Raw genomic sequence first — 105821 nt, 5'->3', positions numbered from 1 at the left:
TCATCGCCATCAGCGTCTCCTCGTGAGCGGTGCTGCCAGCGTAGAAGTTCACTGGCTCACTGCGTGAGACTGCTGAGGCACGTTGCTAATCAGGACGGCCGAAGCTCTCGACGCGGCTGACCGAGCCGTTGACGAAGGCGGTCCAGTCGGGGGAGAACTGGTACTCGCCGCGCAGGAACAGGCTGGTGTTCTCGGTTTCGGCTTCGTCGGCGGCGACGGCGTTGTAGTTGTACGAGCAGGAGCCCGAATCCGTCAGCCAGAAGTTCTCGGCCGTGCAGCCGCCGGGCAGGGCGGTCCAGGCCGTGGTCGGGCCGATCGGGGTGCCGTTGGCGTCGACGGTGCGGTAGTTGTTGCCGTAGCTGGAAACGCCCAGCTCCTGGCCCCAAGGACGCTGGCGGGTGTAGACCATGCCGCGCTTGGTGTTGCCGAAGCCGGCCATCAGGCGGCCGTTCTCGCCCTGCATGCCGATGGCAGCGGACATCTCGCGCTTCTCGCCGCCGTCGTTGACGGGGTTGGAGTAGCCGACCATCACCTCGACACCCTGGAAGTCCTTGCGGGTGATGAAGTTCACCACGCCGGCGATGGCGTCGGAACCGTAGACCGCGGACGCGCCGTCGGTCAGGATTTCGACGCGCTCGATCATCGCCATCGGGATCGCGTTCAGGTCGCCGCCTTCACCCAGCATCGGGGCCACCGGCACGCGCTGGCCGTCCAGCAGCACCAGCGTGCGGCCGTCACCCAGGCCACGCAGGTCGATGCCGGCGTACGACTGGGCCGACGAGCCCGATTGCGGACGGAAGTTACCGGCCGACGCGAACGAGACCGAACGCATGAACTCGGCGACGGTGGTCGCGCCGCTCGACTCGAGCTGCTCGCGCGAAATCGTCGTGACCGGCAGGGCGCCTTCGGCATCGACACGCTTGATGCGGGAACCCGTGATCTCGATGCGCTCGGCGTCCTGCGCGGCTGCCGGCATCGACGTGAGCACCAGCGCGCCGCCAAGGGCCGCCAGAACTCCCATGCAAACTTTCGTTCGCTTGAACATTAACTTCACTCCTGTGGTGAGTTGATCGAAAGACCGATTCCCCCGAGCAAGCCCTGTGCCGCATTAATGCTTTGCAAGTCCGACCCGGAGATCCGTGAACGGATTGTCAAGGCGCGTCATGGTCCGATCTGCACGGGAAAGCCATGACTCGCCTGAACGCGCCAATTCACGAGGCCGCGCCCGCCGCCGCAATCTCCCGCGTCCTACCTCGGACGACTGCGACGCCGGCACGAAAAAGCCATCGCGCGACGATAGCGGCAGCTGTTGTGAAACCCGTCTGACACACCCCCGCAACCGCGCACCCGTGTAGGGCCGCAGCAACACTTTGCGACAGGTTGTGCGGGAGAACGAGGGATCCGGCCGCGCACCGTCGCCCCGACCGATGGACGGAAGGCGTGCGCGTGGGATAAGCGCGCCCGGCCAAGGCGCCGGGCGCGAGCTCGTCGACCGTCTCAGGCCGTCACGAGACGCGGCACCGCCGCCAGCAGCGTGCGCGTGTAGTCGCGTTGCGGCCGCGCCAGCACGTCGGCGCAGCTGCCCTGCTCCTCGATGCGCCCGGCCTTCATCACCGCGATGCGGTCGGCGATGTACTCGACGACGCCGATGTTGTGCGTGATGAAGAGGTAGGACACGCCGAGTTCGCGCTGAAGTTCGCGCAGCAGATTGAGGATCTGCGCCTGCACCGAGACGTCGAGTGCCGATGTCGGCTCGTCGCAGACGATCAGCCGCGGCTGCACCGCCAGTGCGCGTGCGATCGCGATGCGCTGGCGCTGGCCGCCGGAAAACTCGTGCGGATAACGCTCCAGCGCATCGCGGCGCAGGCCGACCTGGTCGGTCAGGCGTTCGATGCGCGCACGCCGCGTGGCGGCATCGAGGTCCGGATGCAGCGCCACCAGACCCTCCTCGAGCAGGTCGACGACACGCATGCGCGGGTTCAGCGACGCGAACGGGTCCTGGAAGATGATCTGCACCTTGCGGCGCGCGTCCAGCAGCGCCGGGCCGTCGAGCTCGAACAGGTTCTGGCCGTCGAGCATCGCGCGACCTTCGGTCACCGCGATACGGCGCAGCAGCTGCACGATGGCCTTGCCGGTGGTCGTCTTGCCGCAGCCCGACTCGCCGACCAGCGCCAGCGTCTCGCCGCGTGCGACCTGGAACGACACGCCGGCGACGGCGTCGAAGTGCCCGGTCACGCGCTGCAGCAGTCCGCCGCGGATCGGGAAACGCACCTTCAGGTCCTGCACGTCGAGCAGCGGCGCCGCCTCGCGCACCGGCGCGGGCGGTGGCGGCACCGGCACCGCGGGCGCCGCGACCCGCTCCGGTGCAGCCGGCACCCCGGGCTTGTGCAGCAGGCACCGAACCTGGTGCGTTTCGCTCGCATTCACCAGTTCGGGCAGCGTCGAGGCGCAGTGCGGCATCGCCGCCGCGCAGCGCGGCGCGAAGCGGCAGCCCTCGAACTGCAGCCACAGCGGAGGCACCGTGCCGGGGATGGCCTCGAGCGCAACGCCGCGGCGGTCGCCCGCCGGCAGCGCGCGCAGCAGGGCCTGCGCGTACGGGTGCAGCGGGCGCGAGAAGAACTCGGCCGCCGGCGCCACCTCGACGATCTGGCCGGCGTACATCAGCGCCACGCGCTGCGCCATGCCGGAGACGACCGCCAGGTCGTGCGTGATCAGCAGCAGGCCCATGCGCTGCTCGCGCTGCAGGTCCTTCAGCAGGTCCAGGATCTGCGCCTGGATCGTCACGTCGAGCGCGGTCGTCGGCTCGTCGGCGATCAGGAAGTCGGGCTCGGTGGCCAGCGCCATCGCGATCATCACGCGCTGCTTCTGGCCGCCGCTCATGCGGAACGGGTAGTCATCGATGCGGCGCTCGGGCTCGGGGATGCCGACGCGGCGCATCCAGTCGATCGCCTTCGCACGCGCCGCCGCACCACGCAGCGCGGTGTGGGTCTCGATCGCCTCGACGATCTGGTCGCCGACCTTCATCACCGGGTTCAGGCTGGTCGCCGGCTCCTGGAAGATCATGCCCAGGCGGCCGCCGCGCACGGCGCGCATGCCGGCTTCGGGCAGGTCGAGCACGTCGACGTCGCCGATGCGCACCTGGCCGCCGGTGACACGGCCGTTCTCGGGCAAGAGGCGCATCAGCGCCAGCGCCGTCATGCTCTTGCCGCAGCCGGACTCGCCGACGAGGGCGAAGGTCTCGCCGCGTTCGATCGCGAGCCTGAGCCCGTCGATCGCCTTGACGAGGCCGGCGTCGGCGTCGAGCACGACCTCGAGGTCCTGGATCTTCATCATGCCGAGACTCGCTTCTTGAAGCCCAGGCGCGGGCGGAAGGCACGCGCGCGCGGGTCGAAGGCCTGCTGCACGCCGTCGGCGAACAGGTTGGCGGCCAGCACCAGCACGACCATGAAGCTGAACGCCGCGGCGAAGCTCCACCAGACCACCGGGTCGCGGCTCATCTCGCTGCGCGCGAGGTTGATCATGCCGCCGAAGCTGGAGGTCGTCGGGTCGACGCCGACGCCGACGTAGGTCAGCACGGCTTCGTAGAGGATCAGGTCGCTGAAGCTCAGCACCGTCGTGATCAGCACCAGGTGCACGACGTTGGGGAAGACGTGCCGCGCCATGATGCGCGAGGGCTTCACGCCGAAGGCCATCGCCGCCTGCACGAAGTCGAGCTCACGCAGCTTCAGCGTCTCGGCGCGCACCAGGCGGCACAGCGTCGACCAGCCGGTGAGGCCCAGGATCACGCAGAGCATGAAGATCTTCAGGTCGCCGCGCTCGACGCCGGTCTCGAACCAGTCGGGGTGCTTGTCCAGCCAGACCTGCACCATCAGCACGCAGGCCGCGATCAGCAGCACGCTGGGCACCGAGGACAGCGTCGTGTAGAGGTACTGCACGGCCTCGTCGACCCAGCCGCGGAAGTAGCCGGCGAGGATGCCCAGCACGATGGCCACCGGCAGCGTCGCCAGCGTCGCCAGCGTGCCGATGACGAAGGCCGTGCGCACGCTCTTGAGCGTCTGCACCAGCACGTCGTTGCCGGTGCGGTCGGTGCCGAAGACGTGGTAGTGGCCGGCGAGCGCGGCGATGACGCCGGCGAGCACGCAGATCAGCGCCAAGGTGAGCGCGGCGGCACGCCAGGGCAGCTCGGTGCGGTCGGTCGCGAGGTCGGCCAGCGCCTGGCCGAAGCCCGCGTGCTGGCGTGCCAGCGCGGCGGCCAGCAGCAGCACCGCGGCCATCGCCACGAGCAGCCCGCTGCCGGCACCGGCGAGCACGCGCGAGGAGACGTCGCCGGCCCACTGCGTCTCGGGGTCCTTCAGATGCGCGCCGCCGTGCTCCAGGCGCGGGAACTCGCGCAGCGCGACGCCGTCGCGCGTGACGCTCTGCTTGTTCAGCGCCCGGTAGGCCAGCGGTTCGGAGTAGCTGGACTCGCGCATCGCCAGCTGGCGGGACAAGGCGAGGTCCAGCAGCGACTGGGTGCGCGTGTCGTAGAAGACCTGGCCCGAGGCCTGGCCCTGGGCATCGGCGAGCTGGCGCCGGAAGTGCACGCTGTCCAGCGCCGTGATGAACAGGAAGACCAGCAGCACCAGCACCGAGCACAGCGCCGCCGGGTCGCGGAAGACCTTCTTCCAGGTGGCGCGCAGCGGCTCGCTGCGCAGCACGCGGATCGTGTAGCCGACGAGCGCGGCGAACAGCGCCCACAGCGCGAGGTCGGTCCAGAGCAGGACGAACTTGAATCCCATGGCGTTCCCCGGCTCAGTTCAGGCGGACCCGCGGGTCCACCCAGGTGTAGGCGATGTCCAGCAGGATGTTGGTGGCGATGTACAGCGCCGAGCCGACGAAGACCATGGTGCGCACGATCGCGAAGTCCTGGCCGCCGATGGCGTCGATGACGAAGGCGCCCAGGCCCGGGATGCCGAAGAAGCTCTCGAACACCAGGCTGCCGAGGAAGACATAGGGCAGGTAGCCGGCGGCGCTGGTGATGATCGGGATCAGCGCGTTGCGCAGCACGTGGCGGAACAGCACCACCTGCTCGGCCAGGCCCTTGGCGCGTGCGGTGCGCACGTAGTCCTTGCCGATCTCCTCGAGGAACATCGCGCGGTACAGCCGCGCCTCACCGCCCAGCCGCGCGAGCAGCGACAGGATGATCGGCAGCGCCAGGAAGCGCAGCGCATCCAGCCCCGGCGCGTAACCCGAGATCGGCACCAGCCTGAGCACACGCGAGAACAGGAACTGGCCGACGATGATGTAGAAGAGGCTGGAGATCGACAGCATCAGCACGCAGAGCACGACGCCCCAGAAGTCGATCTTCGAGTGCCTGAAGAACACCAGCATCAGCGAGAAGCTGACGCTGACCATCAGCTGCAGCAGGAACAGCGGCAGCGCCAGCTGCAGGCTCACGCCCATGCGGGTGGCGATCTCGTGGCCGATGTCCACCGAACGCGCCGAGTCGCTGCGGCCGAAGTCGCCCTTCATCAGCGAGATCGAACGTTCCCAGAGCACGGTCTTGGTGAGCTGCTCGGCGCCCTGGCCTTCGCCGTTCCAGTACAGCGGCTTGTCGTAGCCGCGCTCGGACTTCCACTTGTCGATCTGCTCCTGCGTCACGCGCTTGCCGCCGATGTTCAGCCGCGCCATGTCGTCGGGCGTGTTGACGGTGAAGAACAGGAAGAAGGTCAGCAGGTTGACGCCGACGAGGATCAGCAGGCCGTAGCCGAGGCGGCGCAGGATGTAGGTACCCATCTCAGCTCGCCTCCGCCGTGCTGGCCGTGCCGCGGGCCGTCGCCGTCTCGCGCGCCTTGAAGCTGCGCCGTCCGATCCACACCAGCGCGGCCAGCGCCAGCGCCAGCAGCGCCACCGGCCAGACGATGGGGTGGTTCCATTCGGCCTGTTTGCGTGCCCGCAGTTCGGGGTCGATGCGGTAGTACTTGGCCATGTCGCGGATCAGGATCGAAGGCTTGCCGTTGTGCACCCACTGCTGGAACGCGAGGCCTCCCCAGGGGAAGTAGCCGAAGCACCAGGGCGAGTCCTCCTGCACGATGGACACCATCTTGTCGATGACCGCCTGCTTCTCCGGCCCGTCGTCCAGCGACTTCAGGCGGCCGTACAGCGCGTCGTACTCGGCGTTGTCGTAGTTCGAGTAGTTGTCGCCCTGGCTCTTGGAGCGGCCCAGCGGGCCGTAGAGCAGGAAGAGGAAGTTCTCGGCGTCCGGGTAGTCGGCCAGCCAGCCACCCCAGAAGATCTGGTGCCGGCCCTGCAGCGTCTTGTCCTGGTACTGGTTGAAGTCGGTCGCGCGCACCTCGAGCTGGATGCCGAGCTTGGCGAACTGCTTGATCATCCAGTCGTTCTCGCTCTTGCTCTCGGGCGTGGGCGCACGCTGGAAGTCGTAGTTCAGCACCAGCGGCTTGCCGGTCGTCGCATCGCGGCCGCCCGGGTAGCCGGCTTCGGCGAGCAGCTTCTTCGCGTCCTCGATCGGCCGGCGCACGACCTTGCCGTCGACGAGCCTGTGCGTCACCGGGTTGTAGAACCCGGGCTGGCCCTCGCGCGAGCCGAACAGGCCCGGCGGCACCGGCGAGTGCGCCGCCACGCCGCCCTTGGACTTGAAGATGCGGCCGTAGCCCTCCTCCCAGTCGATCGCGATGGCCAAAGCCTGGCGCAGCTTGCGGTTCTTCGCCTGCTGCTCGCGCGTGTCGCCCCTGCCGACCACCGGGTCGAGCATGTTGAAGCCCAGGTACCAGTTCGAGATGTCGGTCATCAGCGGGAACTGGAAGCCGCGCTCCTCGTAGAGCTTGCGCACCGCGTCGGAGTCGTCGGCGTCGTTGCGGAAGTCCACGCCCCACTCGGGACGCTCGATCTCCGGCACGTCGAAGTAGCCCTGCTTGAACTTCTCCTTGCGCGGCACCTTCTCCTTCTCGATCGTCACGTAGAGCTTGTCGACGAAGGGCATAGCCTTGCCGCAGTCGGCCAGCAGGCCGGCTTCCTGGTCGCCGGGCATGCCCTCGCAGGGATAGGTCTCGCCGTGGTAGTTCGGGTTGCGCTGCAGCACGTGGCGGCGGTCGCGCACGAAGTCGACCATCATGTACGGGCCCGTGCCCACCGGCCACTGGTTCAGCGACAGGCCGTTCTCGCTCATGCCCGGCTGGGCGTAGAAGGCGTCCGCTTCCCAGGGCATCGGCGCCAGGAAGGGCATCGCCATCCAGTAGCTCCACTGCGGGTACTTGCCCTTGATGCGGATGCGCCAGGTGTACTTGTCGACGGCGACGCTGCCGGCCAGCGGCCACTTGCGAAAGTCGAGGAAGGGCTTGTCGCGCACGTCGCGCGGCAGGCCGGCGAGCAGCTTGGCGTCCTCGCGCTTGACCAAGTCGGCGTACTCGCGCAGGCCGACCACGTACTCGGAGAAGATGGCGAAGATCGGCGCCTCGATGCGCGTCGTCGCATGGCGCTTGAGCGCGTAGACGAAGTCCTCGGCCACCAGCTCGCGCGTGCCCTGATGCTCGAACTCCAGCGGCGAACGCTTGGTGCCGAGCTGATCGCGGGTCAGGTTCAGGTAGCGGTAGCGCCCCTGCGCATCCTTGGCGAAAGCCGGATGCGGCTGGAACATGACGCCCGGACGGATCTTGACGTCGTAGACGCTCTCGGCGATCTGCTCCGGCGGCGCGTTCTCGGGCAGCTCGTGGCCGTCGCGGTCGACGTAGCGCGGCTTGGCGACCTCGGCAGCCGCCTTCGGGATCAGCGTGTACGGCCGCTTCAGGTAGTGGTACCCGTAGGGCGGCTCGTAGATCTGGTAGGTGTACGCCGACTCGGGGTTGGCGTAGGAGGCCACCGGGTCCAGGTAGCGCGGCGAGCGCTCGTCGAACGAATAGAACATCGTGTTCTGGCGTTCGGCGCCGGCGGGATACGGGCTGTTGTTGCAGCCCGCGGACAGCAGGGCCGCGGCCAGGCCCAAGGCCAGCCCGAGACGGACGACGATCGAATTCCCGCGCATGCGGTCGCTCTCCTCGCGGCGCCGGCCGCGGGCCGGATGGGGCCCCGCCGCCGGCGGCATCAATTCCAGATCCGCGTGCGGGCCTCGCTCGTGACGGGCTCCGGCGGAAAAGCCCGCGATTCTAGGGGCCAGCGCGGGCTTACCAACCCACGAGTACGTTGCGGCCCTGCACCGCGAGCTCGACTTTGGCGCCCACCGGCAGCGTCACCTTGGTCGGCACGTGGCCGAACGGCAGCCCGGTGAGCACCGGCACGCCAGTCTGCGCACGCAGGTGCTCGACGACCGTCTTCAGCTTGTAGCCACGGTCGGACTTGACCGGCTTCCAGTCGCTGAAGCTGCCCAGCAGCACCGCTTTCTGCGCCCCCAGGACGCCCGCCTGCAGCAACTGCAGCAGCATGCGTTCGACGCGGTACGGATGCTCGGCCACGTCTTCGAGGAACAGCACGCCCCCCCGGATGCGGGGCCAGTGCGGGGTGCCCAGCAGCGAGCACAGCACCGTCAGGTTGCCGCCCCAGAGCTTGCCCTTGGCGGCCAGACCGTCGAAACCGGCCTCGGTGCGGAAACCCACCGCCTCCAGCTCGCCGCTCATCGCCTCGACGAAACAGCCTTCGGTGACCTCGTCGACGCCGCCGTCGGCGTCGCTGCGGCCGAAGTCGGAAGCCGCCAGCGGCCCGGCCCAGCTGCGTGCGCCGCCGTGGGCCAGCAGGCCCAGCTGCAGCGCCGTCAGGTCGCTGTGGCCGACCCAGCGTGTGCCCTGCTCGACACTGCGCGCGAGCAGCGCCCAGTCCAGCCGGTCGAGCAGTCGCGTCATGCCGTAGCCGCCGCGCGTGGCCATCGCGATCGACGGCGCCGCCTCGGCGACGCGATGGATCGCGGCCAGCCGCGTCTCGTCGTCGCCGGCGAAACGCTGCTGGCGTGCCAGCGCCGACTCGTCGATCGTCACCTCGTAGCCCAGCTTGGCCAGGCGTCTGGCGGCACGGCGAAGGGGCGCGGCCGAGGGCAGCGCGCCGGCCGGGGTGTAAAGCGACAGCGTCTGCGCCGCAGGCACCTCGTGGCCGCAGTCGCAGTCGCAGTCGCAGCCGGGGCCGTGATCGTGATCGTGATCGGTATGGGGGGTCATGAGTTCGTGGGTGGCCAGCTGTCGAGTTCGTGTGTCTCGCCGGCGGGGATCGCCCGCGCAGCGCGGGCCTCGCGAGCCAGCGCACGGCGTTCGGCGAAGAAGCGGCGCAGCAGGTCGCCGCATTCGGCGGCCATCACGCCGCCGACGATCTGCGTATGGTGGTTCAGGCGCCGGTCGGCGAACAGGTCGACGACCGAGCCGGCGGCGCCGGTCTTGGGATCCGGCGCGCCGTAGACGATGCGCTTGAAACGCGCGTGCATCAGCGCCATCGCGCACATCGCGCAGGGCTCCAGCGTCACGTACAGCTCGCACTCGGGCAGGCGGTAGTTGCCCAGCATCGTGGCGGCGTGGCGCAGGGCGACGATCTCGGCGTGCGCCGTCGGGTCGTGGGTCGTGATCGGGCGGTTGTAGCCGGTGGCGACGACCTGCGGGCCTTCGGGCCCCGGGCGCACGATGACCGCGCCGACCGGCACCTCGCCGACCAGCCAGGCGTTCTGCGCCTGGTCGAGCGCGATCGCCATCGCGCGCAGGTCGCGCTCGTGCTGCAGTTCGGTGTCGGTCACTGCGAGGCGGGGTTCAGCCAGGCGGCGCGGATGGCGCGGCCGCACTGCACCGAGTCGACCGCCACCGAGGTGTCGGGGTCGCTGTCGAGCAGCGACAGGCGCGAGATCACGCCGTACCAGGTCTTGGACGCGTCGATCCAGGGGTAGAAGCCGAAGGCGCCGGGGCTGCTGAAGGCGCCGTCGCCGACGTCGGGGTCGTCCTCGACCCAGTGGCCGATCGAGTAGTGCCACTGCTCGCCCTCGGGCGAGGGCGTGAACTTGGCCGTGCTGCAGCTCGCCGGGTCGACGCAGACCGGGTGCGTGCCCAGCGCGGCGCGCTCGTAGCTCAGCGTGCCGTCGAGGATGCGGCGCAGGAACAGCGCGTAGTCGGTGGCGCTGGTCTCGACGCCGCCGGCCAGCTGCGGGCCCGAGTACGACATCGTGATGCCGGTGCCGAGCACACGACGCATCTCGGTGGCCAGCGCCGACGGGCCGAGGTCGGCCAGCGCGGGGTTCATCGACGCATGCTTCTGCATGTGACCGCCGCTGTAGACGAAGAAACCGTCGTTCTCGGCGACGTAGTCGCCGTTGGTGCCGCCGTCGCGGCCCTCGACATCGAGGCAGTTGCCCACCGTCGTGTCCGAGCCGCAGGCGCGGAAGTTCGTGTAGCCGCTGCGAAAGCCGAGGAACCTGATGTCGTCGTCGCTCAGCACACCGGCCTTGGACTGCACGACGTAGCTGCCGTAGATCCACTTCGACGCCGACGCGATCGGCAGCGTCGTATCGGCATCGATCGTCAGCAGCAGGCCGGCAAAGCTGCCCGAGGCCAGCGGGCCCGAGGCGTCGCCGACTTCCCAGTAGAACGGACGGATCTGCTCGCAGTCGGCCGCCGTCTCGGCCACCGACCGGGCCGCGGCGATGCGCTCGGCCAGCGTCGGCGCATCGCTGAAGCCGCCTCCGCCGCCTCCACCGCCGCAGCCGGCGAGCGTCACCAGGAGCGCCGGCACGAGACGGCGGAGGAAGGTCGGGCAGGTGGCACGGTCCATGGGGGGGCGATTATCGCGGCCGCCGCAACGCAGGCGTGACCGGGGGCAAGCCGCGCGGGCCGCCCGAGCCCGATGTCAGCCCGGCGGTTCGAATCGTCGGGCCGCCGCCTCGACACGCAGCGTGCCCGGGCACTCGATGCGCAGCGTGCCGCCTTCGAGCACGATGCCGGCTCCGCCGTCGACGGCCAGCACGACCCGCCGCCCCGCACGCAGTTCGACACCATCGCACACCGACTGCAGCGTCGCCGCGTCGCGGGACTCCAGGGCGAGATCGCCGTCGTCGCTGCGCAGCTCGAGCCCGCCGGCCACTGCCGCGAGCACCAGTCCGGGCGGCTGGGCGGCAGTACCACCCGTGGCCCCGGCGACGACCGCCACGCGGCCCCCGGCCTGCAGCCGGCACAGGCCACCCGCGGCCATGGCGAGGTCGCGACCGGCAGCGCGGGTCAGCGTCCCGGCAGCCGCCTCCACCAGCGACTCGGCCGTGGCGACCACACCGCCAGGCGCATGTCCGGCGAGAAGGGCGGCGGCCGGCCCGGCACGGCCGCCGTCACCGGCGCCATCGTCGTGCAGCGCCTCGCATGCCGCCTTCAGCGCGCTGCCGCCCGCCGGTTCGCATGCGCCCGACGGTGCCGCACGGTGCGCGGCAGCCGCTGCGGCCAGCGTGCGTGCCAGGCCTTCCAGACCCCGCGCGGCGGCCCAGCCGGCGGCGTTGTCCGCCGCGGCGGCGCCGGGCGGATGGGCGCAGGCACTCAGGAGCAGGCCGCGCCCGGCCCGCACCACGCCGGCGGCGTCGGACCGCAGCTCGAAGCCCAGACCACGGGCCGAGCCGCGGCGATTGCCGGCCTGATGCACGAGCCAGCCAAGGTTGAGCTGGGAGCCGGCGTGCGAACTCGCGAGCTGCACACGCAGCGCCCCGTCGCTGTCGTCGAAGACGAGCTGGTTGGCGCCTTCCCCGGCGAGTTCGCGGCTGCGCCAGCCGCTCATCGCGGCGGCGTTGGCCTGCCCGCCGGCCGCGGTTGGCTGCGGCGCCGCCCCATGCCATGGCGGCGCGTGCGCACCGGCGACACGGTTGCCCTGCCCCGAGGCCTGATGGTCGCTGCCGGCGGGCGGCATCGCGGCCGGGGCCGCGGCGCGCCCGCCCGGCGTGGGGTCGACGCCGCCTTCGCCGACGCCGTCGTGCACGCCTGCCAGGATCACCGGCCGTTCGACATCGCCGTCGAGGAAGCCGACGACCACACGCTGCCCCACGCGGGGCAGCCACTGGGCCGCGACGCCGGCCCCGCCCCAGGGCTGGACCACACGCAGCCACCCGGTGGCCGCCGCCGTCGAAGCCCCCGTGCAGGCCACGGCAGGGGCCTGGAAGTCCAGGCGCACTCGCAGGCGCCCGTGTTCGTCGGCCGCCAGGGCGCCGGGCGGGTCGCCGTCGCGACCGACGACCTCGGCGCCGACGACACCCCGCAGCGGCCGGCGCGGCGGCGCCGGCACCGCGCCCTCCCCGACCGGCCGCCAGGGTTGCTCGCGCTCGATGGCATCGAAGGCGTTGGCGTAGCCGCCCGTCCAGGCGGACTCGCCGAGCGCCGGATCCAGCCAAGGCGCCTGCAACGGCCAGCCGCCGGGCCCGTCCGGTGGATGCGCCGCCGGCGTGCGTGCCGCGTCGCCGACGCCCGCATGGCACACCCGTGTCAGCAGCATCGCCGGCACCGCGTCATCGCCGCCCAGTTGCACCCAGGTTCCCGGCGCGAAGCTGCGCACCGTGCTGCGGCCGTGCCAGGACCGTGCGCGCGCACGTTCGCCGTCCTGCAGCTGCTGCAGCAGGCGGCGGCCGGCCTGGGCATCGGCGAACGCCCCCTCGCGCCAGGCCTGTCGCGAGGGGGGCACGCCGTCGCCCGCGACCACCGCGGCCCCGAGCACGCGCGCGGACACCGGATCGATCCAGCCCGCCCGCCGCCCGGCAGGCGCCAGCCGGGTACGGCGCTCGAGCGCCGTCACCGCCTCGTCGGCGCAGTCCGGGCCGGGGCGCCGACGGGCAAGCGCACCGGCGCGGGCCGAGGCCGGATCCTGCGGGCATTGGCGTTCGTCGCGGGTGTCGGACAGCAGGTGCAGCGTATCGGTCGCGGGGTCGATGCGAAGCGTCCGGCCTTCGGCGGCGAGCAGACGGAGCACGAAATCGAGGTCACGCTCCCGGTACTGGACCGTGAACTCGCGCGGGAGGGCGCCAGCGGCGTCGGCCAGCTGCCAGCGTGCGACATCGGCATACGGCTCGAACACGTCGGCCAGGATCTCCGCCAGCCCGCGGTCGCGCCACGCCCGGCTGTGCAACCCGTGCTCGAGCAGCGCGAACCAGCTGCGCACGCGCAAACGGTAGCGCGCCAGGCCGCCGTCGCCATCGTCGGCATCGACCTGGACGACACGGCCGCAACGCCGCCACGGTGACGCGCCGGCGGCGCTGGCCAGCAGCGCCAGCGGCTGGCCGAGCCAAGCGCGTGCGTCGAGCGTCGCGTCGGGAGCGCGGCAACTCAGCAGCATCTCGCCCGGCCGGTCGAGCGCCTCGTCGGCAGCCCAGGCTTCGAGGACCAGGCACGGTGGCAAGCCGGGTGCGTCGAGCGCGAAGCGCCAACCGCGCGGGCCGGCGTCAGCGGCGTGCACGCAGCGCGTCGTCATCGCGCCCGGCGTGGCAGGCACGGGCCGCGCCGGCCCGGGGCGGGCAGACGGGGGGCGGGCGGCGGCGTGGCGGACATCGGTCGACTCCCTTCTCCGGCGGGCAGCCGGCGGCCGCCACGGCGCGGGCATCGTAGACGGCCCACGCCGCGCCGGAGTGCCACGCCGCACCCTCCGTGGAGGCGCCGAAATCGGTCCCCTCCGCGGAGGGATGGCTGCGCGAGACGCCGTCGGCACACTGCCCCGGCCGTCCCGTCCCGGTCACCACGGAGTCGCCATGTCCAGCCCGGTCGTCCTTGCCGCAGTCCTGCTCTACTTCGGCCTCGTCAGCCTCGTTCTCGGCCTGATCATGCTGCCCAGCTGGCAGGAGCAGGCTGCCGAACTGGTCGCACGGCTGCGCCGCGTCCCTCGCCCCGCACCTGCTGCCGACCGCGCGCCCAGCGCACTGCAGGCCGCGCTGGATGCCGAGACGCTGCCGCCGAGCATGGCCGTGCTGGCGCTGCTGACCGCGGTGCTGGTCGCCGCAGGCCCGGTCGGCGCGCTGCTGCTGCACGAGCCGGCCGGCGACACGCGACAAGCTCCGCCCGCCGAGGGCGTCGATGGGCGCTTTGCCACCCTCTTCGAACTCGGCAGGCCCGGCACAGCCACACCGACGCCGCCGGCCTGGGGGGCGGCGGCAACGCCATCCCACGAACGACGGTCGGCCGTCGGCCACGACTGGGCGCGGCTGCAGCCGCAGTTCCGCCAGCGCCTGCTCGAACTCTTCGACATCGCACGCGAGCGCCACGGCTACGACCTCGTGCTGCTGGAGGGCTACCGCAGCCCGGCGCGCCAGGCGCAGCTGGCGGCCCTGGGCCCGGCGACGACGCTGGCCGGCCCCGAGCGCAGCCGGCACCAGGCCGGACTCGCCGCCGACCTCGCCTTCATCCGCGACGGCCGTCTGCAGCTGTCCGAGCGCGACCCGTGGACGCTGCAGGCCTACCGCCACGTCGGCGAGATCGCGACCACGCTCGGGCTGCAATGGGGTGGCCACTGGCCGTCGCTGCGCGACTTCGGCCACGTCGAGTGGCGTGATCCCGCCCAGCCCGCCACGCCCCAGGCCGGCGCGCCGATGCTGGCGGCGGCGCGCTGAACCGGAGGCCCCATGACACGGCCCTACGTCTTCGTCGGCGACCGCAGCACGCACGGCGGTGTGGTGCTCGACGGCAACCCCGCGACGCTTCGCCTGGGGCGTGCGATGGCCTGTGTCGGCGACGCCGTCAGCTGTCCGCGCAAGGGCCATGGGCACCGCACCCGGATCATCAGCGGCGACCCCGGCCTGCTGATCGACGGCCGTCCCGCGGCACGCGACGGCGACCGCTGCGCCTGCGGCGCACGGCTGGTCGCCTCGCGGGCGACCACGAGCGACTGAGATGCGGGCGCCACGTCTGCGTGCCGCCCTCCTCGCCGGCGGCGCCGCGATCCTGGTGCTCGCCGCCGGGTTCGGCAGCGCCGTGGCCAGTGCCGGCCACGGAACGCCGGCTGCAGCGGCAGCCGCGGCACTGGTCGCCGCTGCGGCCATCGCCGTCTGGTGGTTCGGACGGCTCCGGGCGCGGCGCCGAGGCAGCCGCCTGGAACAGGGTTTGTCGGCAGCCGCCCCGGGCGGCGACGACGACGCGCTGGTGCAGCAGCGCGACGAGGCGCTGCGCAGGCTGCGCGAGTCGCGGCTGTGGCAGGCACACGGGCGTGCGGCGCTGTACGCGCTGCCGTGGTACGTCGTCATCGGCGAGCCGGCCGCCGGCAAGAGCAGCGCCGTGCTCGCCGCGGGTCTGGGCATCACGCCCGGGGACGGGGGAGGCGTGCGCGGCGTCGGCGGAACGCGCCATTGCGACTGGTTCTTCGGCACCGAGGCCATCGTCCTGGATACCGCAGGGCGTTACGCCGTCCAGCCCCAGGACCGGGGCGAGTGGCTCGGCTTCCTGGCGCTGCTGCGCCGCACGCGGCCGCGTGCGCCGGTCGACGGGGTCGTTGTCGCGGCCAGCATCGACCAGCTCGCCGCGCAGACGGCCGACACGATCATCGAACTGGCGCGCAGCCTGCGTTCGCGCGTGCACGAACTCACCGAGCAACTCGGCGTCGCGATGCCGGTCTACCTCCTGTTCACGAAAGCCGACCTGATCGCCGGTTTCGAAGACTTCTTCGCCGACGCCGACGGCGACGAGCGTGAGCGTGTCTGGGGCGCGACGCTGTCCTGCCGCGACAGCGCCGAAGGCGCGGCGCGGCGTTTCGAACTCGCGTTCGCCGAACTGCGCGCCGGGCTGCGCGAGCGCGCGCTCATGCGGCTGGAGTCCTCGTGCGCATCGGCCTCGCCAGCGACGCTCGGATTCGGGCTCGAGTTCGCTGCCCTCGAGCCAGCGCTGGCGACCTTCGTCGCCACCTTGTTCGACGACAACCCCTACCAGCTGCGCCCGATGCTGCGCGGCTTCTACTTCAGCAGCGCGCTGCAGGCGGGTGAGGCCCGACCGCGGGCCACCGAGGTGGCTGCACGCCGTTTCTCGCTGCCGCCCGCGGCGCCGGCCGAGGCCCCGGCGGGCGGACATGCGTCGCGTGCGTTCTTTCTCGGCCAGGTCTTCGCCCGCGTGCTGGGCGGCGACCGCGGCCTGGTACGCCGCCAGCTGTCGCCCCGACGCCGGCACCTGCAGCACGCCGGCTACGCGCTCGCGCTGTCGGCCCTGGCCGCCACGCTCGGCGCGTTCAGCCTCGCCTACCTCGAGAGCGGGCGCCTGCTGTCGCAGACGGTGACCGAGATGGGACAGATCTCCGCCCTGCAAGACGGACGCGACGACCTCGGATCGCGCCTCGAGGCCCTGGAGCGGCTGCAGCGGCGGCTGGACGCATTGGCGCAGCGCCCGGACACGGCTCGCTGGTCCGCGCGGCTGGGGCTGGATCCAGGGGCGTCTCTCGAAGAGCGCCTGCTCGCCGACTACCACGCCGGGGTGCGCGATCTGATGCTGGTGCCGGTCGGCACGGCGCTGGAGCGCGATCTCGACGCTTTCGTCCGGGCACCGGGCGCGCCCGGGACAGCGCAGGAACAGCAGGCGGTCTACGACACGCTGAAGACCTATCTGATGCTGGGCGAGCCCGGCCGGCGCGAAGCCGCCCACCTGAACGAACAGATCGCACGCCACTGGCGCGGCTGGCTCGAGGCGCGGCGCGGCACGCTGGCTGCCGACGAACTGCTGCGCCGTGCGCGCACCGTCGCCGCGTTCGCGCTGGCACGGGCCGGCGACGCCGCTTTTCCTCGGCTCGAAGCACGCAGCGCGCTCGTCGAGGCCGTGCGCAGCCGCCTGCGCGAAGCCCGCGACGCACGTGCTCCGGAAGAGCGCGTCTACGACGAGATCCGCACCCGCGCCGCCGCGCGCCACGCTCCGCTGACCCTGGCCGTGGTGCTCGGCGACGACACGCCGCCCGGCACGCTGGGCAGCAGCACGCTGGTGTCGGGCGCCTACACGCGCGAGGCCTGGCTCGAGACCGTCGCCCCGTCGATGCGCGCTGCGGCCGAGGGCACGCTGCAGCACCGCGACTGGGTGCTCGAGACCAGCTCCCGCGAAGACCTGACGCTGCGTGCCAGCCCGCAGCGCCTGAAGCAGACGCTCGCGGACCAACATCGGCAGCAGCACGCGGCCGCGTGGCAGCAGTTCGCCGACGGCGTGACGCTCGCACCGTTCCGGGATCTCGACGACGCGATCACCGCCCTCGAGCCGCTGTGCGACCCGGTCGTGTCGCCGTTGCGCCGCCTCGTCATCGGGATGGCCCGCCATTCGGCACTCGACGAACCTGGCCCGGACCTGTCGGTGGCCGCCGGCGCGGGCACCTGGGGCGTCTGGATGCGTTCGGCCTGGGGACGCTCGGCGCCCGCCGCCGCAGCCTCCGCAGCGGCCGGGGCCGACACCACCGGCGGCAGGGCCACGCTGGACCTGCAGGCCTTCGCCGGGCTGCGCGCGGCCGGCGACGCACAGGCGCCGTTGCAGCGTTATCTGCAGGCCCTGGCACGCGTGCGTTCGCGCCTGCAGGCCATCGCGCGCCAGGGCGAACCCGGCGCCGGCGCGCGTGAGCTGCTCGCCGGCACGCTGGCGGATGCCGAAGGCTCCGAGATCGCCGCCGCGCTGCGGCTCACGGAGGAGCTGCTCGCCCAGGCCTCGCCGTCGGCGCGCTCGCTGCTGCGCCCGTTGCTCGCCCGCCCGCTGGCCGCCAGCGTCGCCGTGCTGGTGCCAGTGACCGAGGCCGAACTCAACCGGCGCTGGGCGAACGAGGTGCACGACGGTTTCGTGCGCGGCCCGGGGGCCAAGTACCCCTTCCAGCCCACCGCCCGCGTCGAGGCCAGTGCCGACGAGATCGCGCGCGTCTTCGGCCCCGGCGGCAGCCTCGCCAGGTTCGCCGAGACCGCGCTCGGGCCGCTGGTCGTGCGCCACGGCGACGTGCTCGAACCGCGGCGCTGGGGTGAACTCGGCATCCGGCTGCGGCCCGAACTGGCACGTGGCCTGCCGCTTTGGCTGGCAGCGGGTGCCGGCGGCGCCGGCCCGGGCGCCGAATCGACCGCGTTCCAGCTCCAGCCGCTGGCCAGCGCCGGGCTGGTCGAGTACAGCGTCGACATCGACGGCCAGGCACTGCGCTACCGCAACGCGGCCGCGGGCTGGACCGACTTCGTCTGGCCCAACCCGTCCGGCCGGTCAGGCGTGCACATCCGCGGCACGACGGCCGACGGGACGACGATTTCCTTCGTCGAGGCGCCGGGCACCTTCGGCCTGGACCGGGCCTTCGAGCTGGCGCAGCGCACCCGGCAGGCCGACGGGGGCGTCGAGCTCGCCTGGTCGCGCGACGGCCACCGGCTGCGGGTGCTGCTGCGTGTCGTGCGAGCACCGGACGGCGCTGCCGTCGCCGCCACCTGGCGCGGCCTGCGGCTGCCAGCCGTCGTCGCCGGGACCTCGGCTGCAGCCGCGACGACCGGGGGCGGAAAATGAGCACGCGGCTCGTGTGCGGCCCCGACAGCGCGACGGCGCAGGCCGTGTGCTTCGGCAAGCTGCCCTCGCAGCCCGACTTCCTGCCGGGTGGCAGGCGCCCAAGGCTGGCCGCCTGGATCGACCGCTGGGTCAGCCCGGCCCTGGAGGCCGCCGCCGGCGACGCGCACTGGAAGCGTCTGTTCGACGCGGCGCCGGCTGTCGACTTCGCCGTGCTCGGTCCGGCGTCGGCCAGCGCCGTCGTCGGCCACCTGCGGCCGAGCATCGACGCCCGCGGGCGCCGCTTCCCTTTCGTCGTGGCGCTGCAGTGCGAAACACCGTCGCCGCGCCTGCGGCTGGCGCGTGCACCGCTGGTGTTCGCGCGGCTGTGGGCTCGCTGTTCCGAAGCCGCGCGCCGCGCCACAGGGGCGTCGGGCCGAAGCGCCGCCCTGTCCTGCGAGGCCGAACTCGAATCGATTCGTGTGCCGGCTCCCTGGGACTACGACGCCGCCTGGGCCGACCACGAAGCGCTGGAGACCTTGTCCGGCCTGGAACGGCGGCTGCGCACCGGGCAGGACTGCATCGACCTGCGGGCCGCGCTGCTGGCCCTGGGAGCACTGCTGCAGCCCCTGACGCGTCGAGGCTGCGAGGCGCCGTCGCGCGGCGTCAGCCTGCCTCTGCCGCCGGCGGCGTCCGATCAGGCCTGGGTCGCGGCCTGGTGGACTGGGCTGGTGGCCGATGCGGTGGCGGCCGCCGGCCACGACTGGCTGCTGATGCGGCTAGACGACGGGCGGGGTGCAGCGCCGCGGCTGCTCGTCGAACTGGCCGGGGCGTCGCCGACCGCGCTGCAGGCGGTCTGGGATCCGCAACGCCTGGCCGCCCGTTACGTGGACCTCGCCGCGCCCGAATGGGCGGACGAGGTCGCCGGACGCGACGAACGCACCCGCAGGCTGGCCGGCTACCTGTCGCACGGCACACTGTCTCTCGGGCTGGCGGCAACCGCCTGGCGCGAGGCTTTTGCGGAGGGCTCGTGGTGAAGCCCGCGACCTTCGCCGCCAGCATGCTGCTGCCGTGCGCCCTGGGGCTGCACGCGGCGCCGGTGGTGCTGGAGGGCGTGGTGCCCGACGAGCTCACGCGCCAGGCGATCCTGGCGCGCGCGGGCGAGGTCTTTGGCCAGGCGCAGATCGAAGACCGGCTGCAGGTCGGCACCGTCGCCACACCGCCCGGCTGGCGCGAGGAAACGCTGCGCCTGCTCGCACCCGGGCTGCGCCAGGTGCGCGGGGGGCGGCTCGAGCTGCGTGCGCTGCAGGTGCATCTGGCCGGAGAGGTGGCCGACGACGCCGTACGCCACGAACTGCGCCAGGCGCTGGCGGGAGGAAGCGCCGTGCCGGCCGACGCCCTGCGCCTGGCATCAGGCGCAGGCGCCACCACCGCTCGCACCGGCGCCGCGGCGACCGCGATGCGTGGGGTCGAGTTCGAGCCCGGCAGCGCACGGCTCACCGTCGCGGCACAGCGGCAGCTGGACACCGTGGCCGCCCAGCTCGGGATGCGGCCGCCGCAGCTTCTGATGATCGTCGGACACACCGACGACGCTGGAACGCCCGACACCAACCTGGCGCTGTCGCTGCAGCGCGCCGAAGCCGTGCGGACGCATCTGGTCGACCGCGGCATCCCGCCACAGCGGCTGCAGGTGCGGGGCGCCGGCGCCAGCGAACCGCTGGCCGACAACACGACGCCGCACGGCCGCGCGCGCAACCGCCGCATCGAGCTGCGCCCGCTGGACTGAGAGGGAAAGAACCCGCCATGCCCGCGCCGATCCGCCCAGCGACCACGAACGTGCGACGGCGCGACGACATCTGGGCGTCGATCGCAGCGCGCCCGGCACTGCCTCGGGGTCGCTCGTCGGCTCGCCCATGCGGCACGGGGCACGCCGGGTTCCTTCACAGCTGCTGAGTGCCCGTGCCACCGTGCCGCCCCGAGGAGATGCCGATGCGAGCCGACGATCTCTGCGCCCCGCTGCCCGACGGCCCTGGCGCGGGCCCCGATCTGGGCCTGGGGGCCGAGTTCGAGACGATCGCCCGCTGGCGCGAGCAGGAAGACACCGCACTCGGGCCGGGTGATGGGCGCGGCACGCCGCGGCAGGCCGACTGGGAAGCGGTGCAGCGCGAAACCGCGTCGCTGTTGCGCACGCGCAGCAAGGACCTGCGCCTGGCCGGCTGGTGGGCCGAGGCCACGGCCTGGCGCGAAGGGCTGGCGGGGCTGGCCGACGGCATGGAACTGATGGCGGCACTGTGCGAGCGTTGGTGGGCGACGCTGCACCCGCGCCCGGAGGCCGGCGACCCCGAGCCCCGCGCCGCGGCGATGCGCTGGTGGCTCGCGCGCAGCACCCGGCTGGTGTCGACGGCGCCGGTGCTGCAGGTCGGCCGCCGCACGCTCGGGCTGGCCGACATCGAACGTGCCCGGCGCAGCGCCGCGGCGGCCGCCGAGGGCGTCGACGCGATGCTGATGCAGGCCGTTCACGAGGCGATGCGCGGCACCGGCGCCGGGGGCCTCTCGGCCCGGGTTGCCGCGCTGCGGCGCACGCTGGCCGCGCTGGACCGGCTGCAAGCCTGCAGCGACGCCGGGCTCGCACAGGCCTCGCCATCGTTCGACGGCGCGCGCGACGCGCTCGAGCGGGCCGCGGACACGCTGGCGCGGCTGGCCCGCGACTGCGGCCTCGCGCCGCAGCCGGTGCCTCCCGCGGCGCAGCAGGCCGGGGACGCGAGCCACCTCGCACCGGCTGGAGGCGAGCCGCAGGCACTGCGACGGCCTGCCGCAGCCGCCGGCCACGAGATCGGCCCGACAGGTGCCCCGATCGGCCGCGACGAGGCCATCGCCCAGCTGCGGCGCATCGCGGAATTCCTGCGCCGCACCGAGCCGCACAACCCGGCGGCCTATCTCGCCGACAAGGCAGCGCGCTGGGCCGGGCTGGCGCTGCACGCCTGGCTGCGCGAGGTGGTCGCCGACGAGCAGGCGCTGTCGCGCCTGGAGACGACGCTCGGCGTTGCACGCGACACCGAGCCGGGTCATTGAGGCCGAGGCGGCGGCGCTGCGGGTGCCGGCACGGCGCCCCGCGAGGCCGCGGCCCGGCAGGCCGTCAGGCCGTCAGGCTTCGTGCCCGGGATCGCGCTCGGGGCCGCAGCCCAAGGCAGGACGCCGTCGAGCGCCCTGCCTTGCGGCTCAGCGCGCCGCGCTGGCCGCCGGAGCGGCAGCGGCAGCCGCGGCCGTGGCCTCGCCGTCGCGCCAGCCGCCGCCCAGCACGCGGTACAGCGTGACCAGGTTCTGCGCCTGCAGCGCACGCACCTGCACCTCGCTCTGCTGGGCCGTGAACAGCGAGCGCTGCGCGTCCAGCAGGTCGAGGTAGCTGGCCGCCCCGTTGCGATAGCGCAGGTCGGCCAGTTCGACACGGCCCTGCTCGGCCTTCACCTGGGCCTGCAGCGCGGCGAGCTGCTCGCCCAGCGTCGCGCGGCCGGCCAGCGCGTCGGCGACCTCGCGGAAGGCCGACTGCACGGCCTTCTCGTACTGCGCCACGGCGATGTCGCGCCCGGCGTTGGCCGAGTCCAGGTTGGCGCGGTTGCGGCCGGCGTCGAAGATCGGCAGCAGCAGCTGCGGCGCGAAGGTCCAGCCGGTGCTGCCGCTCTTGAACAGGCCGCTCAGCTCGGTGCTCGCGCTGCCGGCGGTGGCCGTCAGCGTGATCTGCGGGAAGAAGGCCGCGCGCGCCGCGCCGATCTGGGCGTTGGCCGAGATCAGCTGCTGTTCGGCCTGCAGCACGTCGGGCCGGCGCGTCAGCACCTGCGACGGCAGCCCGGCGGGCAGCTCGGGCAGCGAGGCCTGCTCCGACAGCGGCAGCCCCGCCGGCAGATCCGCCGGCATCGGCTGGCCGAGCAGCAGCACGAGCGCGTTCTCGTCCTGGGCGCGCTGGCGCAGCAGCTGCGCCAGCGTCGCGCGCGCCGCCTCGTACAGCGACTGCGCCTGGCGCAGGTCCAGCTGCGACGAGGCGCCGACGTCGAAACGCAGCTGCGTCAGCTTCAGCGACTCGGCGCGCGTGTTCAGCGTCTCGCGCGTCACGCGCAGCAGCTCGTCGTCGGCCTGAAGCGTCAGGTAGCCGGTGGCCACCGACGAGATCAGGCTGATCTGCACCGACTTGCGCGCTTCTTCGGTCGCCAGGTAGCTGGCGAGCGCCGCGTCCTTCAGGCTGCGCACGCGGCCGAACAGGTCGAGCTCGTAGCTCGACACCGCCAGGCCGGCCTGGTAGGTGCTGCTGATGCTGGTGTCGGTGGACACCCGGTCGCCGCTGACGCCCACGCCCACCGTCGGGAACAGGTCGGCGCGCTGCACGCGGTACTGCGCACGCGCCTGCTCGATGTTGAGCACGGCGACACGCAGGTCGCGGTTGTTGGCCAGCGCGAGGCCGACCAGAGCCTTCAGACGCTCGTCGCGGAAGAACTGCTGCCACGGCAGGTCAGCCGCGGTGACCGCGCCGGCGGCCGAAGCCGCGGCGTCGGGGAAGGCCGCCGCCACCGGCGCCGCCGGGCGCTGGTAGTCGGGCGCCAGCGTGCCGCAACCGGCGAGCACCGCCGTCGCGACCAGCGTCAGGCCCGGGAACATTCGACGCGCGGCCATCACTTCTTCTCCTCGCCGGCCGCCTGGGCATCGCCCTCGGCCGCCTCGTGCGCATACATGCGCCGTTGTCGTTCGCTGCCCTTGAACAGCTTGCGCACCATGACGAAGAACAGCGGCGTGAAGAACACCGACAGCACCGTCGCGGTGATCATGCCGCCCATCACGCCGGTGCCGATCGCGTTCTGGCTCGCCGAGCCCGCGCCGTGCGAGATCGCCAGCGGCAGCACGCCCAGGATGAAGGCCAGCGAGGTCATGATGATCGGACGGAAGCGCAGGTGGGCCGCCTCCAGCGCCGACTCCACCAGGCCCTTGCCCTGCGCGTGCAGGTCCTTGGCGAACTCGATGATCAGCACCGCGTTCTTCGCCGCCAGGCCGATCACGGTGATCAGGCCGACCTTGAAGTACACGTCGTTCTCGAAGCCGCGCAGCATCGTCGCCAGCGCGACGCCGACGACGCCCAGCGGCACGACGAGGATCACCGACAGCGGGATCGACCAGCTCTCGTACAGCGCTGCCAGGCACAGGAACACCGCCAGCAGCGAGAACGCGAACAGGATCGTCGCGGTCGAACCCGAGAGCTTCTCCTCGCGCGAGGTGCCGGTCCATTCGTAGGCGAACCCCGGCGGCAGCTGCCCGGCCAGGCGCTCCATCTCGGCCATCGCGTCGCCGGTGCTGTAGCCCGGCGCGGCCTCGCCGGCGATGCGCATCGCCGGGTAGCCGTTGTAGCGCACGGTCTGCATCGGGCCGCTGACCCACTCGGCGGTCGTGAACGCCGACAGCGGCACCAGCTTGCCCGAGGTGTTCAGCGCGTTGATGCGCAGCAGGTCCTCGGGCTGCATGCGTGCCGGGGCGTCGGCCTGCACCACCACACGCTGCATGCGCCCGGTGTTCGGGAAGTCGTTGACGTACGACGAACCGAGCGAGGTCGACAGTGCGGTGTTGATCGCGGAGAAACCCACGCCCAGCGCCGCCGCCTTGTCGCGGTCGATGTTGAGCTTGAGCTGCGGCGCGTCCTCCAGGCCCTCGGGGCGCACGCCCGCGAGCACCTTGCTCTGCGAGGCCATGAACAGCAGCTGGTTGCGTGCCGCCAGCAGCGCCTCGTGGCCGCTGCTGCCGCGGTCCTGCAGGCGGAAGGCGAAGCCGCTGGCCGTGCCCAGTTCAGGAATCGGCGGCGGGCTCACCGGGAAGATGAAGGCGTCGCGGATCTGCGAGAGCGCACCGAAGGCCCGGCCCACGAGCGCCTGCGCGGAGCCGGTCGTCAGGTCGCGGTCGCCCCAGTCCTTGAGCGTGACGAAGCCCAGCGCCGCGTTCTGGCCGCTGCCCGAGAAGCTGAAGCCCAGCACGCTGACCATGCTGGAGACCTCGGGCTGCTTGAGCATGAAGTCCTCGACCTGGCTCATCACCGCGCTGGTGCGCTCGGTGGTCGCGCCCGGGGGCAGCTGCACGTTGACGATCAGCGTGCCCTGGTCCTCGTTGGGCAGGAACGAGGTCGGCAGCCGCGACATCACGAGTACCAGCGCGCCGCCGATCGCCGCGTAGATGATCAGCATGCGCCCGCCGCGTCGCAGCACCCAGGCCACGCGCCCTTCGTAGCCGCGCGCGGTGCGCGCGAACGTGCGGTTGAACCAGCCGAAGAAGCCGCCCTTCTCCATGTGGTGGCCGGCCTCGACGGGCTTGAGGAAGGTCGCGCACAGCGCCGGCGTGAACGACAGCGCCATGAAGGCCGAGAACAGGATCGACACCACCATCACCGCCGAGAACTGGCGGTAGATGTTGCCGATCGCGCCCGACAGGAAGGCCAGCGGCACGAACACCGAGACCAGCACCACCGTCACGCCGATGATGGCGCCGGAGATCTGGCCCATCGCCTTGCGTGTCGCCGCGCGTGGTGGCAGCCCCTCCTCGCTCATGATGCGCTCGACGTTCTCGATGACGACGATCGCGTCGTCGACGACGATGCCGATGACCAGCACCATGCCGAACATCGTCAGCACGTTGATCGAGAAGCCCAGCGCCAGCAGCACCGCGAAGGTGCCCATCAGCGAGATCGGCACGACCAGCGTCGGGATGATCGTGTAGCGGATGTTCTGCAGGAACAGATACATCACGAGGAACACGAGGAACACGGCCTCGACCAGGGTCTCGACGACCTGCTTGATCGAGATGTCGACGAACTTGGAGCTGTCGTACGGGACGGTGGCCTTGACGCCCTGCGGGAAGAACTTCGAGAGCTCGTCCAGACGCTGCTTGACCGCCGTGGCGGTGGCCATCGCGTTGCCCGACGGCGAGAGCTGCACGCCCACGCCGGTCGAGGCCTTGCCGTTCAGGCGCGCCTCGGTGGCATAGGCCTGGCCGCCGAGCTCGACGCGCGCGACGTCCTTCAGGCGCACGGTCGAGCCGTCGGCGTTGGCGCGCAGCACGATGTCGCCGAACTGCTCGACGGTGGTCAGCTGGCCGTCGACGACCACGGTGGCGAAGATCGGCTGGCCCGGCACGTTGGGCCGGTCGCCGATCGTGCCCGAGGCGACCTGCGCGTTCTGCGCCGTGATCGCCGCGGTGACGTCGGCCGGCGCCAGCTTGTAGCCGACGAGCTTGGCCGGGTCGATCCAGATGCGCATCGCGCGCTCGGTGCCGAACTGCTGGACCTGGCCGACGCCGGGCACGCGCTGCAGTTCCGGCACGATGTTGCGCGCCGCGTAGTCACCCAGCGCGATCGGGTCGTAGGCCGGGTTGTCCGAGGACAGGATCGCGAACAGCAGGAAGTTCGAGCGCGACTTGTCCACGCGCACGCCCTGCTGCGTCACCGCCTGCGGCAGCCGCGGCGTCGCGCGGCTCAGGCGGTTCTGCACCTCGACCTGCGCCAGCTCGGGGTTGGTGCCGGGCTGGAAGCTGAGGGTGATCGTGCCGCTGCCGTTGGCCTGCGACACGGTCTCCATGTAGATCAGGCCCTCGGCGCCGTTCATTTCGCGCTCGATGAGGCTCAGCACGCTGTCTTCCAGCGTCTGGGCCGAAGCGCCCGGGTACGAGACCGTGACGACGATCGACGGCGGCGCGACCGGCGGGTACTGCGAGACCGGCAGCTGCGTGATCGCGACCCCGCCGAAGACGAGGACGAAAAGCGCGATCACCCACGCGAAGACCGGGCGGTCGATGAAGAAGCGTGCCATCTAGACGCCCCTCACTTGGCCGCCGAGGCCGCCGACGCCGGAGCCGACGCCGCCGGGGCGGCGCCCGCCGGCTGCGAGGCCGAAGGCGTCCAAGGCACCGGCTTGACGACGGTCGCGCCGCGCAGCTTCTGGAAGCCGTCGACCATGATCTTCTCGCCTGCGGCCAGGCCGTCGAGCACGACCCACTGGCCGTCGCGGCCGCCGGTGATCTTCACCGGGCGCGGCGCGAACTTGCCGTCGTCGCCGACGACGAGCACCGTGTCGCCCTGGTTGCTGCGCGTCACCGCCTGCTGCGGCACGAGGATCGCGTCGGACGCGGCCGCCTGCTCCAGGCGCACGCGCACGTACATGCCCGGCAGCAGCGTGCCCTTGGGGTTGGGCACCTCGGCGCGCAGCGTGATCTGGCCGGTGGTCTCGTCGACCGTCAGGTCCGAGAACAGCAGCTTGCCGGCGGTCGGGTAGACGCTGCCGTCGTCGAGCACGACGCGCACCGGAACGGCGCCGCCGACGCTCTTGAACTTGCCCGCGGCGATCGCCTGGCGCAGCCGCATCACGTCGGCCACCGGCTGCGTGAAGTTGACGTACATCGGGTCGATCTGCTGCACCGTGGCCAGCTGCGTGACTTCGCCCTGGCCGACGAGCGCACCTTCGGTGACCAGCGCGCGGCCGATGCGCCCGGCGATCGGCGAGGTGACGGTGGCGTAGCCGAGGTTGATGCTGGAGGTCTGCAGCGCGGCCTGGGCGGCGGCGACGTCGGCCTCGGCCGCCTTGGCGGTGGCCACGGCGTCGATGTAGTCCTGCTGGCTGATCGCGTTGGCCTTGACCAGCGGCTCGTAGCGCTGGGCCTGGGCGCGCGCCTGCGTCAGCGTCGCCTCGGCGCGCGCGAGCTGCGCGCGGGCGCTGGCCAGCGAAGCCTCGTACGGCGCCGGGTCGATGCGGAACAGCACCTGGCCGGCCTTGACGTCGCTGCCTTCGGTGAAGCGGCGCTCGACGAGGATGCCGGCGGCACGCGCGCGCACCTGCGCGACACGCGAGGCCTCGGTGCGTCCCGGCAGCTCGGTGACGACGGGCACCGTCTGCACCGAGGCGGTGACGACGCCGACGGCGGGCGGCGGCGGAGCCTGGCCACCGGCCTGCGCCTGATCCTGCTTGGAACAGGCGGCCAGCACCACGGCCAGCGGCACCGCCAGCAGCGGCCAGGCGATGACACGGCCCGGCAACTTCACGACACGAGGCGTCGAGGACATGCGGAAAACCTTTCTTGTTCGCGAACCGGGGGAACAAGCCCCCAACGGCCCGGGTGGAGCAACCCCTGGGCCAAAAGGCGCCGACTATACATACAATCGCGTATGTATGTTTAAGCCAGCCTGAAGCCATGGCCCGACGCACCAAGGAGGAAGCCGAGGCGACCCGCGCCCGGATCCTCGATGCGGCAGAACGCGAATTTCACAACAACGGCGTGTCCGGAACGTCGCTGGAGGACATCGCGCGCGCGGCCGGCGTGACACGCGGCGCAATTTACTGGCATTTCCGTGACAAGGCAGCGCTCTTCGAAGCCATGATGGACCGCGTCGTGCTCCCGCTGGAGACCGAGATGCTGCGCGCCGGCGACCCCGAGGTCACCGACCCGCTGACCGTGGTGCGCCAGGCGACGCTGGGCGCGCTGCGCGCCGCGGTCGAGGACGTGCAGGCACAGCGTGTGTTCGAGATCGCGCTGCACAAGGTGGAGTATGTCGACGAGATGCAGGGCGTGCGCGAGCGCCGCATCGCCTGCCTGGTCGAGCGCATCGGCCACCTGGCCGCGATCTTCGAGCGCGCCCAGGCCGCCGGGCAGATCCGCCTGGCGATGCCGGCGATGACCGCCGCCGGCGGCCTGCACGCGCTGATCGACGGGCTGCTGCACAACTGGATGCTCGACCCCGGCGCCTTCGACCTCGTCGCCTGCGGCGAGGCGCTGCTCGACGCCTACTTCCGCGGCCTGCACGCCCCGGCCTGATCCCCGCCGCCGGCACCGGGTTTGCCCGGCGCGCCGCGACCCGGGCCCTAGACTGGGCCGATGCCGCACGAGACCTCGCTGATCGCGACGATCGCCGCGGGGTTCGGCCTGGCCCTCGTGTTCGGCTACCTCGCGGCGCGCCTGAAGATGCCGCCGCTGGTGGGCTACCTGCTCGCGGGCATCGCCATCGGGCCGGCGACGCCGGGCTTCGTCGCCGACGTCGCGCTCGCCGGCCAGCTCGCCGAGATCGGCGTGATGCTGCTGATGTTCGGCGTCGGGCTGCATTTCTCGCTCGCCGACTTGCTGGCGGTGCGCCGCATCGCGGTGCCCGGCGCCGTCCTGCAGATCGCCGTGGCCACGGCGCTGGGCATGGCCACCGCGAGCTTCTGGGGCTGGCGCCCGGCGGCGGCCTTCGTCTTCGGGCTGGCGCTGTCGGTGGCCAGCACGGTGGTGCTGCTGCGCGCGCTGGAGGCGCGCGGCCAGATCGACACCGTCAACGGCCGCATCGCGATCGGCTGGCTGGTCGTCGAGGACCTGGTGATGGTGCTGGCGCTGGTGCTGCTGCCGCCGGTGGCGGCGCTGCTGGACGGCCAGGCGCCCGCCGGCGGGGAGCTCGGCGAGGCGCTGCTGTGGACCGCCGCCAAGGTCGGCGGCTTCATCGCGCTGATGCTGCTGGTCGGCCGCCGCGTGCTGCCCGGGCTGCTGTGGCTGGCCGCGCGCAGCAACTCGCGCGAGCTGTTCACGCTGTGCGTCGTCGCCGCCGCGGTCGGTGTCGCCTGGGGCTCGGCCAAGCTGTTCGACGTCTCGTTCGCGCTCGGCGCCTTCTTCGCCGGGATGATGATGCGCGAGTCGGAGTTCGCGCGCCGCGCCGCCGACGAGTCGCTGCCGCTGCGCGACGCCTTCTCGGTGCTGTTCTTCGTCTCGGTGGGCATGCTGTTCGACCCGGCGATCCTGGTCGCCGAGCCGCTGCGCGTGCTCGCCGTCGTCGCCATCGTGATGCTGGGCAAGACCTTCGCCGCGATCGTGCTGGTGCTCGCCTTCCGCTACCCGCTGGGCAGCGCGATGACGGTGGGCGCAAGCCTGGCGCAGATCGGCGAGTTCTCGTTCATCCTCGCCGGGCTGGGCGTCGCGCTGGGCGTGCTGCCGGCCGAAGGCAGCAGCCTGGTGCTGGCGGGCGCGCTGATCTCGATCGCCGCCAACCCGCTGCTGTTCGCCGCGATCGAGCCGGCGATGGCGTGGCTGCGCGAACGCTCCCCGGCGCTGCGCCGCTTCGAGGCGCGCGAGGACCCGCTGGCCGCGCTGCCCGGGCACGTGGACACGCGGCGGCTCGAAGGCCTGGTCGTCGTCGTCGGCCACGGCCGCGTCGGCCGCGCCGTGAGCCAGGCGCTGCGCGCCGCCGGCGTGCCCTTCATCGTCGTCGACCAGAACCGCGAGCGTGTCGAGGCGCTGCGCGCGGACGGTCTGCACGCCGTCTGGGGCGACGCCGCCGATCCGACGGTGCTGGTGCAGGCCCACGTCGCACGCGCCAGCGTGCTCGTCGTCGCCACGCCCGACACCTTCGACGTGCGCCGTGTCGCCGAGACCGCGCTGGTGCTGCGCCCGGGCCTGGAGATCATCGCGCGTTCGGCCGGCGCCGATGCCGACGCCCTGCTGCAGACCGCCGGTGTGGCGCGGGTCTTCGTCGCCGAGGCCGAGCTGGCGCACGCGATCGCGGCCCACACGGTGGCGCGCTGGCGCGGCATCGGGCCGTCCTGAGTCCCGAGTCCCGGGTTCGGGGGGCCGCAACGCTTCTTTACCGCCGCCCCGGCGAGGCGTCACGGATCGCTCGGCCAGAATCCCTTTCTCCCACCCAGAACGTCTGCCGCGATGCCCTTCATGCGCCGCCCCACCCTGCCCTCCGGCCCGATGCTGCCGGCACGTCGCCGAGCGCTCACGCTGCTGCTGGCCGGGGCCGCCGGCGCGGCGCAGGCCGAAGGCGGCAGCGGGCTGCTCGGCGGGCTGGTGCGCCGCTTGCGCGGCCGTGACGAAGGCGAAGGCGAACTCGAACGCGACGACGGCGCCCGCGGCACTGTGGTGCTGCCACCCGGCGCACGTTCCGAGCTCGACCTCGCCTATGGCGAGGACCCGGCGCAGAAGCTCGACGTCTACATCCCGGCCGGCGACGGCGGGCGCCGCCCGGTGCTGCTGATGGTGCACGGCGGCGCCTGGATGGTCGGCGACAAGGCCAACCGAGGCGTCGCGCCGGCCAAGGTCGCGCGCTGGCTGCCGCGCGGCTGGATCGTCGTGTCGACCAACTACCGCATGGACCGGCGGGCGCCCGACCCGCTGCAGCAGGCCGACGACGTCGCCCGCGCGCTGGCCTTCGTGCAGCACAAGGCCGCCGGCTGGGGCGGCGACGCCGAGCGCGTGCTGCTGATGGGCCACTCCGCCGGCGCCCATCTGGTCGCCCTGCTGGCGGCCGACCCGCGCATCGCCGAACGGCGCGGCGCACGCCCCTGGCCGGGCACCGTCGCGCTGGACAGCGCCGCGCTGGACGTGGTGCAGGTCATGGAGGGCTCGCATTACCGCTTCTACGACCGCGTCTTCGGCAAGGACCCCGCGGTCTGGCGCGAGAACTCGCCCTACCACCGCCTCACCGGCACGCCGCGGCCGATGCTGCTGGTGTGCTCGTCGCAGCGCAAGGAGAGCTGCGGCCAGGCCGAACGTTTCGCGGCCAAGGCGCAGGCCGCCGGCGGGCGGGCCCAGGTGCTGCCGATCGACTTCAACCACGGCGGCATCAACGCCGAACTGGGCAAGGACGCGCGCTACACCGAGCAGGTGGAAGCCTTCATGAAGTCGCTGGGGCTGAGCTGACCCGATGGCGGCCGCGCGCGGCGGGCACAGGCCTTGCCGCCCGGTCGCCTCGTGAAGATCGCCCAGGTCGCCCCGCTGATCGAACGTGTGCCCCCTGAGACCTACGGCGGCACGGAACGCGTCGTTTCCTACCTCACCGAGGCGCTGGCGGCGCAGGGGCACGAGGTCACGCTGTTCGCCAGCGGCGACTCGCTGACCCGCGCCACGCTGCAGCCGATGTCGCGCCGCAGCCTGCGCGGCGACCCGACGCGCCCGGACTGGCTGATGCGCCACGTGATGATGGTCGACCGCGTCTTCGAGCAGGCGCCGGCCTTCGACGTCATCCACTTCCACATCGACTTCCTGCACTACCCGCTGGCGCGGCGCGCCGCCACGCCCAGCCTGACGACGATGCACGGGCGCCTGGACCTGCCCGAGCTGCGGCCGCTGCACGAGCACTTTCGCACCCATCCCCTGGTCTCGATCTCCGAGCACCAGCGCCAGCCGCTGCCCGAGGCCAACTGGTGCGCCACCGTGCAGCACGGCCTGCCGCGCGACCTGTACCGCTTCCACGGACAGCCGGGCGACTACTTCGTCTTCCTCGGCCGCATCTCCCCCGAAAAGCGCGTCGATCGCGCGATCGAGATCGCCATCGCCTGCGGCGTGCCGCTGCGCATCGCGGCCAAGGTCGACCCGGTGGACCGGGCCTACTTCGAGCACGACATCGCCCCCCGGCTGGAGCACCCGCTGGTGCGTTTCCTCGGCGAGGTCGGCGACCGCGAGAAGAACGAGCTGCTGGGCAAGGCACGCGCGCTGCTGTTCCCGATCGACTGGCCCGAGCCCTTCGGGCTGGTGATGATCGAGGCCTTCGCCTGCGGCACGCCGGTGCTCGCCTACCGCTGCGGTTCGGTGCCGGAGGTGCTCGACGACGGCGTCACCGGCTTCATCGTCGACGACCAGGCCGGCGCGGTGCACGCGGCACGCCGCATCGGCACGATCGACCGTCGGCGCTGCCGCGCCGAGTTCGAACGCCGTTTCACCGTCGAGCGCATGGCCTCGTGCTACGTCGAGGTCTACCAGTCGCTGCTCGACGGCCATTGCAGGAGGTCATCGTGAGCGCACCGATCCGCATCGGCGACCAGTGGTACGTCACGGTCGCGGCCGCGCGCGCCGACAACAACCCCTACGTGCTCAAGAGCGACGACAGCTTCGCGCTGTTCGACCGCCTGGGCGACATCCGCGCCTGGGGCGAGGGCGAGCAGGGCCTGTACCACCGCGACACGCGTTATTTGTCGCGCCACGAGCTGCTGGTCGACGGTCTGCGGCCGATGTTCCTGGGCGCCACGGTCAAGGAACGCAACAACCTGCTGATCGTCGAGGCGATGAACCCCGACCTGCTGACCGCAGGCGAGCTGCGCGTGCCCAAGGGCGAGGTCCACGTCTTCCGCGCCAAGCTGCTCTGGGACGACGCCTGCTGGGAGCATCTGCGCTTCACGCACCACGGCCTGGCGCCGGCCGACATCGAGCTGGCGCTGCAGTTCGACGCCGACTTCCGCGACCTGTTCGAGGTGCGCGGCACGGCACGCACGCGGCGCGGCGTGGCGCAGCCCCCACGCCGCCAGGGCGACACGCTGGAGTTCGCCTACGACGGGCTGGACGGCCAGCAGCGCACGACGCGCGTGACGCTGCAGCCCTCGCCCGACGCCTGGGGCGAACGCGAGGCGCGCTACACGCTGCACCTGGAGCCCGGTGCCGAGCTGCACCTCTACTGCACGGTGTGCTGCGACGTCGCCGGCGCACCCCGGCTGCGCGCGCCCGGCTACGACGCCGCGTTCCGCGCCAACGCCCAGGCGCGCGAGCAGCAGGCACGCAGCACCTGCCGCGTGCACAGCTCCAACCCGCTGGTCGAGCGCTGGCTGGAGCGCTCGGTCGCCGACGTCGCGATGCTGACCACCGAGCTGCCGACCGGCCCCTATCCGTACGCCGGCGTGCCGTGGTACTCGACGACCTTCGGCCGCGACGGGCTGATCACCGCGCGCGAGATGCTCTGGGCCGATCCGGCGCTGGCGCGCGGCGTGCTGGAGTACCTGGCGGCGTCCCAGGCCGTGGCCGAGGACGACGAACGCGACGCCGAGCCCGGCAAGATCCTGCACGAGGCCCGCCAGTGCGAGATGGCGCGCACGCGCGAGGTGCCGTTCGAGCGCTACTACGGCACCATCGACGCGACACCGCTGTTCGTGGCGCTGGCCGGCGCCTACTGGCGCCGCACGGCCGACCTCGGCTTCGTGCGCCGGATCTGGCCCCACGTGCGCGCGGCGCTCGACTGGATCGAGCGCTGGGGCGACCGCGACGGCGACGGTTTCGTCGAGTACGCGCGGCGCAGCAGCCGCGGCCTGGCGCAGCAGGGCTGGAAGGACTCGCACGACTCGGTGTTCCACGCCGACGGCCGCCTGGCCGAGGCGCCGATCGCGCTGTGCGAGGTGCAGGCCTACGTCTACGAAGCGCGGCGCGAGGGCGCCGAACTCGCCGCCGCGCTCGGCGAACCGGCACTGGCCGAGCGGCTGCGCGCCCAGGCGCAGGCGCTGCGCCTGGCCTTCCAGGAGCGCTTCTGGTGCGAGGAGCTGGGCCTGTACGCGATCGCGCTGGATGGCGCCAAGCAGCCCTGCCGGGTCGCCGCCTCCAACGCCGGCCACACGATGTGGACCGGCATCGCCTCGCCCGAACACGCCGCGCGCATGGCGCGGCGCTTCGGCGAACCCGACTTCTGGAGCGGCTGGGGCATCCGCACGGTGGCCGCCGGCCAGGCGCGCTACAACCCGATGTCCTATCACAACGGCTCGATCTGGCCGCACGACAACGCGCTGATCGCGATGGGCCTGGCGCGCTACGGCCACACCGACGCTGCCGCGCGCGTGATGGAAGGGCTGTTCGAGGCCACGCTGCACTTCGCCCAGCACCGCATGCCCGAGCTGTTCTGCGGCTTCCACCGCCGCGACGGCGAAGGGCCGACGCTGTACCCGGTGGCCTGCGCGCCGCAGGCCTGGTCGGCGGCGGCGCTGTTCGGCATGCTGCAGGCGCAGCTCGGCCTGGAGATCGACGCCCCGGCAAGGCTGCTGACGCTGCGCTCGCCGCGCCTGCCGGCCTTCGTCGACTGGCTGGCACTCGACGACCTGCGCATCGGCGAGGCCAGCGTCGACCTGCTGCTGCGCCGCCACGACCGCGACGTCGGCGTGCAGATCCGGCGCCAGGACGGGCCGCTGGAAGTGCGTGTCGCGGTCTGACCGCGCGCCAGGCGTTCGACACCGCGGCGCCGCGGGCATGGCCTGGCGCCGTCGCGCCGCCCGGGTGGCAGCCACGGCCGCTGCCGCAGCGTCGGGCGGGCCGACGGCGCCCCGGCTACAGCAGGCGGTCGATGACGCGCCCGGCGTGGTCGGTGATGTAGACCCGGTTGGCCGAGGTGGCGCGCAGCACGAAGTCGGCGTGCCGGCGCACGCGCTGGAGATCGGGGTGGTAGGCGGCGAACACCTTCTCCAGGCGGCCATCCGCGCCGCGCCGGACTTCGACGACGCGGTAGAGGGTGGGATGCTCAGGGGATTCGGAGATCATCGGGCCCGCTGCCGGGTAATGCCGGCACGGAGATCGAGCCCCGATTCTTGCGGCCCGGCAGCGGGCACGAGTTGACGCGGGCCAGACATCCGGCACGCGGCAGGCGCCGCTACGGCGCGGGCGGGGTGTGGTGGATCTCGATCGTCGAGTGCACGATCTCCTCGTGCACCGAGAGCCAGCGCCGCACCTCGTCGGCGTCCAGCCCGGCCTCCCGGGTCACCAGCGTCATCGCGCAGGCATAGGCGCCGCGGCCCACGCGCCAGACGTGCAGGTCGGCGATCCGCGTCGTGCCGGCCGGCCCGTGTTGCGTGAGCACCTCGCGGATCTCGTCGACCACCGGGTGGTCCATCTCGCGGTCGAGCAGCACCTTGGCGGTATCGGCGATCAGCCCCCGGGCCCAGACCGCGACGACGACGGCGCCGACGATGCCCATCGCCGGATCGAGCCAGGCCCAGCCGAACAGCCAGCCGCCGGCCAGCGCGACGATCGCCAGCACCGAGGTGGCCGCATCGGCGAGCACGTGCAGGTAGGCCGAGCGCAGGTTCAGGTCCTCGTGGGCGTGGGCGTGGCCCGGATGAGAATACCCGTGCGCATGGGCCCCGGCGTGGTCCTGCGCGTGCCCGAGGATGAAGGCCGACACCAGATTGACGACGAGGCCGAGCGAGGCGACCAGCATCGCCTCGCGGTAGTGGATCTCGGCGGGCTGCCACAGGCGCTCCAGCGACCCGAACAGCATCAACGCGACCACGCACAGCAGGAAGACCGCGCTCGCGAAGCCGCCGAGCACCTCGATCTTCCAGGTGCCGAACGCGAAGCGGGGGTCGCGTGCATGGCGACGCGCCGCGGCGTAGGCGAAGGCGCTGAGCCCGATCGCCACCGTGTGGCTGCTCATGTGCAGGCCGTCGGCCAGCAGCGCCATCGAGTTGAAGAACCAGCCGGCGGCGATCTGGGCCACCATCGTCACGGCGGTCACCCACATCACCAGGCGCGTGCCGCGCTCGGCCCGGCTGTTGCCGTCGTCGAAGGCGTGCGCGTGTTGCCACTTCGCGAGGTCGGGCGCCTGCATGTCCGCTCCAGATACCATAGGGTGGTATCCTATTTTGCACGACCTTCGACAAGAAGCCATGGCCCATACGATCGCGACGAAGAAACCGCTGCTGGCACGAGTGCGCCGCATCAAGGGCCAGGTGGAGGCGCTGGAGCGCGCGCTGGAGGGCGAGAGCGAGTGCCTGGCCGTGCTGCACCAGATCGCCGCGGTGCGCGGTGCCGTCAGCGGGCTGATGTCCGAGGTGCTGGAGGGGCACATCCGCGAGCACCTCGGAGCCGACTCGGACGCCAGCACGCGGCGCGAGGACGTCGAAGGGGTGCTGGGCGCCCTGAGGTCCTACCTGAAGTAGGCCGGCGGCGAGCCGGAGAGGCCCCTGGACGCCGATGCGGCAAGCGCGATACGTTTGCATCCAGCGTCGCGCGCAACGCGAAGCGAACGCCACCGTAGCGCACACCCTGACGGACACGGAAGATCGCGGGGGAACACGGGCCGCGAACGCGATGGGTGCGCACTCGACGGAGTTCCAGACGGCCGACGACGTGCGGCGCAAGTCGGCCCGCAAGACGAGCCCGACGGCCTGAGCCGTTGGCAAACCGGGAGTCGGTTGGCAAACCGCCTCATTTCGAGCCACCGGCCGCAGGCCAAAAAGTCCTTGGGCCACAAGAAGTCAGTTGGTCGGGGTGACACGATTCGAACGTGCGACCCACTGCTCCCAAGGCAGCGAGGATATCCTTACGAATCAACAGCTTAGCGCGGGGTTCTGCTATCCACAGCCGTCCCGAAGAGCCGGCTTGCTCCCTGGGAAGACCGGACCCGCGTTAGCAGCCTGCGGGCGCCTCGACCCGGCCGTCGTGACCGGGTCGCGCTCCTCAAGCACATTGCGCAGGCGCGAAATAGGACCGCGCCACAGACAGACGGACACCGCGGCGGTGGAATCATGTGGCGGGCCACACCCCCGCCGTGTCAGCGCGCACGCGGCGAACTCTCGAAGATCAGGCAGGTCGTGGTGGCATGCGCGTAGAGCTTGCCATCGGGCCCGACGATGCGCCCTTCGGCCGTGCCGACCTGGCGCCCCGTGTGAACGACCTTGCCCTCGGCACGCACCAGGGGCACCGCGTCGGTCAGCGGGCGGACGATGTTGACCTTGATCTCCAGCGTCGTGTAGGCCGAGCCAGCCGGCAGCGTCGAGTGCACGGCGCACCCGACGGCCGAGTCCAGCAGGGTGGCGAACCAGCCGCCGTGCACCGTGCCCATCGGGTTGTAGTGCCGCGGTGACGGGCGCCCCTGGAAGACGGCCAGGCCCGGCTCGACACGGATCGGCAGGAAGTCGAGCGTGTCCCCCATCGCCGGCGGGGGCCAGTCACCGGCGAAGATGGCCTCCAGAACCTGCAGGCCGGACAGCGCCGCGAGCGACATCGTCGGCGGCGGCGCCCCCGCGGGCCGCAACCGGGCGCGCACGGCCCGCTCCTGTGATTCCCACTCCGCGATCACGTGTTCCATCTCGCTTCTCCTTGGGGATGAGGGCGGCAGCCGCGGCCGTCGACGTGATGAGACGCCACCTGCGCCGCTCAGCGCGCCGTCAGGTACACGGCGGGCACCGCGGAAAGACCACGATGAACCTGCCGCGTCAGATCGTCGGCGAGCGCTTCCTCGGCGCCCGCCTCGAACTGGTCGAGGGCGTACGCCACGATCTCCTCGGGGGTGGACTTCGGCGCGTCGATGCCTCGGGTGAGGTCGGTGTCGACGAAGGCCATGTGCAGCGTCATCACCTGCGTGCCTTGCGCGCGGAGGTCGTGGCGCAGCCCGTTGCTCAGGCTCCAGACGGCGGCTTTGGAGACCGCATAGTTGGCCAGCATCGGAGTCGTGAACCAGCTGCCGATCGAGGCCACGTTCAGCAAGCCGCCGCCGCCATGGCGTGCCAGCACCGGCGCGAACGCCTGGCTCACGCGCAGCACCCCGAAGACGTTGGTCTCCAGGTGACTGCGAAGAGAAGACTCCGCGTTCGGGTCCAGAAGATTGCCGGTGGCCGCGATGCCCGCGTTGTTGACGACGATGGTCACGTCGCCCGCCTCGCGGGCTGCGGCTTCGACATCCTCGGGCGAGGTCACGTCGAGCTTGAGCGGCACGACGCCGTCCAGCGTCACGCTGGACGGATCACGTGCGCCCGCGTACACCTTTCGGGCGCCCCGGGCGAGAAAAGCCTTCGTGAATGCCAGTCCGATGCCGCGATTGGCTCCGGTGACGAGGACGGTGGATCCGGCGATCTTCATGAGAATCTCCAAAATATTACGCTCATCATATTTATGAGCAAAAGACGAGGCCGCGACATCACCGGTCGACGGCCTCAGCGGGGGGAAACGGGTTCGAAGGTCGCGACGATCTGCTCGCGAGCGCGCGCCAGGGCATCGCGGCCCGCCTTGCCGCCGAGCACGCGCGCCAGCTGCAACGCACCCACCAGCGCCGCGGCGACGCACTCGGCCTGCGCGCGGTTGTCGCCTGGCAGGGCCGAGCCGACCAGATCCACCAGCGCGGCGACTCCGCGGCGGGCTTCGTCGCGAACAGGAGGTTCCAGCCGGTGCATCTCCGAAGCGAGAGCCGCCACGAGACAGCCGTCCTCGACGTGCTCGAGATGGCTGTCGCGCAGATACGTGTGCACCAACGCGCTGAACCGGCTCTCGCCACGCGACACGCGGCTCCCGACCGCGTCCTCGAGCACCGTGGAGCTGTCTCGCCACGCCCGCTGCAGGGCCTCGGCCACCAGTGCGTCTCGCGACTCGAAGTGCGCGTAGAAGCCGCCGTGCGTCAGGCCCGCAGCCTTCATCATGTCCGCGACGCCCACCCCTCGTACGCCCGCACGACGAATGGCACGCGAAGCGACATCGACGATGCGCTCGTGGCTGACTTGTTTGCGGCTGGGGATGCTTGGCATGATGATCGTCATATGATGAGCGTCATACCTTCGGGTGTCAAGCCGCTCGCTCGCCGTGGCATGGCCGTCAACACCACGGGGGCGTGAACAGATCACGGTCGCGGCGCGTCGAGCCGCGCCGACGGTGCGGTGCTGCGGTCTTCGCGGGACATGAAGGCCATGGCGGCGGCGGCCAGCGCGAAGACGGTCATCACGCCGACCATCGCCCGTGGCGAGCCGTCGGCCAGCGCGGCCAGCAGCAGCGACGAGACGATTCCGCTGCCGTACTGCAGAGCGCCGATCAAGGCCGCGGCCGAACCCGCCAGCCGCGGCACGCCGTCCAGCGCCGCGGCGGTGGCGCTGGCTGCGATGATGCCGTTCATCGTGAAGAAGACGAAGACCGGCGCCGCGACCGCGAGCAGGCCGCCGTCGCCGCCGAGGCCCAGCCCGAGCCCGGCCAGCATCGCCGCGGCCGCGATGCCGGTGGACACGCGCAGCAAGGCGCCGAGGCTGAAGCGGCGCACCAGGCGCCGGTTGACGGCGCTCAGCGCCATGACACCGACGATGTTCACGCCGAACAGCCAGCCGTAGTGCTGGGCATCGATATGGAAGTGCTCGATGTACACACGCGGCGAGCCGGCGATGAAGGCGTAGGCGCCCACGTAGAAGAAGGCCACGCACAGCGTGTTGCGCATGAACGGGCCGTGGGCCAGCAGCGTGCGGTAGTCGGAAAGCGCGGTCCGGGCCGGCGTCGTCGCACGGCGCGACGGGGTGTGGGTCTCCGGCAGACGGCGCAAGGTCCACAGCATCAGGCTGCCGACGACGGCCAGCAGCCAGAAGACGTCGTGCCAGTCGCCCAGCCGCAGGATCTGCCCGCCGAGCAGCGGCCCGCCGATGGGCGCCAGAGCCATCACGATGGTCAGCGTGGACAGTGTCTCGGCGGCCTGCCGTCGCTCGTACAGGTCGCGCACCATCGCCCGGGCCAGCATCGGACCGGTGCACGCGCCGAAGGCCTGGAACACGCGCCAGAAGACCACCGCAGCGATCGACTGCGACAGCGCGCATCCGATCGAACCGACGACGAACAGCGCCAGCCCGATCAGCAGCGGCCGCTTGCGCCCGATGCGGTCGCTCACCGGCCCCCAGACCAGCTGCGCCAGCGCGAAACCGATCAGGAAGCCGGTGATGGTCAGCTCCGCGTCACCATGCAGCTCGCGCTGCATCGTCGGCATCGCGGGCAGGTAGATGTCGGTGGACAGCGAGGTCAGCGCCATCAGCGCGGCCAGCATGGCCTTGAGGCCCCAGCCGGACTGCGGCATGCCGATCTGAGGCGCCACGCGATCGGAGGCTTGCTCCACTGTGGGCGATGCATCGTTCATCGGCGCCACTGTATGGACCTGATTCGCCGACGAATAGCCGGCAGCGGCTTGCTCCAGCCGCAACCCAATCTTTCGAAACGGCCGCCTGGCCGATGTCTGGGAGCGGCCGGGGCACCGCGTCAGCGCGTGCGTCGGCCCTTGGCGTTCGCCTGGGCCATCGCGCCCAGTTCGCGTGCGGTCAGCATGTGGGCGCCGCCGCCCTGCAGCCGCTCGACGGCCAGATCGACGAAGGCACGCACCCGCTTGGGCAGCGCGGTGCGATTGCCGTAGTAGACGTGCAGGCCGATGTGCGCGCTCATCTGGGGCAGCAGCACGGGCACCAGTTCGCCGCGACGCAGGTGGGGCGCGGCGGCGAAGTTGGCCAGCTGGCCCATCACCTGCCCGGCGAGCACGGCCTGCAGTTCCAGCTCGGTGTCGTTGGTCGTGAACGACGGACTCACCGGGCGCCGCTCCACCTCGCCGCCGAGCTGCAGGTACCAGGGCGTGAGCTGGCCGCTGGCCGGGTGGCGGAACACGCTGCAGCGATGCCGTGCCAGGTCGTCCGGCGTCTCGGGCACGCCGTGCCGGGCCAGGTAGTCCGGGCTCGCGCAGACGATGAGCTGGATCGGAAACAGCAGCCGGCCGACCACGCCTTCATCGGCCGACTGGCCCATGCGAAAACCCACGTCGACGCGGTCGCGCACCCAGTCGCCCAGGCTGTCGTCGAGCTGCACGTCGGGCTGGATGCCCGGGTGGGCGCGGCAGAACTCGTCGAGCAGCGGCATCAGCAGCGACGCGAACGAAGACCTCGGGCCGACCACCCGCAGCGGCCCGGCGATCTCGTCCTTGGTTTCGCGCGCGGCGAGCAGCGCACGGTCCAGCGCCGCCAGCGCCGGCTGGGTGTGCTCCAGGAAGTGTCGCCCCTCTTCGGTCAGTGCCAGGCTGCGCGTCGTGCGGTGCAGCAGGCGCACGCCCAGATGCTGTTCCAGCTGCGCCAGCGCCTGGCTGGCAGCCTGGGGGGTGACGCCCTGGGCCTGCGCTGCGCGGCGGATGCTGCCCAGTTCGACGGCCTTGGCGAAGGTGGCGATCGCGCGCAGTTCGTTGATGGCCATGGCGGTGCGGAGTGTGACGGGTCGAGACGACCGGCATTGTCAACTTCTGCTTTCGAGTTCAACAAGTGGCAGTGCGCTACCGGTTGATGAACCCGCTACCTAAAGTGCTCCCAGGCCGCATCGCCCCCCGGCGCAGCGGCGTCTCTTGGAGAACCAACATGCACAAGCGCACTTTGGGCCGCACCGGCCTGCAGGTGTCTGCCCTCGGCTTCGGCTGCATGGGCCTGAGCTTCGGCTACGGCCCCGGCGTGGACCGCGCCGCCGGCATCACGATGATCCGCCAGGCCTTCGAGCGCGGCGTCACCTTCTTCGACACCGCCGAGGCCTACGGCGCCTTGAACGAGGAGATGGTCGGCGAGGCGCTCGCGCCGGTTCGCGACCAGGTGGTGATCGCCACCAAGTTCGGCTTTCGCGACGGCAACGCGAACCTGGGCATGGACAGCCGGCCCGAGCGCATCCGCGTGGTCGTGGAGCAGTCGCTGCGGCGGCTGCGCACGGACCGCATCGATCTGCTGTACCAGCACCGCGTCGACCCGGCGGTGCCGATGGAGGACGTGGCCGGCACCGTCAAGGCGCTGATCGCCGAAGGCAAGGTGCTGCACTTCGGCCTGTCCGAAGCGGGCGCGGCATCGATCCGCCGAGCTCACGCCGTGCAGCCGGTGGCTGCGCTGCAGAGCGAGTACTCCCTGTGGTGGCGCGAGCCCGAGCAGCAGACGCTGCCGCTGCTGGCCGAACTGGGCATCGGCTTCGTGCCCTTCAGCCCGCTGGGCAAGGGCTTCCTCACCGGCACCATCGACGCGTCAACGCCCTTCGCCCCGGACGACTTCCGCAACGTCGTGCCGCGCTTTGCCGCCGCTGCGCGGCAGGCCAACCAGGCGCTGGTCGACGCGCTCAAGCAGGTCGCTGCCGAGCGCAGCGCCACGCCGGCGCAGATCGCGCTGGCCTGGCTGCTGGCGCAGCGCCCGGACATCGTGCCCATCCCCGGCACGACCAAGCTGCACCGACTCGACGAGAACCTGGGCGCCGCCGCGCTGGAACTGTCGGCGGGCGACCTGGCGCGCATCCACGCGGCGCTGGACGCCATCACCGTCACCGGCGACCGCTACCCGCCGGCACTGGCCGCGCGCGCCGGCCGCTGAGGCCCGCCCCTCCCCTCCGAGGAGACCTCACCATGAGCTACTCCGTGCGCGGCTACGCCGCCCACAGCCCCACCGGACGGCTTGGGCTGTTCGACTTCGAACGCCGCAGCGCCCGCCCCGACGACGTCGTCATCGACATCCTCTTCTGCGGCGTCTGCCACTCCGACGTGCACAACGTGCGCAACGACTGGGGCAACGCGCGCTACCCGATGGTGCCGGGCCACGAGATCGTTGGCCGCGTGCTGGCGGTCGGCGACGAGGTCACGCGCTTTGCCGTCGGCGACCTGGTCGGCGTGGGCTGCCTGGTCGACGCCTGTCGCCACTGCCGGCCCTGCGGCAAAGGCTGGGAGCAGTACTGCGAGAACGGCGCCACCTACACCTACAACCACGCCGATCCGGTGGACGGCACGCGCACCTACGGCGGCTACAGCGAGAAGGTCGTCGTGCGCGAGTCCTTCGTGCTCAAGGTCCCCGAGACGCTGGACGCCGCCGCTGCCGCGCCGCTGCTGTGCGCCGGCATCACCACCTGGTCGCCGCTGCGCCACTGGGGCGCGGGCCCGGGCCGCAGCGTCGCCATCGTCGGCCTGGGCCACATGGGGCTGAAGCTGGCCAAGGCCCTGGGCGCCGAGGTGACGCTGTTCAGCCGCTCGCCGGGCAAGGAGGCCGACGCGCGCCGCCTGGGAGCCGACCACGTCGTGATCTCCACCGACCCGGCGCAGATGGCGGCGGTGGCCGGGCGCTTCGACCTGATCATCGACACCGTGCCCTACCAGCACGACGTGAACCCCTACGTGCCGACGCTGGCCGCAGGCGGCACGATCGTGATGGTTGGCTACCTGGGGCCGCTGGAGAACTTCGACACCGGCCCCCTGGTATTCAGCCGCAAGGCGCTGGCCGGCTCGCTGATCGGCGGCATCGCCGAGACCCAGCAGATGCTCGACTTCTGCGGCGAGCACGGCATCAGCTGCGACGTCGAGCTCATCCGCATCCAGGACATCAACGAAGCCTACGAGCGGCTGCTGAAGGCCGACGTGAAGTACCGCTTCGTCATCGACATGGCCTCGCTGAAGCAGGAGGCTGCGGCGTGAGCCCCGCGGTTTCCAGCGTGCTGGTGGTCGGCGCCACCGGCAGCATCGGCCGTCTGGTGGTGGCCGAGGCGCTGCGCCGCGGGCTGGCGGTGCGTGCCCTGGTGCGCGACCTCACCCGGGCTCGAGGCCTGCCCGCGCCCGCCGAGCGCGTGATCGGCGACCTCCGGCAGCCGCAGACGCTGGAGGCGGCCCTGGCCGGTGTCGATGCGCTGGTCTTCACCCACGGCAGCACCGGCGGCGGGCGGGCCGGCGTGCAGGCCGTCGACTACGGCGGCGTGCTCAACGTGCTGCACGCATGGCAGAAGGCGGGCCGGCCGCCCCTGCGCGTGGCGCTGATGACGGCCATCGGTGTGACCGACCACCAGGGTGCCTACAACCGCGCGACCGGCGCGCATGACTGGAAGCGCCGGGGCGAGCGCCTGGTGCGTGCCAGCGGACTGCCCTACACGATCGTGCGCCCCGGCTGGTTCGACTACCACGCGCCCGACCAGCATCGGCTGACCCTGCTGCAGGGCGACACCCGGCATGCCGGCACCCCCGCCGACGGCGTCGTCGCACGCCGGCAGATCGCCGAGGTGCTGGTCGCCAGCCTGCTGTGCGACGAGGCCGTGGGCAAGACCTTCGAGCTGGTGGCCGAACGCGGCCCGGCGCCGGTCGACCTCGCGCCGCTGTTCGGGGCGCTGCAAGCCGACGCGCCAGGCGAGATCGACGGGCTGCGCGACCAGCGAGACATGCCTGTGGATGACGAGCCGCCGGACGTGCGCCTGGCGATCGAGACCCTGGCCGCGCGCTGACCGGGCCCGGCCGGCTGCCTTCGAGCCGGCCGTGAACACAGCGCCGCATCCGGTGCGGCCACGAGGCCGGTCGATTCCGGGCCCTGCTCCGACAGGGCCGCCGCGCGGCGACAGCGACCGCCGCATGATCGATGGTTGCGCTGCCGGCCGCGCCGGCACCGCCGACGAGCTGGCCCAGGTCGCCGCGCTGCTGATGGGCCCTGACGGCGGCTTCATCTCCGGCAGCGACTTCCTCGTCGACGGAGGCGTCACCGCCGCCTGGCGCTTCGGCGACCTGGGCCGGCGTTAAGGCGTCGCCGCAGCCGACGCCGACCTCCACGGCGCCGAGCGAGCGCAACACCGCCACCGGTCTCTCCGCAGCGTCTGGCCCGACGCGAGCGTGAAGTGCAGTTCGTGCCCAGAGGTTTCCATTGACCTTTATGGTCACTCGACTCGGAATGAGCGCTCCACCGCCTTCGTCAGGCCAGACACCCGCTCGCAGCCATAGAGGCGAGAGTGCTCCGCCGCCGCGATGACTCGCTGACTCGGAACATCGCGATCAGTCGGCCAACGATCCGTCGTGGTGAAGAAGGAGAGACGGGTCGTGGCTCGTAGCTCACTGGGCCGTAACACGACAATCGACATGTGACCGTTTTGGTTTATAGTCACCAATGCCAGATGGCATCCTTCAAAGGGCACCCGTTCCCGTGTCGTTCCGCCGCGATTGTCTTGTCCCAGCCCACCACAGGCCGCGCTCTTCACAAGGCCGGCGCACGGGTGAATCGGGCCGGCGCGACGTCCTTCCTGGTCTGTGCCTGATTCCAGCCGCTGGCAAAGATGATTTGGCTCTCGACAGGAGGGTTTCGCCCATCACCATCAGATCGACCTTCGCCGAAAACACGTTCCTGGCGCGCCAAATCCACGATCCAGGAAACCAGATGAATTCATCCATGCGTGCATGAGGACTTATATGTCGCCGAACCCCACCCGATCGAATGCCAGATCCATCACCCGCGCTCGCGCCAACCCCGTCGCGCTGACGTCGTTGTTGACGCTGCTCCTCGTGGCATGGTCTCCTGCACACGCGCAGGACAAGCTTGCACGCAGCGAAGGAGCAGGCCCGACGCGAGCCGAAGTGAAGGCGGATCTTGCCTTGTGGAAGCGCGCCGGGGTCGACCGGTACGAGACAGAAGCGTCATACGGCTTCAACACTGAAGCCTATAAGCGGGCCTATCAGGAATACCTCCGCTTGCGTGCGAGCGAAGAGTTTCTCGCCGAAGTTAAAAAGGCCGCCGCCGAAGAATAAGTTCGGACGGAACGAACACCACCAGCGCCGGCCGCGCCGGCAAGGCGCTCGCCGACCGCCTGGACCCGCTGCTGAAGCGGCAGCCAGGACCGCGACGCGTTCGAGCCGCTGGGGCGCGGCCCCGGCGGAAAGCGACAGGCGCAGGCGTGCAACCGGACGCGCAGCGCGTGGAGCAGGCCTTGTCGGCGCGCCCGGAAGCCGGGCGCCCAGAGTTCTTCAACCGTTCGTCAGGAAGCGCGCGCGGGCTCGAAGTCCACGAGCCGCAGCGCCTGGTCCAGCAGCTGCTGAAGGCTGGGCGCGCCGTCGGCCCGCACCCACTGAGTGATCACCGCACGCAGCACCGCGAACAGCGCATGCGGGTAGACATGCCGGGCCAGCCCATCGGGTGCCTCGGCTCCGCGTGAACGGGCGATCTCGTCGGCCACCTCGTCGGCGAGACGGGCCGTCATGCCCTGCTTGCGGTCGCTGATGGCCGGCGAGGCGGCGATCATGCGTTCCAGGCTCAGGTAGAACGGCTTGCGGGCCTCGTAGGCGGCCAACAGCCCGCGCGCGCATGCGATGAGCGACTGCTGCACCGTTTCACCGGCCGGTCGCCCGTCCAGGCGGGTGAGGAAGTTGGACATGCTCTCCTCGATCCAGCTGACCACGATGTCTTCCTTGGTCGGGAAGTAGCGCAGCAGCGTGCGGGGCGAGACCTCCACCTCGGCCGCGATCTGGGCGATGGTGGTCTCTTCGTAGCCTTGCCGGCTGAAGAGGTCGAGCGCCTTCTCCAGCAGCTGCAGGCGCGTCTTGTCCTTCTTGGACTCCCTCAATCCCAAAGCCATGCCCTCCTCGGGGAGGGGCGGCGGCGCCGCGCCGTCGCCCCGTGCGTCGTCAGACCATGTGAACGAACTTGGTCACCAGGTAGGCATCGATGCCCTCGGTGCCATTTTCGCTGCCATAGCCGCTTTGCTTGACGCCGCCGAACGGGCCCTCCGGCATGCCGAAGTAGTAGGTGTTGATGCCCACCATGCCGCTTTCGATGCGGTCGGCCAGCTGGTGTGCGCGCTGCAGCGAGCGGGTGAAGGCATAGGCGCCCAGGCCGAACGGCAGTCGGTTGGCTTTCTCGATCGCCTCGTCCAGGGTGCTGAAGCGGGAGATGGTGGCCACCGGGCCGAAGGGCTCATGGTTCATGATGTCCGCGTCCTCGGGCACGTTGGTGAGCACCGTGGGCGCCCAGAAGAAGCCGTCGCCCTTCACACGCGCACCGCCGGTCTCCAGCTTGCTGCCACGCGCCACGGCGTCGGCGATCAGCCGCTCCATCGCGGCAAGACGACGCGCATTGGCCAGCGGGCCCATGCGGGTCTCGGGATCGAAGCCGCTGCCCATCTTCAGCGACTGCGCCCCCTGCACGAAGGCCGCGACGAAGCGGTCGAACACCGAGTCCTGCACGTAGAAGCGCGTCGGGGCGATGCAGCTGGCACCGGCATTGAAGAACTTGTTGGGCACCGAAGCGGCCACCGCGGCATCGATGTCGGCATCGTCGCAGACGATGACGGGGGCGTGGCCGCCCAGCTCCATCGTGATCGGCGTGATGTTGTCGGCGGCCAGCTTGGCCAGTTGGCGCCCCACCGGCTCCGGCCCGGTGAACGACACCTTGCGGATGATCCTGGAAGCCAGCAGCGTGCGCGAGATGAAGTCCGGATCACCCAGCACCACGTTCAACACGCCGGCAGGCAGGCCGGCGGCGGCGAAGGCTTCGGCGATGAGCAGGCAGGTGGCTGGCGTTTCCTCGGAGGGCTTGATCACCATCGAGCAGCCGGCCGCCAGCGCCGCGGCGATCTTGCGGCCGGTCAGCAGCGCAGGCACGTTCCAGGGCGCGAACGCGGCCACCGGGCCCACCGGCTCGCGCGTGACGACGGCGCGGCCGTGCGGAATGCGCGGCTCCAGCGTGCGGCCGTAGATGCGCTTGGCCTCCTCGGCGCACCAGATCATGGACTCGAAGGTCAGGCCCAGCTCCATGCGCGCCTCGGCCAAGGGCTTGCCGACTTCCAGCGTCAGCAGCGTGGCCAGCTGCTCGCTGCGCTCGCGCAGCCAGGCCACGGCACGCTCGATGACGGCGGCGCGTTCCCAGGCGGGCACGGCGCGCCAGGTCTTGAAGCCCTGGTCCGCAGAGCCGAGCGCGGCCTGCAGGTCCTGCGCCGTGGCGTGCGGCATCTGGCCCAGGGTGCTGCCGTCGAAGGGGTTGATCACCGCACTCTCCGGGCGGCCACCACCGGACAGCTTCTGTCCATTGATCCAGAGGTACAGGTCGGTATAGGCGGGAGCAGACATGGAGTTTCCTTTCAGTTGGAGTGCACCTGCAGACAGCGCGCAGCGACACGAGAGCCCAAGCGTCATTTGTCTCTCGATATCGTATGTCGCTCAATGTCTTTTGGCAGTGAATGACACTTTATCCCTGTGCCTCGAGTGGGGACAGCGGCGCTGACCGCGGGACAAGGCGCGGAATCGCGCCGGCGCGAAGCGTTCGGCCGGGCTGAGTTCAGTGGGCCGCCGGTGTCGGCCGGATCCGGAACCAGATGGCGTACATCGCAGGCAGGAACACCAGCGTCAGGACGGTTCCCGCCACGGTGCCGCCGATCAGGGTGTAGGCCAGCGTGCCCCAGAACACCGATTGGGTGAGCGGGATGAAGGCCAGCACCGCAGCCAAGGCGGTCAGGATCACCGGTCGGGCGCGCTGCACGGTGGCCTCGACGACCGCATTGAAGGGGCTCAGCCCTTCCCGCTCGTTGTGGTGGATCTGGCCGATCAAGATCAGCGTGTTGCGCATCAGGATGCCCGACAGCGCGATCAGGCCGACCAGGGCGTTGATGCCGAAGGGCTGCTGAAAGACCAGCAAAGTCGGCACCACGCCGATCAGACCGAGCGGGCTGGTGGCGAACACCATGAACATCGCCGCGATCGAGCGCACCTGCAGGATGATGATCAGCAGCGTCAGCGCGATCATGATCGGGAACAGCGGCGCCATGGCCTTGGTGGCCTTGGCGGACTCCTCGATCGACCCGGCCTGCTCGATGCGGTAGCCCGCGGGCAGCGACTGCACGATGGGCTCCAGCTCCTTCATCACGGCGCTGGAGACGTCCGGCGGCTGCAGGCCTTCGGCCGTATCCCCGCGCACCGTCATGGTCGGCGTGCGGTCACGGCGCCGCAGGATGGGATCTTCCATGCGCACCTCGACCGTGCCCACCTGCGACAGCGGCAGGCGCTGGCCCGCCGCCCCGACCAGCGTGAAGGCAGCGATCTTCGCCGGGTCGAGGCGGGTGTCCCCCGCCGCGCGGCCCACCACCTGCACCGAACGGATGTCCTCTCGCACTTCCGTCAGCGCGATGCCGCTGAGCAGGAACTGCAGCTGCAAGGCCACGGAGTTGGAGTTGAGGCCCACGGCCTGCAGCCGATCCTGGTCCAGCGTGAGATGCAGCGTCGGCACACGCGGGCCCCAGTCGACGTTGACGGTGCGCATCATCGGGCTGGCCTGCATGACGGCTTTGACACGGGCGGCGATCTCGCGCAGCTGATCCGGGTCGGGCCCCATGACGCGATAGGCGACCGGGAACGGCGAGTACGGCCCGAACACGAGCTGCGTCACCCTCACCTGCGCTTCGGAAGCCAGGCCATCGGCCACGGCCTGGCGCAGCCTGAACTTCAGGGCTTCCCGCTCTTCCTGGTTGCCGGTCAGCACCACGATCTTGGCGAACGACGGATCCGGCAGCTCGGGGGCCATGGCCAGGTAGAACCGCGGCGCGCCCTGGCCGACGTAGGCCGTCACGGTCTTGGCTTCGGCCTGCTTGGCCAGCCAGGCCTCGACCTTGGCCGTCGCGGCGCTGGTCTGCCCGATCGACGTGCCGTAGGGCATCTGCAGCTCGACCAGCACCTCGGGCCGGTCGGAGGTCGGGAAGAACTGCTTCTTGACCAAGCCCATGCCCACGATGGCCAGCACGAACAGGCCCACCACCGCCGCCGCCACCAGCCACTTGCGCGCGATCACACGCCCCAGCACCTGCCGGAAACGGTTGTAGTGGCGCGTGTCGTAGATGGCGTCATGTCCGCCCTCGACCTTCTTCAGGTCGGGCAGCATCTTGACGCCCAGGTAGGGCGTGAACGCCACCGCCACCACCCACGAAGCGATGAGGGCGATGCCGACGATCCAGAACATGTTGCTGGTGTACTCGCCGGCCGTCGAACGCGCGAAGCCGTTGGGCATGAAGCCGATGGCCGTGACCAGCGTGCCCGACAGCATGGGCGCCGCCGTGTGGCTCCAGGCGTAGGCGGAGGCCTTGATGCGGCTGTAGCCCTCCTCCATCTTCACCACCATCATCTCGATGGCGATGATGGCGTCGTCCACCAGCAGGCCCAGGGCCAGGATCAGCGAGCCGAGCGTGATGCGGTCGAAGTTCTTGCCGGTGGCCGCCATGATGACGAACACCGCCGCAAGCGTCAGCGGCACCGCCGCCGCCACCACGATGCCCACGTGCCAGCCCATGCTGACGAAGCACACCAGCATCACCACCAGCAGGGCCACGAAGAACTTGACCATGAACTCGTCCACGGACGAGCTGATGTTGATCGCCTGGTCCGTCACCTTGCTCAGCGTCATGCCCTGCGGCAGCTGGGCATTGATCTTGACGGTTTCGGCATCCAGCGCCTTGCCCAGGTCCAGCCCGTTCCAGCCGTCGCGCATGACGATGCCCAGCAGCAGCGCCGCCTCGCCATTGCGGCGAACCAGGAAGCTCGACGGATCCTCGTAGCCGCGCTCGACGACGGCCACGTCCGACAGTTTCAGCGTGCGGCCCTGCGCGCTGATGGGCGTGTTGCGGATCTTCTCCAGCTTGTCGAACGCGCCATCGACACGCACGAAGACCTGCGGACCATCGGTCTCGATGGCGCCGGCGGGGGTGAGCACGTTCTGGGCGTTGAGCGCGGCGAAAACGTCCTGCGGCGACACACCCAGCGTGGCCAGGCGGTCGTGGGAGAAGGACACGAAGATGCGCTCGGACTGCTCGCCGATGATGTTGACCTTCTTGACCCCCGGCACGTGCAGCAGCTGCTGGCGCAGCGTCTCCGCATCACGCACCAGCAGACGTTGCGGCTCTCCCCTGGCCTGAAGCGCGAACAGCGCGAAGGTCACGTCCGAATACTCGTCGTTGACCATCGGGCCGATGACACCGGCCGGCAGCCGGCGGGCTTCGTCCGACAGCTTCTTGCGGGCCTGGTAGAACTCTTCGCGCACTTCCGAGGGCGGCGCGGTGTCGAGCAGGGACACCATCGTGAAGGCCAGTCCCGGACGGGTGTAGGTCTCGGTGCGGTCGTACCAGCGCAGCTCCTGCATGCGCTTTTCCAGGGGCTCGGCCACCTGGTCCTGCATCTCCTGCGCGGTGGCGCCGGGCCAGGCCGTGATGACGGTCATCTGCTTGACCGTGAACGGCGGATCTTCGGCGCGCCCGAGCTGGAAGAACGCCAGCACGCCGGCCACCGAGATCAGGAAGATCAGGAATACCGTGACGGCGCGCTCGCGCACCGCGAGCGCGGAGAGGTTGAAACGCCCGTCGCTCATCGACGCTCTCCCGCAGGTGCGGCCTGGGCCTTCCCGGCCGGCCGAACGGCCTGACCGTCCTGCAGCAGATGCGCCCCGAGCGAGACCACCCGGTCGCCGACCTTGAGGTTGCCAGCCACCCGCGCCAGCTCATCGGACAGGTCCAGCACCTGGACCGCTCGCCACGCCACCTTGGCGGGCTCACCCTCCACCACCCAGACACCCGGCCCCTTGCCGGGATCGAACACCGCGCCGATCGGCACCTGCACCGCGGGCGCGGAAGACGCGCCGGCCGGAATCTCGACGGTGACCGTCGCGCCCAGCGGGGCCTTCGCCAGCGCGCCTTCCAGCACGTAGCGGGCCTCGTAGGTGCGGGTGACGCGGTCGGCCGCATCGGACAGCACACGCAGCCTGGCCGACACGGGCTCCGACCGCGGCCCGTACAAGGTGGCTCTGGCCACCGAGCCCACCGCTGGCCGCAAGGTCTCGGGCAGGTGCACCACCGCCTCGCGCTGGCCCGCTCGAGCCAGGCGCACCACCGGCTGGCCGGCACTCACCACCTGCCCCGGTTCGGCCAGCGTCTCGACCACCACGCCATCGGCATCGGCCAGCAGCAGCGCGTAACTCGAGGCGTTGCGCGCCACCTCGGCCTGCGCCTCGGCCGCCTTCAGCTGCGCCCGCGCCGCTTCGGCAGCAGCCTTGATCTGGTCGTAGGCGGACGCGGACACGGCGCCTTCGGCGACCAGATCACGGTAACGCGCCTCGTCTTCGGCCGTCTGCCTGGCGCGGGCCAGCGCGGCAGCCACCACCTCTTGCTGGGCTCGCGCCTGCAGGCCCAGGTCGATCGGGTCGATGCGCATGAGCGGCTGGCCACGCTTGACGGACTGCCCGGTGTCGACCAGGCGTTCCAGCAACTTGCCGGGAACGCGAAAGCCCAGATCGCTCTGCACACGGGCCGCGACGACCCCTGTGAAGGATCGGGAAGCGCTGCCGGCGCCCTGCACGGCCGAGACCCGCACCAGCGGAGCCTCGGTGCGGGGGTCGGAGCGATGGTCATCGCGGCCGCATGCCGTCAGGACAAGCGACAGGCAGAGAACGAGGGGAGCGAGCTTGCGCCTGAGCATGGGAACCCTTCTTGACGAAGACAAGTTCCCATATTCTTTGACTAGTGACCAAGTTCGTCAATAGTCACCATCGCGTTCAGGGTGCCAGACTGCGCAGGATGAGGCTGGACAGCTGGTTGGACGCTTCGGCCGCGTTGTCCAGGTTGTGCTGCAGCTGCAAAGGATTGATGTACGGCCGCATGACCAGGTAGATGGCGTTGGCGGCCTCGTCCAGCGGCGTCTTGCGCTCGAACTCACCGGCCTCCCGGCCCTCGCGAAGGATCTGCAGGATCAGGCCCCGAAGCCGGTCCTGGTAGGCCACCACGGACGGCCAGGACTCCGCCGCCGAGGTCGCGGCGATATCGTAAAGCTGGCGGTCCTGCGAGAAGAGGTAGTTTCCGGCCTCCACCAGCGCCCGGAACATGCGTCGCAGCTTCTCGGACGCCGCCGGCACACCGGCGACCGAAGCCTCCACCGCCGCCAGGATCGTGCCCAGGCGGTTGGCGCAAATCACCTCGCCGATGGCCTGCTTGGAGTCGAAGAACTTGTAGATGTAGGCCTTGGAAAAACCGATGGCATTGGCCAGATCGGACACCGTCGTCTTGACGTAGCCGTAGCGGCCGAAGCACTCGGTCGCAGCCTCGATGATCTGCTCCCGAACTTCGTGATCCGAGGGCCCCCGGAGCTGGGGCGCGGGCATGTGCGCTTTCGTCATGTCGAGAGCTTACCTCGGACCGTGAGCAGCCAATAACCAGTGACCGTTTTGTATTATAGTCACCGCATGCCTGTCGCCAAAGGATTCGCATGCTCTCCCATCGCTTCGCCCCCCTCGTCCTCTGCGCCAGCGTGACCGCCGGGTGCGCGGTCGGCCCGGACTACCAACGCCCCGAGGCCCCGCTGCCCAGCCACTACATGGGTCAGGCCGCGGCCCCGACGACCGAGGCCTCCGCCGGGGCGCTGGCGACTTGGTGGCAGGCTTTCAACGACCCGCTGCTGACACGCTTGATCGACCAGGCCCTGGCGCAGAACCTGGACCTGGCACAGGCGGCCGCCCGGGTCAGCCAGGCCCGCGCCGGGCTGGGCGCCACCGATGCAGCCTTGCGGCCCTGGGGCACGGTCAGCGGCTCCGCGGCGCGGGCCGACCAGTCCATCGAAACCCCTCTGGGCCAGGTTCTCGACGCCACGCCCGGCTACGACCGCTGGGGCACGGCCTACCAGATGGACTTGGGCGCGAGCTGGGAGATCGACGTGTTCGGCGGGCTGCGGCGCGGGCGCGAGGCTGCGCTGGCTGACTACGAGGCCTCCCGGGCCGGCGAGATGGCCACCCGGCTGGCGGTGGCGGCGCAGACGGCGGACACCTACATCCTGATCCGCGGCTTGCAGACACGCCTGGACATCGCCCAGCGACAGGCGAAGACCCAGCAGGATCTGCTGTCCAAGGTGAGCCTGCTGCATGCCAAAGGCCTGGCGGCCACCTACCAGGTGCGGCAGACGCAAGCGGCACTGGCGGCAGTGCAGGCCAGCATTCCGGTGCTCAGGACCGGCCTGGATGCCGCGATGAATGCGCTGGATGTGATGCTGGGCGTACCGCCGGGCACGAACCGCCCCGCGCTGGAAACGCCGGCACCGATTCCGGCGACGCCGACGATTGCCAGCATGGGTTCGCCGGCCGACCTTCTGCAGCGCCGCCCCGACCTCATCGTGGCCGAACGTCGACTGGTGGCGACCAACGCCCGCATCGGCGAGGCGATTGCCGAGTACTACCCCAAGTTCTCGTTGACCGGCCTGATCGGCAGCGCCACCGCGGTATCCGGAGGCAATCTCTTCACGAGCGGTGCGAGCGAGGCCGCCGCCGTGGTCGGGTTGCGGTGGCGCCTGTTCGACTTCGGACGCATCAACGCACAGATCGACCTCGCCAAGGGGCAGGACGCCGAAGCCCTGGCCGCCTACCGCCGTACCGTGCTGCGCGCCACCGAGGACGTCGAAAACGCCTTCTCGGCCCTGGTGAACCGGAACGAACAGGCCGCCACGCTGCGCCAGGGCGAAGCCTCGCTGTCGCAGGCTCGGCAATCGTCTTTCGCGGCCTACAGCCGCGGCGCCGCGAGCTTGATCGACGTGCTGCAGGCCGACGATTCGCTGTTACGCGCCTCGGATGCCCGGGCCCAGGCCCAGATCGAGTCGGCGCGCGCCGCCGTCGGAGCCTTCCGGTCTCTGGGCGGAGGGTGGCAAGCGCCGTCGACAACCACGTCGGGGAGCCAGCCGCAGCCGGCTTCGGAGCGTGACATCCATGCCGCAAGCTAGCAGCCCGCTGGCGAACCGATCGCCGGCACGCCTCAGCCTCTCGAGACGGCCGCCGCGACGTCATCGGGTACGCCGTGGGGGCGCCGCCACGACAAGCGTCGCCGCGGACCTCGCATCGGCGGAGTGCTGCCTGGGGGCACAGAACGCCCTGCACGCCGTCGCGCAACGCCGCGAACGCGCGCGCGAAAGCGGCGCTCAACGCCTCGCCTTGGCGTCCGGCTTCGCCGGCGAACGTGACGATCGACCGGCCAGCGAAAGGAGCAGAGCATGATCGCAGAGCGACTCGCGGCACGCCTGCGACGACGTGGCATTCACTACGCCTGGGTGGTCGCGGCGGTCACTTTCGCGGCCATGCTCACCACCTCGGCCGCGCTGGGCCTGCCGGGTGCGCTGATGCAGCCGCTGTCGCGCGAGTTCGGCTGGAGCGCCACCGAACTCTCGTCGATCTTCGCAACGCGCTTTGCCCTGTTCGGGCTGCTTGGGCCGTTCGCCGGCGCCGTGCTGCTTCGTCATGGGTTGTCCCGGGTCATGGCCTTCGCGGCGGCCGTGATCGGCTCGTCGCTGGTACTCGGCATCTTCATGCGCGACCTGACCCAGGCCTTCGTCCTGTGGGGGGTGGTGCTGGGCTTCGGCACCGGGTTGACGGCCATGGTGTTGGGGGCCACGGTCGCGAATCGCTGGTTCGTGCAGCGCAGGGGGCTCGTGCTCGGCCTGCTGGCCGGCAGCACGGCCACCGGCCAGTTGCTGTTCCTGCCGCTGGCGACGTGGCTGATAGACCAGCATGGCTGGCGCTGGGCGCTGGTTCCCGTGGTCGCGGCCACCGCGGTGGTGGTCGTGCTCGTCCTGACCTTCATGCGCGACAAGCCGGCCGACCTGGGACTGAAGCCCTACGGTGCCGATGCGCAGACCGTTGCCGCAGCAGCGGCGCCGATCGCGGACTGGCGTCTGCCGTTCCGCACGCTGTCCGAAGCATCGCGCGTGCCGGCCTTCTGGGTTCTCGCGGCGACGTTCTTCATCTGCGGGCTCAGCACCAACGGTCTGATCCAGACACACTTCATATCGCTGTGCGGCGACCGCGGACTCGGCCCCGTGCCGGCAGCCTCGGTGCTGTCGATGATGGGTGTGTTCGACTTGGTGGGGACCACGGTCTCGGGCTATCTGTCCGACCGCTTTGACAGCCGAAAGCTGCTGTTCTGGTACTACGGGCTCCGGGGCCTATCGCTGATCTGGTTGCCCTATACCGACTTCACGCTGACCGGCCTGTCGCTGTTCGCCATGTTCTATGGTTTGGACTGGATCGCCACCGTCCCGCCGACGGTCAAGCTATCGGCGCAGCACTTCGGTCCCGAGCGGGCGGCCCTGGTCTTCGGTTGGGTGTTCGCCGCACACCAGCTCGGCGCGGCGACAGCAGCCTTCGGCGGCGGCTGGTCGCGGGCGGTGATGAACTCCTATTCGCCGGCGCTGACGGCCGCCGGGGCAGCGTGCCTGCTGGCTGCGGGAGCGATCCTGCTGATGCGCAGCCATCACTCCGCAATCGCACCTCACCCGGCACGCCCGTGAACCCGGGGCCGGAGCTGACTCCGACGACAGTCTGCCCGGCCCCCACGCCGTGAGTGCGATGCGAATCGCCCCGCTGCTCAGCGGCACCGGCCGCAGACCGGGAAGTCCTTGGGCCACAAGGAGTTGGATGGTCGGGGTGACACGATTCGAACGTGCGCCACACTGCTCCCAGAGCAGTGGAGAGATACTTTTGAATCAACGGCTTAGCGCGGCCTCTGCTAACTGCAGCCGCCCCGAAGTACCCGCTTGGCCCCCCTGGAAGGTCGGAGGCGTTAGCAGGTCGGCTGAGAAGTGCGGAGGATGACCTACATCCGAACCAGTTGGGCCAACCCTGGGTGTTCACGGACGGTTAGAGCATCCGGACGTCTGGGTGCATCCGGTGGCGGCACCCCGCACGACTCTCCCCGCACGCGGCCCTCTGTATGCCGGCCGGCTCTCACTGTATGCCGACGGGCTCTCAATTAGTGAATGAGGCTCATAAGTCCGTTCAGGCCGAGACATGCCAACGCGCCAGAGGGTTCCTAGCATGCCGCGATGATGAAGTCTCTGCCCCTGGCGACGCCGCCATCCTCCAACTGGAGCGCGGTGGGATCGATGTCGATGTGCGTCGCCCTGCTGATCGCCTCGGAGTTCATGCCGGTGAGCCTCCTGACGCCGATTGCGCACGATCTCGGCGCCACCGAAGGTCTGGCCGGCCAGGCGATCTCGGTCTCCGGCTGCGTCGCCGTTCTCACCAGCCTGCTGATCACCGGCGTGGCCGGCTCCTTCGACCGGCGCCGGCTGCTGTGCGCGCTCACGGCGACGATGCTGCTATCTCTCGTGCTGATCGCGCTGGCGCCGAACTTCGGCTTGCTGATGCTGGCGCGCGCGCTGTTGGGCGTCACGATCGGCGGCTTCTGGTCGCTGTCAACGGCTACATTGGTGCAGTTGGTACCGGCCGAGTCGATGCCCCGCGCGCTCAGCGTCCTGTACCTGGGCAATGCCGCCGCGACGGCATTCGCGGCCCCGATCGGCAGCTTCGCCGGCGCGCTGGTGGGCTGGCGCGGTGTGTTCTGGGGGCTGGTGCCGCTGGCCGCCGCCGCGCTGCTCTGGCAGTGGCGAGCGCTGCCGTCGGCGGCCACTCGCCAGTCGCAAGCGCAAGCACAAGCGCAAGGGCAGGTGCTGTCGCTGCTGCGCCGCGCGCCAGTGCGGCGCGCGGTGGCGGGGGTGATGCTCGCCTTCGGCGGCGCGTTCACCGCCTTCACCTACTTCCGACCCTTCCTGGAGCGCCACGGGCACGCCGATGCGGCACAGCTGTCATTGCTGCTGCTGGCGCTCGGCGTGGCCGGCTTCCCCGGCACCTGGGCGGCTGGCGCCCAGGTCCAGCGTCACGGCGAGGCGCTGCTGCGGCTGCTCCCTCTGGCGTTGGGGCTGGTGACGCTGGCCCTGCCGTGGGTCGGCGCCGCGCACTGGGCGCTGGCGCTGCTGCTGTTTGCGTGGGGGCTGCTCAATGCAGCGCTGCCGGTCGCCTGGTTCCACTGGCTCACTCATGGCATTGCCGACGCGCCCGAGGCAGGAGGCGGGCTGATGGTGGCCGCGATCCAGCTGTCCATCCTGCTCGGTGCCGGCGTCGGCGGCCTGTTGCTGGACCACGTCGGCGTCACGGCCCCGCTGTTCGGCGGTGCGGCCCTCCTGGCCGCGGCGGCCGTGTCGCTCGGCGATGGTCGCCGACTGCGCGGTGCCTGCCTGCCCTCTACCCGCTGCGCGGCCGAGCCGCCGGCCCCCTGACTCCGCTGCCGAGGAACCCCCTGCCATGCCCCGATTGAACATCAACGGCCGCGACCTGACGGTCGACGTCGACCCCGAGACTCCCATCCTCTGGGCGCTGCGCGACACACTGGGCCTGACCGGCACCAAGTTCGGATGCGGCGCCGGCCTGTGCGGCGCCTGCACCGTGCATCTGGACGGCCAGGCGGTGCGCTCGTGCATCACGCCGGTCTCGGCCGCCCAGGGCCGGCGCATCACGACGGTCGAGCAGGTCACGGCATCGGAGGACCGCGTCGGCACCGCCGTGCACGAAGCCTGGGTGCGCCACGACGTCGCCCAGTGCGGCTACTGCCAGAGCGGGCAGATCATGACGGCGACCGCCTTCCTGAAGTCGCTGCCCGCCGGGCAGCAACCCACGGCCGCCGAGATCGACGCCGCGATGGCCGGCAACCTGTGCCGCTGCGGCACCTACGCCCGCATCCGCGCTGCCGTCGCCGACGCCGCGCGCGCCCTCGCCTGACCGGAGCCCCGCATGGCCATCCCCGTTTCGCAAAACGAGCTGCCGCCCGTGCTGCAGCGCCTGCTGGCCGAGCCGCTGGCCGCCGAGCCGATGCCGCGCCGCCGCTTCCTCAAGCTGGCCGGCGCGGTCGGCCTGGCGCTCGGCGCCTACCCGCTCGCCGCCGAGGCGAAGGACGAAGCGGTGCCCGCGCCGCTGGCGCCGACGCAGCAGCCCGCGGCCTTCGTCGAGATCGCGCCCGACGGTCTCGTCACGGTGACCGTCAACCGGCTGGAGTTCGGCCAGGGCGTGCAGACGGCTCTGCCGCTGATCCTGGCCGAGGAGCTGGATGCCGACTGGAGCCGCGTCCGGAGCCGGCTGGCCGGCGTCGCCGCGGCCTACGCCGACCCGATGCGCGGCATGCAGCTGACGGGCGGCTCGGCCAGCATCCGCACCAGCTGGCTGCAGTACCGCGAACTCGGTGCCCGCGCGCGTGCGATGCTGGTCGAGGCCGCCGCACGGCGCTGGCAGTTGCCCGCCGGGCGCCTGTCCACGCGCGAGGGCCGCGTCTTCGGTCCCGGCGGTCGCGAAGCCGGCTACGGCGAGCTGGCCGAGGCGGCGATGGCCCTGCCGGTGCCGGCCCGCGTCACGCTGAAGGAACCCCGGGACTTCCGCCTGATCGGGCAGCCGACGACCCGGCTCGACGCGCGCGCCAAGAGCAGCGGCCGCCAGTCCTTCGGCATCGACGTGCAGCTGCCCGGCCTGCTGACGGCCGTCATCGCCAGGCCACCGGTCTTCGGCGGACGGCTGCGCTTGGTCGACGAGCGGGAGGCGCGTGCCGTGCGCGGCGTGCGCGCCGTGCTGCGCGTGCCACTGGACCTGGGCGGCGAAGGCGTGGCCGTCGTCGCCGATGGCAGCTTCCAGGCGCGCCGCGGCCGCGACGCGCTGCGGCTGGAATGGGACCTGGACGGCGTCGAGAAGGTCGACAGCGCACGCCAGCTCGTGCAGTACCGCGAACTGGCCACCCGGCCCGGCCCGCGCAAGTTCGACGCCGACATGGCAGCGCTGGCGCAGGCGCCGCGGCAGTTGGAGGCAGAGTTCGTCTTCCCCTACCTCGCCCATGCGGCGATGGAGCCGCTGAACTGCACCGTGCGCCTGGCCGACGACGGCGCCGAGATCTGGACCGGCTCGCAGATGCCGGGCGTGGACGCCGCCGCGGCGGCCGAGGTGCTGGGGCTGGCGCCGGAGAAGATCCGGCTGGACGTCCAGTCCTCGGGTGGCGGCTTCGGGCGCCGGGCGATGGGCCACCGCGACTACGTCGTCGACGCCTGCCGCGTCGCGCAGGCCATGCGCCGGGCGGGCATCCACGCGCCGGTCAAGCTGCTGTGGACGCGCGAGGACGACATGCGCGGCGGCTTCTACCGCCCGCTGCACCTGCACCGCGCCCGCATCGGTTTCGACGATCGTGGCCGGGTCCTGGCCTGGGACCACGTCATCGTCGCGCAGTCGATCACCGAGGGCACGCTGTTCGGCCGCTACGCGATCCAGAACGGCATCGATTCGACCTGCACCGAGGGCATGCGCGACCCGTATCCGCTGCCGATGCGCCTGACGGTGCACCACCCCAAGGTCAACGTGCCGGTGCACTGGTGGCGCAGCGTCGGCAGCACGCACACCGCGTTCGTGATGGAGAGCCTGATCGACGAGATCGCGCAGCGCACCGGTCAGGACCCGGTGGCCTACCGCCTGGCGCTGATCGGCGCGGAGCACCCGCGCTACCGTGCGGCGCTGGAGCTGGCGGTGCAGCGCAGCGGCTACGGCCGGCGCAAGCTGGCGCCGGGACAGGCCTGGGGCGTGGCGGTGCACGAGTGCTTCGGCACCGTGGTCGCCTACGTCGTCGAAGCCTCGCTGGACGATGGCCGGCCGGTGCTGCACCGCGTGACGGCCGGCGTGCACTGCAACCTCGCGGTCAACCCGCGCGGCATCGAGGCGCAGTTGCAGGGCGCGGCCATCATGGGCCTGTCGACCTGCCTGCCGGGCTCGGCGATCACGCTCGAGGACGGCCGCGTCGTGCAGGGCAACTTCGGCGACTTCACGATCGCGCGCATGCCCGACATCCCGGCCTTCGACGTGCACCTCGTGCCCAGCGCCGAGCCGCCCAGCGGCATGGGCGAGCCCGGGCTGCCACCGCTGGCACCGGCCTTCGCCAACGCGATCGCGCGCCTGGCCGGCCGGCGGCTGCGCAGCCTGCCTTTCGACCTGGGCTGAGCGGCGGCGATGGACGACCTGGACATGCAGGTGCTGCAGGCCGCCGCCGCCTGGCACGCGCTGGGGCGGCCAACGCTGCTGGTCTGCGTGGCGCGCACCTGGGGCTCGTCGCCGCGGCCGCCGGGCTCGCTGATGGCCATCGACGCCCGCGGCGCGACGGTCGGCTCGGTTTCGGGCGGCTGTCTTGAGGACGACCTCATCGAGCAGGTGCGTGCCGGAGGCGTCGAGGCGCTGTGCGCCGCCGCCCGGCCGGCGCTGCGGCGCTACGGCGTGTCGGCCGAGCAGGCGCAGCGCTTCGGCCTGCCCTGCGGCGGCACGGTGGAGCTGGTCCTCGAGCCGGTCTCGGCGCACAGCCGGCTCGACGAGTTGCTGCAGGCCCGGCGAGAGCGGCGGCGCGTCGAGCGCGTACTGCACCTGGACGACGGCCGCGTCGAGCTGCGCGACGCCGCGCATGACGCCGAGCCGCGGCTGGACGTCGACCGGTTCGTGACGGTGCACGGCCCGCGCGCCCGGCTGGTACTGATCGGAGCCGGCGACCTCGCGGCCTTCATGAGTCGCATTGCCGGCGGCCTGGGCTTCGAGGTGCTGGTCTGCGACCCGCGCACCGAGCGCCACGAGGGCCAGGCCTGGCCAGGCGTCGAGCTCAGCACCGAGATGCCCGACGACCTGATCCTGCGCCTGCGCCCCGACCACGGCACCGCCGTCGTCGCGCTGACGCATGATCCCAAGCTCGACGATCTGGCGCTGATCGAGGCGCTGCAGTCGGACGCGTTCTACGTCGGCGCGATCGGCTCGCGGCGCAACAGCGAGCGGCGCCGCGAACGCCTGCGCACGCACTTCGGGCTGGACGACACGCAACTGCAGCGCCTGCGCGGCCCGGCCGGCCTGTACATCGGCAGCCGCACGCCGGCCGAGATCGCGCTGTCGATCATGGCCGAGCTCGTCGCGGCACGAAACGGCGTGGTGCCGGGCGCCGGCCGCGCCGTGGCCGATGGCAAGGCCGCGCACGACTCGGCCCGGCCGGGCGCCGCCTGCGATGCCTGAGACGCCCGTGGATCCGGCCCCGCTGTGCGCCGTCGTGCTCGCCGCCGGCCAGGGCCGCCGGCTGGGCGGCTGCGCCAAGGCGGCGCTGGAGATCGACGGCCGCAGCCTCTTCGACGGCGTGGTGCAGGCGCTGCGCGGTGCCGGCGCGGCCGAGGTCCTCGTCGTCGTCGGCCCCTACCTCGACACCTGGCACACGCTGGCGAGCCGGGTCGGCGCCCTCGTGCTGGAACACCGGCAAAAGGACGCGAGCCGCGCCGAATCGCAACGCCTGGGCCTGCGCGCCGGCCTGGAGCGCCGGCCCGGCCACGACCTGATGTTCTGCGTCGCCGACCTGCCGCTGCTGCACGCCGGCGCCGTGCGGGCTCTGGTGGCGGCCTGGCACCGCCGCGAGCACCACGTCCAGGCTCTGGTGCCCTGGGTCGGCGGGCAGCGTGGCCATCCGGTGCTGCTGTCGGCCGCCGCCGCCGCGAGACTGGACGCCGCCGCCGCGGGTGTCGGCCTGCGCGACTGGCTCGCGGCGAATCCGCAGGCCGTGCAGGCGCTGGCCTGCGAAGACGAGTGCCATGTCGTCGACCTGGATACCGAGCAGGACCTGGAGACCCTGCGCCGTCGCCTGGCCCCGGCCCGGGTGGACTGGCCGGCCGGCACACGGCCTCAGCTCTCCGAGGGCCGACGGTGAAGCTCCTGCGCCGCGCCACGCTGCTGGCGCTGATACTGACGGCCGGGCTGCCTGCCTGCACCCCACCCCCGCCGGACCCGATGCACTCCCTGCCCTCGCGACTTCCTCACGCCGCCGTTCCGGCCAGCACCCCCGACGGCCTGGCCAGCCTGCACCTGACCGTGCAGATGCTGTTCGACAAACCTGCCGGCACCCGGCCCGTCGGGCCGATCGCGGTGCAGCGGCTCACCGCACAGGATCTGGCACGCGCGCCCGACGGCAGCGCCTGGCGCCTGGGGCACTCGACGCTGCTGTTCAAGCTCGACAGCCGCTTCTGGCTCACCGACCCGGTGTTCTCGCGCCGCAGCTCGCCGGTGGACTGGCTGGGGCCGCTGCGCTTCCACGCGCCGCCGATCGCGCTGGACGAGCTGCCGCCGCTGGCGGCGGTGCTGCTGTCGCACGACCACTACGACCATCTCGACGAGCCGACGATCCGCGCGCTGGCCCATCGTGCCGAGGTCTTCGTCGCTCCGCTGGGTGTCGGCGAACTGCTCGTCGACTGGGGCGTGCCGGCGTCCCGGGTGCGCGAGCTGGCCTGGTGGGAACACACCACCGTCGCCGGCCTGCGCCTGACCGCCACACCGGCGCGGCACTTCTCCGGCCGCGGGCTCTTCGACCGCAACCGGCGCCTGTGGTGCTCTTGGGTGATCGAGTCCCCGCAACTCAAGCTCTTCTTCGGCGGCGACTCGGGCTACTTCGACGGCTTTCGCGAGATCGGCGCGCGGCTCGGCCCGTTCGACGTCAGCTTCCTCGAGGCCGGTGCCTACGACCGGCGCTGGCCCGAGGTGCACATGACGCCCGAGCAGACCGTGCAGGCCCACCGGGACCTCGGCGCCCGCCGCCTGGTGCCGATCCACAACGGCACGTTCGACCTCGCCTTCCACCGCTGGGACGAACCGCTGGAACGCGTGAGCCGGGAAGCCCACGCCCGGGGTGTCGAGCTGCTGACACCGCGTTTTGGCGCCCGGCTGGACCTGGTCGCGCCCGAACCGACCGAGGCCTGGTGGCGGTCGCCGGAGGCCGAGGCCGCGGCCCGGCCGGCAGTCGCCAATACCTCCACCGCGCCCGCCGACTGATGGCCCGCATCCTCATCACCGGCTCGGCTGACGGTCTGGGGCGCGCCGCTGCAGCGACGCTGCTCGACCAGGGGCACGAGGTCGTCGTGCACCTGCGCCACCGCGACCGCATGGCCGCGGTGCAGGACCTGCTCGCAGGCCCGGCGCGCCTGGTGATCGGCGACCTCGCCGACGCCGGGCAGACGCACGATCTCGCCGCGCAGGCGAACGCGCTCGGACCGCTGGACGCGGTGATCCACAACGCCGGGGTCTACACCGGGCCGGCGATCGCTCAGGTCAACGTGCTGGCGCCCTATCTGCTGACGGCGCTGATCGCGCCGCCTCGACGCCTGGTCTACCTGAGCAGCGGCCTGCACCGCGACGGTCACGAGTCGGCCGCCGAGGCGCTGGCCGCCGGGCTGCCGATCTCCTACGCCGACAGCAAGCTCTGCATCACCGCGCTCGCCCTGGCACTGGCGCGGCGGTGGCCCCAGGTAGCCAGCCACGCCGTCGACCCCGGATGGGTGCCGACGCGCATGGGCGGCCCGCACGCCACCGACGACCTGCGCGAGGGCCACTGGACGCAGGAATGGCTGGTCACTGCCGACGATCCCGGGGCCCTCGTCGGCGGAGGCTACTGGTACCACCGGCGGCGCCAGGCCCCGCACGCCGCGGCGCGGGACCCCGCGTTCCAGGAACGGCTGCTCGACGCGCTCGCCCAAGCCACCAGTGTCGTGCTGCCGATGGTCGGTTAAGCCGGGTTCAGGCGGCGTAGCCCGCCAGCGCAGGCCCCGGCACGTGCAACTCCTCGCGCTGCGCGAAAGCCTCGAGCAGGTACTCGACCGTCGCCCGCACGCGCGGCGCCAACAGCGCACGGTGCGGGTACTGCAGCGCCATCTCGTAGTCGCCCGGGTGGTGGGTGCCCAGCAACAGCAGCTTCAGCTTGCCGGTGCGCAGGTGCTTCCAGGCGTGGTGCACACCGACCTCCGCGATGCCAGCGGCGGCCACGGCGGCATCGGCCAGCGCCTCGGGAGACGACAGCGTCAGCGCCGCCGCCTCGGTGTCGACCGTGGTGACGCTGCCGTCGGCGGCGCGGAAGTGCCAGGGGGAGACGCGTCCGCCGAGAAAACGCCGCACCAGCAGACGGTGCCGCACCAGGTCCTCCGGCTGGCGCGGCACGCCTGCCTGTGCCAGGTAGGCCGGCGAGGCCACCAGCACCAGGCGCAACCGGCACACAGGGCGCGACACGAGCGACGAGTCGGCGATGCGCCCGCCGCGCAGCGCAAGGTCGTAGCGCTCGCGTACGAGGTCGACGACGCGGTCGTCGTAGTCCACTTCCAGCGAGAGACCCGGATGGCGCGCCAGCAGCCCCGGCAGCAGCGGCGTCAGCTGCTCGCGGCCGAAGCCGGCGCTGGTCGACAGGCGCACGCGGCCAGCCGGTTCGGCGCGCTGTGCGACCACCGTGTCGACGGCGGTGTCCAGCGCCTGCAGGGCGACACGCGCCTGGCGCAGGAAGGCCTCGCCTTCCTCGGTGAGCTTGAGCGTGCGCGTCGTGCGGTTCATCAGCCGCACGCCGAGCGCGCGCTCCAGCCCGGCGACGTTCTTGCTGACCGCCGCCGACGACACGCCCAGCGAGCGGGCTGCGGCCGCGAAGCTGCCGGCATCGGCCGCCTGCACGAAAGACAGGATGGCGCGCACGCGCTGCGATGAGTCCATGGTCCAGAGCGGCGCCTGGCCGCCATTCTCAACACGAGGTTGAGAATGCCACAACCTGATCCGTTCTTCTCGTGATGAATGGCGCTTTCCACAATCCCGCCATTCGCAGACAGAAGGATCGCCATGCTGGACTTCCAGTACCACAACCCCACCCGGATCGTCTTCGGCCGCGGACAGATGGCCGAGCTGGACAAACTCGTGCCCGCCGGCGCGCGCGTGCTCGTGCTCTATGGCGGCCAGAGCGCCGAACGTCACGGCACGCTGGCCGCAGTGCGCAGCGCCCTGGGCTCGCGCTGGCACGCCGAGTTCGGCGGCATCGAGCCGAACCCGCGTTACGAGACGCTGCTGCGCGCCGTCGAGCTGCTCCGCTCGCAGCGGGTCGACTTCCTGCTCGCCGTCGGCGGCGGCTCGGTGATCGACGGCAGCAAGTTCGTTGCCGCCGCCGCGCGGCACGCCGGTGACCCGTGGGCGATCCTCGAGAGCTTCGGCGGCGTGGTGCGCGAGGCGCTGCCGCTGGGCGTCGTGCTGACGCTGCCGGCCACGGGCTCGGAGATGAACCACACCGCCGTCGTGACGCGCGAGTCCACCGGCACCAAGGCCTTCTTCGCTTCGCCCCAGGTCGCGCCGCGCTTCTCGATCCTGGACCCGGAGCTCGGCTACACGCTGCCGCCCCGCCAACTGGCCAACGGCGTCGTCGACGCCTTCACCCACGTCGTCGAGCAATATCTCACCTACCCCGTCGACGCCCGCGTACAGGACCGCTGGGCCGAGGGGCTGCTGCAGACGCTGATCGAGATCGGCCCCGAGGTCGTGCACGGCGAGCCCGATTACGCCTCGCGCGCCAACCTGACCTGGGCGGCGACGATGGCGCTCAACGGGCTGGTCGGCGCCGGCGTGCCGCACGACTGGGCGACGCACATCGTCGGCCACGAACTCACCGCGCGCCACGGCATCGACCACGCCCGCACGCTGGCCATCCTGCTGCCGTCCATGCTGGACCTGCGCCGCGAAGCCAAGCGCGCCAAGCTGTTGCAGTACGCCGAGCGCGTCTGGCAGCTCGCCGACGGCCCCGAGGACGAGCGCATCGACGGGGCCATCGCCCGCACCCGCACCTTCTTCGAATCGCTGGGCGTGCCGACCCGCCTGGCCGACTACGGCATCGGCGCCGACGCGCTGGACGAACTCGTCGAGCGCCTGAACGCCCACGGCTCGACACGGCTGGGTGAGCACGGCGACGTGACGCCCGAGTTCGCGCGCCGGGTCTTCGAGGCCAGCCTGTGAAACCCTACCGCGTTGGCGTGGAGGCAACGCTTCAGGCCTTCGGCGGCGTGCGCCTGGCCTCGGTCCCGGCGCCGCAGGCCGTGGAAGGAGAACCACCGCGCGGCATGGTGGTGCTGCTGCGTTTTCCCAGCCTGGAGGCGGCTCGCGCCTGGCACGCCTCGCCGGCCTACCAGGCCCTGCTGCCGCACCGCCTCGCGAGCTCAAGCAGCCGCCTGCATCTCATCGAAGGACTCCCCGCATGAAGACCCTGGTCATCGTTTCCCATCCCGGCTTCGAGCAGTCGGCCGTCACACGCACGATCAAGCAGGTGGCCGAGTCGCTGCCCGACACCGAGGTGCGGCACCTGGAGGAGCGGTACGGCGACGACGCGGCGCGCTTCGATGTCACGGCCGAACAGGCAGCGCACGACGCCGTGGAACGCATCGTCATCGTGTTCCCGATCCACTGGTTCAATCTGACGCCGATGCTCAAGGCCTACATGAATCGGGTCTGGACCTATGGCTGGGCCTTTGGTCCCGGTGGCACCGCACTGCGCGGCAAGCGTATGCAGGTGGTGGTCAGCGCCGGGGCCGCCGAGGCGACCTACTCCCACCAAGGGCTGATCCGCTCCACGATGGACGAGGTGCTGACGCCGCTGAAGGCCAGCGCGCTGTACATCGGCATGCGCTGGGAGCCACCGCTGGCGTTCTACGGCGTGATGAATGCCGACGCTGCGCGGCTCGCCGGGATCGGCCAGGCCTTTGCGCAGCGCATGGCTGACTGCCTCGAGCCGGCCTGAGGCAGGCAGCGGCCGCGCCGCTCAGGGCGTGGCCGGCGTGTCGACCACCGGCTCGAACCAGACAACGGCCTGGCCGTCCAGCGCTTCGGTGATCGCCAGGTGGGTCATCGCGACGGTCGGCGAGGCGCCGTGCCAGTGCTTGACGCCCGGCGGTATCCAGACGACGTCGCCAGGGCGGATCGTCTCGACCGGCCCGCCGGCGCGCTGGACGCGCCCGAGGCCGGAGGTGACGACGAGCGTCTGGCCCAGCGGATGGGTATGCCAGACGGTGCGCGCACCGGCCTCGAAGCTCACGCTCGCCGCCGATGCGCGCCCCGGCGCCACCGGCAGGTGCAGCATGTCCACGCGCACTCGGCCACTGAAGTTCGCGGGCTCGGCGCCCACCGCGGACGGCGTGCTGCCGACCCGGGTGATGACGAGTTCAGGCTCGCGGGCAACGCAGGCTTCGGGACCCAGGCACGCGGCCGCGGTCAGCAGGGCGGCAGCCACGGCGTTGGAAGAATCGGGTTTCATCGCAAGGTTCTCATGGAAGTCGTTCAATCCGCAGGCGCATCGGCCCGGGCCGACGCAGCGGGGCGAGGTCGCCTTCGAGCCGGCCGAGGCGGATCAAGCCGCGCGCAGGGGCGGCGCCGCGGTGAAACAGCGCCAGGTTGCCCCAGGGCGCGTAGTACGCCAGGTCACCCGCTTGCGGACGTGTGACCTCCGGCGCCCCGGAGGTCGTGAGCTTGCGCGGCAGGTACGCGATCTTCTCGGTCGCGGCGTAGTCCTCGAGGGTCAGTTCCAGCGGCAGTAGCGACACGAAGTCGCTTGCCGAGGGCGACACGTCGAGTGTTGCGGTGAGTACGGCGTCGGTGCCGACCAGCCGCACGCGCTGGGGTGCGGCCTGGGCGGCGGCGTCCAGCGCCACCATCGGCAGCCAAGCCACCGCGGCCGACAGCAGACCGGGAAGAATGCGGGTCATGACGAGTCCGGAAATGCGGCGCCGGACGCCACCGTCCGCTTGCGCACGGACTCATGCTAGGCAGGCGGGCTGCGGGCGGTGCGGCCAGGGGCGCACGGCCCCATGAGCTGGAATCATCAATGAACCGGCCGCGGCATCCGCCCGGCCGTGGCACGAGACCGACAGGACCGCACGATGCGAGACCACTTGCACGAGATCATGGACTTCCTGGCCGTCGCCGAGGAGCGCAGCTTCACGCGTGCTGCGGCCCGGCGGGGCGTGTCGCAGTCGGCGCTGAGTCACTCGGTGCGCGGGCTGGAGACCCGCCTGGGCGTGCGCCTGCTGACGCGCACCACCCGCAGCGTCTCGGCCACCGAGGCGGGCCAGCGGCTGATGCAGGCCGTGGCCCCCCGGCTGGCCGAGATCGAAGCCGAGATCGCCGCCGTCAGCGAGCTCGGCGAGAAGGTCGCCGGGACGATCCGCATCACCGCCATCGACCATGTCGTCGACTGGATCATCTGGCCGCGGCTGTCGCCGGTGCTGCACCGCCATCCGTCGCTGCGTGTGGAGATCAGCACCGACTACCGCATGGTCGACATCGCCGCCGAGCGTTTCGACATCGGCATCCGCTGGGGCGACCAGGTGCAGAAGGACATGGTGGCGGTGAGGCTGACGCCAGACGAACGCATCTGCATCGTCGGTTCACCGGCCTACTTCGCTGCGCACGGCGTACCCGAGACACCGCTGGACTTGATGCGCCACGATTGCATCACGCTGCGCCTGGCCAGCAGCGGCGGTCTGTACGCATGGGAGCTGGTGCACGAAGGACGCCCGGTGGAAGTTCGTGTCGGCGGCCAGGCGATCTTCAGCAGCGCGTATCAGATGCTGCAGGCGGCCATCAGCGGCAACGGCCTGGCCTTCGTGCCCGAGACGATGGTCAGGCCCCACGTCGAGGCCGGGCTGCTGCAGGCAGTGATGGCGGGGAGCTGCCCGAGCTTCCCGGGGCTGCACGCCTACTACACGAGCCGCCGTCACCCGACGCGCGCGCTGCGCACGGTGGTCGATGCGCTGCGAGGCCTGGACGAACTTGCCGAGTCGGGACGGTCCGCCTGATCGCATGCGTCGGGGCGTGGCCGCAGGGCCTGAACGTCGCGCCGTGGCGGTGCGCCAAAAAGGCGGCTGTACTCGCGGCTGAACTGGGACGGACTCTCGTAGCCGACGCGGTACGCCGCGCTCGCCGCGTCGGCGCCCTCCCCCAGCATCAGCCGCCGCGCCTCGTTCAGCCGCAGCCACTTCTGGTACTGCAGAGGACTCATCGCCGTCAGCCGCCGGAAGTGGTGATGAAGGCTCGACGGGCTCATCTGCACCCGGGCCGCCAGCTCGTCGACACGCAGCGGCTCGGTGTAGTGCAGCTTCAGCCAGTCGATCGCGCGGGAGATGCGCTGGCTCTGGCTGCCGACTGAAGCGATCTGCCACAGCAGCGGCGCCTGGCCGCTGACGAGCAGGCGATAGTGGATCTCGCGCTGGATCAAGGGTGCCAGCACGCCGACGGCGCCGGGCTCGTCGAGCAGGCCCAGCAGGCGCACGAACGGGTCGAGCGCAGCCGCCGTGATGCTCCCGACGCCGACGCTGGCGTCCTGGGTCGGCGGCCGCGGCGGCGCAAGCTCGCCCTGGGCGATCAACTCGGCCAGCATCCTGATGTCCAGCTTCAGGCTGAAGCCGAGGCACGGCGCGTGCGGCGAGGCCTGGACCACCTCGGAGTTGGCCGGCAGGTCCAGCGAGGTGATCAAAAAGCGCTCGGCGTTGTAGACGTGGCCTTCGCCGCCTGCGATCAGACGCTTGGTGCCCTGGGTGACCATGATGACGCTGGGCTCCACCATGCAGACCGCGGGACGTGCCGGCGCCTCGCGGCGGAACAAGGTCAGCCCAGGCACGGCGGTCGGCGTGTCGGCCAAGCCCTCGGTCCAGCGGTCGATGACGCGCGCCATCTCGGACTGCATCTGCGCCGTCCGGTCAGGGGCTTGGGGCAAGGGCTTGGCAGTGCTGCTGGGCATCGAGGACTTTCGAGAGGATGAGACATCCTAGGCGTGGCTCGCACCTGCAGCAGCCAGGTCACCACCCTGGCGCAGGATCAGGCAAGAAATGGCGAGGAACGTTCTACCGTTGCGACAGCCGGCGTCAAAAAATGCAATCCATGCCACGACATGGAGCCACCCCACCATGACTTCCTCGTTGTCCCGCAAGACCTTCTTGCGCGCCACCGCCGCAGCCGCCGCGACGGCTTTGACCCGCCCGACCGCCGCGCAGGCCGCGGCCCCAACCGCCGACGCCACCCCGACCGCCATGCCGCTCGCCCTGACCAACGCCTGGGACAAGACCTTCCCCAAGAGCCCGCGAGTCGAACACCGCAAGGTCGTGTTCAAGAGCCGCTACGGCATCGCGCTGGCAGGCGACCTGTACCTGCCCCGCGACCGCGGCAGCCGCGCGCTCGCCGCGATCGTCGTCAGCGGGGCGTTCGGTGCGGTCAAGGAGCAGTCTTCCGGCCTGTACGCGCAGACGATGGCCGAACGCGGCTACGCGACGCTCGCTTTCGATCCGTCGTACACCGGCGAAAGCGGCGGCGAACCGCGCAACGTGGCGTCACCCGACATCAACACCGAGGACCTCAGCGCGGCCGTCGACTTCCTCGGCCTTCAGCCCTTTGTCGATCGCGAACGGCTGGGCGCCATCGGCATCTGCGGCTGGGGGGGCATCACACTCAACGCCGTCGCCGCGGACAAGCGGATCAAAGCCGTCGTGGCCAGCACGATGTACGACATGTCCAGACTCATGTCCAAGGGCTACAACGACAGCGTGACGGCCGAGCAGCGCACCCGGACCCTGGAGCAGTTGGGTCGACAGCGCTGGGAGGATGCCGAGAAGGGGCGCCCCGCCTATGGCCAGGTCTCTCTGGAGCTGAAGGGCGGTGAACCAGAGTTCGTCGTCGAGTACGCCGAGTACTACAAGTCCCGCCAACGCGGCTTCCATCCGCGTGCGGTCAACTCCAACGGCGCGTGGACACTGACGACACCGCTGTCGTTCATGAACGCCCCGCTGATGAGCCATATCGCGGAAATCTCCCCTCGGCCAATCCTGTTTGTCCACGGCGAGAAGGCCCACTCGCGCTACTTCAGCGAGACCGCCTTCGCGGCCGCGGCGCAGCCGAAGGAGCTTTTGATCGTCCCTGGCGCAAACCACGTCGACCTGTACGACCAGTTCGACAAGATCCCGTTCGCCGCGATGGCAGCGTTTTTCGACCAGCACCTGAAGGACCGAGCATGAGCACGACGCGCGACACCCCGGACGACTCGACCTATCTCGCCCGCGCCTGGGCCGCACGGGGTGCCCGCGCACCACTGGCGCCACTCCAGATTGCGCGCCGCGCGCCAATGCCACGCGACGTACAGATCGAGATCCTCTACTGCGGCGTCTGCCATTCCGACCTGCACTACACGCACGACGACTGGCACGACACGCTGCCGGCGACCTATCCCGCCGTGCCAGGGCACGAGGTCGTCGGTCGCGTCACCGCGGTCGGTGCCGAGGTGACGGCGCACGCCGTCGGCGATCTGGTCGGCGTAGGCTGCCTGGTCGACTCTGACCGCAGTTGCCCGATCTGCCGTGCCGGGCGCGAGAACTTCTGTCCGGGCCAGGTCCTGACTTACGGCTCGCCCGACCGCCACGGCACCGCGCCGGTGACCTACGGGGGTTACTCGTCGAGCGTCGTCGTCGACGAACACTTCGTGCTGCGGGTGCCGCGGAATCTGGACCTGGCCGGTGCCGCGCCGCTGCTTTGCGCCGGCATCACGACCTACTCGCCACTGAAGCGGGCCGGGGTCGGACCGGGCTCGAAGGTGGGCATCGTGGGCCTGGGCGGGCTCGGCCACATGGCGGTAAAGCTCGCACGCGCCTTCGGTGCCAACGTCGTCGTGCTGACCACATCGCCGCGCAAGGCCGACGACGCGCGTCGCCTGGGCGCGCACGAAGTAATCGTTTCGACGGACGCTGCGGCGATGGCTGCGCACGCCGGCAGCTTCGACTTCATCCTCGACACCGTGTCGGCCGAGCACGACATCAACTCCATCCTCGCGCTGCTGAAGCTCGATGCCGACCTGACGCTGGTCGGCGCACCGGCCAGGCCGCTGGCGCTGTCGTCCTTCGCGCTGATCCTCGGCAACCGTAGCGTCTCGGGTTCGGCCATCGGCAACATCCGGGAGACGCAGGAGATGCTCGACTTCTGCGGCCGTCACGGCATCACGGCCGACGTCGAAGTCATACCGATGCAGCAAGTCAATGAGGCCTGGCAGCGATTGGAACGAGGCGAGGTGAAGTACCGCTTCGTCATCGACATGGCCTCGCTGAAGGCGGATTGAGGCCCCTACCTGACCGGGCAGGACGTCTCGGTGATGATCCGACTTCGGGATCAACGTGACCCGCTCCACCCTGACGAGCCGCACGTTCACAAGGACGGCGTGTTCTTCCGTCGCCACAAGACCGACAACGCGGTCTCGTCGAGTGGAGCCCGCGGCTGCGTGGAAGACGAGGGCGACGGCGTGACGGAAGGCACTCAAGAGGCCGCGACGGGCCCTTCAGACCAGGTCGCCGGAGCCTCATCTGGCGAAGCGACTCGCCTGCTCCGTTAGAAGAATCCGATTCCGTTAGAAAGCTGCACAAGAACGTTGCAGCTGCCGCGGAGCGATTGCCGCAACGGAATCAACAAGTTGGATGGTCGGGGTGACACGATTCGAACGTGCGACCCACTGCTCCCAAAGCAGTTGCGCTACCAGGCTGCGCTACACCCCGAAGCCGACGATTGTAGCCGTCGCCCCCCTGCGGGGCCGGCCGCCGCGCTGGGGGGTCAGATCAACTCGGCCGCCGCCGGCAGCTGCAGCTGCCGCGCCACGTCCATGCACTGGCGGATGTGCTGTTCGCAGACGATCTTCAGCGCCGAGAACGTGAGCGCCGCCGACACCGCCTGGCCGGCCAAAGGCACGACCTTGGCGGCCTGCTTGGTCGTCAGCCGCACGCCGACGGTGCGCACGATGCGCAGCACGACGTCGCGCGTCACCAGCCGGCCGACGAGCACGCCGCCACCGACGCTGATCGCCTTGTAGACGACGAGGCGCCGGTCGGGCGCCAGGCGCTCGACCTGCTCGGCGCTGAGGCCGAACTCGGCGTTGATCTCGGGCAGCAGCTTGACCAGCGTGCCGACGTCGGTGATCCAGTCGATGCCCGGGATCGGCATCGCGGCGACACCGGCGGCCACCAGCGCGCGCCGCGTGACCAGACGCCGCGCGCGAGCCGCCGCAGCTTCGATGTCGGCCTCGGTGCCGGGCACCACGACCCAGTCCCCGGGGGCGGCCATCGTCAGGGCCTGGCCGGCATCACGACGATGCCGTCCTCGTCGGCGACGACCCACTCGCCCGGCACCACGCGCACGCCCTGCACCTGCACCGGCACGTCGCGCTGGCCTTCGTTGCGCTTGACGGTGGGCATCGGCATCGCGGCCAGCGCGCGGATGCCGACGTCGCAGGCGGCCAGTTCGGCCAGGTCGCGCACCGCGCCGTCGACGACCAGGCCGGCCCAGCCGTTCTTCGCCGCCGCAGCGGCCAGGTTGCCGCCGACCAGCGCGCGGCGTCGCGAGCCGCCGCCGTCGACGACGAGCACGCGCCCGCGCCCGGGCTCGTCGAGCGCGGCCTTCACGAGGCTGTTGTCCTCGTGGCACTTGACCGTGCTCGCCGGGCCGGCGAAACGCACGCGGCCGCCGTAGCTCGTGAACACCGGCGGCAGCACGCGGAACTCGCCGCCATCGCCGGCGTCCTTGTGCACGTCGCAGAGGTCGCAGGTGGAGAAGTCGTCCATCGTCGGTCTCCCTGGGAAGAATCCTAAGCGCGCCGCGCCGGCCGCGGCCAAAGCCCCACGCCGGCCCTCTAAGGCGCCGGCTCGCGCGACGCCGGCGGCAGCATCACGCGGTGCTCGCGCACCGTCTTCAGGATGATGGACGTGGACGTCTCGGCCAGCAGGCACAGACGCGACACCACGGCGTCGAGGTGGGCAACGTCGGTCACCGCGATCTCCAGCATCCAGCTGTCCTCGCCGGTGATGTTCCAGCCGTTGACGACCTCGGCCGTCTGCTCGATCAGCTCGAGCATGCGCTCGTAGTCGGTGCGGCCGACGCGCACCAGCGCGCGGATGCCGTAGCCCAGCGCACCCAGGTTGACCGTCGCGCGGTAGCCGGTGATGACGCCGGCCGCTTCCAGCTTGCGCACCCGCTCGGCCACCGCCGGCTGGCTCAGGTGCACACGCCGGCCCAGTTCGGCCAGGCTCAGGCGGGCATCGGCCTGGAGCTCGGCGAGCAGGCGGGTGTCGTAGCTGTCCAAGGTGCCACTCATTCATAACCTTCGTTTCAACGGCGAGAATCGCACACGACCTTCGATTCTGCATGGATCGTGGCCATGGAGCTTTTTATCATCTCGCCCCATGTCCACCGCCGCCCTGCCCACCACCACCGCCCGGCTGTCGCCGCTGCTGCTGGCCTGCCTGGCCGCCACCTGGCTGATCTGGGGCTCGACCTACCTGGCGATCAAGTGGGCGCTGGTGAGTTTTCCGCCCTTCTTCCAGATGGGCACGCGTTTCGTCGTCGCCGGGCTGGTGCTGGGTGTGTTCGCGCGCTGGCGCGGAGCGGGCTGGCCCGACCGGTCGCAGTGGACCAGCGCCTTCGTGCTCGGCGCGCTGATGCTGGGCGGCGGCTACGGCGCCACCGCCTTCGCCCAGCAGAGCATCAGCTCGGGGCTGGTGGTGGCCTTCATCGCCGTCGTGCCGGCGGTCGTCGCGCTGTTCGAGCTGCCCTACGGGCTGCGGCCGTCGCGGCTGGAGGCGCTGGGCATCACCACCGGCCTGGCCGGCATCGTGCTGCTGACGCAGGGCGAGGGCTTCGGTGCCTCGGGCGAGGGGCTGGTGGCGATGACCGTCGCCTGCGCCGCCTGGTGCGCCGGCAGCGTCTGGGCCAAACACGGGCTGCCCGGCGGCCGCCGGCTGGAACTGGCGCCCGGCGCCGCCGGCTATGCCAGCCAGATGCTGGCCGGCGGGCTGCTGCTGCTGGGCATGTCCTGGGCCGCCGGCGAGCAGCCGACGCTGCCGCCGGACGCCCGTTCGCTGGCCTGCTGGGTCTACCTCGTCGTCGCCGGCTCGCTGATCGGCTTCAGCGCCTACATGGTGCTGCTGCAGCGCGCGAGCACCGCGCTGGCTTCCAGCTACACCTTCGTCAACCCGGTGATCGCGATGGTGCTGGGCGTGACGGTCGGCGGCGAGGTCGTCGGCGCCGGCGAGATGCTGGCCGCCGGCATCGTCACCGCCAGCGTCGTGCTGCTGCTGGCCGGGCGGCGCTGATTCAGCGCCGGGCGGCCGCGGCGCGGATCTGCGCCAGCGTCGCGCGCGAGGTGCTGACCTCGACGTCGAGCTTGAGGTGCAGCAGCGCCGGTTTGCCGGCTGCGAGCGCGCGCTCCAGCGCGGCCTCGAAGTCGCCCGTCTTGGCGACCGTCTCCCCGGCCCAGCCATAGGCCTGCGCCAGCGCGGCGAAATCGGGGTTGCACAAGCCGGTGCCGCTGACGCGCCCCGGGTACTCGCGCTCCTGGTGCATGCGGATCGTGCCGTAGCTGCCGTTGTCGACGACGACGACCAGCAGCTGTTCGACGCCCGCGGCGCGCGCTGTCGCCAGCTCCTGGCCGGTCATCAGGAACTCGCCGTCGCCAAGGAAGGCCACCGCCTGGCGCCCGGGCTGCAGCACGGCCGCGGCCACCGCCGCCGGCAGGCCGTAGCCCATCGCGCCCGAGGTCGGCGCCAGCTGCGTGCGGCCGTGGTGCTGCAGGCCGGGGTAGCGCAGGAAACGGTGCAGCCAGCCGCTGTAGTTGCCGGCGCCGTTGGTCCAGACCGTGTCCTCGGGCAGACGGCGCTGCAGGGTCTGAACGACGGCCGCCAGGTCCAGCGGCTCGACCGGCGTCGGCACCTGGTTGGCCTCGTAGTCGGCACGCGCGGCTTCGGCCCAGGCGCCGTCGCGGCCCGGGGGCGCGGTCAGCGCCTCCAGCGCCTTGGCCGCGCTGCGCATCGAGGCCTGCAGCATCAGGTCGGCGGCGTAGACGCGGCCCAGTTCCTCGGGGCCGGCGTGCACGTGCACCAGCTTCTGCGCCGGGCGCGGCGCCTGCAGCAGCGTGTAGCCGCCGGTCGTCATCTCGCCCAGGCGCACGCCGAGCGCGATGACGAGGTCGGCGTCGCGCACCCGCGCAGCGAGCTTCGCATTGATGCCGATGCCGACGTCGCCGGCGTACAGCGCATGGGCGTTGTCGAAGGTGTCCTGGAAGCGGAAGCCGCAGGCCACCGGCAGGCGCCAGTTCTCGGCAAAACGCTGCAGCGCCGCGGCGGCCTCGGCGTCCCAGCCGCTGCCGCCGGCGATGACGATGGGCCGCTGGGCCTCCAGCAGCAGCCGGCGCAGGTCGCGCAAGGCGCCGGGCGCCGGCCAGGCCAGCGCCGGCTCGACACGCGGCAGCACCGGCGCGGCGGTCTCGCGCGTCAGCATGTCCTCGGGCAGCACCAGCACCACCGGGCCGGGCCGGCCCTGCATCGCGGTGTGGAAGGCGCGGGCGACGTACTCGGGCAGGCGGTCGGGGTCGTGCACCTCGCCCACCCACTTGGCCATGCCCAGCGTGCCGGGGCCGAACATCTGGCGGTAGTCGACTTCCTGGAAAGCCTCGCGGTCGCGCTGGTCACCGGCGACCTGGCCGATGCACAGCAGCATCGGCGTCGAATCCTGGAAGGCGGTGTGCAGCCCGATCGCGGCGTTCGACGCGCCGGGGCCGCGCGTGACGAAGCAGACGCCGGGCCGCCCGGTGAGCTTGCCCTGGGCCTCGGCCATGAAGGCCGCGCCGCCTTCGTGGCGGCAGGCGACGAAGCGGATCTGCTCGCGGTGTTCGTGCAGGCCGTCGAGCACCGCGAGGTAGCTCTCGCCGGGCACGCCGAAGCAGGTGGTGACGCCCTGGGCGACGAGGGCCTCGACGAGCGCATGGCCGGCGAGGCGGGAACGGGTGCTGTCGTTCATGGCGGCGACTCTAACGCCGCCGCGGCCGCGCTCAAGCCAGCGCCAGCCGCCGCCGGTGCACCGCTAGGCCGACAAAGGACGCCGACAGCACGCCCAGCGCCATCGCCACGGCCGAGCCGCCGAACACCGTTTGCGGCAGGCCGGCGTCCATCAGCGCGCCGAACACCGGCGCCGCCATCGCGTTGCCGGTGTCCAGCCCCGAGTAGACGGTGCCGTAGACACGCCCGGTGGCGCCCGGCGGCGCGGCGCGCTTGATCAGCATGTCGCGCGAGGGCCCGGCCAGCCCGGTGCCGAAACCGGCCAGCGACGCCACCGCCAACGCCACCATGCCCGGCAGCCAGCCGCTGGCCACCAGCAGCAGCATCGCCGCGGCCAGCGCCATCGCCGCGGCGATGATGCGTTCCAGGCGTTCGGTGCGGTCGACGAGGAAGCCGCCGACGATCATGCCGGCGGCGCTGGCCAGCATGTAGCCGGTGACGACGAAGGCGGTGGCCTCCAGCGGCAGACCGTACATGCGGCCCAGCGCCGGGCTGGCGAAGCTCTGGATCGCCGCCAGCGCCACCGTCGTCCAGAAGAAGAACGAGAAGCACAGCCAGACGCTGGGCAGTTTCAGGAAGGCCATCGGGTGCTCGCCGCCGCCGGCCGCGGCGCTGCGCGTGGCGGCGACGTGGGCCTGGTGGTGGTCGTCGATCAGGTCGCGGCGCAGCACCAAGAGCGCCAGCACCGCCGCGGCCAGCACGGCGCAGCCCAGGTAGGCGGCGCGCCAGGAGCCGAAGGCCGTCGTCAGCCCGATCAGGAACACCGGTGCCAGCGCCCAGCCGAGGTTGCCGCTGATGCCGTGCACCGAGAACGCGTGGCCCAGGCGCTGCGGCGAGACGCGCCGGTTGAGGATCGTGAAGTCCGCCGGGTGCAGCGGCGCGTTGCCCAGCCCGGCCAGCACCGCGGCCAGCGCCAGGCCGGCGAAACCCTGGGCCGCGGCCGCCGCCAGCGAGCCGGCGACGAAACACGCCATCGCGCCGTAGAGCACCGGGCGCGCGCCGATGCGGTCGACGACGAAGCCCGCCAGCGCCTGGCCGATGCCCGAGACGACGAAGAACACCGTCACCAGCAGCCCGAGTTCGGAGTAACTGAGGCCGAAGTCGCGGATGAAGGCCGGGAACATCGGCGGCAGCAGCAGGTGAAAGAAGTGCGAGCTGCCGTGCGCGAGGCCGATCAGCGAGATGGTCGCGACGTCGCGGCGTGCGTCGCCGGCGGACGTGATGGCGGTCGGGGTCATGCGGCGCAGCGTAACGGCGCGCTTCGCGGCGCAGTTACGATGGTCGGCCAACTTCTGTCGAATTCGTGCCACGCCCTGCCCGCCCCCGCGCCTCGCGCAGCGAACTGCCGCTGGACCCGGCGGTGCACGCGCCCAGCGCCGCCCACCCGGTCTGGGTACGCAAGCGCCGCCTGAGCGCGGCCACACGCATCGTGCCGCACCGCCACCCGTGGGCGCAGGTGGCGTTCTCGGCCACCGGCGTCGTGCGCCTGACGGTGCCCGACCACACCTTCATCGTGCCGCCCACGCGTGTCGTCTGGGTGCCGCCCGACGTCGAGCACTTCGTCTCGGTCGTCGAGGACGCCGAGCTGGTGACGATGTACGTGCTGCAGGACGAACTGAGCGGCCCGCGGCCGCTGGCCGGCACGGCCGCCGGCGACTGGGGCCGCTGCCGCGTGCTCGAAGCCTCGCCGCTGCTGCGCGAGCTGGTGGCGCAGCTGGCCGACGAAGCGGTGGTGCAGGAGCCGGCACGCGAACAGTGCCTGGCCGCGCTGCTGCAGGACGAGCTGGCGCGCGCGCGCCCGCTGCCGCTGGGCGTGCGCCTGCCGGCCGACAAGCGCCTGCGTGCGCTGTGCGAGGCCGTCATCGAGGACCCGGCGCGCCACGACGGCCTGGACGGCTGGGCGCAGGAGGCCGGCGCCAGCGTGCGCACCGTCGCACGCCTGTTCCGCCAGGAGCTGGACACCAGCTTCGCCGCCTGGCGCCAGCAGGTGCTGCTGGCCAAGGCGCTGTCGATGGCCGCGGCACGCCGGCCGATGGCCCACATCGCCGCCGAACTCGGTTACGCCAGCCCCAGCGCCTTCAGCGCGATGGTGCGGCGCGCGGTCGGCATGCCGCCCAGCCGCTTCTTCAACGCGGGCTGATCCGCCTGAGGCGGGTTGACTCCCGGGCAACGGCCACAATCTGGCCTCTGCAGCGGCCTCAGGCCGCACGAGAGACATCGATGGACACCGACGAGATCGTCTACGACTACACCCGCCAGGACGCCAGCGGCGCCAGCTGCACCGCGCACGCCTGGGCCAAGGTGCCCGCCGCGCTGCCGCCGGCCGAACGCGAAGCCGCCAAGGCGCGCATCGCCGAGCTGCTGAAGGCCCGCGACGCGGTGCTGGTGGCCCACTACTACGTGGATGGCGAGCTGCAGGACCTGGCGCTGGCCACCGGCGGCATCGTCGCCGACTCGCTGGAGATGGCGCGTTTCGGCCGCGACCACGCCGCGAAGACGCTGGTCGTCGCCGGCGTGCGTTTCATGGGCGAGAGCGCCAAGATCCTGTCGCCCGGCAAACGCGTGCTGATGCCCGACCTGGACGCCACCTGCTCGCTGGACCTGGGCTGCCCGGCCGACGAGTTCGCCGCGTTCTGCGACGCCCACCCCGAGCGCGAGGTCGTCGTCTACGCCAACACCAGCGCCGCGGTGAAGGCGCGCGCCGACTGGATGGTGACCAGCTCCTGCGCGCTGGCGATCGTCGAACACCTCAAGAACCAGGGCCGCAAGATCCTCTGGGCGCCCGACCGCCACCTGGGCCGCTACATCCAGGAGCAGACCGGCGCCGACATGCTGATGTGGAACGGCGCCTGCATCGTGCACGACGAGTTCAAGGGCCTGGAGCTGGACCTGCTGAAGCATGAGCACCCGGGCGCGATGGTGCTGGTGCACCCGGAGTCGCCGGCCTCGGTGGTCGCGCAGGCCGACGTCGTCGGCAGCACCTCGCAGCTGCTCAATGCGGTGATCCGCGGCGACGCGCCGGCCTACATCGTCGCCACCGACAACGGCATCCTGCACCGCATGCGCCAGCTGGCGCCGGGCAAGACGCTGATCGAGGCGCCGACCGCCGGCAACAGCGCCACCTGCAAGAGCTGCGCGCACTGCCCGTGGATGGCGATGAACGCGCTGCAGGGCGTGCTCGCCTGCCTGGAGCACGGTGCCGGCGAGATCCACGTGCCCGAGACGACACGCGCCCAGGCGCTGGGCTGCATCGAACGCATGCTGGACTTCGTGCAGCGCCATCCGGCGGCCGTCGCGAAGCCGGCGCAAGGATTTGTTCCGAACGTGGGGGCTGCATGAACGAGACGCTGGAGATCGCGCGCGAGCGCAACGTGCGCGACGCGATCGCCGAGGACCTGGGCGACGGCGACTGGACCGGCATGCTGGTGCCGGCCGAACGCCGCGTGAAGGCGCGTGTCATCGCGCGCGAACGCGCCGTGCTCTGCGGCCGCGACTGGTTCGACGCTGTCGTGCGCACGCTGGACCCCGAGGCGCGCATCGCCTGGCGGGTCGAAGAAGGCGAGTGGATGGTGCCCGACGCGCCCATCGTCGAGATCGAGGGCCGGGCGCGTGCGCTGCTGGCCGCCGAACGCCCGGCGCTGAACTTCATCCAGCTGCTGTCCTGCACCGCCACCGAGGCCCGCCGCCACGTCGAGGCGGTGGCCGGCGCCTCGCCGCTGCCCGACGGCTGCGCCATCCTGGACACGCGCAAGACCATTCCCGGCCTGCGCCAGGCGCAGAAGTACGCGGTGCGCGTCGGCGGCGGCCGCAACCAGCGCCTGGCGCTGTGGCACGGCATCCTGATCAAGGAGAACCACATCGCCGCGGCCGGCGGCGTCAGCCAGGTGCTGGCCAACGCGCGGGCGCTGAACGCCGGCGTCGAGATCCAGATCGAGGTCGAGACGCTGGAGCAGCTGCGCGAAGCGCTGGCCGCCGGCGCGACCAGCGTGCTGCTGGACAACTTCGAGCTCGAGCGCATGCGCGAGGCGGTGGCGATCAACGCCGGCCGCGCGCTGCTGGAGGTCTCGGGCAGCGTGCAGCTTGAGCAGCTGCGCGCCATCGCGGCCACCGGCGTGCACCGCATCTCGATCGGCAAGCTGACCAAGGACGTCAGGGCGGTCGACTTCTCGATGCGGGTCGTCGAAGAGTTCTGATCGCCGCGGCCTCAAGTCCGGCGCGCCGCGGCCGATAAACCGCAAGCACGAAAACCAGCGCGAGGCCTCCCGATGAGCGTCGATTTCACGTCGATCCACAACCACAACGAGAACGCCGTCTTCGAGGCCGTGCTGGCCGCGGCCCCGGCGCACCCGGGGCTGGCCGGCAACGGCGAGCTGCTGGCCGACGTCGCCTGCGTCGCGCTGAACCGGCTGCAGCCGCGCTACATCCGCCACGCCGTGGACTTTTCCTTCTACCTGAGCGAACGCGAGCGCGAAGACAGCGAGCGCCAGATCGCCGAGGCGGTGGACTTCGCCTTCGGCTTCGTCCAGGCCCGGGTGGCGATGCGCGCCCGCAGTTGATCTGACGCAGGCGGCGCCCGACGGCGTCGCCGCCCGCGCTTCAGTCGCGCGGCCATCGGTCGATATCGGGGTTAACCCGTAGCCCACCGGGCTCCGTCCCACCCTTCACCTCTGGACCGATGAAGTACTTTCGCTCGGCCTCGCTGCGCGCGCGACTCGTCGCGACCACCGCGGGCCTCGTCCTCGCCGGCCTGGCCGGTCTGACCGTCGTCAACGCGATCGGCGCCCGCACCGAGGCGCTGCAGCAGCTCGGCACCCAGAGCAGCGCGCTGGCGCGCGCGCACGCCGCCGACATCGGCGGCTGGGTCGCGCAGCATCAGCAGGTCGTGAGCTCGATGGCCGGCAGTGCCGCGGCCGCCGACCCGCTGCCGGCGCTGCAGCAGGCCGAAGCCGCCGGCGGCTTCGACACCACCTACGTCGGCCACGCCGACCGGCGCATCCTCTTCTCCAAGCCGCAGGACCTGCCGCCCGGTTACGACCCGACCGCACGCCCCTGGTACCAGCAGGCCACGGCCGCCGCCGGCCGGCCGGTGCTGACCGCGCCCTACCTGGACGCGGCGACGAAGAAGCTCGTCGTCACCTTCGCCCAGGCGGTGACAGGCGGCCAGGCGGTCGTCGCGGGCGACGTGTTCATGGACGGCGTCGTGCGCGTCGTCGGCTCGATCCGGCCGACGCCGGGCACCGGCGCCTTCATCGTCTCGCGCACCGGCCAGGTGGTCGTGCACGAGGACGCGGCGCGGGTCCTGAAGCCGGCGGCCGAACTGTCCGCGGGCCTGGCGCCCGAGGCGCTGGCGTCGCTGGCCGGGCAGGACGGCCTGGCCGAGCTTGAGATCGCCGGCCAGGCACGCCTGGTGCGCGCCGAGCCGATCGCAGGCACCGACTGGCTGCTGGTGCTGGCACTGGACCGCGACGAAGCCCTGGCCGGCGCCAGCGCCGCGCTGTGGCGCTCAGTGACCGCCAGCCTGGTGGTGACGGTGCTGGCCGTGCTGCTGCTGGCCTGGACGCTGGGCCGCCAGTTGCGCCGCCTGCAGGCGCTGGAACACGCGATGGCCGAAGCCGCCTCGGGCGACGGCGACCTGAGCCGGCGCCTGCCCAGCGACGGCGGCGACGAACTCGCGAGCATCGCACGCCACTTCAACGCCTTCGTCGCCAAGATCGAGCTGGCGGTGCGCCAGATCCGCGACGCCAGCGACTCGGTTCACGTCGCCGCGGGCGAGATCGCCGGCGGCAACGCCGACCTGTCGGCACGCACCGAGCAGACCGCCGCCAGCCTGCAGCGCGCCGCCAGCGCGATGCAGCAGATCACCGGCACCGGCCGCGAGAGCGCCGACTCGGCGCGTGTCGCGCACGATCTGGCGACCCGCGCCGCCGAGGTCGCCGCGCGCGGCGGCGTGGTGGTGCAGCGAGTCGTGACGACGATGGACGAGATCAACCAGGCCTCGCACCGCATCGCCGACATCACCGGCGTCATCGACGGCATCGCCTTCCAGACCAACATCCTGGCGCTCAACGCGGCAGTGGAAGCGGCGCGCGCCGGCGAGGAAGGCCGCGGCTTCGCCGTCGTCGCCAGCGAGGTGCGCGCGCTGGCGCAGCGTTCGGCAGCGGCGGCACGCGAGATCAAGGGCCTGATCGGCGCCTCGGTCGACAAGGTCGAGAACGGCGCCGCGCTGGTGGCCGAGGCCGGCCGCACGATGGAGGAACTGGTCGCCGGCGTGCAGCGGGTCAACGACACGATCGGCGAGATCACCGCCGCCGCGGCGGCGCAGCATGAGGAGATCGTGCAGGCCGACGCCGCGGTCGGCGAACTCGACCGCGCGACGCAGCAGAACGCGGCGCTGGTCGAGCAGTCGGCGGCCGCCGCGCAGTCGCTGCACGAGCAGGCCGAGCGCCTGGCCGGCGTCGTGCGGGGCTTCCGCCTGGGCTGATCAGCGTTTGGGGCTCTTCGCCGGGCGGGTCAGCACCGTCGGGAAGCTGACCGGCAGCGTGTCCGGGAAGTCGCGGCTGAAGTGCAGGCCGCGGCTTTCGTGGCGGCGCAGCGCCGAGCGCACGATCAGCTCGGCGCAGCCGACGAGGTTGCGCAGCTCCAGCAGGTCGCGCGTGACGCGGAAGTTGGCGTAGTAGTCGTCGATCTCGTCGCGCAGCAGCTTGATGCGGTGCAGCGCACGCTCCAGCCGCCGCGTGGTGCGCACGATGCCGACGTAGTTCCACATCAGCAGGCGCAGCTCGTCCCAGTTGTGGGCGATGACGACCTCCTCGTCGGCGTCCTCGACCTGGCTCTCGTCCCAGGGCGGCGGCAGCGCCGGCAGATGGCCGTCGGTGGCCAGGATGCGCTCGGCGCAGGTGCGGCCGAGCACAGCGCACTCCAGCAGCGAGTTGCTCGCCAGACGGTTGGCGCCGTGCAGGCCGGTGTAGGCAGTCTCGCCGATCGCGTACAGCCCGGGCAGGTCGCTGCGGCCGTCGAGGTCGGTGACGACGCCGCCGCAGCTGTAGTGCGCGGCCGGCACCACCGGGATCGGCTGGCGCGCGATGTCGATGCCGAGCTCCAGGCAGCGCGCGTGGATCGTCGGGAAGTGCGACTTCAGGAAGTCCTCGCCCAGGTGCGTGGCGTCCAGCCACACGTGGTCCAGGCCGTGTTTCTTCATCTCGAAGTCGATCGCGCGGGCGACGATGTCGCGCGGCGCGAGCTCGGCACGATCGTCGTGCGCCGGCATGAAGCGCGTGCCGTCGGGCAGGCGCAGCAGGCCGCCTTCGCCGCGCAGCGCCTCGGTGATCAGGAAGCTGCGCTCCTGCGGGTGGTACAGGCAGGTCGGGTGGAACTGCACGAACTCCATGTTGGCGACGCGGCAGCCGGCGCGCCAGGCCATCGCGACGCCGTCGCCGGTGGCGGTGTCGGGGTTGCTGGTGTAGCGGTAGACCTTGCCCAGGCCGCCGGTGGCCAGCACCACGGCCGAGGCCGCCAGCGTCTCGACGCGGCGGCGGTCCATGTCCAGCGCGTAGACGCCGTAGCAGCGCGGCGTCTCGTCGCGCCTGAGGTGGCGCGAGGTGATCAGGTCGACCGCCATCCAGCGCTCGCGCAGGCTGATGTTGGGGTGCGCGGCGGCCCGCGCCAGCAGCGCGTCGTGGATCGCGCGGCCGGTGGCGTCGGCGGCGTGGGCGATGCGGCGCACCGCGTGGCCGCCTTCGCGCGTCAGGTGCAGGCCCAGCGGGCCGTCGGGGTCGACCGAGAACGGCACGCCGGCGTCGACCAGCCAGGCGATCGCCGCGGCGCTGCGCTCGGCAATGAAACGTGCGGTGTTCTCGTCGACGAGGCCGGCGCCGGCCTCCTGCGTGTCGCGCACGTGCGACTCGATGCTGTCGTCCTGGCCGAGCACGCCGACGATGCCGCCCTGCGCCCAGGCGGTGGCGCCTTCGCCCAGGCTGCGCTTGGCGAGCACGATGACCGGCCGCGTGTCGGCGGTGTTCAGCGCGACGACGAGCCCGGCCAGGCCGGCCCCGATGACGACGACGGGCGCGGTGCCCGGAACAGTGGAATCCGTGGACATGGTGGCGCGGCGCGACGAGCCGCTGGTTCCCGTGAGGAAAGGGGCATTCTACGAACGCGCCCTCCCTGCGCCGGACGCCGTCGTCAACGCCCGCCACGCAGCTTCTGCAGCTCCTGCTGGGTCTCGTTCCAGAGGTCCTGGCCGACCTGGGCGGACGATCCTCGGGCTGTCGACGTGGTGGCTCACCGTGAGGTACTTCTGCACCTCGTAGAACTTGCTCGACAGGATGGTGCTGTACGGGTTCTCCTGGCCGTCGACGGCGCGTGTCTCCAGCGCACTGAACAGCTCCGAGAACGGCAGCGGGATCGCGTTGGCGCCAGGGTCTTGAAGGTGTCGAGGAACACCGGGTTCTGCATCACGCGCAGCTTGATGCCAGCGAGGTCTTCCAGCCTGGCCACCGGCCGGGCGCCGTTGGTCAGGCCTTGGGCTGCAGCGTCGCCATCACCTTCTGGCCCACCGGGCCGTCGAGCAGCGCCGCGGCGGCGATGCTGCTGCGCCTGATGCGCGGCGAGGCCGTCGAGCCGGCGTCGATGGACCGGGGCTACGAACCCGTCGTTCGCGGCAGCACCTGAAGGCCCCCCTAGAGCCGAAGTCCCTGATCGGCCGGGGCCGCTGCTTTACCTATGATGACGCGAGCCGTCCGCCGGGCGGCCCCAGCCTCGCGCCATGCCCCGCTCCCAAGACGACCTGCCCTGGCCGCCGCCGGCCTACCGGTCCAGCCGCAACGCCGAGCTGCTCGCCCCGGCGACCCAGATCGTGCGCGACCGCGAGGACTACCTGGGGCAGGGCCTGCGCGACGTCGGCCGGCGCATCGCCGACGACCAGGTCGAGCTTTTCGTCAGCACCGACCCGGCGACCGCGCTGCAGCAGCAGTTCGAGCGCCAGGCGCCGCAGTTCATCACACTGCACGACGTCGGCACCAAGGCTTCGCTGCACCTGCTGGGCGCGCTGGCCGGTGCCGCTGGCGCACGCGTGCAGCGGCTGACGATCCGCCGCCAGGGCCACGGCGTCGCGCTCGCCGTCATGCAGTTCGTCGAGGTGCCGCTGGCCGATGGCAGCCACGTGCGCATCTACTCCACCGACCTCAACGCCGACACCCAGACACGCCAGGCCCTGGCGCTGGTGCTGATGGGGCGCAGCCGCCTGGGCGTGCTGATGATCGGGGAGCTGCCGGCGCACGCGCTGCAGTCGATGCTGCAGCCGCTGCAGGACGCGATCGCGCGCGCGCCCTGGCCCAACCGCGACCTGCTGCTGCTGCCGCTGGCCTCGGCCGGCACGCTGGCGGCGCAGGCCGCACGCCTGATGGGCTCCAGCGGCATCGTGGTGCGCGTCACGCCGCTGGCGGCACGGCCGAACGACGCCTGGTCCTTCATCAGCGGCACCTGGAACCGCATGAGCGGCCACGGGGCCAGCCAGACCGCGCTGAACACCGACATCGAGCAGGCGCTGCCCGCGCCGCCGGTGCCGCTGCCCGAGGCGCCGACGATGGCGATGGACCTGCTGCCGGCCAGCAGCGGGATGTCGGGCTCCCGGCTGGCGGCGCCGTCGGCGCCGGCACGGCCCGTGGCGGCGCCGGAGGCGGCGCTGTGGGCCGACTACGTGCAGCGCTGCGTCGGCGTGAAGAGCGCCGTCAGCGCCTGCATCTTCGATCTCGCTTCGCAGCGTGCGCTGGCGCATGCCGGCAGCACGCCGTTGCCCGAGCGCCTGGCCAGCCAGGGCGCGCTGCTGATCGACGCGATGGCCGGCGCCGCACGCACGCTGGGCCTGGGTGCGGCGGCCCCGCAGGCGGCGATCAGCTACGACCTGCAGCACCTGCTGCTGCATCCGGTGCGGGGGCACCCCGGCGTCGTGCTGCATCTGGTGCTGCACGGGAGCGCCAACGCGCTGACGCTGGCGCGCATGCAGCTCGAGCGCATCACGCCGCCGCCCAGCGGGGCGGTCTGACAAAACAAGACGCCGCCCGAAGGCGGCGTCGTTCGGGCCGTGGCGCCCTTCAGTGCACCGTGCGCTCGAAGCCGAACTGCCCGTCGACCACGTCCACCGGGATCACGTCCTTGGGCCCGAAGCGGCCCTGCAGGATCAGCTTGCTGACCGGGTTCTCGATGCGCTGCTGGATCGCGCGCTTGAGCGGCCGCGCGCCGAACACCGGGTCGAAACCGACCTTGGCCAGCTCGGCCAGCGCCGCAGGCGAGACCTCGAGCTTCATCTCCAGCTTCTCCAGCCGCGTCTCGAGCAGCTTCAGCTGGATCTTCGCGATGGCCTCGATGTTCTTCTCGTCGAGCGCATGGAAGACCACCGTCTCGTCGATGCGGTTCAGGAACTCGGGCCGGAAGTGGCTCTTCACCTCGCCCCAGACCGCCTCGCGCACGAGCTCGTCAGGCTGCCCGGCCATCTGCATGATCAGATGCGAGCCCAGGTTGCTGGTCATCACGATGACGGTGTTCTTGAAGTCCACCGTGCGGCCCTGGCCGTCGGTCAGGCGGCCGTCGTCGAGCACCTGCAGCAGCACGTTGAAGACGTCCGGATGCGCCTTCTCGACCTCGTCGAGCAGCAGCACGCTGTAGGGCTTGCGCCGCACCGCCTCGGTCAGCGCGCCGCCCTCGTCGTAGCCGACGTAGCCCGGGGGCGCCCCGATCAGCCGCGAGACCGAGTGCTTCTCCATGTACTCGCTCATGTCGACGCGGATCATGTGGTCCTCGCTGTCGAACAGGAACGAGGCCAGCGCCTTGCACAGCTCGGTCTTGCCGACGCCGGTGGGGCCCAGGAACAGGAAGCTGCCCAGCGGCCGGTTCGGATCGGAGAGGCCGGCGCGGCTGCGGCGGATCGCGTCGGCCACCGCGACGATGGCCTCGTCCTGGCCGACGACACGCTCGTGCAGCTTCGTCTCCATCTGCAGCAGCTTGTCGCGCTCGCCCTGCATCAGCTTGCTGACCGGGATGCCGGTGGCGCGCGAGACGACCTCGGCGATCTCCTCGGCGCCGACCATCGTGCGCAGCAGCTGCGGGCCCTGGCCGCCCTTGGCCTTGCCGGCCTCCTTGGCCTGGGCTTCCTTCAGGCGCTTCTCGAGCTCCGGCAGCTTGCCGTACTGAAGCTCGGCGACGCGGTTGAAGTCGCCCTTGCGCTTGAGTTCCTCGATCTGGAACTTGATGCGGTCGATCTCTTCCTTGACCTGGGCGCTGCCCTGGGCCTGGGCCTTCTCGGCGGTCCAGATCTCCTCGAGGTCGTTGTATTCGCGCTGCAGCTTCAGCAGCTCTTCCTCGATGAGGCCGAGCCGGCGCTGCGAGGCTTCGTCCTGCTCCTTCTTCACCGCCTCGCGCTCGATCTTCAGCTGGATCATGCGGCGCTCCAGCCGGTCCATCGCCTCGGGCTTGGAGTCGATCTCGATCTTGATCTTGGCCGCGGCCTCGTCGATCAGGTCGATCGCCTTGTCGGGCAGGAAACGGTCGGTGATGTAGCGGTGGCTCAGTTCGGCCGCGGCGACGATCGCCGGGTCGGTGATCTCGACGCCGTGGTGCACCTCGTACTTCTCCTGCAGCCCGCGCAGGATGGCGACGGTGGCCTCGACGCTGGGCTCGTCCACGAGCACCTTCTGGAAGCGGCGCTCGAGCGCGGCGTCCTTCTCGACGTACTTGCGGTACTCGTCGAGCGTGGTCGCGCCGATGCAGTGCAGCTCGCCGCGCGCCAGCGCGGGCTTCAACATGTTGCCGGCGTCGATCGCGCCTTCGGCCTTGCCGGCGCCGACCATCGTGTGCAGCTCGTCGATGAACAGGATGATGCGGCCCTCGTCGGCCGACACCTCCTTCAACACCGCCTTCAGCCGCTCCTCGAACTCGCCGCGGTACTTGGCGCCGGCCAGCAGGCCGGCCATGTCCAGCGACAGCACGCGCTTGTTCTTCAGCGACTCGGGCACCTCGCCGTTGACGATGCGCTGCGCCAGGCCTTCGACGATCGCCGTCTTGCCGACGCCCGGCTCGCCGATCAGCACCGGGTTGTTCTTGCTGCGCCGCTGCAGCACCTGGATCGCGCGGCGGATCTCGTCGTCGCGGCCGATGACCGGGTCGAGCTTGCCCTGGCGGGCGCGTTCGGTCAGGTCCAGCGTGTACTTCTTCAGCGCCTCGCGCTGGCCTTCGGCTTCGGGCGAATCGACCTTCTGGCCGCCGCGCACGGCCTCGATGGCCGCTTCCAGCGACTTGCGGGTCAGGCCGTGGCCGCGCACGATGCCGCCGAGGTCGGTCTTGGCTTCGGCCAGCGCCAGCAGGAACATCTCGCTGGCGATGAACTGGTCGCCGCGCTTGGTGGCTTCCTTGTCGGCGGCCTGCAGCAGCGCCATCAGGTCGCGCCCGGGCTGCACCGGCTGGCCGCCACCCTGCACCTGGGGCAGGTTGCGGATCGCGGTCTCCATCGCCATCGTCAGCGCGGCGGTGTTGGCGCCGGCGCGGTCGAGCAGCGCCTTGGGGCCGTCGGGCTGCTGCAGCATCGCCGCGAGCAGGTGCGAGGGCTCGATGTAGGGGTTGTCGCGCGCCACGGCCAGGCTTTGCGCGTCACCGAGCGCCTGCTGGAACGCCGTCGTCAGTTTGTCAGCACGCATGGGAATCCTCCGTTGCCCCGCAGTTCGGGCTGGACGGCGGCTTTTCAAGCCCGCCGCCGCGTGCCGAGGCGTGCGTCAGAGGGGGGCGCCGAGCCGGCGGTAGTGTCCGCCCTGGTAGAGCAGCGGCGCCACCGGGTCATCCGCCAGCCGGCAGACGCGGCCGATGAAGAGCACGTGGTCGCCGGCGGCCTGGGTGGAGACCGTCTCGCATTCGAAGACCGCGGCGCTGCCGGCGAGCACCGGCGCGCCGCCCTCGCCTGCGTGCCAGTCGCCTTCGCCGAACTTGTCGGGCACCGGCGAGGCGAAACGCCGCGACAGCCCGAGCTGGGCCTCGGCCAGCACGTTGACGGCGAAGTGCCCGGCCTGGCGGAAGGCCGGCAGGCTGGGGCTGGCCTCGCGCAGCGACCACAGCACCAGCGGCGGGTCCAGCGAGACGGCCTGGAAGGAGCTGACGGTCAGGCCGACACGCTGGCCGTCGGCGTCGGTGCAGGTGACCAGCGTGACGCCGGTGGCGAAGTGGCCCAGCGCGCGGCGCAGCTGCTTGGGGTCGGAGGGGTCCAGGGCTTGCATCAGGCGTTCGCGGCGTTGTCCGAGTCCAGGCCCCAGCGGGCCAGCGCCGCGTCGTCGGCGGCGCGGGCGTCGACCCAGCGCGTGCCTTCGGGCGTCGTTTCCTTCTTCCAGAACGGCGCCTGGGTCTTCAGATAGTCCATCAGGAATTCGCAGCCTTCGAAAGCGGCCCGCCGGTGCGGAGCAGCGACGCCGACGAAGACGATGTTCTCGCCGGCCGCCAGGCGGCCGACACGGTGCACGACACGCGCGGCACGCAGGCCGAAACGGCCGACGGCCGCGTCGATCATGGCCTCGATGGCCTGTTCGGTCATGCCCGGGTAGTGTTCCAGTTCCAGCGCCTGGACGTCGTGAACGCCGTCACGGCCGCGCACGGTTCCGACGAAACCGACCACCGCGCCGGTGCCGGCATCGGCGGCGTGCAGCGCCTGGAACAGCGAGCCGACGTCGAAGTCTTCGTTCTGGATCGCGACGCGCGTCACGGTCAGCCGCCGGTCACCGGCGGGAAGAAGGCCACCTCGGCGCCGTCGCGCACGACGGCCGCCTCGTCGCTCATCACCTGGTTGAGTGCGCAACGCACCGCTCGCCCGCGCGCCAGCACGTCGGCATAGGGGCCGCCGCGTGCGGCCAGGCCGTCGCGCAGCCCGCCGAGCGTCGAGACCTCGGGCAGCTCGACGGTCTCGCCGGGGCCGAGCGCCTCGCGCAGCGAGGCGAAGTAGCGCACTTGGATCTTCATCGGGCGATCAGTTCGGATAACGGCAGATAGCGTACCGTTTCGCCGCAAACGACGCGTTGGCCCGCCGGGATATCCACGAGGCCGTCGGCCCAGGCGGCTGAGGTCAGCACGCCGGAACCCTGGTTGGGGAAGAGATCCAGGCCGCCCTGATCGTTCAGGCGCACACGCAGGAACTCACGCCGCCGGTCCGGGCGCGGCCAGTCGAAGTCGGCGCGCAGCGGCAGCCCGGCCGGCAGCTCTGCCGGCGCGCCCTGCATCGCACGCAGCACCGTCGTCACGCAGAGCAGGTAGGTGACGAAGCTCGACACCGGGTTGCCCGGCAGGCCGACGACCAGCGCCGACGTGCCGTCGTCGCGGCGCACCGTGCCAAACGCCAGCGGCCGGCCCGGCTTGATCGCCATCTGCATGTGCTCGAGCGTGCCCTGGACCTCGATCGCCGCCTTCAGGTGGTCTTCCTCGCCGACCGAGACGCCGCCGCTGGTGAGGATCAGGTCGTGGAAACGCGCCGCACGCTCCAGCGCCGTGCAGGTGGCGTCCAGGCGGTCGGGCACGATGCCCAGGTCGGTGACCTCGCAGCCGCCGGCCTGCAGCAGGCCGCGCAGCGTGTAGCGGTTGGAGTTGTAGATCGCGCCGGGTTTCAGCGGCTCGCCGGGCATCACCAGCTCGTCGCCGGTGGAGAACAGCGCCACGCGCGGGCGGCGGCAGACGGCCAGCGTCGCCGCGCCGACCGAGGCCGCCAGGCCCAGGCCCTGCGGCGTCAGCCGGCTGCCCTTGTGCAGCACGATGGCGCCGTGCAGCACGTCTTCGCCGCGGCGGCGGATCCACTGGCCGAAGGCCGGCAGCTCGTCGATGCGCACCGCGCCCAGGCCGTCGCCGGGGATCGCTTCGCAGCGCTCCTGCATGACGACGGCGTCGGCGCCGGCGGGGATCTGCGCGCCGGTGAAGATGCGTGCGGCGGTGCCGCGGCGCAGCGGCTGGCCGACGACGCCGGCCGGGATGCGCTGCGAGACCGGCAGCACGGTGCCGGCGGCCGGCACGTCGGCGGTGTTGACCGCCCAGCCGTCCATCGAGCTGTTGTCGCCGGGCGGCACGTCCAGCATCGACAGCACGTTGACCACCAGCACGCGGCCCAGCGCGTCGGAGGTCGGCACCGACTCGGTCTCGACGATGCGGTGCGGGGCGACGCCGGCCACGAGGCGCGCCAGCGCCTCGTCCAGCGAGATCAGCGGCTGCGACGCGTTCATCCGGCGTGCGCCTCGATGAAGGCCTTGACCGCCGCCGCGTCAGGCGGCACGACGGTGAAGCGGCGCGGCAGCGCCTCGAGCCCGGCCAGCGCCGCCGGGCGCGGCGGCACCGGCGCGTCGGCGCCCAGCGCCTCGGTGATCGTCGCGGCGAACTTGGCCGGCAGCGCGGTCTCCAGCACGATCATCGGCACGCCGGCGTCGCGGTGCTCGCGTGCGACCTTCAGGCCATCGGCGGTGTGGGTGTCGACGAGCACGTCGCTCTCGCGCCAGGTGGCGGCGATCGTCGCCAGGCGGTCGGCGTGCGTGCTGCGGCCCGAGACGAAGCCGAAGCCGGCGCAGCGCGCGTGCTCGTCGGCAGTCAGCGTGAAGCCGCCCTGCTGCGAGACGCCGGCGCCGAACAGTTCGCGCGTGCGCGCCGCGTCGCGGCCCAGCAGGTCGAAGACGAAACGCTCGAAGTTGCTCGCCTTGCTGATGTCCATCGACGGCGACGAGGTCTCGAAGGTCTCGGCGCCGCCGCGCACGCGATAAGTCCCCGTGCGGAAGAACTCGTCGAGCACGTCGTTCTCGTTGGTCGCCAGCACCAGGCGGTGGATCGGCAGGCCCATCGAGCGCGCGACGTGGCCGGCGCAGATGTTGCCGAAGTTGCCCGAGGGCACGGCGAAGCTGACGCGTTCGTCGTTCGTCTTCGTCGCCTGGAAGTAGCCGGCGAAGTAGTAGACGACCTGGGCCAGCAGCCGCGCCCAGTTGATCGAGTTGACGGTGCCGATCTTGTGGCGGCGCTTGAACTCGAGGTCGTTGCTGACGGCCTTGACGATGTCCTGGCAGTCGTCGAACACGCCTTCGACGGCCAGGTTGTGGATGTTGGCGTCCTGCAGGCTGAACATCTGCGCCTGCTGGAACGGGCTCATGCGGCCGTGGGGGCTCAGCATGAAGACGTTGACGCCCGTCTTGCCGCGCATCGCGTACTCGGCGGCACTGCCGGTGTCGCCCGAGGTCGCGCCGAGGATGTTCAGCGTCTCGCCGCGGCGGCCCAGTTCGTACTCGAACAGGTGGCCCAGCAGCTGCATCGCCATGTCCTTGAAGGCCAGCGTCGGGCCGTTGGACAGGGCTTGCAGACAGAGGCCGTCGCCCAGCGGCTTCAGCGGCGTGATCTCGGGCGTGCCGAAGACGGGCTCGGTGTAGGTGGCGTGCACCAGCCGCTTCAGGTCGGCGGCCGGGATGTCGTCGATGTAAAGCGACAGGATCTCGAACGCCAGGTCGGCGTAGGACAGCCCGCGCCAGCGCGCGAGCGTCGCGGCGTCGACCTGCGGGTAGTGCGTCGGCAGGTACAGGCCACCGTCGGGCGCCAGGCCTTCAAGCAGGATGTCGGAGAAGCCGCGCGGCGTGCGGTCGCCGCGGGTGCTGAGGTACTTCACTTCAGCTCCTCCTTGCGGATGCGCACGATGGGGGCGAGCACGGTCGGCAGCGCCTGCATCTGCGCCAGCGCGGCGCGCATGCGGCCCTCGACGGTGTCGTGCGTCAGGATGATGAGGTCGGTCTGCTTCTCGCCCTCGGCACTCTCGCGCTGCAGCACGGCGTCGATCGAGATTTCGTGCTCGGCCAGGATGCCGGTGATCCTGGCCAGCACGCCGGCCTGGTCGGCGACCTGCAGCCGCAGGTAGAAAGAGGTGACGACCTCGTCGATGGACAGGATCGGCGTGTCCTGCAGCGAACCCGGCTGGAAAGCCAGATGCGGCACGCGGTGGTCGGGGTCGGCGGTGTGCAGCCGGGTGATGTCCACCAGGTCGGCGATGACGGCGCTGGCGGTCGGCTCGGCACCGGCGCCCTTGCCGTAGTACAGCGTGCTGCCGACGGCGTCGCCCTGCACGACGACGGCGTTCATCGCGCCTTCGACGTTGGCGATCAGGCGCTGCGACGGCACCAGCGTCGGGTGCACGCGCAGCTCGATGCCGCCCGCGCCGCCCGGCGCGGTCGTCAGGTCGTCGCGGCGCTTGGTGATGCCCAGCAGCTTGATGCGGTAGCCGAGCTGCTCGGCGTAGCGGATGTCGGCGGCCTGCAGCGCGGTGATGCCCTCGACATAGGCCTTGTCGAACTGCACCGGCACGCCGAAGGCGATGGCGCTCATGATCGTCGCCTTGTGCGCGGCGTCGACACCTTCGATGTCGAAGGTCGGGTCGGCCTCGGCGTAGCCCAGCGCCTGCGCCTGCTTGAGCACGGCGGCGAAGTCCAGCCCCTTGGAGCGCATCTCCGAGAGGATGAAGTTGGTCGTGCCGTTGATGATGCCGGCGACCCACTCGATGCGGTTGGCCGTCAGGCCTTCGCGCAACGCCTTGATGATCGGGATGCCGCCAGCCACCGCGGCCTCGAAGGCGACCATCACGCCCTTGGCGCGGGCGGCCTCGAAGATCTCGGTGCCGTGCACCGCCAGCAGCGCCTTGTTGGCGGTGACGACGTGCTTGCCGGCGGCAATCGCCTCCAGCACCAGCGTCTTGGCGATGCCGTAGCCGCCGATCAGCTCGACGACGATGTCGATCTCGGGGTTGGCGATGACCTCGCGCGCATCGGCGACGACGCGGGCACGGTCGCCGACGATGCCGCGCGCACGTTCGACGTCGAGGTCGGCGACCATCGAAATCTCGATGCCGCGCCCGGCGCGGCGCCGGATCTCCTCCTGGTTGCGGTTGAGCACCGTGAAGGTGCCGCTGCCGACGGTGCCGATGCCGAGCAGGCCGACCTGGATGGGTTTCATGCGGGGTCTCTCCGGGAACGAGGGCCGGCGCGGCGGCCCGGGTGGCTTAAAGGGAGTGGCGTTTGCGGTAGCCGGCGAGGAAACGCTCGATGCGGCCGATGGCCTCGGTCAGGTCGTCGAGGTTGGGCAGGAAGACGAGGCGGAAGTGGTCGGGTTCGGGCCAGTTGAAGCCGGTGCCCTGCACGATCAGCACACGCTCCTGCTCCAGCAGCTCGTAGGCGAACTGCTGGTCGTCGGCGATCGGGTAGACCTTGGGGTCCAGCCGCGGGAACATGTACAGCGCCGCCTTCGGCTTGACGACGCTGACGCCGGGGATCGCGTTCATCATCTCCCAGGCGAGGTCGCGCTGCTTGAGCAGCCGGCCGCCCGGGGCGACGAGGTCCTTGATGCTCTGGTAGCCGCCGAGCGCGGTCTGGATCGCCATCTGGCCCGGCGTATTGGCGCACAGGCGCATCGAGGCGAGCATGTTCAGGCCCTCGATGTAGTCCTTGGCGTAGCGCTTCTCGCCGGAGACCACCATCCAGCCCGAGCGGTAGCCGCACGAGCGGTAGTTCTTGGACAGGCCGTTGAAGGTGACGAAGAGCACGTCGTCGGCCAGCGAGGCGATGCTGGTGTGCTCGGCACCGTCGTACAGCGTCTTGTCGTAGATCTCGTCGGCGAAGACGATCAGCTGGTGCTGGCGCGCGATCTCGACGATGTCCTTCAGCAGGTCCACCGGGTAAAGCGCGCCGGTCGGGTTGTTCGGGTTGATGACGACGATGGCCTTGGTGTTGGGGCTCACCTTGGCGCGGATGTCGTCGAGGTCGGGCAGCCAGCCCGAGCCTTCGTCGCAGCGGTAGTGCACCGGCGTGCCGCCGGACAGCGACACCACCGCGGTGTGCAGCGGGTAGTCGGGCGAGGGGATCAGCACCTCGTCGCCGGCGTCGAGCAGCGCGTTCATGCTCATCGCGATCAGCTCGGAAGCGCCGTTGCCCAGGTAGACGTCGTCGACGGTCACGCCGGCGATGCGTTTCTCCTGGGTGTAGTGCACCACCGCCTTGCGCGGCGCGAACAGGCCCTTGCTGTCGGTGTAGCCGGCGGCCACCTGCGACGGCAGGTTGTGGATCATGTCCTGGACGATCTCGTCCGGGGGCATCAGGCCGAAGGCGGCAACGTTGCCGATGTTCAGCTTGATGATGCGCTGGCCCTCCTCCTCCATCTGCCGGGCCTTGTCGAGCACCGGACCGCGGATGTCGTAACCGACGTTGGCGAGCTTGCTGGACTTGGCGATGGGCTTCAAGGCAGGCGGCTTTCGTGAGGGAACCTAGAATTATCCACGCATGAAATTCCAGCCGGACAGCTTCAGCGGCGGCAACGTGATCACGCGTCACGACGCCGGCCGGGTGTGGGTGGGGCCAACCGCCCACGAGCACAGCATCGTCGTGCCCTGGAAGGGGGAGGTGCTGCCCTGGGACGCGCCGTCGCTGGAGACGCTGACTGCCGAGCACTTCGAGCGCATCGCCGCGCTGCGGCCGGAGCTGGTGATCTTCGGCTCGGGCCGGCGCCTTCGCTTCCTGCCCCCGGCGCTGCTGCGCCCGCTGATCGAGCGCCGCATCGGCTTCGAGACCATGGACACCGCCGCGGCGTGCCGTACCTACAACGTTCTGGCAGCCGAAGAACGGGAGGTCGTGGCGGCTCTGGTTTTGGAGGGCGATGGGGCGTAATGCCGGCGTTTTATAATCACGTGTTGAGCCGGCGACGGCTGCCTACGTTCCGAGAACACCATCCATGACGCCTGTTGTCAACAAGACCCTTCCGGAATTCGAAGCCTTCGCGACCAGCGGCGTGAAGTTCACGCCATCTGCGAACCTCGGCCACGCGGTGGTGCTGTACTTCTACCCCAAGGACGCCACGCCCGGTTGCACCACCGAGGCGATGCAGTTCCGCGACCGCCACCAGGACTTCCTCGCCGCCGGCGCGGTGGTCTTCGGGGTCTCGCGGGACAACCTCGCGTCGCACGAGAAGTTCAAGCAGGCCCTGGAGCTGCCCTTCGAGCTGATCGCGGACACCGAAGAGAAGCTCTGCCACATGTTCGGCGTGGTCAAGAACAAGATCATGTACGGCAAGAAGGTCAAGGGCATCGAACGCAGCACCTTCCTCATCGGCGCCGACGGCGTGATGCGTGCCGAGTGGCGCGGCATCAAGGTCGCCGGCCACGTCGATGAAGTGCTCAAGGCCGTGCAAGCCCTCAAGCAGGCAGCCTGAGATCGAACGCCAGCGTGTCCGGCACCGCCGCTGCGGTGCCCTCTCCCCGCTCCCGCCGAAAGCCGCACGGTCCGCCGTGCGGCTTTTTGCTTTTTCCTGAGCCCACCATGCCCCTGCCCAAGCCTCCGACGAAGAAAGCCGACCTGCTCGCTGCCGCCGACTACGAGTCGCAGGCCGCCCCGAAACCGCGCAAGCGCACGCTGAAGGCCGCGGCGCCCGAAGCCGTGCCGGAGCAAGCCCCGCTGGAACTGCACGACGGCGGCGCCGTCGTCTCCGCGCGCCGGCCGGCGCCGCTGCCCGCGCCGGCGCCCGCCGCCCCGACGCCGGCTCCGGCCCCCACGCCGCGCGCCCGCACGCGTTCGCCGCGTGGCACCGGCCCGGTCAAGCTCTTCGTGCTCGACACCAACGTGCTGATGCACGACCCGACCTGCCTGTTCCGCTTCGACGAGCACGACGTCTTCCTGCCGATGATCACGCTGGAGGAGCTCGACGGCCACAAGAAGGGCATGAGCGAGGTCGCGCGCAACGCGCGTCAGGTCAGCCGCGAACTCGACGCGCTGGCCACCTTCACCGGCGAGAACGGCTCCGTCGATTCCCAGTCGGGCATCCCGCTGGCCAAGACCGGCCACCGCGAGGCCGGCGGCAAGCTGTTCTTCCAGACCATGCTGCTGGACGTGAAGCTGCCGGCCGGTCTGCCGCAGGGCAAGGCCGACAACCAGATCCTGGGTGTCGTGCAGGCGCTGCGCGAGCAGCGCAAAGACCGCGAAGTCGTGCTGGTGTCCAAGGACATCAACATGCGCGTCAAGGCGCGTGCGCTGGGCCTGCCCGCCGAGGACTACTTCAACGACAAGACGCTGGAAGACGGCGACCTGCTCTACACCGGCGTGCTGCCGCTGCCGGCCGACTTCTGGGAGCGCCACGGCAAGACGATGGAGAGCTGGCAGCAGGGCGGCAACACCTTCTACCGCATCAGCGGGCCGCTGGTGCCGGCGCTGCTGATCAACCAGTTCGTCTACCTCGAGACCCCGGGCGCGGCGCCGCTGTACGCGCGCGTGGCCGAGATCACCGGCAAGACCGCGGTGCTGAAGACGCTGCGCGACTACACCCACGGCAAGAACGCCGTCTGGGGCGTCACCGCGCGCAACCGCGAGCAGAACTTCGCGCTGAACCTGCTGATGGACCCGGAGTGCGACTTCGTCACCCTGACCGGCACCGCCGGCACCGGCAAGACGCTGATGACACTGGCCGCGGGCCTGGCCCAGGTGCTCGACGAACGCCGCTACAGCGAGATCATCGTCACCCGCGTGACGGTGCCGGTGGGCGACGACATCGGTTTCCTGCCCGGCAACGAGGAAGAGAAGATGGGCCCGTGGATGGGCGCGCTCGACGACAACCTCGAGGTGCTGGCGCGCAGCGACGCCAGCGCCGGCGAATGGGGCCGGGCCGCGACCAACGACCTGGTGCGCGCGAAGATCAAGATCAAGAGCCTGAACTTCATGCGCGGACGCACCTTCCTGAACAAGTACGTGATCATCGACGAGGCGCAGAACCTGACGCCCAAGCAGATGAAGACGCTGATCACGCGCGCCGGCCCGGGCACGAAGATCGTCTGCCTGGGCAACCTGGCGCAGATCGACACGCCCTACCTGACCGAAGGCTCCAGCGGCCTGACCTACGCCGTCGACCGCTTCAAGGGCTGGCCGCACGGCGGCCACCTGACGCTGGCGCGCGGCGAACGTTCGCGCCTGGCCGACTTCGCGAGCGAGGTGCTTTAAAGCCCGGGGTCAGAACTCGCGCACGCGCAGAAAGCTGGCGAACCGCGGCACGCCGGCCGCGGTGCGGCCGCGGTAGCGGTAGCTGACGACCGTGCCGACGGGCGGCGGCGCCGCGCGTTCGGCGTCGCTGAAGCCGGTGCCGAGCAGGAACTCGGTGCCGTCGTCGGCGCGCACGCGCAAGGCGCCCATCCGGCCTTCGAGCCGGCCCTGGCCGCCGACGTGGCCGACGACCACCGCCTCGGCGTCCTGCTGCGGCTTGAGCTTGAGCAGCGCGTCGCTGCGGCCGGGCTGCCAGACGGCGTCGGCACGGTGCAGCACCAGGCCTTCGCCGCCGCCGGTCACGACCTCGTCGAGCCAGACGTTCAGCGCGCCGGCCGACGCGACCGTGCGCTGCTCGACGGCGACGAAGGCGGTCGTGCCGCGCGCCAGGTCGGCCAGGCGGCGCGCACGCTCGGCGAACGGCCCCGGTGCGCCGGGCAGGTCGAAGACGCAGTAACGCAGCGCGCGCCAGCGGGCATCGTCGGGTGACTCGCGCCGTACCAGGCCCGAGACGGCCTCGAAAGTGCCGCGCCCCAGCCAGAGCTCGCCGTCCAGCGCCACCGGTGGCAGCCGGGCGACGAAGCCCGGCGGCGCGACGACGTCGCGGCCGCTGCGAAAACGCAGGCGCCGCCCGTCCCAGACCGCCCGCACGCCGTCGAGCTTCTCGCTGACGAGAAAGCCCGCCGGGTCCACGCCGAGCCGCGCTTCGCGCGCCAGCATCACGGCCGGCGGCGCCTCGCCCGCGCGGCCCGGCAGGCTGCAGCAGGCGAGCGCAGCCGCCCAGAAATCGCGTCGAGTCAACAGCATTCGGCCCCCTTCGCATCAGCGTCGGGGGCCGAGTCTGGCGGCGCCGGCGGCACCGCTCCATCGCTCCGCGGGGCGCCCTCCGCGGAGGGCGCGCGCTCAGGCCGCGGGCGTGACGAGGTCGCGGATCTGCTGCAGCGCCGTCGGATCCTCGATCGTCGTCAGGTCGCCCGGGTCGCGGGCCTCGCAGACGGCCTGGATCGCGCGGCGCAGCAGCTTGCCCGAACGGGTCTTGGGCAGCGTGGCGACGAAGCGCACACGCGCCGGGCGCGCGACGGCGCCGAGCTGATCGTCGACGAGCTTCATCACCTGCCCCTCGAGCTTCAGCGCGTCGGCCTCGGTGGCGATGACCGACGGGTCCTTCAGCACCGCGAAGGCCATCGCGACCTGGCCCTTCAGGTGGTCCGCGACGCCGACGACGGCGACCTCGGCCACCATCGGATGGCTGGAGATGCTCTCTTCGATCTCGCGCGTGCCCAGGCGGTGGCCGGCGACATTGATGACGTCGTCGGTACGGCCGAGGATGAAGAAGTAGCCGTCCTCGTCGCGGATGCCCCAGTCGAAGGTGCTGTAGACCAGCTTGCTGGGCACACTGCTCCAGTAGGTGTTGACGAAACGCTTGTCGTCACGCCAGACGGTCTGCATGCAGCCCGGCGGCAGCGGGCCCTCGATCGCGACGACGCCCTTCTGGCCGGCGCCCTTGAGCTCCTCGCCGCTGTGTTCGTCGAGCAGCTTGACGTCGTAGCCGTAGACCGCCTTGCCCGGCGAGCCGAACTTGCTCTTCGCGGCCTCGACGCCGTTGCACAGGCTGAGGATCGGCCAGCCGGTTTCGGTCTGCCAGTAGTTGTCGATGATCGGCTTGCCCAGCGCGTCGGCGATCCAGGTCGCGGTCGGCTCGTCCAGCGGCTCGCCGGCGAGGAACAGCGCGCGCAGGCTGGACAGGTCGTGCTTCTTCAGCGCCGCCGGGTCCTGCTTCTTCAGCACGCGCACCGCGGTCGGCGCGCTGAACATCGAGGTGACCTTGTACTTCTCGACCAGGCTCCACCAGACGGCGGCGTCGGGGCGGATCGGCAGGCCCTCGTACATGATGGTCGCGCAGCCGCCGAGCAGCGGGCCGTAGATGATGTAGCTGTGGCCGACGACCCAGCCGATGTCGCTGGTCGAGAAGAAGGTCTCGCCCGGCTTGCAGAGGTAGATCTTCTCCATGCTGGCGGCCAGCGCCACGGCGTAGCCGCCGGTGTCGCGCTGCACGCCCTTGGGCTTGCCGGTGGTGCCGCTGGTGTAGAGCGTGTAGCTCGGGTGCGTGGCCTCCACCCACTCGCAGGGCACCTCGGTCTTGAAGTGGCACTCGCGCCAGCTGGCGTAGTCCTCGTCGCGGCCTTCGACGCGGTCGAAGGCGACGAGGCCGCGGTCGACCATCAGCACCTTCTGCGGCTTGTGGTTGGCGAGGCGGATGGCCTCGTCGAGCAGCGGCTTGTAAGGCACGACCTTGCCGCCGCGGCTGCCGGCGTCGGCGCTGACGATGACCGTCGGTTCGGCGTCGTCGATGCGCGTGGCCAGGCTGACGCTGGCGAAACCGCCGAAGACCACCGAGTGCAGCGCGCCGATGCGCGTGCAGGCGAGCATCGCGAACGCCGCCTCGGGGACCATCGGCATGTAGACCAGCACCCGGTCGCCCTTCTTCACGCCCAGGCTCTGCAGCGTCGCGGCCATGCGCTGCACCTCGGCGTGCAGTTCGCGGTAGCTGTAGATGCGCTCCTGGTTCGTCTCGGTGGAGACGTAGATCAGCGCGTTCTGGTCGGCACGCGTCGCGAGGTGGCGGTCGACGGCGTTGTGGCAGAGATTGGTCTCGCCACCGACGAACCACTTCGCGAACGGCGCCCGGCTGTAGTCGCAGACCTGCTCGAAAGGCTTGTGCCAGTCGATCAGCCTGGCCTGTTCGGCCCAGAACGCGTCGCGATCCTGCAGCGATCGACGATGAAACTCGGCGTAATCGGTCATCGTTGTCTCCTCGTTATGGGCGCGGATTAAGAGACCAGGCGCTGACGAGCCGCTGACTCAGGAGGCGATACGCACCACCACTCGCCCGGTCACCTTGCCTTCCATCAATTCGGCAGCCTTGGCGATCGCGAAATCCAGTGAAACCTCGCTCGCGATGCGCTCCAGCAGCGTCGCATCGAGGTCACGCGCCAGGCGCTGCCAGGCGGCTTCGCGGCGCGCCTTGGGCGCCATCACGCTGTCGATGCCGGCCAGCGTGACGCCGCGCAGGATGAACGGCGCGACGCTGGCCGGCAGGTCCAGGCCTTGCGCCAGGCCGCAGGCGGCGACGACGCCGCCATAGCGTGTCTGCGCCAGCACGTTGGCCAGCGTGTGGCTGCCGACGGCGTCGACGGCGGCGGCCCAGCGTTCCTTCTGCAGCGGCTTGCCGGGGGCGGTGAACGCGGCGCGGTCGAGCACCTCGGCGGCGCCGAGCGACTTCAGGTAGTCGGCCGCGTCGGGTTTGCCGCTGACCGCGACGACGCGGTGGCCCAGCCTGGCCAGCAGCGCGATCGCGACGCTGCCGACGCCGCCACTGGCGCCGGTGACCAGCACCTCGCCATCACCGGGCACGACGCCGTGCGCCTCCAATGCCAGCACGCACAGCATCGCCGTGTAGCCGGCGGTGCCGATGGCCATCGCCTGGCGCGGCGTGAAGGCCGCGGGCAGCTTGACCAGCCAGTCGCCCTTCAGGCGCGCACGTTCGGCCAGACAGCCCCAGTGCGTCTCGCCGACGCCCCAGCCGTTGAGCACGAAACGGTCGCCGGGCTTCCAGTCCGGGTGGGCGCTCTCCAGCACGGTGCCGGCGCCGTCGATGCCCGGCACCATCGGCCAGGCACGCACGACCGGCGCGCGGTTCGTGATCGCCAGTGCGTCCTTGTAGTTCAGCGTCGAGTACTCGGGCTGCACCAGCACGTCGGCGCCGTCGGCACCCGGCAGGCTCGATTCGTCGATCTCCGCGAGGCGCGCGCCGAAGCCGCCCTCGCCCTTCTCCAACAGCAATCCACGGAACATGCGTTCCCTCCAAGACAGTGCGCCGGCCTGCGCGTCGACAACTTCGAAACGTGCATCCGGCACGGCCGAGCATAGTGCCCCTGCAGCCAACGTTGACACTGCTGGGGTTGGCCCCTATGCTCGCCCGCCGATGCCTTTCCGTCCCCGCCTTCTCCGCCTCTGTGTCGCCGGCTTCGCCGCCGCCGCAGTCTTCGGCGCCTCGGCGGCCCCGGAAACGCCGCCCACCCCCTCCCAGAACAGCGATGCCGTAATGCAGCTGCTGCTGCAAAAGGGCCTGGTGCCGTCGGCAACGGCCGTGTCGGACACCACCCAGGGCCTCGTCCAGCAGGTGCGCGACACCGCGTCCGACCTGGTGATGTCGGCGATGAACTTCCTCGGCGTGCCCTACCGCCGCGGCGGCAACAGCGCCGAGGAAGGTTTCGACTGCAGCGGCTTCACGCGTCACGTCTTCGAACGCAGCCTGGGCCTGGTGCTGCCGCGCCGCGCCGACCAGCAGGCCAAGGACGGCGCGCTGACCAAGGTCTCGCGCGACGAGCTCAAACCCGGCGACCTGGTGTTCTTCAACACGATGCGGCGCGCCTTCTCGCACGTCGGCATCTACATCGGCGACGGCAAGTTCATCCACGCGCCGCGCACCGGCAGCGAAGTCCGCATCGAGGACATGCGCCAGTCCTACTGGATGAAGCGCTTCAACGGCGCACGCCGCGCCGACCTCGACGACGCGGCCCGGGCCGAGACCGTCCAGCCCCGGAACTGACCGGGAGACCCCGACGCGCTTGCCGGACGTCAACCCGGCACAATCGCGGGATGGGCGAAAGCGTCATTCCTCTGGCCGATCTGCGCGTGGCCGCGGCACCGCTGGTGGTGCCTGCCGACCCGGCAGCGCCGAGCGGACACCTTGTCGACCGGCTCGAGCGCCCGCTGCGTGACCTGCGCATCTCGGTCACCGACCGCTGCAACTTCCGCTGCGGCTACTGCATGCCGCGCGAAGTCTTCGACACGCGCTACCGCTTCCTGCCCCACGAGGCGCTGCTGAGCTTCGAGGAGATCACGCGCGTGGCCTCGGTCTTCCTGGCCCACGGCGTGCGCAAGATCCGCCTGACCGGTGGCGAGCCGCTGCTGCGCAAGCAGCTGCCGACGCTGGTCGAACAGCTCGCGACGCTGCGCACCGTCGACGGCACGCCGCCCGAGCTGACGCTGACGACCAACGGCAGCCTGCTGGCGCGGCTGGCCCGCCCGCTGCGCGAGGCCGGGCTGACGCGCGTGACGGTGAGCCTGGACGCCTTGGACGACGCGGTCTTCCGGCGCATGAACGACGTCGACTTTCCGGTCGCCGACGTGCTGCGTGGTGTCGACGCGGCGCTCGAAGCGGGCCTCGCGCCGGTCAAGCTGAACATGGTCGTGCGCCGAGGCGTGAACGACCACGAGATCCTGCCGCTGGCGCGCCACGTGCGCGACACCTGGGGCCCGGCGGTGCGACTGCGTTTCATCGAGTACATGGATGTCGGCACGAGCAACGGCTGGCGCCTGGACGAGGTGCTGCCGTCGGAACGGGTGCGCGAGCGCCTGGACGCCGCCTTCGGCCTGGAGCCGCTGCTGCCGGCCTCGCCCGACGAGACCGCCGAACGCTGGCGCTGGCGTGACGGGCGCGGCGAGATCGGCCTGATCTCCAGCGTCACCAAGGCCTTCTGCGGCGACTGCAGCCGCGCCCGGCTGTCGACCGAAGGCAAGCTCTTCACCTGTCTGTTCGCCTCGCGCGGGCACGACCTGCGCACGCTGCTGCGCGGCGGCGCGAGCGACCTGCAGATCGCCGGCGCGATCGGGCTGGTCTGGGCGGCACGCGCCGACCGCTACTCCGAGCAGCGCGGCGAACACACCGCCGCGCCAGGCGAGCGCCGCATCGAGATGCACTACATCGGCGGCTGATGGCAGCCACGGAGATCTCGCGCGACGAGGTCACGGGCCTCGTGCTCGCCGGCGGGCTGGGCCGGCGCATGGGCGGCGCCGACAAAGGCCTGCTCGCCTGGAACGGCCGGCCGCTGGCCTGGCACGCGCTCGAACGGTTGGCGCCGCAGGTCGGCGCGCTGGCCGTCAGCGCCAACCGCCATCTCGACACCTACGCGGGCTTCGGCGTGCCGGTGCTGGCCGACACGCTGCCCGGCTCGCTCGGGCCGCTGGCCGGGCTGCTGGCCGGCTTGCGCCACACGCGCACGCGCTGGCTGGCCGTCGTGCCCTGCGACGCACCGTTTTTCCCGGCCGACCTCGTCGCACGCCTGGCGGCCGGCCTTGGCGGCGCGCCGATCGGCTACGCTCGGGCGGCGCGCACCCATCCGGTGTTCTGCCTCGTCGACACGGCGCTGGCCGAGACGCTGCAAGCCGCGCTCTCCGGCGGCGAACGCCGCGTCGAGCACTGGCTGCGCACGATGGGCGGTGTCGCCGTCGACTTCGACGACGAGGCCGCGTTCGCCAACTTCAACACCCCGGAGACGCTCAACGATGGCTGAGGCCATGACGCCGATCGCGGCGATCGCCCAGGACCTGGCGAGCCACGGCGAAGCCGACCTGCCGCTGGCCGCGGCGCAGGACGCGCTTGCCCGCCTGGCGCAGCCGGTCGCCGGCACCGAGATCCTGCCGCTGAAGGAGGCGCTGGGCCGCGTGCTGGCCGTCGACCTCGTTTCGCCGCTGGACGTGCCGGCGCAGGACAACTCGGCGATGGACGGTTATTCGTTCGCCGGCGCCGCGCTGGCCGCCGGCGGCGCGACGGAGCTGCCGGTCGCGGGCAAGGCGCTGGCCGGCCACGGCTTCGACGGCCCAGCGCCGGCCGACGCC

91 protein-coding genes, 1 tRNA gene and 1 pseudogene (1 of these 93 only partly in view) are annotated in these 105821 nt (G+C 71.3%); 46 read left to right on the top strand and 47 right to left on the bottom strand.

Features of this window, described 5'->3' with window-relative positions; translation table 11 throughout:
* Positions 1-85: 85 nt before the first annotated feature.
* The 9 genes from EV684_RS07280 to vgrG all read right to left on the bottom strand — a co-directional run bounded on the left by EV684_RS07280 (position 86) and on the right by vgrG (position 13407).
* Entirely contained in the window at positions 86-1021 is a 936-nt protein-coding gene (locus tag EV684_RS07280) for a TonB-dependent receptor plug domain-containing protein (RefSeq protein ID WP_165908412.1), read from the bottom strand.
* A gap of 476 nt (positions 1022-1497) precedes the next feature.
* Entirely contained in the window at positions 1498-3333 is a 1836-nt protein-coding gene (locus EV684_RS07275; protein ID WP_132645656.1) for an ABC transporter ATP-binding protein, read from the bottom strand.
* Positions 3330-4778: an ABC transporter permease gene (locus tag EV684_RS07270; protein WP_132645654.1), complete on the bottom strand. Its 1449-nt coding sequence runs from the start codon at positions 4776-4778 to the stop codon at positions 3330-3332. Before EV684_RS07270 ends, EV684_RS07275 begins: the two co-directional genes overlap by 4 nt.
* 13 nt (positions 4779-4791) lie before the next feature.
* On the bottom strand, positions 4792-5775 hold the full coding sequence (locus EV684_RS07265) for an ABC transporter permease (protein ID WP_132645652.1): 984 nt from the start codon (positions 5773-5775) through the stop codon (positions 4792-4794).
* A gap of 1 nt (position 5776) precedes the next feature.
* The gene (locus tag EV684_RS07260) at positions 5777-8017 is read right to left on the bottom strand and encodes an ABC transporter substrate-binding protein (protein WP_132645650.1); all 2241 of its coding nucleotides are present in this window, start codon (positions 8015-8017) and stop codon (positions 5777-5779) included.
* Positions 8018-8156: 139 nt separating this feature from the next.
* Entirely contained in the window at positions 8157-9137 is a 981-nt protein-coding gene (locus tag EV684_RS07255; RefSeq protein WP_132645648.1) for an LD-carboxypeptidase, read from the bottom strand.
* A complete protein-coding gene (gene tadA / locus EV684_RS07250) occupies positions 9134-9700 on the bottom strand; it encodes a tRNA adenosine(34) deaminase TadA (RefSeq protein ID WP_132645646.1) in 567 nt (188 codons plus the stop codon). Before tadA ends, EV684_RS07255 begins: the two co-directional genes overlap by 4 nt.
* Complete coding sequence (locus tag EV684_RS07245) at positions 9697-10725, bottom strand: hypothetical protein (RefSeq protein WP_132645644.1); 1029 nt, start codon at positions 10723-10725, stop codon at positions 9697-9699. Before EV684_RS07245 ends, tadA begins: the two co-directional genes overlap by 4 nt.
* A gap of 75 nt (positions 10726-10800) precedes the next feature.
* Entirely contained in the window at positions 10801-13407 is a 2607-nt protein-coding gene (gene vgrG, locus EV684_RS07240; protein WP_165908411.1) for a type VI secretion system tip protein VgrG, read from the bottom strand.
* Positions 13408-13660: 253 nt separating this feature from the next.
* Here vgrG and EV684_RS07235 point away from each other — a divergent pair, with 253 nt between their 5' ends.
* From EV684_RS07235 to tssA, 6 genes are all read left to right on the top strand, one after another.
* Complete coding sequence (locus tag EV684_RS07235) at positions 13661-14515, top strand: M15 family metallopeptidase (protein ID WP_132645640.1); 855 nt, start codon at positions 13661-13663, stop codon at positions 14513-14515.
* A 12-nt stretch (positions 14516-14527) separates the two neighbouring features.
* Positions 14528-14794 (top strand): PAAR domain-containing protein, encoded by a 267-nt coding sequence (locus tag EV684_RS07230; RefSeq protein WP_132645638.1) that lies wholly within the window; start codon positions 14528-14530, stop codon positions 14792-14794.
* 1 nt (position 14795) lies between these two features.
* Positions 14796-18383 carry a type VI secretion system membrane subunit TssM gene (gene tssM / locus EV684_RS07225; protein ID WP_132645636.1) on the top strand — a complete coding sequence of 1196 codons (3588 nt, stop codon included), beginning with the start codon at positions 14796-14798 and terminating at the stop codon, positions 18381-18383.
* Positions 18380-19396, top strand: coding sequence for a type VI secretion system-associated protein TagF (tagF, locus tag EV684_RS07220; protein WP_132645634.1), 1017 nt, complete (start codon positions 18380-18382; stop codon positions 19394-19396). Before tssM ends, tagF begins: the two co-directional genes overlap by 4 nt.
* Positions 19393-20145 (top strand): OmpA family protein, encoded by a 753-nt coding sequence (locus EV684_RS07215; protein WP_243651087.1) that lies wholly within the window; start codon positions 19393-19395, stop codon positions 20143-20145. The genes tagF and EV684_RS07215 overlap by 4 nt, the downstream gene beginning before the upstream one ends.
* A 203-nt stretch (positions 20146-20348) precedes the next feature.
* Positions 20349-21431: a type VI secretion system protein TssA gene (gene tssA / locus EV684_RS07210; RefSeq protein WP_132645632.1), complete on the top strand. Its 1083-nt coding sequence runs from the start codon at positions 20349-20351 to the stop codon at positions 21429-21431.
* Positions 21432-21578: 147 nt separating this feature from the next.
* Here tssA and EV684_RS07205 read toward each other — a convergent pair whose 3' ends face one another.
* Genes EV684_RS07205 through EV684_RS07195 form a run of 3 tightly spaced genes read right to left on the bottom strand, consistent with a single transcriptional unit; the run spans position 21579 to position 27435 of the window.
* A complete protein-coding gene (locus EV684_RS07205; RefSeq protein ID WP_132645630.1) occupies positions 21579-23021 on the bottom strand; it encodes an efflux transporter outer membrane subunit in 1443 nt (480 codons plus the stop codon).
* Complete coding sequence (locus EV684_RS07200; RefSeq protein ID WP_132645628.1) at positions 23021-26188, bottom strand: efflux RND transporter permease subunit; 3168 nt, start codon at positions 26186-26188, stop codon at positions 23021-23023. Before EV684_RS07200 ends, EV684_RS07205 begins: the two co-directional genes overlap by 1 nt.
* 11 nt (positions 26189-26199) lie before the next feature.
* Positions 26200-27435 carry an efflux RND transporter periplasmic adaptor subunit gene (locus EV684_RS07195; RefSeq protein WP_132645626.1) on the bottom strand — a complete coding sequence of 412 codons (1236 nt, stop codon included), beginning with the start codon at positions 27433-27435 and terminating at the stop codon, positions 26200-26202.
* A gap of 128 nt (positions 27436-27563) precedes the next feature.
* Between EV684_RS07195 and EV684_RS07190 the strand changes: the two genes are divergently transcribed.
* The 5 genes from EV684_RS07190 (at position 27564) to EV684_RS07170 (ending at position 34297) form a co-directional block, all read left to right on the top strand.
* Positions 27564-28184: a TetR family transcriptional regulator gene (locus EV684_RS07190; RefSeq protein ID WP_132645624.1), complete on the top strand. Its 621-nt coding sequence runs from the start codon at positions 27564-27566 to the stop codon at positions 28182-28184.
* A 60-nt stretch (positions 28185-28244) separates the two neighbouring features.
* Complete coding sequence (locus EV684_RS07185) at positions 28245-29939, top strand: cation:proton antiporter domain-containing protein (protein WP_132645622.1); 1695 nt, start codon at positions 28245-28247, stop codon at positions 29937-29939.
* Between the two features lie 120 nt (positions 29940-30059).
* Positions 30060-31037 (top strand): alpha/beta hydrolase, encoded by a 978-nt coding sequence (locus EV684_RS07180; protein WP_242478365.1) that lies wholly within the window; start codon positions 30060-30062, stop codon positions 31035-31037.
* Positions 31038-31088: 51 nt separating this feature from the next.
* Positions 31089-32132, top strand: a complete 1044-nt coding sequence (locus EV684_RS07175; protein WP_132645618.1) for a glycosyltransferase family 4 protein — start codon at positions 31089-31091, stop codon at positions 32130-32132.
* Positions 32129-34297, top strand: a complete 2169-nt coding sequence (locus tag EV684_RS07170; RefSeq protein WP_132645616.1) for an amylo-alpha-1,6-glucosidase — start codon at positions 32129-32131, stop codon at positions 34295-34297. Before EV684_RS07175 ends, EV684_RS07170 begins: the two co-directional genes overlap by 4 nt.
* Before the next feature lie 115 nt (positions 34298-34412).
* On the opposite strand, the gene EV684_RS07165 is transcribed toward EV684_RS07170, so the two are convergent.
* Positions 34413-34622, bottom strand: coding sequence for a hypothetical protein (locus EV684_RS07165; RefSeq protein ID WP_132645614.1), 210 nt, complete (start codon positions 34620-34622; stop codon positions 34413-34415).
* 109 nt (positions 34623-34731) lie between these two features.
* On the bottom strand, positions 34732-35688 hold the full coding sequence (gene dmeF / locus EV684_RS07160; RefSeq protein WP_132645612.1) for a CDF family Co(II)/Ni(II) efflux transporter DmeF: 957 nt from the start codon (positions 35686-35688) through the stop codon (positions 34732-34734).
* A gap of 58 nt (positions 35689-35746) precedes the next feature.
* Between dmeF and EV684_RS07155 the strand changes: the two genes are divergently transcribed.
* Positions 35747-36019, top strand: coding sequence for a metal/formaldehyde-sensitive transcriptional repressor (locus EV684_RS07155; protein WP_132645610.1), 273 nt, complete (start codon positions 35747-35749; stop codon positions 36017-36019).
* Positions 36020-36633: 614 nt separating this feature from the next.
* Here the strand turns inward: EV684_RS07155 and EV684_RS07150 are convergent.
* From EV684_RS07150 to EV684_RS07130, 5 genes are all read right to left on the bottom strand, one after another.
* Positions 36634-37170: a PaaI family thioesterase gene (locus EV684_RS07150; RefSeq protein WP_132645608.1), complete on the bottom strand. Its 537-nt coding sequence runs from the start codon at positions 37168-37170 to the stop codon at positions 36634-36636.
* A 68-nt stretch (positions 37171-37238) separates the two neighbouring features.
* On the bottom strand, positions 37239-37940 hold the full coding sequence (locus EV684_RS07145) for an SDR family oxidoreductase (protein ID WP_132645606.1): 702 nt from the start codon (positions 37938-37940) through the stop codon (positions 37239-37241).
* A gap of 74 nt (positions 37941-38014) precedes the next feature.
* Positions 38015-38611, bottom strand: a complete 597-nt coding sequence (locus tag EV684_RS07140) for a TetR/AcrR family transcriptional regulator (RefSeq protein WP_132645604.1) — start codon at positions 38609-38611, stop codon at positions 38015-38017.
* 80 nt (positions 38612-38691) lie between these two features.
* The gene (locus tag EV684_RS07135; RefSeq protein ID WP_200222260.1) at positions 38692-39915 is read right to left on the bottom strand and encodes a multidrug effflux MFS transporter; all 1224 of its coding nucleotides are present in this window, start codon (positions 39913-39915) and stop codon (positions 38692-38694) included.
* Positions 39916-40076: 161 nt separating this feature from the next.
* Entirely contained in the window at positions 40077-41048 is a 972-nt protein-coding gene (locus tag EV684_RS07130; protein ID WP_132645602.1) for a LysR family transcriptional regulator, read from the bottom strand.
* Positions 41049-41206: 158 nt separating this feature from the next.
* On the opposite strand from EV684_RS07130, the gene EV684_RS07125 reads away from it, so the two are divergent.
* The 5 genes from EV684_RS07125 to EV684_RS07105 all read left to right on the top strand — a co-directional run bounded on the left by EV684_RS07125 (position 41207) and on the right by EV684_RS07105 (position 45354).
* Entirely contained in the window at positions 41207-42187 is a 981-nt protein-coding gene (locus EV684_RS07125) for an aldo/keto reductase (protein ID WP_132645600.1), read from the top strand.
* Between the two features lie 32 nt (positions 42188-42219).
* Positions 42220-43275 (top strand): NAD(P)-dependent alcohol dehydrogenase, encoded by a 1056-nt coding sequence (locus tag EV684_RS07120; RefSeq protein ID WP_132645598.1) that lies wholly within the window; start codon positions 42220-42222, stop codon positions 43273-43275.
* Entirely contained in the window at positions 43272-44069 is a 798-nt protein-coding gene (locus EV684_RS07115; protein ID WP_132645596.1) for an SDR family oxidoreductase, read from the top strand. The genes EV684_RS07120 and EV684_RS07115 overlap by 4 nt, the downstream gene beginning before the upstream one ends.
* Positions 44070-44193: 124 nt before the next feature.
* Positions 44194-44358 (top strand): SDR family oxidoreductase, encoded by a 165-nt coding sequence (locus EV684_RS07110; protein WP_200222261.1) that lies wholly within the window; start codon positions 44194-44196, stop codon positions 44356-44358.
* A gap of 660 nt (positions 44359-45018) precedes the next feature.
* Positions 45019-45354 carry a DUF4148 domain-containing protein gene (locus tag EV684_RS07105; protein WP_132645594.1) on the top strand — a complete coding sequence of 112 codons (336 nt, stop codon included), beginning with the start codon at positions 45019-45021 and terminating at the stop codon, positions 45352-45354.
* A gap of 227 nt (positions 45355-45581) precedes the next feature.
* Here EV684_RS07105 and EV684_RS07100 read toward each other — a convergent pair whose 3' ends face one another.
* The 5 genes from EV684_RS07100 to EV684_RS07080 form a co-directional block, all read right to left on the bottom strand.
* The gene (locus EV684_RS07100; RefSeq protein WP_200222262.1) at positions 45582-46178 is read right to left on the bottom strand and encodes a TetR/AcrR family transcriptional regulator; all 597 of its coding nucleotides are present in this window, start codon (positions 46176-46178) and stop codon (positions 45582-45584) included.
* Between the two features lie 49 nt (positions 46179-46227).
* Positions 46228-47667, bottom strand: coding sequence for an NAD-dependent succinate-semialdehyde dehydrogenase (locus tag EV684_RS07095; protein WP_132645592.1), 1440 nt, complete (start codon positions 47665-47667; stop codon positions 46228-46230).
* 208 nt (positions 47668-47875) lie between these two features.
* Positions 47876-50944: an efflux RND transporter permease subunit gene (locus EV684_RS07090; RefSeq protein WP_132645590.1), complete on the bottom strand. Its 3069-nt coding sequence runs from the start codon at positions 50942-50944 to the stop codon at positions 47876-47878.
* On the bottom strand, positions 50941-52047 hold the full coding sequence (locus EV684_RS07085; RefSeq protein WP_132645588.1) for an efflux RND transporter periplasmic adaptor subunit: 1107 nt from the start codon (positions 52045-52047) through the stop codon (positions 50941-50943). The genes EV684_RS07090 and EV684_RS07085 overlap by 4 nt, the downstream gene beginning before the upstream one ends.
* A gap of 76 nt (positions 52048-52123) precedes the next feature.
* On the bottom strand, positions 52124-52741 hold the full coding sequence (locus EV684_RS07080) for a TetR/AcrR family transcriptional regulator (RefSeq protein WP_132645586.1): 618 nt from the start codon (positions 52739-52741) through the stop codon (positions 52124-52126).
* 89 nt (positions 52742-52830) lie between these two features.
* On the opposite strand from EV684_RS07080, the gene EV684_RS07075 reads away from it, so the two are divergent.
* The 9 genes from EV684_RS07075 to EV684_RS07035 all read left to right on the top strand — a co-directional run bounded on the left by EV684_RS07075 (position 52831) and on the right by EV684_RS07035 (position 63969).
* On the top strand, positions 52831-54327 hold the full coding sequence (locus EV684_RS07075) for an efflux transporter outer membrane subunit (protein WP_132645584.1): 1497 nt from the start codon (positions 52831-52833) through the stop codon (positions 54325-54327).
* A 267-nt stretch (positions 54328-54594) separates the two neighbouring features.
* Entirely contained in the window at positions 54595-55887 is a 1293-nt protein-coding gene (locus EV684_RS07070) for an MFS transporter (protein ID WP_132645582.1), read from the top strand.
* Positions 55888-56421: 534 nt separating this feature from the next.
* Positions 56422-57654, top strand: coding sequence for an MFS transporter (locus tag EV684_RS07065; protein WP_242478366.1), 1233 nt, complete (start codon positions 56422-56424; stop codon positions 57652-57654).
* Between the two features lie 25 nt (positions 57655-57679).
* Positions 57680-58153 (top strand): (2Fe-2S)-binding protein, encoded by a 474-nt coding sequence (locus EV684_RS07060; RefSeq protein ID WP_043817675.1) that lies wholly within the window; start codon positions 57680-57682, stop codon positions 58151-58153.
* Positions 58154-58165: 12 nt separating this feature from the next.
* Positions 58166-60397, top strand: coding sequence for a xanthine dehydrogenase family protein molybdopterin-binding subunit (locus EV684_RS07055; RefSeq protein WP_132645580.1), 2232 nt, complete (start codon positions 58166-58168; stop codon positions 60395-60397).
* Positions 60398-60406: 9 nt separating this feature from the next.
* Positions 60407-61441 (top strand): XdhC family protein, encoded by a 1035-nt coding sequence (locus tag EV684_RS07050; protein ID WP_132645578.1) that lies wholly within the window; start codon positions 60407-60409, stop codon positions 61439-61441.
* Positions 61442-61448: 7 nt separating this feature from the next.
* On the top strand, positions 61449-62120 hold the full coding sequence (locus EV684_RS07045) for a nucleotidyltransferase family protein (protein WP_165908410.1): 672 nt from the start codon (positions 61449-61451) through the stop codon (positions 62118-62120).
* Positions 62117-63235: an MBL fold metallo-hydrolase gene (locus tag EV684_RS07040; RefSeq protein ID WP_375138632.1), complete on the top strand. Its 1119-nt coding sequence runs from the start codon at positions 62117-62119 to the stop codon at positions 63233-63235. The genes EV684_RS07045 and EV684_RS07040 overlap by 4 nt, the downstream gene beginning before the upstream one ends.
* The gene (locus EV684_RS07035; protein WP_132645574.1) at positions 63235-63969 is read left to right on the top strand and encodes an SDR family NAD(P)-dependent oxidoreductase; all 735 of its coding nucleotides are present in this window, start codon (positions 63235-63237) and stop codon (positions 63967-63969) included. Before EV684_RS07040 ends, EV684_RS07035 begins: the two co-directional genes overlap by 1 nt.
* Before the next feature lie 7 nt (positions 63970-63976).
* On the opposite strand, the gene EV684_RS07030 is transcribed toward EV684_RS07035, so the two are convergent.
* Entirely contained in the window at positions 63977-64930 is a 954-nt protein-coding gene (locus tag EV684_RS07030) for a LysR family transcriptional regulator (protein WP_132645572.1), read from the bottom strand.
* A gap of 123 nt (positions 64931-65053) precedes the next feature.
* Here EV684_RS07030 and EV684_RS07025 point away from each other — a divergent pair, with 123 nt between their 5' ends.
* Genes EV684_RS07025 through EV684_RS07015 form a run of 3 tightly spaced genes read left to right on the top strand, consistent with a single transcriptional unit; the run spans position 65054 to position 66989 of the window.
* A complete protein-coding gene (locus tag EV684_RS07025; protein WP_132645570.1) occupies positions 65054-66211 on the top strand; it encodes an iron-containing alcohol dehydrogenase in 1158 nt (385 codons plus the stop codon).
* Positions 66208-66453, top strand: a complete 246-nt coding sequence (locus EV684_RS07020) for a DUF1330 domain-containing protein (RefSeq protein ID WP_132645568.1) — start codon at positions 66208-66210, stop codon at positions 66451-66453. The genes EV684_RS07025 and EV684_RS07020 overlap by 4 nt, the downstream gene beginning before the upstream one ends.
* Positions 66450-66989 carry an NAD(P)H-dependent oxidoreductase gene (locus EV684_RS07015; protein ID WP_132645566.1) on the top strand — a complete coding sequence of 180 codons (540 nt, stop codon included), beginning with the start codon at positions 66450-66452 and terminating at the stop codon, positions 66987-66989. Before EV684_RS07020 ends, EV684_RS07015 begins: the two co-directional genes overlap by 4 nt.
* 21 nt (positions 66990-67010) lie before the next feature.
* Here EV684_RS07015 and EV684_RS07010 read toward each other — a convergent pair whose 3' ends face one another.
* Both EV684_RS07010 and EV684_RS07005 read right to left on the bottom strand, forming a co-directional pair.
* Positions 67011-67502 (bottom strand): (R)-mandelonitrile lyase, encoded by a 492-nt coding sequence (locus tag EV684_RS07010; RefSeq protein ID WP_132645565.1) that lies wholly within the window; start codon positions 67500-67502, stop codon positions 67011-67013.
* A 10-nt stretch (positions 67503-67512) separates the two neighbouring features.
* A complete protein-coding gene (locus EV684_RS07005; protein WP_081487499.1) occupies positions 67513-67950 on the bottom strand; it encodes a cyclophilin-like fold protein in 438 nt (145 codons plus the stop codon).
* 174 nt (positions 67951-68124) lie between these two features.
* Here EV684_RS07005 and EV684_RS07000 point away from each other — a divergent pair, with 174 nt between their 5' ends.
* Positions 68125-69042 carry a LysR family transcriptional regulator gene (locus EV684_RS07000; protein ID WP_050985482.1) on the top strand — a complete coding sequence of 306 codons (918 nt, stop codon included), beginning with the start codon at positions 68125-68127 and terminating at the stop codon, positions 69040-69042.
* Here EV684_RS07000 and EV684_RS06995 read toward each other — a convergent pair.
* The gene (locus tag EV684_RS06995) at positions 68961-69929 is read right to left on the bottom strand and encodes an AraC family transcriptional regulator (protein ID WP_085978554.1); all 969 of its coding nucleotides are present in this window, start codon (positions 69927-69929) and stop codon (positions 68961-68963) included. The two genes, EV684_RS07000 and EV684_RS06995, sit on opposite strands and share 82 nt — an antisense overlap.
* Before the next feature lie 220 nt (positions 69930-70149).
* Here EV684_RS06995 and EV684_RS06990 point away from each other — a divergent pair, with 220 nt between their 5' ends.
* Together EV684_RS06990 and EV684_RS06985 are read left to right on the top strand one after the other, a co-directional pair.
* Positions 70150-71250, top strand: a complete 1101-nt coding sequence (locus tag EV684_RS06990) for an alpha/beta hydrolase (RefSeq protein WP_132645563.1) — start codon at positions 70150-70152, stop codon at positions 71248-71250.
* Complete coding sequence (locus tag EV684_RS06985) at positions 71247-72341, top strand: NAD(P)-dependent alcohol dehydrogenase (protein ID WP_132645561.1); 1095 nt, start codon at positions 71247-71249, stop codon at positions 72339-72341. The genes EV684_RS06990 and EV684_RS06985 overlap by 4 nt, the downstream gene beginning before the upstream one ends.
* A gap of 353 nt (positions 72342-72694) precedes the next feature.
* Here the strand turns inward: EV684_RS06985 and EV684_RS06980 are convergent.
* From EV684_RS06980 to EV684_RS06965, 4 genes are all read right to left on the bottom strand, one after another.
* Positions 72695-72771: transfer RNA gene (locus tag EV684_RS06980), tRNA-Pro, on the bottom strand.
* Positions 72772-72826: 55 nt separating this feature from the next.
* Positions 72827-73333, bottom strand: a complete 507-nt coding sequence (locus EV684_RS06975) for a hypothetical protein (RefSeq protein ID WP_132645559.1) — start codon at positions 73331-73333, stop codon at positions 72827-72829.
* Positions 73334-73335: 2 nt separating this feature from the next.
* Positions 73336-73830: a ribonuclease E activity regulator RraA gene (rraA, locus tag EV684_RS06970; RefSeq protein ID WP_132645557.1), complete on the bottom strand. Its 495-nt coding sequence runs from the start codon at positions 73828-73830 to the stop codon at positions 73336-73338.
* 68 nt (positions 73831-73898) lie between these two features.
* Positions 73899-74360: an Lrp/AsnC family transcriptional regulator gene (locus tag EV684_RS06965; protein ID WP_132645555.1), complete on the bottom strand. Its 462-nt coding sequence runs from the start codon at positions 74358-74360 to the stop codon at positions 73899-73901.
* An 88-nt stretch (positions 74361-74448) separates the two neighbouring features.
* Between EV684_RS06965 and EV684_RS06960 the strand changes: the two genes are divergently transcribed.
* Positions 74449-75357 carry an EamA family transporter gene (locus tag EV684_RS06960; protein ID WP_132645553.1) on the top strand — a complete coding sequence of 303 codons (909 nt, stop codon included), beginning with the start codon at positions 74449-74451 and terminating at the stop codon, positions 75355-75357.
* 1 nt (position 75358) lies between these two features.
* Here the strand turns inward: EV684_RS06960 and EV684_RS06955 are convergent, their stop codons facing one another.
* Positions 75359-77059, bottom strand: coding sequence for a thiamine pyrophosphate-binding protein (locus EV684_RS06955; RefSeq protein WP_132645551.1), 1701 nt, complete (start codon positions 77057-77059; stop codon positions 75359-75361).
* 31 nt (positions 77060-77090) lie between these two features.
* The gene (locus EV684_RS06950) at positions 77091-78335 is read right to left on the bottom strand and encodes an MFS transporter (protein ID WP_132645550.1); all 1245 of its coding nucleotides are present in this window, start codon (positions 78333-78335) and stop codon (positions 77091-77093) included.
* 65 nt (positions 78336-78400) lie between these two features.
* Here EV684_RS06950 and EV684_RS06945 point away from each other — a divergent pair, with 65 nt between their 5' ends.
* The 5 genes from EV684_RS06945 (at position 78401) to EV684_RS06925 (ending at position 83578) form a co-directional block, all read left to right on the top strand.
* On the top strand, positions 78401-79237 hold the full coding sequence (locus tag EV684_RS06945) for an AraC family transcriptional regulator (protein WP_132645548.1): 837 nt from the start codon (positions 78401-78403) through the stop codon (positions 79235-79237).
* A gap of 80 nt (positions 79238-79317) precedes the next feature.
* Positions 79318-80436 (top strand): quinolinate synthase NadA, encoded by a 1119-nt coding sequence (gene nadA, locus EV684_RS06940; protein WP_132645546.1) that lies wholly within the window; start codon positions 79318-79320, stop codon positions 80434-80436.
* A complete protein-coding gene (gene nadC / locus EV684_RS06935) occupies positions 80433-81290 on the top strand; it encodes a carboxylating nicotinate-nucleotide diphosphorylase (RefSeq protein ID WP_132645544.1) in 858 nt (285 codons plus the stop codon). Before nadA ends, nadC begins: the two co-directional genes overlap by 4 nt.
* A gap of 72 nt (positions 81291-81362) precedes the next feature.
* Positions 81363-81653, top strand: coding sequence for a late competence development ComFB family protein (locus EV684_RS06930; RefSeq protein WP_132645542.1), 291 nt, complete (start codon positions 81363-81365; stop codon positions 81651-81653).
* 119 nt (positions 81654-81772) lie between these two features.
* On the top strand, positions 81773-83578 hold the full coding sequence (locus tag EV684_RS06925; protein WP_132645539.1) for a methyl-accepting chemotaxis protein: 1806 nt from the start codon (positions 81773-81775) through the stop codon (positions 83576-83578).
* Here the strand turns inward: EV684_RS06925 and nadB are convergent, their stop codons facing one another.
* The gene (gene nadB / locus EV684_RS06920; RefSeq protein ID WP_132645537.1) at positions 83579-85195 is read right to left on the bottom strand and encodes an L-aspartate oxidase; all 1617 of its coding nucleotides are present in this window, start codon (positions 85193-85195) and stop codon (positions 83579-83581) included.
* Between the two features lie 153 nt (positions 85196-85348).
* Positions 85349-85706: pseudogene (dctP, locus tag EV684_RS06915) on the bottom strand (TRAP transporter substrate-binding protein DctP); the annotation flags it as partial.
* A 155-nt stretch (positions 85707-85861) separates the two neighbouring features.
* On the opposite strand from dctP, the gene EV684_RS06910 reads away from it, so the two are divergent.
* On the top strand, positions 85862-87139 hold the full coding sequence (locus tag EV684_RS06910) for a hypothetical protein (RefSeq protein WP_132645535.1): 1278 nt from the start codon (positions 85862-85864) through the stop codon (positions 87137-87139).
* A gap of 49 nt (positions 87140-87188) precedes the next feature.
* Here EV684_RS06910 and clpB read toward each other — a convergent pair whose 3' ends face one another.
* The 8 genes from clpB to EV684_RS06870 all read right to left on the bottom strand — a co-directional run bounded on the left by clpB (position 87189) and on the right by EV684_RS06870 (position 96358).
* Positions 87189-89783: an ATP-dependent chaperone ClpB gene (gene clpB / locus EV684_RS06905; RefSeq protein WP_132645533.1), complete on the bottom strand. Its 2595-nt coding sequence runs from the start codon at positions 89781-89783 to the stop codon at positions 87189-87191.
* A gap of 75 nt (positions 89784-89858) precedes the next feature.
* A complete protein-coding gene (locus tag EV684_RS06900; protein ID WP_132645531.1) occupies positions 89859-90353 on the bottom strand; it encodes a flavin reductase family protein in 495 nt (164 codons plus the stop codon).
* Positions 90353-90832 (bottom strand): molybdopterin synthase catalytic subunit MoaE, encoded by a 480-nt coding sequence (gene moaE / locus EV684_RS06895; RefSeq protein ID WP_132645529.1) that lies wholly within the window; start codon positions 90830-90832, stop codon positions 90353-90355. The genes EV684_RS06900 and moaE overlap by 1 nt, the downstream gene beginning before the upstream one ends.
* 2 nt (positions 90833-90834) lie before the next feature.
* Positions 90835-91086, bottom strand: coding sequence for a MoaD/ThiS family protein (locus EV684_RS06890; RefSeq protein ID WP_132645527.1), 252 nt, complete (start codon positions 91084-91086; stop codon positions 90835-90837).
* Positions 91083-92330 carry a molybdopterin molybdotransferase MoeA gene (locus EV684_RS06885; protein ID WP_132645525.1) on the bottom strand — a complete coding sequence of 416 codons (1248 nt, stop codon included), beginning with the start codon at positions 92328-92330 and terminating at the stop codon, positions 91083-91085. Before EV684_RS06885 ends, EV684_RS06890 begins: the two co-directional genes overlap by 4 nt.
* Positions 92327-93745: a threonine synthase gene (gene thrC, locus EV684_RS06880; protein WP_132645523.1), complete on the bottom strand. Its 1419-nt coding sequence runs from the start codon at positions 93743-93745 to the stop codon at positions 92327-92329. Before thrC ends, EV684_RS06885 begins: the two co-directional genes overlap by 4 nt.
* Positions 93742-95079: a homoserine dehydrogenase gene (locus EV684_RS06875; RefSeq protein WP_132645521.1), complete on the bottom strand. Its 1338-nt coding sequence runs from the start codon at positions 95077-95079 to the stop codon at positions 93742-93744. The genes thrC and EV684_RS06875 overlap by 4 nt, the downstream gene beginning before the upstream one ends.
* Before the next feature lie 46 nt (positions 95080-95125).
* Positions 95126-96358, bottom strand: a complete 1233-nt coding sequence (locus tag EV684_RS06870; RefSeq protein WP_132645519.1) for a pyridoxal phosphate-dependent aminotransferase — start codon at positions 96356-96358, stop codon at positions 95126-95128.
* Between the two features lie 40 nt (positions 96359-96398).
* Between EV684_RS06870 and EV684_RS06865 the strand changes: the two genes are divergently transcribed.
* The 3 genes from EV684_RS06865 to EV684_RS06855 all read left to right on the top strand — a co-directional run bounded on the left by EV684_RS06865 (position 96399) and on the right by EV684_RS06855 (position 99098).
* Positions 96399-96782 (top strand): Mth938-like domain-containing protein, encoded by a 384-nt coding sequence (locus EV684_RS06865; protein ID WP_132645517.1) that lies wholly within the window; start codon positions 96399-96401, stop codon positions 96780-96782.
* 64 nt (positions 96783-96846) lie between these two features.
* Complete coding sequence (locus tag EV684_RS06860) at positions 96847-97323, top strand: peroxiredoxin (RefSeq protein WP_132645515.1); 477 nt, start codon at positions 96847-96849, stop codon at positions 97321-97323.
* Positions 97324-97430: 107 nt separating this feature from the next.
* On the top strand, positions 97431-99098 hold the full coding sequence (locus tag EV684_RS06855) for a PhoH family protein (RefSeq protein ID WP_132645514.1): 1668 nt from the start codon (positions 97431-97433) through the stop codon (positions 99096-99098).
* 9 nt (positions 99099-99107) lie between these two features.
* Here the strand turns inward: EV684_RS06855 and EV684_RS06850 are convergent, their stop codons facing one another.
* From EV684_RS06850 to acuI, 3 genes are all read right to left on the bottom strand, one after another.
* Entirely contained in the window at positions 99108-99944 is an 837-nt protein-coding gene (locus tag EV684_RS06850) for a DNA ligase (protein ID WP_132645512.1), read from the bottom strand.
* A gap of 96 nt (positions 99945-100040) precedes the next feature.
* Positions 100041-101969: a propionate--CoA ligase gene (locus EV684_RS06845; RefSeq protein ID WP_259375546.1), complete on the bottom strand. Its 1929-nt coding sequence runs from the start codon at positions 101967-101969 to the stop codon at positions 100041-100043.
* Positions 101970-101999: 30 nt separating this feature from the next.
* On the bottom strand, positions 102000-102992 hold the full coding sequence (gene acuI / locus EV684_RS06840; protein ID WP_132645508.1) for an acrylyl-CoA reductase (NADPH): 993 nt from the start codon (positions 102990-102992) through the stop codon (positions 102000-102002).
* A 130-nt stretch (positions 102993-103122) separates the two neighbouring features.
* On the opposite strand from acuI, the gene EV684_RS06835 reads away from it, so the two are divergent.
* The 4 genes in view from EV684_RS06835 to moeA are tightly spaced (at most 50 nt apart) and all read left to right on the top strand, a layout consistent with a single transcriptional unit that may run on beyond the window.
* Positions 103123-103749 (top strand): C40 family peptidase, encoded by a 627-nt coding sequence (locus EV684_RS06835; protein WP_132645506.1) that lies wholly within the window; start codon positions 103123-103125, stop codon positions 103747-103749.
* A gap of 50 nt (positions 103750-103799) precedes the next feature.
* Positions 103800-104918, top strand: coding sequence for a GTP 3',8-cyclase MoaA (moaA, locus tag EV684_RS06830; protein WP_132645504.1), 1119 nt, complete (start codon positions 103800-103802; stop codon positions 104916-104918).
* Positions 104918-105496 carry a molybdenum cofactor guanylyltransferase MobA gene (gene mobA / locus EV684_RS06825; protein ID WP_132645503.1) on the top strand — a complete coding sequence of 193 codons (579 nt, stop codon included), beginning with the start codon at positions 104918-104920 and terminating at the stop codon, positions 105494-105496. Before moaA ends, mobA begins: the two co-directional genes overlap by 1 nt.
* Positions 105489-105821 carry the 5' end (the start) of a molybdopterin molybdotransferase MoeA gene (moeA, locus tag EV684_RS06820; protein ID WP_132645501.1) on the top strand. It continues 945 nt past the right edge of the window, so the window shows 333 of its 1278 coding nt (coding positions 1-333); it begins with the start codon at positions 105489-105491; its stop codon lies off the right edge, out of view. The genes mobA and moeA overlap by 8 nt, the downstream gene beginning before the upstream one ends.

Origin of the sequence: Rubrivivax gelatinosus (genome assembly GCF_004340905.1) — a bacterium.
Lineage (GTDB): Bacteria > Pseudomonadota > Gammaproteobacteria > Burkholderiales > Burkholderiaceae_C > Rubrivivax > Rubrivivax gelatinosus.
The sequence above is the reverse complement of the archived record's forward strand: the minus strand, read 5'-3'. Positions and strand labels throughout refer to the sequence as shown.

Excerpts from the sequence above, each read along its gene's own strand:
- EV684_RS06865 (WP_132645517.1), top strand. The coding sequence starts at position 96,399 with ATGAAATTCCAGCCGGACAGCTTCAGCGGCGGCAACGTGATCACGCGT.
- EV684_RS06955 (WP_132645551.1), bottom strand. The coding sequence starts at position 77,059 with ATGAACGACAGCACCCGTTCCCGCCTCGCCGGCCATGCGCTCGTCGAG.
- EV684_RS07010 (WP_132645565.1), bottom strand. The coding sequence starts at position 67,502 with ATGAAACCCGATTCTTCCAACGCCGTGGCTGCCGCCCTGCTGACCGCG.
- EV684_RS07120 (WP_132645598.1), top strand. The coding sequence starts at position 42,220 with ATGAGCTACTCCGTGCGCGGCTACGCCGCCCACAGCCCCACCGGACGG.
- EV684_RS07260 (WP_132645650.1), bottom strand. The coding sequence starts at position 8,017 with ATGCGCGGGAATTCGATCGTCGTCCGTCTCGGGCTGGCCTTGGGCCTG.
- EV684_RS06985 (WP_132645561.1), top strand. The coding sequence starts at position 71,247 with ATGAGCACGACGCGCGACACCCCGGACGACTCGACCTATCTCGCCCGC.
- EV684_RS07060 (WP_043817675.1), top strand. The coding sequence starts at position 57,680 with ATGCCCCGATTGAACATCAACGGCCGCGACCTGACGGTCGACGTCGAC.
- EV684_RS06925 (WP_132645539.1), top strand. The coding sequence starts at position 81,773 with ATGAAGTACTTTCGCTCGGCCTCGCTGCGCGCGCGACTCGTCGCGACC.
- EV684_RS07265 (WP_132645652.1), bottom strand. The coding sequence starts at position 5,775 with ATGGGTACCTACATCCTGCGCCGCCTCGGCTACGGCCTGCTGATCCTC.
- EV684_RS07005 (WP_081487499.1), bottom strand. The coding sequence starts at position 67,950 with ATGACCCGCATTCTTCCCGGTCTGCTGTCGGCCGCGGTGGCTTGGCTG.
- acuI (WP_132645508.1), bottom strand. The coding sequence starts at position 102,992 with ATGTTCCGTGGATTGCTGTTGGAGAAGGGCGAGGGCGGCTTCGGCGCG.
- EV684_RS07145 (WP_132645606.1), bottom strand. The coding sequence starts at position 37,940 with ATGAAGATCGCCGGATCCACCGTCCTCGTCACCGGAGCCAATCGCGGC.
- EV684_RS06875 (WP_132645521.1), bottom strand. The coding sequence starts at position 95,079 with ATGAAACCCATCCAGGTCGGCCTGCTCGGCATCGGCACCGTCGGCAGC.
- EV684_RS07165 (WP_132645614.1), bottom strand. The coding sequence starts at position 34,622 with ATGATCTCCGAATCCCCTGAGCATCCCACCCTCTACCGCGTCGTCGAA.
- EV684_RS07070 (WP_132645582.1), top strand. The coding sequence starts at position 54,595 with ATGATCGCAGAGCGACTCGCGGCACGCCTGCGACGACGTGGCATTCAC.
- EV684_RS06930 (WP_132645542.1), top strand. The coding sequence starts at position 81,363 with ATGAGCGTCGATTTCACGTCGATCCACAACCACAACGAGAACGCCGTC.
- EV684_RS07075 (WP_132645584.1), top strand. The coding sequence starts at position 52,831 with ATGCTCTCCCATCGCTTCGCCCCCCTCGTCCTCTGCGCCAGCGTGACC.
- EV684_RS06910 (WP_132645535.1), top strand. The coding sequence starts at position 85,862 with ATGCCCCGCTCCCAAGACGACCTGCCCTGGCCGCCGCCGGCCTACCGG.
- EV684_RS06900 (WP_132645531.1), bottom strand. The coding sequence starts at position 90,353 with ATGCAAGCCCTGGACCCCTCCGACCCCAAGCAGCTGCGCCGCGCGCTG.
- EV684_RS06850 (WP_132645512.1), bottom strand. The coding sequence starts at position 99,944 with ATGCTGTTGACTCGACGCGATTTCTGGGCGGCTGCGCTCGCCTGCTGC.
- EV684_RS07015 (WP_132645566.1), top strand. The coding sequence starts at position 66,450 with ATGAAGACCCTGGTCATCGTTTCCCATCCCGGCTTCGAGCAGTCGGCC.
- EV684_RS07130 (WP_132645602.1), bottom strand. The coding sequence starts at position 41,048 with ATGGCCATCAACGAACTGCGCGCGATCGCCACCTTCGCCAAGGCCGTC.
- mobA (WP_132645503.1), top strand. The coding sequence starts at position 104,918 with ATGGCAGCCACGGAGATCTCGCGCGACGAGGTCACGGGCCTCGTGCTC.
- EV684_RS07035 (WP_132645574.1), top strand. The coding sequence starts at position 63,235 with ATGGCCCGCATCCTCATCACCGGCTCGGCTGACGGTCTGGGGCGCGCC.
- EV684_RS07090 (WP_132645590.1), bottom strand. The coding sequence starts at position 50,944 with ATGAGCGACGGGCGTTTCAACCTCTCCGCGCTCGCGGTGCGCGAGCGC.
- EV684_RS07180 (WP_242478365.1), top strand. The coding sequence starts at position 30,060 with ATGCGCCGCCCCACCCTGCCCTCCGGCCCGATGCTGCCGGCACGTCGC.
- EV684_RS06995 (WP_085978554.1), bottom strand. The coding sequence starts at position 69,929 with ATGCAGTCCGAGATGGCGCGCGTCATCGACCGCTGGACCGAGGGCTTG.
- nadC (WP_132645544.1), top strand. The coding sequence starts at position 80,433 with ATGAACGAGACGCTGGAGATCGCGCGCGAGCGCAACGTGCGCGACGCG.
- tssM (WP_132645636.1), top strand. The coding sequence starts at position 14,796 with ATGCGGGCGCCACGTCTGCGTGCCGCCCTCCTCGCCGGCGGCGCCGCG.
- EV684_RS07200 (WP_132645628.1), bottom strand. The coding sequence starts at position 26,188 with ATGGCACGCTTCTTCATCGACCGCCCGGTCTTCGCGTGGGTGATCGCG.
- EV684_RS06965 (WP_132645555.1), bottom strand. The coding sequence starts at position 74,360 with ATGAGTGGCACCTTGGACAGCTACGACACCCGCCTGCTCGCCGAGCTC.
- EV684_RS07125 (WP_132645600.1), top strand. The coding sequence starts at position 41,207 with ATGCACAAGCGCACTTTGGGCCGCACCGGCCTGCAGGTGTCTGCCCTC.
- EV684_RS07230 (WP_132645638.1), top strand. The coding sequence starts at position 14,528 with ATGACACGGCCCTACGTCTTCGTCGGCGACCGCAGCACGCACGGCGGT.
- rraA (WP_132645557.1), bottom strand. The coding sequence starts at position 73,830 with ATGGACGACTTCTCCACCTGCGACCTCTGCGACGTGCACAAGGACGCC.
- EV684_RS06960 (WP_132645553.1), top strand. The coding sequence starts at position 74,449 with ATGTCCACCGCCGCCCTGCCCACCACCACCGCCCGGCTGTCGCCGCTG.
- EV684_RS07055 (WP_132645580.1), top strand. The coding sequence starts at position 58,166 with ATGGCCATCCCCGTTTCGCAAAACGAGCTGCCGCCCGTGCTGCAGCGC.
- EV684_RS07030 (WP_132645572.1), bottom strand. The coding sequence starts at position 64,930 with ATGGACTCATCGCAGCGCGTGCGCGCCATCCTGTCTTTCGTGCAGGCG.
- EV684_RS07190 (WP_132645624.1), top strand. The coding sequence starts at position 27,564 with ATGGCCCGACGCACCAAGGAGGAAGCCGAGGCGACCCGCGCCCGGATC.
- dmeF (WP_132645612.1), bottom strand. The coding sequence starts at position 35,688 with ATGCAGGCGCCCGACCTCGCGAAGTGGCAACACGCGCACGCCTTCGAC.
- EV684_RS07050 (WP_132645578.1), top strand. The coding sequence starts at position 60,407 with ATGGACGACCTGGACATGCAGGTGCTGCAGGCCGCCGCCGCCTGGCAC.
- nadA (WP_132645546.1), top strand. The coding sequence starts at position 79,318 with ATGGACACCGACGAGATCGTCTACGACTACACCCGCCAGGACGCCAGC.
- EV684_RS07185 (WP_132645622.1), top strand. The coding sequence starts at position 28,245 with ATGCCGCACGAGACCTCGCTGATCGCGACGATCGCCGCGGGGTTCGGC.
- EV684_RS06835 (WP_132645506.1), top strand. The coding sequence starts at position 103,123 with ATGCCTTTCCGTCCCCGCCTTCTCCGCCTCTGTGTCGCCGGCTTCGCC.
- EV684_RS06950 (WP_132645550.1), bottom strand. The coding sequence starts at position 78,335 with ATGACCCCGACCGCCATCACGTCCGCCGGCGACGCACGCCGCGACGTC.
- EV684_RS07275 (WP_132645656.1), bottom strand. The coding sequence starts at position 3,333 with ATGATGAAGATCCAGGACCTCGAGGTCGTGCTCGACGCCGACGCCGGC.
- EV684_RS07255 (WP_132645648.1), bottom strand. The coding sequence starts at position 9,137 with ATGACCCCCCATACCGATCACGATCACGATCACGGCCCCGGCTGCGAC.
- EV684_RS07105 (WP_132645594.1), top strand. The coding sequence starts at position 45,019 with ATGTCGCCGAACCCCACCCGATCGAATGCCAGATCCATCACCCGCGCT.
- EV684_RS07270 (WP_132645654.1), bottom strand. The coding sequence starts at position 4,778 with ATGGGATTCAAGTTCGTCCTGCTCTGGACCGACCTCGCGCTGTGGGCG.
- EV684_RS07085 (WP_132645588.1), bottom strand. The coding sequence starts at position 52,047 with ATGCTCAGGCGCAAGCTCGCTCCCCTCGTTCTCTGCCTGTCGCTTGTC.
- EV684_RS07150 (WP_132645608.1), bottom strand. The coding sequence starts at position 37,170 with ATGGAACACGTGATCGCGGAGTGGGAATCACAGGAGCGGGCCGTGCGC.
- tssA (WP_132645632.1), top strand. The coding sequence starts at position 20,349 with ATGCGAGCCGACGATCTCTGCGCCCCGCTGCCCGACGGCCCTGGCGCG.
- EV684_RS06885 (WP_132645525.1), bottom strand. The coding sequence starts at position 92,330 with ATGAACGCGTCGCAGCCGCTGATCTCGCTGGACGAGGCGCTGGCGCGC.
- EV684_RS06975 (WP_132645559.1), bottom strand. The coding sequence starts at position 73,333 with ATGGCCGCCCCCGGGGACTGGGTCGTGGTGCCCGGCACCGAGGCCGAC.
- EV684_RS07280 (WP_165908412.1), bottom strand. The coding sequence starts at position 1,021 with ATGGGAGTTCTGGCGGCCCTTGGCGGCGCGCTGGTGCTCACGTCGATG.
- EV684_RS06855 (WP_132645514.1), top strand. The coding sequence starts at position 97,431 with ATGCCCCTGCCCAAGCCTCCGACGAAGAAAGCCGACCTGCTCGCTGCC.
- EV684_RS07065 (WP_242478366.1), top strand. The coding sequence starts at position 56,422 with ATGATGAAGTCTCTGCCCCTGGCGACGCCGCCATCCTCCAACTGGAGC.
- EV684_RS07195 (WP_132645626.1), bottom strand. The coding sequence starts at position 27,435 with ATGTCCTCGACGCCTCGTGTCGTGAAGTTGCCGGGCCGTGTCATCGCC.
- tagF (WP_132645634.1), top strand. The coding sequence starts at position 18,380 with ATGAGCACGCGGCTCGTGTGCGGCCCCGACAGCGCGACGGCGCAGGCC.
- nadB (WP_132645537.1), bottom strand. The coding sequence starts at position 85,195 with ATGTCCACGGATTCCACTGTTCCGGGCACCGCGCCCGTCGTCGTCATC.
- EV684_RS07000 (WP_050985482.1), top strand. The coding sequence starts at position 68,125 with ATGCGAGACCACTTGCACGAGATCATGGACTTCCTGGCCGTCGCCGAG.
- EV684_RS07110 (WP_200222261.1), top strand. The coding sequence starts at position 44,194 with ATGATCGATGGTTGCGCTGCCGGCCGCGCCGGCACCGCCGACGAGCTG.
- EV684_RS07025 (WP_132645570.1), top strand. The coding sequence starts at position 65,054 with ATGCTGGACTTCCAGTACCACAACCCCACCCGGATCGTCTTCGGCCGC.
- EV684_RS07095 (WP_132645592.1), bottom strand. The coding sequence starts at position 47,667 with ATGTCTGCTCCCGCCTATACCGACCTGTACCTCTGGATCAATGGACAG.
- clpB (WP_132645533.1), bottom strand. The coding sequence starts at position 89,783 with ATGCGTGCTGACAAACTGACGACGGCGTTCCAGCAGGCGCTCGGTGAC.
- EV684_RS07080 (WP_132645586.1), bottom strand. The coding sequence starts at position 52,741 with ATGACGAAAGCGCACATGCCCGCGCCCCAGCTCCGGGGGCCCTCGGAT.
- EV684_RS07155 (WP_132645610.1), top strand. The coding sequence starts at position 35,747 with ATGGCCCATACGATCGCGACGAAGAAACCGCTGCTGGCACGAGTGCGC.
- EV684_RS06860 (WP_132645515.1), top strand. The coding sequence starts at position 96,847 with ATGACGCCTGTTGTCAACAAGACCCTTCCGGAATTCGAAGCCTTCGCG.
- EV684_RS06890 (WP_132645527.1), bottom strand. The coding sequence starts at position 91,086 with ATGAAGATCCAAGTGCGCTACTTCGCCTCGCTGCGCGAGGCGCTCGGC.
- EV684_RS07205 (WP_132645630.1), bottom strand. The coding sequence starts at position 23,021 with ATGGCCGCGCGTCGAATGTTCCCGGGCCTGACGCTGGTCGCGACGGCG.
- EV684_RS07100 (WP_200222262.1), bottom strand. The coding sequence starts at position 46,178 with ATGGCTTTGGGATTGAGGGAGTCCAAGAAGGACAAGACGCGCCTGCAG.
- EV684_RS07140 (WP_132645604.1), bottom strand. The coding sequence starts at position 38,611 with ATGACGATCATCATGCCAAGCATCCCCAGCCGCAAACAAGTCAGCCAC.
- EV684_RS07245 (WP_132645644.1), bottom strand. The coding sequence starts at position 10,725 with ATGGACCGTGCCACCTGCCCGACCTTCCTCCGCCGTCTCGTGCCGGCG.
- moaA (WP_132645504.1), top strand. The coding sequence starts at position 103,800 with ATGGGCGAAAGCGTCATTCCTCTGGCCGATCTGCGCGTGGCCGCGGCA.
- EV684_RS07235 (WP_132645640.1), top strand. The coding sequence starts at position 13,661 with ATGTCCAGCCCGGTCGTCCTTGCCGCAGTCCTGCTCTACTTCGGCCTC.
- EV684_RS06990 (WP_132645563.1), top strand. The coding sequence starts at position 70,150 with ATGACTTCCTCGTTGTCCCGCAAGACCTTCTTGCGCGCCACCGCCGCA.